Annotated in this window: 88 protein-coding genes, 9 tRNA genes and 2 pseudogenes; 50 read left to right on the top strand and 49 right to left on the bottom strand. The window is 70.1% G+C overall.

The window, feature by feature from the left end; all coding sequences use genetic code 11:
• Nucleotide 1 precedes the first annotated feature (1 nt).
• From Psi02_RS34665 to Psi02_RS34655, 3 genes are all read right to left on the bottom strand, one after another.
• Nucleotides 2-1,594 (bottom strand): WS/DGAT/MGAT family O-acyltransferase, encoded by a 1,593-nt coding sequence (locus Psi02_RS34665; protein ID WP_203980081.1) that lies wholly within the window; start codon nucleotides 1,592-1,594, stop codon nucleotides 2-4.
• A gap of 236 nt (nucleotides 1,595-1,830) precedes the next feature.
• Nucleotides 1,831-3,519: a DNA polymerase/3'-5' exonuclease PolX gene (gene polX, locus Psi02_RS34660; protein WP_203980080.1), complete on the bottom strand. Its 1,689-nt coding sequence runs from the start codon at nucleotides 3,517-3,519 to the stop codon at nucleotides 1,831-1,833.
• Nucleotides 3,520-3,599: 80 nt separating this feature from the next.
• On the bottom strand, nucleotides 3,600-4,574 hold the full coding sequence (locus Psi02_RS34655; protein ID WP_203980090.1) for an aldo/keto reductase: 975 nt from the start codon (nucleotides 4,572-4,574) through the stop codon (nucleotides 3,600-3,602).
• Between the two features lie 177 nt (nucleotides 4,575-4,751).
• Here Psi02_RS34655 and Psi02_RS40455 point away from each other — a divergent pair, with 177 nt between their 5' ends.
• The 3 genes from Psi02_RS40455 to Psi02_RS34645 all read left to right on the top strand — a co-directional run bounded on the left by Psi02_RS40455 (nucleotide 4,752) and on the right by Psi02_RS34645 (nucleotide 6,382).
• Nucleotides 4,752-4,910 (top strand): hypothetical protein, encoded by a 159-nt coding sequence (locus tag Psi02_RS40455; RefSeq protein ID WP_239095412.1) that lies wholly within the window; start codon nucleotides 4,752-4,754, stop codon nucleotides 4,908-4,910.
• Nucleotides 4,911-4,961: 51 nt separating this feature from the next.
• The gene (locus Psi02_RS34650; protein ID WP_239095411.1) at nucleotides 4,962-5,681 is read left to right on the top strand and encodes a GNAT family N-acetyltransferase; all 720 of its coding nucleotides are present in this window, start codon (nucleotides 4,962-4,964) and stop codon (nucleotides 5,679-5,681) included.
• Nucleotides 5,682-5,992: 311 nt separating this feature from the next.
• Complete coding sequence (locus Psi02_RS34645) at nucleotides 5,993-6,382, top strand: DUF2203 domain-containing protein (RefSeq protein WP_239095410.1); 390 nt, start codon at nucleotides 5,993-5,995, stop codon at nucleotides 6,380-6,382.
• 12 nt (nucleotides 6,383-6,394) lie between these two features.
• Here the strand turns inward: Psi02_RS34645 and Psi02_RS34640 are convergent, their stop codons facing one another.
• Nucleotides 6,395-7,165: a sirohydrochlorin chelatase gene (locus Psi02_RS34640; protein ID WP_239095409.1), complete on the bottom strand. Its 771-nt coding sequence runs from the start codon at nucleotides 7,163-7,165 to the stop codon at nucleotides 6,395-6,397.
• Nucleotides 7,166-7,497: 332 nt separating this feature from the next.
• Between Psi02_RS34640 and Psi02_RS34635 the strand changes: the two genes are divergently transcribed.
• The 3 genes from Psi02_RS34635 (at nucleotide 7,498) to Psi02_RS34625 (ending at nucleotide 10,653) form a co-directional block, all read left to right on the top strand.
• On the top strand, nucleotides 7,498-8,376 hold the full coding sequence (locus Psi02_RS34635) for a ribokinase (RefSeq protein WP_203980077.1): 879 nt from the start codon (nucleotides 7,498-7,500) through the stop codon (nucleotides 8,374-8,376).
• A 69-nt stretch (nucleotides 8,377-8,445) separates the two neighbouring features.
• Nucleotides 8,446-9,444: a phosphotransferase enzyme family protein gene (locus Psi02_RS34630; RefSeq protein ID WP_203980076.1), complete on the top strand. Its 999-nt coding sequence runs from the start codon at nucleotides 8,446-8,448 to the stop codon at nucleotides 9,442-9,444.
• Between the two features lie 30 nt (nucleotides 9,445-9,474).
• The gene (locus Psi02_RS34625) at nucleotides 9,475-10,653 is read left to right on the top strand and encodes a DNA polymerase domain-containing protein (protein ID WP_203980075.1); all 1,179 of its coding nucleotides are present in this window, start codon (nucleotides 9,475-9,477) and stop codon (nucleotides 10,651-10,653) included.
• Here Psi02_RS34625 and Psi02_RS34620 read toward each other — a convergent pair.
• The 3 genes from Psi02_RS34620 to Psi02_RS40900 all read right to left on the bottom strand — a co-directional run bounded on the left by Psi02_RS34620 (nucleotide 10,629) and on the right by Psi02_RS40900 (nucleotide 17,167).
• The gene (locus tag Psi02_RS34620; RefSeq protein WP_203980074.1) at nucleotides 10,629-12,965 is read right to left on the bottom strand and encodes an FAD-dependent oxidoreductase; all 2,337 of its coding nucleotides are present in this window, start codon (nucleotides 12,963-12,965) and stop codon (nucleotides 10,629-10,631) included. The two genes, Psi02_RS34625 and Psi02_RS34620, sit on opposite strands and share 25 nt — an antisense overlap.
• Nucleotides 12,966-13,061: 96 nt before the next feature.
• On the bottom strand, nucleotides 13,062-14,177 hold the full coding sequence (locus Psi02_RS34615) for an alpha/beta fold hydrolase (RefSeq protein ID WP_203980073.1): 1,116 nt from the start codon (nucleotides 14,175-14,177) through the stop codon (nucleotides 13,062-13,064).
• A gap of 86 nt (nucleotides 14,178-14,263) precedes the next feature.
• Nucleotides 14,264-17,167, bottom strand: coding sequence for a helix-turn-helix transcriptional regulator (locus Psi02_RS40900; RefSeq protein WP_203980072.1), 2,904 nt, complete (start codon nucleotides 17,165-17,167; stop codon nucleotides 14,264-14,266).
• Between the two features lie 280 nt (nucleotides 17,168-17,447).
• Here Psi02_RS40900 and Psi02_RS34605 point away from each other — a divergent pair, with 280 nt between their 5' ends.
• The 4 genes from Psi02_RS34605 to Psi02_RS34590 all read left to right on the top strand — a co-directional run bounded on the left by Psi02_RS34605 (nucleotide 17,448) and on the right by Psi02_RS34590 (nucleotide 21,999).
• A complete protein-coding gene (locus Psi02_RS34605) occupies nucleotides 17,448-19,652 on the top strand; it encodes a molybdopterin-dependent oxidoreductase (RefSeq protein WP_239095408.1) in 2,205 nt (734 codons plus the stop codon).
• Nucleotides 19,653-19,655: 3 nt separating this feature from the next.
• The gene (locus Psi02_RS34600; RefSeq protein WP_203980071.1) at nucleotides 19,656-20,120 is read left to right on the top strand and encodes a hypothetical protein; all 465 of its coding nucleotides are present in this window, start codon (nucleotides 19,656-19,658) and stop codon (nucleotides 20,118-20,120) included.
• A gap of 115 nt (nucleotides 20,121-20,235) precedes the next feature.
• A complete protein-coding gene (locus tag Psi02_RS34595) occupies nucleotides 20,236-21,495 on the top strand; it encodes an MFS transporter (protein ID WP_203980070.1) in 1,260 nt (419 codons plus the stop codon).
• A 66-nt stretch (nucleotides 21,496-21,561) separates the two neighbouring features.
• Nucleotides 21,562-21,999 (top strand): hypothetical protein, encoded by a 438-nt coding sequence (locus Psi02_RS34590; protein ID WP_203980069.1) that lies wholly within the window; start codon nucleotides 21,562-21,564, stop codon nucleotides 21,997-21,999.
• A 96-nt stretch (nucleotides 22,000-22,095) separates the two neighbouring features.
• On the opposite strand, the gene Psi02_RS34585 is transcribed toward Psi02_RS34590, so the two are convergent.
• A tRNA-Val gene (locus Psi02_RS34585) sits at nucleotides 22,096-22,170 on the bottom strand.
• Between the two features lie 12 nt (nucleotides 22,171-22,182).
• A tRNA-Gly gene (locus Psi02_RS34580) sits at nucleotides 22,183-22,254 on the bottom strand.
• A 241-nt stretch (nucleotides 22,255-22,495) separates the two neighbouring features.
• Here Psi02_RS34580 and Psi02_RS34575 point away from each other — a divergent pair.
• From Psi02_RS34575 to Psi02_RS34545, 7 genes are all read left to right on the top strand, one after another.
• Nucleotides 22,496-25,918, top strand: a complete 3,423-nt coding sequence (locus Psi02_RS34575) for a phosphodiester glycosidase family protein (protein ID WP_203980068.1) — start codon at nucleotides 22,496-22,498, stop codon at nucleotides 25,916-25,918.
• Between the two features lie 86 nt (nucleotides 25,919-26,004).
• Nucleotides 26,005-26,550 (top strand): XdhC family protein, encoded by a 546-nt coding sequence (locus Psi02_RS34570; RefSeq protein WP_203980067.1) that lies wholly within the window; start codon nucleotides 26,005-26,007, stop codon nucleotides 26,548-26,550.
• Between the two features lie 75 nt (nucleotides 26,551-26,625).
• Nucleotides 26,626-27,189 carry a DJ-1/PfpI family protein gene (locus Psi02_RS34565; RefSeq protein ID WP_203980066.1) on the top strand — a complete coding sequence of 188 codons (564 nt, stop codon included), beginning with the start codon at nucleotides 26,626-26,628 and terminating at the stop codon, nucleotides 27,187-27,189.
• A 172-nt stretch (nucleotides 27,190-27,361) separates the two neighbouring features.
• Complete coding sequence (locus Psi02_RS34560; RefSeq protein WP_239095407.1) at nucleotides 27,362-27,637, top strand: hypothetical protein; 276 nt, start codon at nucleotides 27,362-27,364, stop codon at nucleotides 27,635-27,637.
• Nucleotides 27,638-27,646: 9 nt separating this feature from the next.
• The gene (gene glmS, locus Psi02_RS34555; RefSeq protein WP_203980065.1) at nucleotides 27,647-29,464 is read left to right on the top strand and encodes a glutamine--fructose-6-phosphate transaminase (isomerizing); all 1,818 of its coding nucleotides are present in this window, start codon (nucleotides 27,647-27,649) and stop codon (nucleotides 29,462-29,464) included.
• Between the two features lie 140 nt (nucleotides 29,465-29,604).
• Nucleotides 29,605-30,564 carry a Bug family tripartite tricarboxylate transporter substrate binding protein gene (locus tag Psi02_RS34550; RefSeq protein ID WP_203980064.1) on the top strand — a complete coding sequence of 320 codons (960 nt, stop codon included), beginning with the start codon at nucleotides 29,605-29,607 and terminating at the stop codon, nucleotides 30,562-30,564.
• 98 nt (nucleotides 30,565-30,662) lie between these two features.
• Nucleotides 30,663-31,724, top strand: a complete 1,062-nt coding sequence (locus Psi02_RS34545; RefSeq protein WP_203980063.1) for a mechanosensitive ion channel family protein — start codon at nucleotides 30,663-30,665, stop codon at nucleotides 31,722-31,724.
• Here the strand turns inward: Psi02_RS34545 and Psi02_RS34540 are convergent.
• Both Psi02_RS34540 and Psi02_RS34535 read right to left on the bottom strand, forming a co-directional pair.
• Nucleotides 31,719-33,284, bottom strand: a complete 1,566-nt coding sequence (locus tag Psi02_RS34540; RefSeq protein WP_203980062.1) for a hypothetical protein — start codon at nucleotides 33,282-33,284, stop codon at nucleotides 31,719-31,721. The two genes, Psi02_RS34545 and Psi02_RS34540, sit on opposite strands and share 6 nt — an antisense overlap.
• A 56-nt stretch (nucleotides 33,285-33,340) precedes the next feature.
• Nucleotides 33,341-34,393, bottom strand: coding sequence for a DUF5685 family protein (locus Psi02_RS34535; protein WP_203980061.1), 1,053 nt, complete (start codon nucleotides 34,391-34,393; stop codon nucleotides 33,341-33,343).
• 439 nt (nucleotides 34,394-34,832) lie between these two features.
• On the opposite strand from Psi02_RS34535, the gene Psi02_RS34530 reads away from it, so the two are divergent.
• On the top strand, nucleotides 34,833-35,423 hold the full coding sequence (locus tag Psi02_RS34530; protein ID WP_203980060.1) for an Rv1733c family protein: 591 nt from the start codon (nucleotides 34,833-34,835) through the stop codon (nucleotides 35,421-35,423).
• A gap of 60 nt (nucleotides 35,424-35,483) precedes the next feature.
• Here Psi02_RS34530 and glgC read toward each other — a convergent pair whose 3' ends face one another.
• On the bottom strand, nucleotides 35,484-36,710 hold the full coding sequence (gene glgC, locus Psi02_RS34525) for a glucose-1-phosphate adenylyltransferase (RefSeq protein WP_203980059.1): 1,227 nt from the start codon (nucleotides 36,708-36,710) through the stop codon (nucleotides 35,484-35,486).
• A gap of 97 nt (nucleotides 36,711-36,807) precedes the next feature.
• Between glgC and glgA the strand changes: the two genes are divergently transcribed.
• Nucleotides 36,808-38,004 carry a glycogen synthase gene (gene glgA, locus Psi02_RS34520; RefSeq protein ID WP_203980058.1) on the top strand — a complete coding sequence of 399 codons (1,197 nt, stop codon included), beginning with the start codon at nucleotides 36,808-36,810 and terminating at the stop codon, nucleotides 38,002-38,004.
• Here the strand turns inward: glgA and Psi02_RS34515 are convergent.
• A complete protein-coding gene (locus Psi02_RS34515; RefSeq protein ID WP_203980057.1) occupies nucleotides 37,976-39,028 on the bottom strand; it encodes a zinc-dependent alcohol dehydrogenase family protein in 1,053 nt (350 codons plus the stop codon). The two genes, glgA and Psi02_RS34515, sit on opposite strands and share 29 nt — an antisense overlap.
• 151 nt (nucleotides 39,029-39,179) lie before the next feature.
• Here Psi02_RS34515 and pgeF point away from each other — a divergent pair, with 151 nt between their 5' ends.
• Nucleotides 39,180-39,866: a peptidoglycan editing factor PgeF gene (gene pgeF, locus Psi02_RS34510; protein ID WP_203980088.1), complete on the top strand. Its 687-nt coding sequence runs from the start codon at nucleotides 39,180-39,182 to the stop codon at nucleotides 39,864-39,866.
• Nucleotides 39,867-39,909: 43 nt separating this feature from the next.
• On the opposite strand, the gene Psi02_RS34505 is transcribed toward pgeF, so the two are convergent.
• The 6 genes from Psi02_RS34505 to Psi02_RS34480 form a co-directional block, all read right to left on the bottom strand.
• Nucleotides 39,910-40,602 carry a hypothetical protein gene (locus Psi02_RS34505; protein WP_203980056.1) on the bottom strand — a complete coding sequence of 231 codons (693 nt, stop codon included), beginning with the start codon at nucleotides 40,600-40,602 and terminating at the stop codon, nucleotides 39,910-39,912.
• Between the two features lie 122 nt (nucleotides 40,603-40,724).
• Nucleotides 40,725-40,931 carry a DUF5302 domain-containing protein gene (locus tag Psi02_RS34500; RefSeq protein ID WP_203956161.1) on the bottom strand — a complete coding sequence of 69 codons (207 nt, stop codon included), beginning with the start codon at nucleotides 40,929-40,931 and terminating at the stop codon, nucleotides 40,725-40,727.
• A 152-nt stretch (nucleotides 40,932-41,083) separates the two neighbouring features.
• A tRNA-Val gene (locus Psi02_RS34495) sits at nucleotides 41,084-41,158 on the bottom strand.
• A 27-nt stretch (nucleotides 41,159-41,185) separates the two neighbouring features.
• A tRNA-Cys gene (locus Psi02_RS34490) sits at nucleotides 41,186-41,256 on the bottom strand.
• Between the two features lie 32 nt (nucleotides 41,257-41,288).
• A tRNA-Gly gene (locus tag Psi02_RS34485) sits at nucleotides 41,289-41,360 on the bottom strand.
• A gap of 55 nt (nucleotides 41,361-41,415) precedes the next feature.
• A complete protein-coding gene (locus Psi02_RS34480) occupies nucleotides 41,416-42,078 on the bottom strand; it encodes an ACT domain-containing protein (RefSeq protein WP_203956162.1) in 663 nt (220 codons plus the stop codon).
• Nucleotides 42,079-42,181: 103 nt separating this feature from the next.
• Here Psi02_RS34480 and dusB point away from each other — a divergent pair, with 103 nt between their 5' ends.
• Nucleotides 42,182-43,294, top strand: a complete 1,113-nt coding sequence (gene dusB, locus Psi02_RS34475) for a tRNA dihydrouridine synthase DusB (protein ID WP_239095406.1) — start codon at nucleotides 42,182-42,184, stop codon at nucleotides 43,292-43,294.
• Nucleotides 43,295-43,381: 87 nt separating this feature from the next.
• Here the strand turns inward: dusB and Psi02_RS34470 are convergent, their stop codons facing one another.
• Nucleotides 43,382-45,871, bottom strand: coding sequence for a DEAD/DEAH box helicase (locus Psi02_RS34470; RefSeq protein ID WP_203980086.1), 2,490 nt, complete (start codon nucleotides 45,869-45,871; stop codon nucleotides 43,382-43,384).
• A 136-nt stretch (nucleotides 45,872-46,007) separates the two neighbouring features.
• On the opposite strand from Psi02_RS34470, the gene Psi02_RS34465 reads away from it, so the two are divergent.
• Nucleotides 46,008-47,168, top strand: a complete 1,161-nt coding sequence (locus Psi02_RS34465; RefSeq protein ID WP_203980055.1) for a sensor histidine kinase — start codon at nucleotides 46,008-46,010, stop codon at nucleotides 47,166-47,168.
• A 127-nt stretch (nucleotides 47,169-47,295) separates the two neighbouring features.
• Here the strand turns inward: Psi02_RS34465 and Psi02_RS34460 are convergent, their stop codons facing one another.
• The gene (locus tag Psi02_RS34460) at nucleotides 47,296-47,697 is read right to left on the bottom strand and encodes a nitroreductase family deazaflavin-dependent oxidoreductase (protein ID WP_203980085.1); all 402 of its coding nucleotides are present in this window, start codon (nucleotides 47,695-47,697) and stop codon (nucleotides 47,296-47,298) included.
• A gap of 26 nt (nucleotides 47,698-47,723) precedes the next feature.
• On the bottom strand, nucleotides 47,724-48,284 hold the full coding sequence (locus tag Psi02_RS34455) for a TetR/AcrR family transcriptional regulator (protein WP_203980054.1): 561 nt from the start codon (nucleotides 48,282-48,284) through the stop codon (nucleotides 47,724-47,726).
• A 101-nt stretch (nucleotides 48,285-48,385) separates the two neighbouring features.
• Between Psi02_RS34455 and Psi02_RS34450 the strand changes: the two genes are divergently transcribed.
• Nucleotides 48,386-49,972, top strand: coding sequence for an MDR family MFS transporter (locus Psi02_RS34450; RefSeq protein ID WP_203980053.1), 1,587 nt, complete (start codon nucleotides 48,386-48,388; stop codon nucleotides 49,970-49,972).
• Nucleotides 49,973-50,092: 120 nt separating this feature from the next.
• Here the strand turns inward: Psi02_RS34450 and gnd are convergent, their stop codons facing one another.
• Complete coding sequence (gene gnd, locus Psi02_RS34445; RefSeq protein ID WP_203980052.1) at nucleotides 50,093-51,514, bottom strand: NADP-dependent phosphogluconate dehydrogenase; 1,422 nt, start codon at nucleotides 51,512-51,514, stop codon at nucleotides 50,093-50,095.
• 224 nt (nucleotides 51,515-51,738) lie between these two features.
• Between gnd and Psi02_RS34440 the strand changes: the two genes are divergently transcribed.
• Nucleotides 51,739-52,614 carry a hypothetical protein gene (locus tag Psi02_RS34440; RefSeq protein ID WP_203980051.1) on the top strand — a complete coding sequence of 292 codons (876 nt, stop codon included), beginning with the start codon at nucleotides 51,739-51,741 and terminating at the stop codon, nucleotides 52,612-52,614.
• A gap of 12 nt (nucleotides 52,615-52,626) precedes the next feature.
• Here Psi02_RS34440 and Psi02_RS34435 read toward each other — a convergent pair whose 3' ends face one another.
• Nucleotides 52,627-53,601, bottom strand: coding sequence for a sulfotransferase family protein (locus tag Psi02_RS34435; protein ID WP_203980050.1), 975 nt, complete (start codon nucleotides 53,599-53,601; stop codon nucleotides 52,627-52,629).
• A gap of 152 nt (nucleotides 53,602-53,753) precedes the next feature.
• Between Psi02_RS34435 and Psi02_RS34430 the strand changes: the two genes are divergently transcribed.
• From Psi02_RS34430 to Psi02_RS40435, 4 genes are read left to right on the top strand one after another with little or no spacing between them, the layout of a single operon-like run.
• A complete protein-coding gene (locus Psi02_RS34430; RefSeq protein ID WP_203980049.1) occupies nucleotides 53,754-54,065 on the top strand; it encodes a hypothetical protein in 312 nt (103 codons plus the stop codon).
• Nucleotides 54,062-55,540: a C2 family cysteine protease gene (locus Psi02_RS34425; RefSeq protein WP_203980048.1), complete on the top strand. Its 1,479-nt coding sequence runs from the start codon at nucleotides 54,062-54,064 to the stop codon at nucleotides 55,538-55,540. Before Psi02_RS34430 ends, Psi02_RS34425 begins: the two co-directional genes overlap by 4 nt.
• 1 nt (nucleotide 55,541) lies before the next feature.
• Nucleotides 55,542-55,787, top strand: coding sequence for a DUF6406 domain-containing protein (locus Psi02_RS34420; protein ID WP_203980047.1), 246 nt, complete (start codon nucleotides 55,542-55,544; stop codon nucleotides 55,785-55,787).
• Complete coding sequence (locus Psi02_RS40435; RefSeq protein WP_239095415.1) at nucleotides 55,784-56,125, top strand: hypothetical protein; 342 nt, start codon at nucleotides 55,784-55,786, stop codon at nucleotides 56,123-56,125. Before Psi02_RS34420 ends, Psi02_RS40435 begins: the two co-directional genes overlap by 4 nt.
• A gap of 42 nt (nucleotides 56,126-56,167) precedes the next feature.
• Here Psi02_RS40435 and Psi02_RS40430 read toward each other — a convergent pair.
• A pseudogene (locus tag Psi02_RS40430) lies at nucleotides 56,168-56,539 on the bottom strand (ATP-binding protein); the annotation flags it as partial.
• A gap of 188 nt (nucleotides 56,540-56,727) precedes the next feature.
• Here Psi02_RS40430 and nhaA point away from each other — a divergent pair.
• Complete coding sequence (gene nhaA, locus Psi02_RS34410) at nucleotides 56,728-58,617, top strand: Na+/H+ antiporter NhaA (protein ID WP_203980045.1); 1,890 nt, start codon at nucleotides 56,728-56,730, stop codon at nucleotides 58,615-58,617.
• Nucleotides 58,618-58,648: 31 nt separating this feature from the next.
• Here the strand turns inward: nhaA and Psi02_RS34405 are convergent, their stop codons facing one another.
• The 4 genes from Psi02_RS34405 to Psi02_RS34390 form a co-directional block, all read right to left on the bottom strand.
• A complete protein-coding gene (locus Psi02_RS34405) occupies nucleotides 58,649-59,947 on the bottom strand; it encodes a hypothetical protein (protein WP_203980044.1) in 1,299 nt (432 codons plus the stop codon).
• Nucleotides 59,948-60,088: 141 nt separating this feature from the next.
• Entirely contained in the window at nucleotides 60,089-61,087 is a 999-nt protein-coding gene (add, locus tag Psi02_RS34400) for an adenosine deaminase (RefSeq protein ID WP_203980043.1), read from the bottom strand.
• Nucleotides 61,088-61,146: 59 nt separating this feature from the next.
• Complete coding sequence (locus Psi02_RS34395; protein WP_203980042.1) at nucleotides 61,147-62,652, bottom strand: LLM class flavin-dependent oxidoreductase; 1,506 nt, start codon at nucleotides 62,650-62,652, stop codon at nucleotides 61,147-61,149.
• Nucleotides 62,645-62,989, bottom strand: coding sequence for a winged helix-turn-helix transcriptional regulator (locus tag Psi02_RS34390; protein WP_203980041.1), 345 nt, complete (start codon nucleotides 62,987-62,989; stop codon nucleotides 62,645-62,647). Before Psi02_RS34390 ends, Psi02_RS34395 begins: the two co-directional genes overlap by 8 nt.
• Nucleotides 62,990-63,075: 86 nt before the next feature.
• Between Psi02_RS34390 and Psi02_RS34385 the strand changes: the two genes are divergently transcribed.
• The 5 genes from Psi02_RS34385 to Psi02_RS34365 all read left to right on the top strand — a co-directional run bounded on the left by Psi02_RS34385 (nucleotide 63,076) and on the right by Psi02_RS34365 (nucleotide 67,417).
• On the top strand, nucleotides 63,076-63,768 hold the full coding sequence (locus Psi02_RS34385) for a nucleotidyltransferase domain-containing protein (RefSeq protein ID WP_203980040.1): 693 nt from the start codon (nucleotides 63,076-63,078) through the stop codon (nucleotides 63,766-63,768).
• A 116-nt stretch (nucleotides 63,769-63,884) separates the two neighbouring features.
• A complete protein-coding gene (locus Psi02_RS34380) occupies nucleotides 63,885-64,688 on the top strand; it encodes an SAM-dependent methyltransferase (protein ID WP_203980039.1) in 804 nt (267 codons plus the stop codon).
• A 15-nt stretch (nucleotides 64,689-64,703) separates the two neighbouring features.
• On the top strand, nucleotides 64,704-65,606 hold the full coding sequence (locus Psi02_RS34375; RefSeq protein WP_203980038.1) for a TIGR03619 family F420-dependent LLM class oxidoreductase: 903 nt from the start codon (nucleotides 64,704-64,706) through the stop codon (nucleotides 65,604-65,606).
• Between the two features lie 112 nt (nucleotides 65,607-65,718).
• Complete coding sequence (locus tag Psi02_RS34370) at nucleotides 65,719-66,969, top strand: esterase/lipase family protein (RefSeq protein WP_203980037.1); 1,251 nt, start codon at nucleotides 65,719-65,721, stop codon at nucleotides 66,967-66,969.
• Between the two features lie 214 nt (nucleotides 66,970-67,183).
• Nucleotides 67,184-67,417, top strand: coding sequence for a hypothetical protein (locus Psi02_RS34365; RefSeq protein ID WP_203980036.1), 234 nt, complete (start codon nucleotides 67,184-67,186; stop codon nucleotides 67,415-67,417).
• A gap of 66 nt (nucleotides 67,418-67,483) precedes the next feature.
• Here the strand turns inward: Psi02_RS34365 and Psi02_RS34360 are convergent, their stop codons facing one another.
• The 6 genes from Psi02_RS34360 to Psi02_RS34335 all read right to left on the bottom strand — a co-directional run bounded on the left by Psi02_RS34360 (nucleotide 67,484) and on the right by Psi02_RS34335 (nucleotide 70,812).
• Nucleotides 67,484-67,771, bottom strand: a complete 288-nt coding sequence (locus Psi02_RS34360) for a DUF6295 family protein (RefSeq protein ID WP_203980035.1) — start codon at nucleotides 67,769-67,771, stop codon at nucleotides 67,484-67,486.
• An 11-nt stretch (nucleotides 67,772-67,782) separates the two neighbouring features.
• A complete protein-coding gene (locus tag Psi02_RS34355; protein ID WP_203980034.1) occupies nucleotides 67,783-68,526 on the bottom strand; it encodes a dienelactone hydrolase family protein in 744 nt (247 codons plus the stop codon).
• 66 nt (nucleotides 68,527-68,592) lie between these two features.
• Nucleotides 68,593-70,365: an MFS transporter gene (locus Psi02_RS34350; protein WP_239095405.1), complete on the bottom strand. Its 1,773-nt coding sequence runs from the start codon at nucleotides 70,363-70,365 to the stop codon at nucleotides 68,593-68,595.
• Nucleotides 70,366-70,569: 204 nt separating this feature from the next.
• Nucleotides 70,570-70,644 (bottom strand) — tRNA-Val (locus Psi02_RS34345).
• Nucleotides 70,645-70,656: 12 nt separating this feature from the next.
• Nucleotides 70,657-70,727 (bottom strand) — tRNA-Cys (locus Psi02_RS34340).
• 13 nt (nucleotides 70,728-70,740) lie between these two features.
• Nucleotides 70,741-70,812 (bottom strand) — tRNA-Gly (locus Psi02_RS34335).
• Between the two features lie 128 nt (nucleotides 70,813-70,940).
• Between Psi02_RS34335 and Psi02_RS34330 the strand changes: the two genes are divergently transcribed.
• Together Psi02_RS34330 and hutH are read left to right on the top strand one after the other, a co-directional pair.
• Nucleotides 70,941-71,765, top strand: coding sequence for an ArsR/SmtB family transcription factor (locus Psi02_RS34330; protein ID WP_203980033.1), 825 nt, complete (start codon nucleotides 70,941-70,943; stop codon nucleotides 71,763-71,765).
• Nucleotides 71,731-73,278, top strand: coding sequence for a histidine ammonia-lyase (gene hutH, locus Psi02_RS34325; RefSeq protein WP_203980032.1), 1,548 nt, complete (start codon nucleotides 71,731-71,733; stop codon nucleotides 73,276-73,278). Before Psi02_RS34330 ends, hutH begins: the two co-directional genes overlap by 35 nt.
• A 10-nt stretch (nucleotides 73,279-73,288) precedes the next feature.
• Here the strand turns inward: hutH and Psi02_RS34320 are convergent, their stop codons facing one another.
• Nucleotides 73,289-73,516: a hexameric tyrosine-coordinated heme protein gene (locus Psi02_RS34320; protein WP_203980031.1), complete on the bottom strand. Its 228-nt coding sequence runs from the start codon at nucleotides 73,514-73,516 to the stop codon at nucleotides 73,289-73,291.
• A 123-nt stretch (nucleotides 73,517-73,639) separates the two neighbouring features.
• Nucleotides 73,640-74,866, bottom strand: a complete 1,227-nt coding sequence (locus tag Psi02_RS34315) for an NAD(P)-binding domain-containing protein (protein WP_203980030.1) — start codon at nucleotides 74,864-74,866, stop codon at nucleotides 73,640-73,642.
• Nucleotides 74,867-74,949: 83 nt separating this feature from the next.
• On the opposite strand from Psi02_RS34315, the gene Psi02_RS34310 reads away from it, so the two are divergent.
• Genes Psi02_RS34310 through Psi02_RS34300 form a run of 3 tightly spaced genes read left to right on the top strand, consistent with a single transcriptional unit; the run spans nucleotide 74,950 to nucleotide 77,789 of the window.
• Entirely contained in the window at nucleotides 74,950-75,900 is a 951-nt protein-coding gene (locus Psi02_RS34310) for a LysR family transcriptional regulator (protein WP_203980029.1), read from the top strand.
• Nucleotides 75,901-75,927: 27 nt separating this feature from the next.
• Entirely contained in the window at nucleotides 75,928-76,944 is a 1,017-nt protein-coding gene (locus Psi02_RS34305) for a chorismate-binding protein (RefSeq protein WP_203980028.1), read from the top strand.
• Between the two features lie 14 nt (nucleotides 76,945-76,958).
• On the top strand, nucleotides 76,959-77,789 hold the full coding sequence (locus tag Psi02_RS34300; protein WP_203980027.1) for an aminotransferase class IV: 831 nt from the start codon (nucleotides 76,959-76,961) through the stop codon (nucleotides 77,787-77,789).
• Between the two features lie 15 nt (nucleotides 77,790-77,804).
• On the opposite strand, the gene Psi02_RS34295 is transcribed toward Psi02_RS34300, so the two are convergent.
• Nucleotides 77,805-79,247 carry an LVIVD repeat-containing protein gene (locus Psi02_RS34295; RefSeq protein WP_239095404.1) on the bottom strand — a complete coding sequence of 481 codons (1,443 nt, stop codon included), beginning with the start codon at nucleotides 79,245-79,247 and terminating at the stop codon, nucleotides 77,805-77,807.
• 40 nt (nucleotides 79,248-79,287) lie between these two features.
• Between Psi02_RS34295 and Psi02_RS34290 the strand changes: the two genes are divergently transcribed.
• Nucleotides 79,288-79,938: a DUF305 domain-containing protein gene (locus Psi02_RS34290; RefSeq protein WP_203980026.1), complete on the top strand. Its 651-nt coding sequence runs from the start codon at nucleotides 79,288-79,290 to the stop codon at nucleotides 79,936-79,938.
• A gap of 69 nt (nucleotides 79,939-80,007) precedes the next feature.
• On the opposite strand, the gene Psi02_RS34285 is transcribed toward Psi02_RS34290, so the two are convergent.
• Nucleotides 80,008-80,424 carry an SsgA family sporulation/cell division regulator gene (locus Psi02_RS34285; RefSeq protein ID WP_203884823.1) on the bottom strand — a complete coding sequence of 139 codons (417 nt, stop codon included), beginning with the start codon at nucleotides 80,422-80,424 and terminating at the stop codon, nucleotides 80,008-80,010.
• 445 nt (nucleotides 80,425-80,869) lie between these two features.
• Between Psi02_RS34285 and Psi02_RS34280 the strand changes: the two genes are divergently transcribed.
• Nucleotides 80,870-80,944: transfer RNA gene (locus Psi02_RS34280), tRNA-Val, on the top strand.
• 957 nt (nucleotides 80,945-81,901) lie between these two features.
• Here the strand turns inward: Psi02_RS34280 and Psi02_RS34275 are convergent.
• Nucleotides 81,902-82,339, bottom strand: a complete 438-nt coding sequence (locus tag Psi02_RS34275; protein WP_203980025.1) for a hypothetical protein — start codon at nucleotides 82,337-82,339, stop codon at nucleotides 81,902-81,904.
• A 32-nt stretch (nucleotides 82,340-82,371) separates the two neighbouring features.
• On the bottom strand, nucleotides 82,372-82,596 hold the full coding sequence (locus tag Psi02_RS34270; RefSeq protein ID WP_203980024.1) for a hypothetical protein: 225 nt from the start codon (nucleotides 82,594-82,596) through the stop codon (nucleotides 82,372-82,374).
• A gap of 330 nt (nucleotides 82,597-82,926) precedes the next feature.
• On the opposite strand from Psi02_RS34270, the gene Psi02_RS34265 reads away from it, so the two are divergent.
• Nucleotides 82,927-83,148 carry a zinc-binding dehydrogenase gene (locus tag Psi02_RS34265; protein WP_203980023.1) on the top strand — a complete coding sequence of 74 codons (222 nt, stop codon included), beginning with the start codon at nucleotides 82,927-82,929 and terminating at the stop codon, nucleotides 83,146-83,148.
• A gap of 27 nt (nucleotides 83,149-83,175) precedes the next feature.
• On the opposite strand, the gene Psi02_RS34260 is transcribed toward Psi02_RS34265, so the two are convergent.
• The gene (locus tag Psi02_RS34260) at nucleotides 83,176-83,685 is read right to left on the bottom strand and encodes a VOC family protein (protein WP_239095403.1); all 510 of its coding nucleotides are present in this window, start codon (nucleotides 83,683-83,685) and stop codon (nucleotides 83,176-83,178) included.
• Nucleotides 83,686-83,919: 234 nt separating this feature from the next.
• Between Psi02_RS34260 and Psi02_RS34255 the strand changes: the two genes are divergently transcribed.
• The gene (locus Psi02_RS34255) at nucleotides 83,920-84,783 is read left to right on the top strand and encodes a DUF427 domain-containing protein (protein WP_203980022.1); all 864 of its coding nucleotides are present in this window, start codon (nucleotides 83,920-83,922) and stop codon (nucleotides 84,781-84,783) included.
• A 117-nt stretch (nucleotides 84,784-84,900) separates the two neighbouring features.
• On the opposite strand, the gene Psi02_RS34250 is transcribed toward Psi02_RS34255, so the two are convergent.
• Complete coding sequence (locus Psi02_RS34250) at nucleotides 84,901-85,170, bottom strand: hypothetical protein (protein ID WP_203980021.1); 270 nt, start codon at nucleotides 85,168-85,170, stop codon at nucleotides 84,901-84,903.
• Between Psi02_RS34250 and Psi02_RS34245 the strand changes: the two genes are divergently transcribed.
• From Psi02_RS34245 to Psi02_RS34230, 4 genes and pseudogenes are all read left to right on the top strand, one after another.
• Nucleotides 85,146-85,502: an SDR family oxidoreductase gene (locus Psi02_RS34245; protein WP_275415322.1), complete on the top strand. Its 357-nt coding sequence runs from the start codon at nucleotides 85,146-85,148 to the stop codon at nucleotides 85,500-85,502. The two genes, Psi02_RS34250 and Psi02_RS34245, sit on opposite strands and share 25 nt — an antisense overlap.
• Entirely contained in the window at nucleotides 85,499-85,945 is a 447-nt protein-coding gene (locus Psi02_RS34240; protein WP_203980019.1) for a hypothetical protein, read from the top strand. Before Psi02_RS34245 ends, Psi02_RS34240 begins: the two co-directional genes overlap by 4 nt.
• A gap of 50 nt (nucleotides 85,946-85,995) precedes the next feature.
• On the top strand, nucleotides 85,996-86,901 hold the full coding sequence (locus Psi02_RS34235; protein ID WP_203980018.1) for an NADP-dependent oxidoreductase: 906 nt from the start codon (nucleotides 85,996-85,998) through the stop codon (nucleotides 86,899-86,901).
• 299 nt (nucleotides 86,902-87,200) lie between these two features.
• Nucleotides 87,201-87,696 (top strand): annotated as a pseudogene (locus Psi02_RS34230) (transposase); the annotation flags it as partial.
• A gap of 59 nt (nucleotides 87,697-87,755) precedes the next feature.
• Here Psi02_RS34230 and Psi02_RS34225 read toward each other — a convergent pair.
• From Psi02_RS34225 to Psi02_RS34205, 5 genes are all read right to left on the bottom strand, one after another.
• On the bottom strand, nucleotides 87,756-88,403 hold the full coding sequence (locus Psi02_RS34225; RefSeq protein ID WP_203980017.1) for a TetR/AcrR family transcriptional regulator: 648 nt from the start codon (nucleotides 88,401-88,403) through the stop codon (nucleotides 87,756-87,758).
• Between the two features lie 42 nt (nucleotides 88,404-88,445).
• On the bottom strand, nucleotides 88,446-89,234 hold the full coding sequence (locus Psi02_RS34220; protein WP_203980016.1) for an MBL fold metallo-hydrolase: 789 nt from the start codon (nucleotides 89,232-89,234) through the stop codon (nucleotides 88,446-88,448).
• A gap of 14 nt (nucleotides 89,235-89,248) precedes the next feature.
• Nucleotides 89,249-89,593 carry a hypothetical protein gene (locus tag Psi02_RS34215; RefSeq protein WP_203980015.1) on the bottom strand — a complete coding sequence of 115 codons (345 nt, stop codon included), beginning with the start codon at nucleotides 89,591-89,593 and terminating at the stop codon, nucleotides 89,249-89,251.
• 277 nt (nucleotides 89,594-89,870) lie between these two features.
• Entirely contained in the window at nucleotides 89,871-91,244 is a 1,374-nt protein-coding gene (locus Psi02_RS34210; protein ID WP_239095413.1) for an MFS transporter, read from the bottom strand.
• Nucleotides 91,245-91,669: 425 nt separating this feature from the next.
• Entirely contained in the window at nucleotides 91,670-92,296 is a 627-nt protein-coding gene (locus tag Psi02_RS34205; RefSeq protein ID WP_203980013.1) for a cysteine hydrolase family protein, read from the bottom strand.
• 165 nt (nucleotides 92,297-92,461) lie between these two features.
• Between Psi02_RS34205 and Psi02_RS34200 the strand changes: the two genes are divergently transcribed.
• Nucleotides 92,462-92,899 (top strand): MarR family winged helix-turn-helix transcriptional regulator, encoded by a 438-nt coding sequence (locus tag Psi02_RS34200; RefSeq protein WP_203980012.1) that lies wholly within the window; start codon nucleotides 92,462-92,464, stop codon nucleotides 92,897-92,899.
• Between the two features lie 411 nt (nucleotides 92,900-93,310).
• On the top strand, nucleotides 93,311-95,071 hold the full coding sequence (locus Psi02_RS34195) for a sigma-54-dependent Fis family transcriptional regulator (RefSeq protein WP_203980011.1): 1,761 nt from the start codon (nucleotides 93,311-93,313) through the stop codon (nucleotides 95,069-95,071).
• A gap of 79 nt (nucleotides 95,072-95,150) precedes the next feature.
• Here the strand turns inward: Psi02_RS34195 and Psi02_RS34190 are convergent, their stop codons facing one another.
• A complete protein-coding gene (locus Psi02_RS34190) occupies nucleotides 95,151-95,288 on the bottom strand; it encodes a hypothetical protein (RefSeq protein ID WP_203980010.1) in 138 nt (45 codons plus the stop codon).
• A 407-nt stretch (nucleotides 95,289-95,695) separates the two neighbouring features.
• On the opposite strand from Psi02_RS34190, the gene Psi02_RS34185 reads away from it, so the two are divergent.
• Nucleotides 95,696-96,355 (top strand): sensor histidine kinase, encoded by a 660-nt coding sequence (locus Psi02_RS34185; protein WP_203980009.1) that lies wholly within the window; start codon nucleotides 95,696-95,698, stop codon nucleotides 96,353-96,355.
• The last annotated feature ends 282 nt before the right edge of the window (nucleotides 96,356-96,637 follow it).

Genomic DNA, 96,637 nt, shown 5'->3' with positions numbered 1-96,637 from the left:
GCTAGGCCGGGATCTTCTCCCTGACCGGAGGGGCCTGGCCGGGGACGGCGGCCTCCGGGCTCGTCTCCGCCGGCTTGGCCGTCTTGGGTGTTCCAGGCATCTCGGGCATCTCGGGCGTCTCCGCCGTTTCGGCTGTCCTGGGCTCTTCCTGCTCCCCGGCCAGCGCGAGCAGTTCGTCCATCGCCTCGCGGAGATGGCCCATGATGCTCCAGACGTCCGGGACCAGGGCCGGGCACGCGACGACGCCGAAGTCGAGGCGCCCGTCGTAGGACATGCAGGTGACGCTGATCCCGCCGGTCACGTCGGTGACCACGGACATCGGGTGATAGGAGAGCATCCGGGCGCCGCACATGTACAGCGGGGCCCGAGGGCCGGGGACGTTCGAGACGATGAGGTTGACGCCCGTGCCGGTCATGCCCGCGAGCCGGAACAGCGCCGGCGTCGCCAGAGCGGAGAACGCCGCGGGGAACATCGCGCACACGTCGGTCAGCCAGGTCCTGCGTGACATCGCGAAGCGCCGCTTGGCCGTCGCCATGGTCGAGCGGACGGTGGCCAGCCGCTCCTTCGGGCACGCCACGTGAGTGGCCAGCGGTGCGATCATCGCGGAGATCTGGTTGCCGATGGCCTCGCCGCCGCGAGCCGTGCGGACCGCGACGGGCACGGCCGCGATCAGCGGCCGGTCGGGCAGCGCGTCGTGGGCGGACAGCCAGCGCCGCAGCGCCGACGAGCACAGGGTCATCACGACGTCGTTGGCGCTCATCCCGAACGAGCGGGCCACGGTCTTGACCTCGCTCATGGGGATCGAGCCGTAGGAGAAGGAGCGCTCGGCGGAGATCGGGCCGTTGAACGGCGTGCGCGGGGCGGCGGGGGGCGGCAGTTCGGGCAGCGGCCGGTCGTCGCCCGCGATCCGCCGGGTCAGCTCCGCCATGAGCCGCGCGCCCGGCAGGGCGGCCACGACGGGGATGGTGTCGAGGTCGGCGGCGGCGCGCACGATGGAGCGCAGCGTCTCGACGGGCTGGGTGATCGACCGGGCGAACGCGCCCGCGAGCATCGGCAGGAGCCCGGGCTCCGCGACCGGCGTCACCTCGGGCGGGGCCTCGACGAGGCGCGGCTCGGGAGAGGGGTCGAGCAGCGAGACGAGGATCTCCGAGCCGGAGACGCCGTCGATGGCGCAGTGGTGGACCTTGGTGTAGACGGCCACCCGGCCGCCGGACAGGCCGTGGATCAGGTGCAGCTCCCACAGCGGGCGCCCGCGGTCGAGCCGCCGGGCGTGGATCTCCGCCACGTGCGCCGCGAGTTGCCGGTCGTCGCCCGGCGCGGGGAGGGCCGACTCGTGGACGTGGTCGTCGAGGTCGAAGTCGGGGTCGTCGATCCAGTAGGGCCGGTCGAGCCCGAACGGCAGACCGGCGAGCCGCATCCGCAGCGGAGGCGCCAGATGGATCCGCTCACGCAGCAGGCCGATAAGGCACTGCCTGGTCACGGTGCCCGACGGTGCCGACGACGGGTCCAAAATCGCCATGCCGGCCACGTGGGCGGCCGTCGTGCTGGACTCGACGCTCAGGAACTGCGCGTCGAGTGCCGTCAGCTGGCGCATGGTCATACCCCCTGCTCGCTTCCGGAGTGTGACCATAATGGCGGCAGAGAGTTACCGGGACATTACTCAGGCATCTCCGGGAGATTCCTTCAGCACGACGCGCTCGATCTCGCGTCGTCCGCGAACCGTCCGCCTAGCTGACTGCCGATGACATTCCCCGTTCCAGTCGATGGAATGACCCGTGGTGTCGTATTGGTGTCGTATGGCGTACGTATGACATGCGCAAAGGCCCGCGATCACGACCGGCCGAGGTAGGCCAGCAGGCGCTCCAGCGGCCAGGTGTTGACCACGGCTTCGGTCGTCAGCCAGGCGCGTTGTGCGATGCCGATCCCGAACCTCTGGTGGGCGAGGTGGGGGATGGCGTGGGAGTCGCTGTCGATGGAGAACTTCACGCCGTGGTGGCGCGCGAGCCGTACGAGGTCGGAGGGGAGGTCGGCCCGGTCGGGGTAGGAGTCGATCTCCATGATCGTGCCGGTGCGCGCGGCGGCGCGGAAGACCGCGTCCCAGTCGGCGTCGACCGGCGGGCGCTTGCCGATCTTCCCGGTGGTCGGGTGGCCGATGATGTGGACGTCCGGGTTCTCGCAGGCCGCGATGAAGCGGCGGGTCATCTCGTCGCGCGGCTGGGTGAAGTGCGAGTGGACGGACGCGACGCAGACGTCGAAGCCCGCCAGGACGTCGCCGGGCCAGTCGACCGAACCGTCGGGGCCGATGTTGAGTTCGGTGCCGTGCAGCAGCCGCATATCCGGATATTTGCGTTGAAGGTCGGCGAGCTGGCCGCGCTGTTCGAGGGCCTTGTCCAGGGTCATCCGCTGCATGGCCAGATCCGGCGCGTGGTCGGTGACCGCGTAGTACGCGTATCCGCGCGCCGCGCCCGCCGCCACCATGTCCTCCAGCGAGGCGATCCCGTCCGTGAGGTCGGTGTGCGTGTGCAGGTCACCCTTGATGTCGCCGAGCGTCACCAGGTCCGGCAGCTCGCCGCGCAGCGCCGCCTGGACCTCGCCGCCGTCCTCGCGGAGCGTCGGCGGCACCCATCGCATGCCCAGGGCCCGGTAGATGTCCTCCTCGGTCTCGGACGCGATGACCTGGTCGTCGGCGTCGAACAGGCCGTACTCGGACAGCTTCCAGCCCTTCTTGACGGCCATCTCCCTGATGCGGATGTTGTGCTGCTTGCTCCCCGTGAAGTACACGAGGGCGGCGCCCCACGACTCGGCGGGCACGACCCGCAGGTCGACCTGGATGCCGCGGTCGGTCCGCACCGACGTCTTGCGCTCGCCGTGCGCGATGACCTCCGTGACGTACGGCCGGCTCACGAAGAGCTCCATCAGGTCGGCCGGGCCGACGGCGAGGATGTCGATGTCGCCGATGGTCTCCCGCATCCTGCGCAGGGACCCGGCGAAGGCGATCCGCTCGGCGGGGAGCGAGGCCATCACACGCTCGGCGAGGTCGGTGGCCACGCCGAGGTGGACCCGCCCTCCCGACTGCTCCATCTGCTCGATGCCCTTGAGCAGGTTCTCCTCGGTCTTGGCGCCGAAGCCCTTGAGGCCGGCCAGCCGGCCGTCCCTGATCGCCTGCGCGAGCGCCTCGGGGGAGTCGATGCCGAGCTCCTGGAACAGGAACAGCGCCTTCTTGGGCCCGAGCGACGGGATGCGGGTGAGCCTGCGGACGCCGTCGGGCACCCGGCCGCGCAGGTCGTCGAGCTGGCGGAAGCTCCCTCTGGCGAGGAACTCCTCGACCTTCTTGGCGATCGCCTCGCCCACGCCGGGGACCTTGCGGACGTCGGTCCGCCTGAGGTCCTCGGGGAAGCCCGCGATCGACTTCGCCGCCTTCTGGTAGCTCCGCACGCGGAAGGCGTCGCCGCCCGTGAGCGCGAACAGGTCCGCGTACTCCTCGAGCGCCGCCGCGGCCTCGTCATTCGACCGTCCCATGGAGATCAGCGTACGGCCTGCGCCCCGCCGGCCCGGGGGGATCCCCGAGCCGGGCGGCCGCCCGGGTGGCGGGGGACGGGTCAGAACTGCTGGGGACGGGTCTGGTAGGGCTCGTCGAGGAAGCCGATCTCCTTTTCGGACAGCGTGAGACCCGCGGCCGCGACCGCGTCGTCCACGTGACGTTCCTTCGTCGCCCCGACGATCGGCGCGACGACGCCGGGACGGCTCAGCAGCCAGGCCAGCGCGACCGTCGCGGGGGAGGTCCCGCGTTCCGCCGCGGTCTGCGCGACCCGTTCCAGGATCTCGGCGTCGCCGTACCCGCCGTAGAGCTGCTCCTGGCGCGCCCCGTCACCGACCTGGCGCGAGGTGTCGGCGGGGGAGCCGGCGCGCGCGAGCAGGCCGCGGGCGAGGGGGCTCCACGGGATGAGCCCGACGCCCTGGTCGACGCAGAGCGGGATCATCTCCCGCTCCTCCTCCCGGTGCAGGAGGTTGTAGTGGTCCTGCATGCTCACGAACCTGGTCCAGCCGTTGCGCTCCGCGACGTGCTGCGCCTTGGCGAACTGCCAGGCCCACATGCTGGACGCCCCGATGTACCTGGCCTTGCCCGACCGGACGACGTCGTGGAGCGCCTCCATCGTCTCCTCGATGGGCGTCTCGGGGTCGAACCGGTGGATCTGGTAGAGATCGACGTGATCGGTGCCGAGCCGGGTGAGGGAGGCGTCGATCGCCGAGAGGATGTGCTTGCGGGACAGGCCGTAGTCGTTCCTGCCGCCGCCCATCGGGAAATAGACCTTGGTGGCGAGCACATAGTCGTCGCGGCGCTGGAAGATCTTGCGGAGCAGGTTGCCGGTGATCTGCTCGCTGACGCCCCCCGAGTACACGTCCGCGGTGTCGAAGAACGTGACGCCTCCGTCCGCCGCCTTGCGGACGATCGGTTCCGCGTGCTCCTCGTCGAGCACCCAGCCGCCCCATGTGTCCGGGTCGCCGTAACTCATCATTCCCAGGCAGATCCGGGAGACCTTCATTCCGGTGGAGCCGAGCCGTACGTAGTCCAATATCCACACCTCCTCCGGATATCTCACCACGATCGCGAAGGAGCCGGGCGAACTGTTCCAGACCGAGGACCGGCTCGTCGAGGTGGCGAGCCGGGCGCTGTCGCGACGGCCCCGCCGGCCGGCGCCCGAGGGAATATTCGAGGGCGCGAACCCTGCCGTACGGCGTAGAACTGGCGGATGGGCACATTCGACATCAGGCGGCCGCGCGGCACCGACGCCGCGGCGATCCACGACCTGGTCGCCGAGCATGACACCTCGGTCATCGGCAGGCCGGACATGACCCTGACCGACGTCGCCGACGTGCTGGAGGAGCTCGATCTCGAGAACGACAGCTGACTGATCCACGAGGGCGAGCGGGTCCTCGGCTGGGGCTATGCCCAGCGACAGGTGGACAGCGACAACGTCGAGCTCGACGTGCGGGCGAGGACTCCCCAGGCCGGGGCCCTGTTGTGGGACGCGGTGACGGAGCGGGCGCGGCGGCTCGCGTCCGAGGCGGGTCACGCGCAGGTCCGGATGGACATCGCCGTCCACGAGCGGGACGCCGCGATGCGGGCGGCCGCGAGCGAGCGCGGTTTCGCCCCGGCCACGAGCTTCCACCGCATGCGGATCGACTTCCCCGCGCCCGCACCGGTGTCCGTGCCCGGGACGACCGTGGAGACCGGATCCCCCCATGACGAGGAGCTCAAGCGCACGGCCCACGGGATCCAGCAGGAGGGGTTCGCTCAGCATTTCGGGTTCGTCCCCCGGACGTTCGAGGAGTGGGCCGAGGCGATGGAGAGATCCAGCGCCGGCGACTGGAACCAGCTCCTCGTCGCCAGGGCCGGCGGTGAGCCGGCGGCCATGCTGCTCGGCACGAATCACTTCGTGGAGGACGACGACTGCGGCTACGTCCGGTCGCTCGCCGTGCTTCCGCGTTTCCGGGGGCGCGGTCTCGGCAAACTGCTGCTCGGGCACGCCTTCGCGGCGGACGAGCGGCGGGGGCGGGTGGGGACGATCCTGCACGTGGACTCCAACAACACCACCCCCGCGCTCGGCCTCTATCTGTCCGCCGGCATGCGCCCCGTGCTCGCCATCGACGTATGGCGGAAGGTGGTCGGCGTCTCCTGAGCAGACAGGCGGGACGATTCGCCGGAAACGGCTGTCACGGTGGAGGGAGGTGTGACATATTGCGCCCGGATCGCGGTCGATTACAGGTATCGGCTCCAGGTGTCTATTGCAGGTAGCGGGCGCGGTCAAGTGAAACGGGGGGTCGGCGGGGCGGGGCGGGCGTTTGTTGCGTGGCCCGGCAATTCCTTGACACATGATCTCTGTCGGGAGTACAAACCACCCAGCGCGTCGCATGTAACCGCTTTCTCCGCGGTATGGCGCTTTCCGCCCGTCGAAGCGTTGCCGAGCCCTGCCGAACGTCGCCGAATGAGGTGGACAGGATCTTCACCGTAGAAGAGGCCAAGTCGCTGCTGCCGAAGGTGCTCGAACATGTCCGAGAGCTCGTCACGTTACGTGCCGACCTCGCGGAGCTCTCCTACGACCTGAAGCAGTCCGGGCTGTCCGCCATCGGCGGGATCCCCGAGTCCAAGGCGTTCGAGGCCAGGATGGACGAGATCCTCAGCTGGTTCGCCGCCGAGGGCATGGAGATCAAGGGGATCGCCCCCGTGCTCATCGACTTCCCCGCCGTGCTCGAGGACGGCGTCTCCGTCCGGCTGTGCTGGATGGAGGGGGAGGAGGAGCTGGCCTGGTATCACCGCAGCGAGCTGGGCTTCTCCGGCCGGAGACCCCTCCTGGACGACCACGCGCAGTCGCATGCCTGATCCGGCCGGAGGCTACTCCGCCAGGTCGTCGAAGTCCGGGAGCCCGCCGAGCGTGGCCCCGTAGCGTACGCACACCATCCTGGCCACGGCCTCGTGAGCGCCCAGCGGCGCGGAACAGCCCGCCTCGATCGACTCGGCGGCGGCCGCGATGCGGTCGCCGTCCGCCTCGGGGCCGATGACATAGGGGGCCACGGCCAGCCGGTTGGCGCCGATCTTCCGCAGCCGCTCCGCCGCGTCCCTGACCGTCGGCACGCCGTCGAGAGCGGCGGGCACCACCGGCAGGGTGAGCCGTGCGGCCAGCAGGACGGCGGTGGCGTCGGCGCCGCGCGCCGCCTCGTCGCCGCCCGCCGTCGCGACGATGATCCCGTCGACGGGCGAGGTGACGTTGAACAGCCGCATGCGGTCGGCGCGGGCCAGGCCGGCCTCCGACAGCCGGATGTGCAGCGCCTCGGCGAGCAGCGGGTGCGGGCCCAGGGGTTCGGTGATCTTGACTGCCGCCTCGCTCTGCGTCACGGCGTCCCGTACGGCGCGCAGGACACGCGGATGGGGCCCGGTGACGAGGGGGACGACCACGGCGGAGGGACCCCCGCCGGAGCGTTCGCCGGAGATGGAGGAGAACTCCGTGATGAGGTCGGCGCCGCCGTCGCCGAGCGAGACGATACGAAGGTCGATCTCGGGGTTGTCGAGCATGATGACGGCGGCCACCTCGGTCGCCACGTCACCGGCCTTGCCTGGAACCGCCAGCACCAGCGCGGGGGCGTCGGGCGGCAGGTTCGCCGGCAACGGCCGTCGGTGACGGCCGGTACCCATTCGGGAGGATCGCTCCCGGATAGGGAGCTTTGACGGCTCTTCGTGACCTTCGTTCACATCGGCGGATTCTAGGGCGAATCAGCGCCAATAGCAGAACCAACGCGCGGCTTGTTGCCGACGGGTGATCCTTTCGCGTCCGGCGGCCCCGGACGGGGCACCTCCGTGAGGCGCGGAAAAGGCCGCATCCCGGACAGGAGGGTTCCCGTCCGGGATGACCCGGCGCGGCCGTCATGGGCGGCTCTCAGCCCCGCGCAGGTGCCCACCGGGGCGTGAGAGCCTGGGCGGGCACGTGAGAGGACGGATTGATGATCTCGGTTTTCGGCAGCGCCAACATGGATCTGGTCGCCTACACCGCGAGGGCTCCCCGGCGCGGTGAGACGGTGACGGGCAGGACCTTCGCGACGATCCCCGGCGGCAAGGGCGCCAACCAGGCGACGGCCGCGGCCAGGGCCGGTGCGGACGTCGCCTTCTTCGGGGCCGTGGGGGACGACGCGTTCGGGCCCGTGATGCGGCGGGGGCTGGAGTCGGCGGGGGTGGACGTGAGCGGCCTCAGGACGGTCCCGGGTTCCTCCGGCATCGCCCAGATCGTCGTGGACGACGACGGAGCGAACTCGATCATCGTCATCCCGGGGGCGAACGGCGCCGTCTCCGGCGCCTCGGCGGAGGATCTCGAGGTGATCGGCGGGTCCGACGCGCTCCTGCTCCAGCTGGAACTCCCCATGGCGGCCGTGGTGGCGACCGCCCGTGCCTCGCGGGCGCCTGTCGTCCTCACTCCCTCGCCGGTCCAGGAACTGCCGCGCGACCTGCTGGACGCCGTCACCCTGATCGTCCCGAACGAGCACGAGGCACGGGCGATCACCGGTCTGTCCGATCCGGAGGCGGCGCTCGCCGCGCTGCTGGAGCGAGTGCCGGAGGTGGTCGTCACCCTGGGGTCCGAGGGCGCCCTGTACGGCTCACGCGACGGAGAGCGCCTGCGCGTGCCCGCCGTACCGGTGCGGGCCGTGGACACGACGGCCGCGGGCGACACCTTCGTGGGCGCGCTCTGCGTGGCCCGCGCCGAGGGCCGGCCCCAGGTGGAGGCCCTGCGCTTCGCCGCGACCGCGGCGGCCCTGTCCGTGCAGCGCGAAGGGGCGAGCACGTCCATGCCCGTCCGGGCCGAGATCGACGCCGCCATGGCGGGCTGAGCGGTTTGTTGCTTCGACGGGATTTTGAGAACCTTTGACGTTCAGGTCGCCGGCCGACGGGGGGAACGCATGCGGGTCCACGACCTGTCCGGGGGAGACGACGTCCTCGCCCACGTGGAGACGGTCGCCCGCCGTGCCCTGCGCCGCTACGACGTGGCGCCCGACGCCGCCGTCAGGCTCATCAACGTGTCGGAGAACGCCACCTTCACGGTCGACGGCGGCGGTGTCCGCACCATCCTGCGCGTCCACCGCCTCGGCTACCACTCTCCCGAGGCGATCGCGTCCGAGCTGGACTGGGCGGGGGCGCTGCGGGCCGAGGCGGGCGTGCGCACGCCACGGGTGATCCCCGCACGCGACGGGTCCAGGATCGTCACCGTGGAGACGCCGGGGGCCGACACCCGCCAGTGCGTGATGTTCGAGTTCCTCCCCGGCGGCGAGCCGCCGCACGACCGGCTGGTCGAGGACTTCGAGCCGCTCGGCGCGATCACGGCGCGGATGCACCTCCACGCCCGCGGGTGGGCCAGGCCGCCGGCCTTCACCCGCTTCCACTGGGACCTCGACGCGGCGTTCGGCGCCTCCCCGCGCTGGGGGAGCTGGCGGGACGGCCCCGGCATGGACGCCGAGGCCCGTGCCGTCCTCGCCCGGCTGGAGGCGAGGCTGCGCGACCGGCTGGGGCGGTTCGGCACGGGACCGGAGCGCTACGGCCTGATCCACGCCGACCTGCGCCTGGCCAACCTGCTCGTGGACGGCGAGGCGGGGACCAGCGTCATCGACTTCGACGACTGCGGCATGGGGTGGTACCTCTACGACTTCGGCGCGGCCGTCAGCTTCATCGAGCACGACCCGCGGATGCCCGAGATGATCGCCTCCTGGGTCCGCGGCTACCGGTCCGTGGCCGATCTTCCCCGCGTGGACGAGGACGAGATCTGGACGTTCGTCATGTTCCGCCGCCTGCTGCTGGTCGGCTGGATCGGCTCGCACTCCGCCGCCGACATCGCGCGCGAGCTCGGCGCGGGATACACCCGCGGCACCTGCGAACTCGCCGAGAGGCATCTCGCAACCCCGTGATCATGAGGCGGTGCGACGTATCGTGGCGGCATGACGCTGGAGGTCGACGGCAGGGAAGTGAAGATCACCAATCCTGACCGGGTGGTCTTCCCGCAGACCGGGCACACGAAGCGGGACCTCATCGCCTACTACCAGGTCGTCGCCGAGGGCGCGCTGCGCGGCGTCGCCGGCCGGCCGGTGATCCTCAAACGGTTCGTCCACGGCACCGACCAGGCGGCCTTCTTCCAGAAGCGGGCGCCGTCCAAACGGCCGGCCTGGATCGAGGTCGTCGAGCTGAGCTACCCCTCGGGCCGCACGGCCGACGAGGTGGTCATGCGCGACCTCGCCCACCTCCTGTGGACGGTCAACCTCGGATGCGTCGACCTCAACCCGCACCCGGTCCGCGCCGGGGACCTCGACCATCCCGACGAGCTCAGGATCGACCTCGACCCGGTGCCGGGGATCGAATGGGAGCAGATCCTCAGGATCGCCCTCGTCGCCAGGGACGTGCTGGAGGAGCACGGCCTGACCGCCTGGCCCAAGACGTCCGGCTCCCGCGGTTTCCACGTCTACGCCGCCATCGAGCCCCGCTGGGACTTCCGGGACGTACGGCGGGCCGCCGAGGCCGTCGCCCGCGAGGTGGAGCGCCGGGCGCCCGGCATCGCCACGAGCCGGTGGTGGAAGGAGGAGCGCCAGGGCGTCTTCGTCGACTTCAACCAGAACGCGCGGGACAGGACGGTGGCCTCGGCCTACTCCGTCCGCCCCACGGGCCTGGTCTCCACACCGCTCGGGTGGGACGAGGTCGAGGGGTGCCGCCCGGAGGAGTTCACGATGGCGACGGTGCCCGACAGGTACGGCGAGGCCGGAGATCCGTGGGCGGGCATGGAGCAGGCCGCCGGCTCGCTCGAACAGCTCCTGGAGCTCGCCGACGCCCAAGGGCCGCGGCCGACGGCGCCCAAGGGCACGGGACGCCGCACGCCCGTGATGCCGCTGATCGAGATCGCCCGGGCGGAGACCAGGGACGAGGCGATGGCCGGCTTCGAACGCTGGAAGGCCCGGCATCCCGAGGTCGCGGAACGGCTCGAACCCGCCGACGTCCTGGTCGACTCGATGCGCGGGAGCAGCACCAACTGGACGCGGATCCGGGTGAACCTCCAGCACGTCCCCGAGGACGAGCGGCCCGGCCAGGAACCCCTCGAAGTCGACTACGACCCGTGGCGCGGCCGGTAGATCTCCCACAGTTCGCCGAGGAAGAACCCGCAGAAGCGGGCGAGCGAGGAGGGCCCGTCGGGGCCCGCCGTACGGAACGTCGTCAGCATCTTGACCAGGTCGGTGGGCAGGATGTGCAGCGTGCCCGCGGCGATGGCCTTGGCGTCGTCGTCCGCGCCCTCCTCGACGTGGCCCTCCAGCAGCCGGGCGTACAGCGTGGAGGTGTCCAGCCACAACCGGGTGGGCGGGCCGTGGTGGACGTCCTTCCACCCCGCGAGAGTGCGCGGCCGGTTCTCCGCGTCCCAGAAATGCAGCCGGTAGCGCATCTCCCTGCGGTCGGGCGAGTCCCCGGGCACGAACAGGTTGAACCAGCCGCGGGTGACGGGACGGCGCCCTCCGCACATCTCGGCCTCGACCCATCCTTCGGCTCTGGCCTGGTGCTCCGGCTCGGTGAGGAAGCGCTGCACGTCGTCGGCCGTGATGGTGAGGCGGAACATGAACTGGCCCGCCTCGGACGTGCCCATCCGCGAGTGCGGATCGGATCTGCCCACGGCGAGGGACCCGCGCATCTCCTCGACGAACCAGAGCGACGTCGGGTCGCCGGGGGAGCCCGCGTCCCATGCGGGCACGGCCGCCTTCGCCCGCGGTACCTCCAGGGCGGCGGTCCGCCGGTTCTCGAGGATCCGCGTCGACATGCGGTCGGACAGGGCGGCGATCGTGAGCGCCGGGTTGGCGCCGACCGGGCCCGGCATGGCCGCGCCGTCCGCGATGTAGAGCCCGGGGTGGCCGAAGACCTCACCGTAGGCGTCGCAGACGCCCTCACCGGGATGGCGCCCCATGGGGGCGCCGCCGAGCGGGTGGACGGTCATGACGCGCTTGCGCCGCCACGACGGGCTGTCGGCGTATTCGGCGCCCAGCACGTCGCTGATCCGCCGCATCGTCGACCGCACCCGGTCGAAGTACTCCTCGCTCGTCTCGGCCGTCCAGACCACGTCGAGACGGCCGTCGCGCAGCCGGAGCTCCCCGTCGGGCACGTCCCGGCCCATCCCGAGAAGCGGCAGCGAGCTCCCGGACAGCTCGCCGGGGCCGATGAGCCCGGCGATCTCCGCGGACAGGTTGGTGTCGTGGGTCACGATCCCGCGCAGCCGCTCCAGCAGGAAGCGGGCGGCCCTGCTGAGCTCGCTTCCCACGCTGGCGCCCTCGACCAGGAAGTCGACGAACGACGGGTAGCCGCCGTCCTCGATGTAGGCCCCCCGGCCCTCGTCGCCGTCGGCCAGCCGGATGGCGCTCGTGATGACCGGGCCGCGGCTCGCGTTGATCGGCCTGGTCCTGGTCCGGTCCTTGGCGCGAAGAAGGAAGGACAACATGTCACCGTTGCCGGAGTACCGGGTGCCCAGCGCCTCGCTCAAGTGAGGGAACCTCGCCCGGTTCTTCAGCAGCAGCGAGGTCGTCCCGTACGTGCCGGCGGCCAGGACGAGACGGTCGCAGCTGATCGTGTGCGGGCCGGTCCACCGTTCCCGGCGCGGTCCGTCCTCGTTCTCCGGGCGCGGCATGTGCTCGACGTAGTCGACGTCGTAGCCGCCGCCGACGCTGGGCCTGATGGCCCGCACCTCGTGGAGGGTGCGCAGGTCCGCGCCGTTGCGGCGGGCGGCGGCCAGGTAGGTGTGGTCGAGGCTGTTCTTCGCCCCGTCGTTGCACCCGATGTCGCACTCCCCGCACAACCGGCACGTACGGCGCGGCACCCCGTGCGCGTTGCCGTACACGGGGTCGACGATCGGCAGCCCGAGCCCGGGCTCCGCACCCGGCGAGGGGGCGAAGCTGACCGCGAGGGGCGGCAGCCGCCAGTCGAGCCCCAGTTCCGCGGCGGCGTCCCGCATCGCCAGCGTCTTCAGCGTGTCGTCGTAACCCGGATGCCCCAGCGGGTACGGCGTCGCGCCGATCATGCGCTCGACCACGTCGTAGTGGGGGTCGAGGTCGGCCCGGGTCACCGGCCAGGACTCGTGGCCGCCGCCGGGGAGGGGCTCGTCCCGGACGAACCAGCTCTCCTCCTTGCGCAGCAGCACGTTCGCGTAGATGAGCGAGCCGCCGCCGAGCCCGCTGGACACCACCGAGTCGCAGTCGCGGAAACTCCACACGTCGAACAGGCCGTGCAGGCCCTCGCGCGGGTCCCAGAAGGCCTGCCCCAGCTCCGAGGGGCTGCGCGGGAACGAGCCCGGCGGGTACGGCCTGCCGCGCTCGAGCACCACAACGGACAGCCCCGCCTCGGCGAGCCGGTAGGCCGCCACCGCGCCGCCGAACCCCGAGCCGACCACAACCGCGTCGACGTGTTCCATCTCTTCGCTTTCCGTCTCGCCCCGTGAGTCTGTGTGACCGTGTGACCGTGTGGCCGTGTGGCCGTGTGGCCGTGTGGCCGTGTGGCCCGTGCCGGTCTAGTGCCGCTTGATGAAGTCGAGGATGTGCGGGAACACGTCCAGGTGCGCGTCCTTGCCGATCAGCGTGTCGATGTGCCCGTAACCGGGCACGACCCGCAGTTCGTGCCGTCCGGGCGCGGCTTCGGACAACCTCTCGTGGCACACGATGTTGGAGTCGGTGAAGACGTCGTTGTGGTCGCCGGTCATGAACAGGATCGGCGTCGTCACGTCGGCCGCCGCCGCCAGGTAGTCCTCCGGCAGGTCGTCGTGCCGGTGATCCCCGGGGTCGAACCTGACCGCCTGCCCGGCGGCCACCATCTTGTGAACGTGCCGGTAATAGTGGAGGTCGCACGCGCCGTTGAGGTCGGCGAGGCGCTCGTGCAGGTGGGTCTCCGGCCGCAGGTTGCCGTGGCGGTACATCGCGGGTTTGCCGCTGCCCCACATGAAGCTCTGCATGTGGCAGGCCGGCTCACGGCACTCGGGGTGGAGGAGCGAGACCGCCCGGGCCAGCAGCCACCTGCGGGTGAGCGGCGGCGCGTCCTTGAACCGCGGATCGAGGTAGGACAGGCCCGTGCCGTACTCCATCAGCACGGGCCCGAAGGACAGCTTCACCCTGGACCACCGGTGCACGCGTGGTGTCAGCGCCACGCTGTTGGCGACCAGGCTCGCGATCCCGTCGACCGCGCCGGCGAACAGGCTCATGCTGAACGACACCGACCCGAGGCAGTGTGCGACCACGTGTATCCGCCGCGCCCCCACGTGGCGGCGGAGTTCACGTAGTGCTGCCGGGTAATCGAAATGGGCGATGTCGTCCAGCGTGTGCCTTCGAGTCTCGACGTTGTACGGGAACCGGTTGCTCATCCGGAAGTCCAGTGCCCATACGTCGCCGAAACCGTTCTCATGCAGGAACCCGACCAGATTGGTGTGCTCCGGCATGATGAACATGTCACTCGACGAGGTCAGGCCATGGATGAGCAGGACCACGTCGTCCGGCGTCCCCTCCGGCGCCGGACCTCCGCCCCGGCGGAACCGGGTCAGCGTCAGCCCCAACTCATCCTCGGTGGCGAACGGATGGACCGAGACCTCGGCTTCCCGCACGCCGTCAAGCGTGAACCGGGGAATTCGGTGTTCCATCTGATCGTCCTCCTTGGCCCACGGCAACGATCCCAATCCGGCCATGTCCGGCGGCATCGTGGAAAACCCGTACTCGTGGTGAAACGTCAGTGACGCCGGTTCAGTGCCGTGGCCACGCCCACCCGGGACGACACGTCGAGCTTGGTGAAGATGCGGGACAGATGGGTCTCGATCGTCCGCACGCTGAGGAACAGCCGCTGAGCGATCTGCTGGTTCGTGAGCCCGTCCGCGACCAGGCGCGCGACCTCGAACTCCCTCGGCGACAGCCCGAGATCCCCGGCGTCCCGGCCGGCGCCGGACGCGCTCGCCGCGCCGCTCACGCGGACGCCGAGGCGGCGCAGCTCACGGTCGGTCTGCGCCTTGAGGCCCCGCGCCCCGCACGCGTCGAACGCGGATGCGGCCGACCTGAGGTTGTCGCGCGCCGAGCTCTTGTCGCCGGCCTCAATGTGAGCGAGCCCGGCCGTCAGCAGGGCCCGGCCGGCGTCGAGGTCGCGCTGTCCCTCCGACAGGAGGCGGGCCGCCTCCTGCGCGGCGGACGCCGCGGCCGCCGGATCCTTGTCCCGCAACGCGTGGGCCCGGGCCAGGGGGACGATCCCGGACGTCACGGCCAGCCCCCGATCCTCGAGCTGTGCCGCGCGCGCCGCCCACGCCATCGACTCGGCCTCGTCGCCGCGAGAGGCCGCGACCCGCGCCAGCACCTCGCACGACGACGTCAGCGTCACCCGGTCGAGCCGCGGGGACTCGAACCGGTCGCACGCGTCGAGGACGGCCTCGACGCCCTCCTCCAGGCGGCCGGCGTTGATCAGCGCCTGCCCTCGGGCGTAGCGGGCCTGGGCTCCCCACACCTCGCCGCCTCCGACACCGCGCTGGACGGCCTCGTTCCCGGCGAGCAGGGCGGCGTCGTCGTCACCCGCCCACGAGGCGGCCAGGCAGACCTGGGTGAGCGCGAAGACCAGCTGCTGCCCCGAGTCGAGCAGCCGGGCGCCCTCCACGGACTCCTCGGCGGTGGCCATGGCATCGGCCAGCCGCCCCATCATCACGAGTGTCTTGGCCCGTCCGGCGAGCAGGTTGGTGAGGATGTAGCTCTGGCCGGTCGCGCGGGCCACCTCCGCCGCCCGGTCGAAGTGGCGCAGCGCGTCGCCGTACCGGCCGAGGTTGATCTCGGCCCAGCACAGCCAGGCGATGGCGTCGAGCCACTCCGCGAGATGGTCGTCGGGGACGGACCCGAGGAGGCGGTCGGCCGCCTGGGCGTATGCGACCGCGTCGGCGGCGCGGCCCGCCGCGTAGGCCGGCATCGGCCGAAGCGCCGCCACCGCCACGGCGAGGCCGGGCTCCCAGTCCTCGGCCGCGTCCGGCATCAGGTCGAGCACGGCCTGGGCGGCGCGGAAGTCGACGCGCATGAGGCTCTCGGCGACCAGCCGCATGCGCAGCGGCACCGCGGCCGCCGACCGCGGGTTGGGCATGCGGCTCAGCTCGTCGAGGAGCAGGGCGCGGGCCTCCTGCGGGCGGTCGAGCTGGCGTTCCATGAGCGCGCACACCCGCGCGGCCCGGCCCCGGCGGGAGTAGTCGTCGCCGGGGAGGAGCCGCAGCAGCTCGCGCGCGGTGTCACGGCCCTCGGCGAGCCGTCCGCTGACGCCCTGCGCCCAGCTCAGCTCCATCAGCAGGGCCAGGCGGTCCTCGCGCGTCGTGTGGTCGTCCGGCATGAGCCGCAGCGCGGCCTGCAGCCAGTGGGCCGACGTGGCGGGCGCCTGCGCGATCACGGCGCGGGCGGCCGCGAGCAGGACGCCGACGGCCTTCTGGTCGCCGAAGGAACCCGAATGCTGGACGTGGTGGGCCTGGACGGTGGACGGAGCGCCCAGCTCCGCCAGGTGGGCGGCGATCCTCGCGTGCGCACCCACGCGCCAGCCGGCCGCGGCCGACTCGTAGGCGGCCCAGCGGACGAGGGGATGCCTGAACCGGAAACGCCCGTCGCGGGTCCTGACGATGTCCCGCTCCACGAGTTCGTCGATGGCGGCCAGCGCCGTGGCCTGGACCACCTCGGCCGCCACGGCGGCGATCGCCGGCTCGAACTCGTCCGCCGCCACCGCGGCCGCCTGCGCGACCCGCAGCGCGTCGGGGGACAGGACGCCGAGCTCGACCTGGAGCATGGCCAGAACGGTGGGCGGCAGCTCCCCGATCTCCGTCTGGTCCATCCGCGCCAGCGCCTCGAGGTAGAACGGGTTGCCCCCGCTGGCGTCGTACAGGGCTCTGCCCCGGCTGCGGGCGACCTCGGGGCCGAGGAACTGCTCGACCTCCGCCTGGCTGAGCGGGCCGACCGTGACCTCGTGGCCGCGCGGTCCCGCCGCCGCGACGAGGGTGGCCAGCCGCGGCGGGGCCTGCGCCGGGCGGTAGGCCGCCGCCACCAGGACGGGCCCGTTCGGCGGGTGCCGGACGACGTGGTCGAGGAACTCCATGGAGCTCTCGTCGGCCCAGTGGACGTCGTCGAGGATGAGGACGAGCCCCTTGGACCCGGCCAGCGCGTCGATCATCTGGCGCAGGGCGCGGTAGAGCCGGTAGCGGGCCAGCCCGCTTCGGTCGTCGCCGATCGTCTCCCCGGTGTCCTGCGCGGCCAGCGCCGGGAACACCCCGGCCAGCATGGCGGCCTGCGCGGCTCCCACGGTCTCGATCACGTCGGATCGCCGGGCGTCGATGTGGTCGTCGAGCGCGTCCACCAGTGCGCTGTACGGCATGACCTGCTCGTACTCGGCGGCCCTTCCCCACAGCGTGGTGAACCCCTGCTCGGCGGCCATGGTCATCAGTTCGGAGAGCAGCCGCGTCTTGCCCGCTCCCGGGTCGCCCACCAGCGTCAGGAACCGGAAGCCGTCGCCGATGCTCAGCGCGCCGCGCAACATGTCCAGCGCGTCCTGCCGTCCGACCAGAGGCCCTGCCGGACTGCCTGGCGCAGGCGTGGGAGAGCCGGTCACGGCCGGCGTGGTCGTACGACCGTCCATTCCCACCCCACAGCGATGCGGAGACGCCCGAGGTCCCGCTCGCTCGCGCCGACATTCCTCAGTAAACGCACCTTACAGATCATGCTCCCCCCACACCGGACACACAACGTCATTAACCCCCTATGGAAATTATTCGAAAAGAAACCGGTCAGTTCCTCCGTTTCCGGGGTCAGCGTTGCACTGCGGGGTACGAGCAGCCTCGTTCGCGCAGGTAGTCGGAGCCGTGTTGGACCCGTGCTGGAGCCATGTCGGAGCTGTCGCGTGACCGCGGAGGTGCCAGGTGCCGGAGCCGATCACCGATCACGGGGGAAGGCGCACGCCGTACGGACCTCCGGGTGGGGTGGAACGGCTCGCCGCGGCACTGCCGGGACGACTGCGCGACGCGCTTCCCGCTGAGATCGGCGTCGGCAGCCCCTGGCCGGTGCGGGTGGACACCTACCTGGACGAGGGCGTCACCGAGGCCGACGTCGACGTCTGGGTCCAGAACGTCTCCGCCGTCCAATCCAGTGGCGACGCGCTCGACATCGCGGTCCGGGACGGCAGGATCGTGGGCGTGCGCGGCCGCGGGACGGACCGCGTCAACCACGGCCGGATCGATCCGCGGGACCGGCACGGCCCGTCCACGGCGGACGGCGGCACCCGGCTGACCCGCCCGATGATCAGGGAGGGCGGCCGGCTGGTCGAGTGCGACTGGGACACGGCCATGGGCAGGATCGCCGGCCGGTCGAAGGAACTGCTCGACGCCCCCGGAGGCTGGGGCCGCCTCGGCTTCTACACCGGCGGCCGGCTGCTCCTCGAAGAGCACTACACGCTCGCGGTGATCGCCAAGGCCGGGATCGCCACACCGCACGCCGACGGCAGCACGCGTGTAGGCGACGCCACGGCGGCCGCCGCCCTCACGGCCAGCTTCGGCGCGGACGGCCAGCCCGGCTCCTACACCGACGTGGACCACTGCGACGCGATCGCGTTGTGGGGGCAGGACATGGCCGAGTCCCGGGTGGTGTGGGAGCGGATGCTCGACCGCCGCCTCGGCCCGCGCCCGCCCGCCATGATCGCGGTGGATCCGCGGGAGACCCAGGTGGCCAAGGAGGCCGACGTCCACCTGCCCGTCCGCTCCGGCACCAACGTGGCGCTGATGAACGCGCTGCTCCACGAGCTGATCGCCGGCAACCGCTACGACGCCGCGTACGTGGCCAGGCACACGCTCGGCTTCGCCGAACTCTGCCGGGTCGTCGAGGCGTACCCGCCCAAGCGGGCGGCCGAGATCTGCGCCGTCCCCGCGGCCCTGATCGAGCAGGCCGCCGAGATCCTCGGCTCGTGCGAGCGGCTGGTGTCGACCGTCCTGCCGGGCTTCTACCGGTCCAACCAGGCGACGGCGGCGGCCTGCCAGGTCAACAACCTCCACCTGCTGCGCGGGATGCTCGGACGCCCGGGCGCGGGCCTGTTCCAGATGACGGGCCGGCCGGCCGGCCAGCACGCACGGGAGACGGGCGCGAGCGGCGAACTCCCGGGGATGCGCAACTGGGAGAACCCGGACCACGTGCGGGAACTCGCCGAACTGTGGAACGTCGATCTCGCGGCCATCCCGCACTGGGGGCCGCCGACGCACGCCATGCAGATCTTCCGTTACGCCGAGCAGGGCTCGATCCGCCTGCTGTGGATCTCCGCCGCCGACCCGGTGGTCTCGCTGCCTCACGCCGACCGGGTCCGCAAGGTCCTCGGGAGCGAGGAGTTGTTCCTCGTCGTCCAGGACCTCTACCTGACCGAGACCGCCCGGCTGGCCGACGTGGTCCTGCCCGCCGCGGGCTGGGGCGAGAAGCCGGGCACCGTCACCGGCGCCGACCGGACGGTCCACCTCTGCGAGCAGGCCGTGGAACCGCCCGGGGAGGCCCGGGCGGACCTGGACATCTTCCTCGACTACGCCCGCCGGATGGAGTTCCGCGACAGGGACGGCGCGCCCCTCATCGGCTGGCACGACGCGGAGTCGGCGTTCGAGGCGTGGAAGGCCTGCTCGAAGGGGCGCCCCTGCGACTGCACCGGCATCACCTACGACCGGCTGCGCGGGGGCAGCGGCGTCCAGTGGCCGTGCACCCCCTCGACGGGACACGGCGCCGAGCGCCTGTACGCGGGCGGGCGGTTCGCCACCGACCCCGGCGTCTGCCAGAGCTTCGGGCACGACCTCGCGACAGGCGCCGAATGGGGCGCGGAGTGCTACTGCGCGAAGGAGCCCCACGGGCGCGCCTTCCTCCACGCCGCGCACTACGAGCCCTCGTCCGAGGCGATCGGAGACGGGCGCCCGCTGTACTGGGACCCGGTCTCCAAACAGCCGATATACATCGTGGCGGCATACAGCGTGGCGACGGTGCCGGTGACGCTCGACGCCGTCCCGGACACCGAGACGATCGAGGTCGGCGGAGCGGGAGGAGGTGCTGAGGCGGACGGCGTCGTGCCTGTTGAGGTCTCCCAACGGCTAGAGGAGGTATGAGCGATGCACCTCGCCCACTACCTGCGACTGCTCCACCGGTCCCAGACCGCGCTGGCGGAGGCGTTCCGCGAGATCAGGCGCGGCCACCCCCACGAACCCGACATGTACGGCGTCTGCGAGCGCCTGGCCGTACAGTGCCGTGACCAGGCCAGATGGCTGGAACCCTTCGTCCGGCGCTACGAACCGTGGACGTCGCCGTCCCCGGAGCCGGAACGGCTGCACCAGCCGCTGTTCGCGGGGACCCGGCCCGGGGGGCTCGGGCTGCTGCGCGACCTGCACGACCTCTACCTCCTGGCCACCGAGTGCGACATCGCCTGCGCGATGATCGCGCAGGGCGCGCAGGGAGCCCGTGACGACGAGTTGCTCGACGTGGTCCGCCGCTGCGGAGGCGAACTCGCCGTGCAGTTGTTGTGGTTGCGCACCCGGATGCGGCACGCCGCCCCGCAGGCCCTGGTCGTCGCCTCCTGACCCCGTTCCGGAGCCCGGCCCGCGTCCGGGCTCCGCGACGCGACCGTTGCGATTCAGGGCCGCCCCGCCTACCGTGGACGCCGCCGGAACAAGATCCTGCGGAGGGGAAGCCGGGTTGGCGGGGGACGAGGGGGCAGAGGTCCCGGCGCCGCTGCGGGCCAACCGCGGTTTCCTGATCTTCCTCGGGGTGCAGACCCTGTCGGTCGCCGGCGACTCCTTCTCCGCGGTCGCGCTGCCCCTGCTCGTCTTCCACGCGACGGGGTCGGTCACCCAGATGGGGCTCGTGACGGCCCTGGCGGGAGCGGCGGCCATCCTCGCGGGCCTGTTCGCCGGGATGCTGGCCGACCGGGTGGACCGCCGCCGCCTGCTGATCGCCTGCGACGCCGTCCGGGCCGTCCTCTACGCGGTCATCCCCATCGCCTGGCTGGTGTCGCCGCGCATATGGCTGGTCTTCCTCGTCGTGCCGCTCGGGGCGGCCATCGGCATGGTCTTCGACGTGACGTACGTCGCCGTGGTGCCCGCGCTGGTCGCCGAGGGCCAGGTCATGAAGGCCAACAGCCATCTCTACGGCACGTACGCCGCGGCGAGCGTCGTCGGCCCCGCGCTCGGCGGCACGGTCTCCGCGCTGCTCGGCCCCGCCGCCGCGATCGGGATCGACGCGGCGAGCTTCGCCGTCTCCGCCATCGGCCTCTGCCTCGTGCGCCCGCGTGTGCGGGCCGCACCGGCCGAGGCGCCCGCCGCCGAGCGCGGGGGAGCCCTGCGCGACTTCCTCGCGGGCGCGCGGTTCCTGTGGCGGCACCCGGTCCTGCGGGCGCTGACGGTGCTGCTCTCGGTCCTGACCTTCGTCACGTACGGCATGTCCGACGTGCTGATCTACCACCTCAAGCACGACCTGGAGCAGCCCGACTCCGCGGCCGGGTACGTGCTGGCGGCGGCGACCGCCGGGACACTGGCGGCCGCCCTCCTGGCGCCCGCCCTGCGCAGGACCATCGGGTTCGGCCCGCTGTGGATCGGCTGCTACGCGCTCTGCGGCGTCGCCGTCGCCGGGATCGGCTTCGCGGCGAGCGTCCCGGTGGTGGCGGTGCTGGCGACCGTCTTCCTCTTCTGCACCGCCGCGGCGGGGATCTCCTCCATGTCGCTGCGACAGGAGGTCACCCCCGACGCGCTGCTCGGCCGGGTGACATCGGCCTTCTGGACCGTCCACTCGGCCCTCGGGCCGCTCGGCGCCGCCGTCCTCACCTGGGCGGCCGCTCAGCACGGCGTGGCGGCGGCGTGCCTGGTCGCGGGGCTCGTGTGCGTGGTGATCGCCGTGGGAGCGACGCTGACGCCGGTGCGACGGCCCCGGCCGGAGGGCCTCGGCACCGAGACCGGGTGATCTCGTGGTGATCTACCCTGGGACGGTCGGCACCGAGGGTCGGCACCGAGGAAGGTTACGCACCGCATGAAGCGTGGAAGGCTGCTGGGGATCGTCATGGCCGGGGGCGTCGCCGCGACGGTCCTGGTGATCGCGACACCGACACACGCGGGACCCGGGTGCGGGACGCCGTTCAACGGATTCGACATCAGCGCGGAGGTCAGGGAGACGACCCGGACCCTGCCGACCTCACAGGGCACGCGAACGCTCAGTGTCCAGCTCGTCAACGGCCGCGTCTTCGACGAGTCCCGAGCGGTCATCGCCGACGGCTACCGGCCGGGAGACCTCGTCTGGATCGAGCGATCGTACGACGAGAAGCAGACCCGGACCCGGTGCGGGCCGTTCAGCGCGTCCTCGTCGAACGAGCAGGACAACATCGGCGCCTGGATGCGCGCGTGCGCCTCCACGAAGGAGGGCGGCGTCGCCGGAGGGGTCTGCACGCGCTGGTACTTCGACCACGACTGACAACTACTGACCACGACTGACAGGGACCTGCCGCGACCGGAAGTGCCCGCCCCGAGAACGGCGAAAGCCCCCGGTGATCCCGGAGGCTTTCGAATGTGGTGGGCGATACTGGGATTGAACCAGTGACCTCTTCCGTGTCAGGGAAGCGCTCTCCCGCTGAGCTAATCGCCCGTGTTCACTGCGAGCGGAAGACGGGATTCGAACCCGCGACCCTCACCTTGGCAAGGTGATGCTCTACCACTGAGCCACTTCCGCGTTGTCACGAGATGAATCATTCGCGACGCTCCGCTAACTCTAGCGGACTCGGCGGCGTCCCGGCGCCATCGCGTCCGGGGAGCGCGCCTCGCCCGCCCGCGCCAACCACTGCGCAACGCCCGGGATTTCCGCCGGATCCGCTGAATGATGTTCCTCGTGATGTCATCGGGAGGTCATGGGAGATCCTCTGGACCGGTGCCGCACCTGTCTACCTTCAGGCCGTCGTCCTTGGAGGTAGAAGATGCGGAGATTCGCGCGCGCACTCGCCGTCGCCCTGGTCGTCGGTGTGCCTGTGCTCGCCGGCGGCACCGGAGTCGCCGCCGGGAAGACACAGGTCCAGCTCGCGTCCGGCGGGCAGACGGCCGGTCACGGTCAGGGGAGCGGCCCTGGTTACGAGACGGCCGTCCCCGGCGAGTCCGTCGAGGCGGACCGGACCGACAAGACGATCGCGCCCGGCATCAAGCTGACGTCGTTCGACACGTTCGGGCGGGACGGCTGGATGCGCGCTCACGTGCTCAACGCCGACCTGTCGGATTCGCGGGTCGACGTCGGTCTGGTGGGCGGCAAGCTGACCGAGACGCGGCCGTTGTCCAAGTCCGCCGACGCTCAGGGCGCCGTGGGCGCGGTCAACGGCGACTACTACGACATCAACCAGACCAACGCCGTCATCGGTCCCCAGGTCAGGGCCGGCGAGCTGAGCAAGGCGACCACTCAGGCGGGCACGGTGGCCGCCATCGGTGAGGACAAGGTCGCGCGGCTGGCGAACGCCCTGCTGGAGGGCACCGTCACGGTCGCCGGAGCCGCCCACCCCGTCGCCTCTCTGAACTCGGCCTCCCTCCCCGCGAACGCGGTCTCGGTGTTCACCGACCAGTGGGGGCCCGGTCTGCGCACGCTGATCCCGCACTCCGGCGCCCTCGTCGAGCTCGTGGTGACCGGCGGCGTCGTCAGCGCGGTGAACCAGACGGTCACCACGACACCGGTGCCGGACGGAGGGCTCGTGGTCGTCGGCCAGGGCAGCGCGGCCACCCCGTTGGCCGCCGCCGAGGTGGGCGACCCCGTGACTCTCGACGTCGGCCTGCGGACCGACTCCCCGGCCAAGCTCCGCACCGCTCTGGGCAGCGGCGAGGTGCTCGTCAGGAACGGCGCCCCGATCGACTTCCCGCCGTCCACCGGCAACGACGCGCCCAAGCCGCGCACCGCCATCGGCTGGACCGATGGAGGTCGCCGCCTCCTCCTCGTGGCGGTGGACGGCTCCGCCAACTTCTCCGCCGGCCTCAGCTTCGACGAGACGGCCAAGCTGCTCGTACGGCTCGGCGCGCGGGAAGCGTTCATGCTCGACGGCGGCGGCTCGTCCGACATCGTCGCGAGGACCCCCGGCGACGGCGGCGTCAGCGTGGTCAACACGCCTTCTGACGGTGGCGAGCGGCCGATCCCGAGCGGCGTCGGCCTCTTCACGAAGAAGGGTTCAGGGACGCTGAAGGGCATCGACGTCCGTACGGCCGCCGGCCGCGTCTTCCCCGGCCTCACCCTCGACGTCTCCGCCGCCGGGTACGACGAGTCATATGCTCCGGTCGCCTTCGGGCGGAACAAGGTCCACTGGGACGCCGGGCGGCTCGGCACGGTGCGCGACGGCGTCCTGCACGCCGGGCGTCCGGGTGAGGGAGACGTGGAGGCCGAGGCCGGCCGGGCGCACGGCAGGGCCGATGTCCGCGTGCTGGGCGACCTCGCCTCCGTGAAGTTCAGCGCCCCGAGCCTGACCCTCGACGCGGGAGGTTCCGGCACCGTCCGGATCACCGGGTTCGACGCCGACGGCTTCGACGCACCCGTGACCGCCCGCGACGCGGACCTGTCGTACGACTCGGACGTGGTCAAGGTGGAGCCCCAGGATGACGGCTCGCTGAAGGTCACCGGGCTTGCGGCCGCCGACGGCACGGGAACCGCGATCACGGTGACCGTCCAGGACAGGGTCGCGAAGCTGCCGGTCGCGGTCGGACTCAAGCACGTCACGCTGGCCGAGTTCGGGTCCGACGAGGGCTGGGGCGTCTCGACGGCCAAGGCCAAGGCGTCGGTGGCGGCCGTGAGCGCCGCGGACCGGCCGGACGCGCCCGCGGGCAATCAGGCGGTGGCGCTCACCTACGACTTCAGCGGCACCACGGGCACCTCCGCCGCGTACGCGGTCGCCAAGCCCGCGCCGCTCACGTTGCCGGCCGGCGCCAAGCGGCTGGGCCTGTGGGTGTACGGGGACGGCAAGAAGCACTGGCTGCGGGCCACGTTGCGCTCGCAGGGGACGACGAACGTGCCCTTCACCTTCGCCTCCGTCGTGGACTGGACGGGCTGGAAGTGGGTGGAGGGCGCGCTGCCCGCGGGCTTCTCCGAGCCGATCACGCTGACCAACGTCTACATCGTCGAGACGTCCGACCTGGTCAAGGACGCCGGACAGCTCAAGTTCGACGCGCTCACCGCGCTGGTCGGGCAGGACCTGTCGGCCGATGTCCCCGCCGTTCCCGACCCCTTCGTCCTGGAGCAGGACGACGTCGGCAAGCAGCGGTGGCGCTTCGCGATCATGTCGGATCTGCACGTGGGAAGCGCCGGGGGGCCGGCCTCGTTCGCCGCGCAGCAGGCCGCCGCCGCGCTGAAGCAGGCCGTCGCGGCCAAGCCCGACTTCATCGTGATAAATGGCGATTTTGTGGACAACAATGCGCCGGCCGACTTCGCGCTGGCGCAGCAGATCCTCACGGCGAACGTGCCGGCGAGCCTCCCGGTCTACTGGACCCCGGGCAACCACGAGTCGGGAGCCACCGCCACGGGGACGCTCGACAACTTCCTGGCCACCGGACGGCCGGCCCAGCAGGTGTTCGACCACAAGGGCACCCGCTTCATCCTGCTCAACACCACCCTGGGGGGCCTGCGGGCATCGGACTGGTCGCAGGTGCCGCGACTCCAGCAGGAGCTGGCGAAGGCGGCCGAGGACCGCTCGGTGAAGTCCGTGGCGGTCGTCTTCCACCATCCGCTGCACGACCCCAGCGGCGCCGGGGCCTCGCAGTTCTCCGACCAGCGGGAGGCCGGCCTGGTGGAGGAATGGCTGGCCGGCTTCCGTGAGAGCGCGGGCAAGCCGGTCGCGCTGTTCACCGGCCACGCCCACACGGCCGCCGCCGGAAGGGCGGACGGCGTGCTCGAGGTCACCACCCCGGCGGTGGGCAAGACCCCGTACAGCTCCGCGGACAAGGGCGGGTTCTTCGGCTGGGACCTGGTCGGCGTGGATCCCACGCCCGGCAGGATCCAGAGCGGCCTCCCGAGCCCGGACTCCCGCGACTGGCTGACCGCGCGGGTGAACCCGCTGATCGACAAGGTGTCGCTCGCCGTCCCCGGCATGCTCGCCGCGGGCGCCTCCGCAGAGGTCTCGGCCACGGGGACCAACACCGCCTTCGGCCTGACGTTCCCCCTGCGGTATCCGGCCAGCGTGACGTGGAGCGGCGACCGGGCTCTGGCCGTGGTCGAGTCGGCCGGGCAGGTCAAGGCCGCGGCGCGGCGTCACGGAGTCGTCGCCGTCCTCGACCTGTCGTCCGGCGGGCTCACGGCCGTACGGCCGGGGCAGGCCATGATCACCGTCTCCTCCGGCGACCAGTCGGCGTCGGCGACCCTCACCGTCACCGCCTCCCACTGACAGGCTCCCACTGACATGCGGAGGGCCCGGGATGTCCGCCGTCCCGGGCCCGGTCGTCTCGGCCGTTCGGGTGGAAGACTGGGGCCATGGCTCTTCCGGACACCCATGTGCACGAAGCGGACGCGGCCTGCGCCGTGGCGCACGGGGAGGCGGCGCCCCCGAACGGTGACCGCACCCTCGTGGCCGTGTTCGCGTCCCCTGTCGCCGGCTACCTGTTGCGTTTCGGCGCCGACCTCGGGTTCCGGGGGATCCTCCTGGAGCCCGACCCCGGCCTCGCCGGGAAGGTGAGGGCGGAGGAGCCGGCCTTCGAGGTGACGAGCGGTCTGCCCGCCGATCTGGACGGCGCAGCGGACGTGGTGGTCACCGATCACCACCGCCCCGAACTCGGCACCGTGCTGCGCGACCTGCTCGCCGCCAGGAGCCGGTGGATCGGAGTGATGGGCAAGCCGTACCATCCGGCGCAGCACGAGGTCGCGCTGGCCGGACTCGGGGTGCCCGCCGAGGAGATCGCCCGCGTTCACCGGCCGATCGGGCTCAACATCGGCTCCCGCACCCCGCCGGAGATCGCCGTCTCCACGCTGGCCGGTCTGATCGCCGATCGCAACGGACGGCCGGGCGGATTCACGTTCTAGCGATCGCCGGGCGTTGACCCGACCGGCCGCCCGTGCGCAGGATCGGGGGGATAGCCCACGAGAAAGGCTGATCCCATGGCAAAGGTGCTGATCATCACGGGTGACGCGGCCGAGGACCTGGAGGTGATGTACCCGTACCAGCGGCTGCTGGAGGAGGGGTACGAGGTCCACATCGCCGCGCCGACGGCCAAGAAGCTCCAGTTCGTGGTGCACGACTTCGTCGACGGCTTCGACACCTACACGGAGAAGCCCGGCCACGCGTGGCCGGCCGACGTCTCGTTCGCCGACGTGCAGCCCGGAGACTACGACGCGCTCGTCCTGCCGGGCGGGCGCGCGCCCGAGTACATCAGGAACGACCAGGCATGCCAGGAGATCGTCCGGCACTTCGCGGAGCGGGGCAAGCCGATCGCCGCCCTCTGCCACGGGCCGCTCGTGCTCGCGGCGGCGGGAGTGCTCAAGGGCAGGGAGAGCAGCGCGTACCCGGCCTGCGCGCCCGACGTCGAGCAGGCGGGCGGCACGTGGGTCGACAGCGAGGCGCACGTCGACGACAACCTCGTGACGGGACGGGCCTGGCCCGACCATCCGGCGTGGATGCGGGAGTTCCTCAAGGTCCTGCGCGCCGCCGGATCGGCGACCTGATCCCAGGACCCCTGCGATCAGAACGTACCTCGCATATCGGTACGATCTACGAGAGCCCGCCCTTGGTGGCGGGCTCTTTCGCGTCTCGTGGCACCACTTAGCGACTGATTCTGCCCGAATGCGGGCAGGAATCTTGATAGTCGGCATCCTCGCTACGTTAGGGTCCTGCTCTGTGTCCACGGCACGACATCCCTTCGAGGACCTGATCGGTCACCTCACCAGGACGACCATGCTCGGCCCCGGTGAGGCGGCCCGGGTGGTCGCCGACGTCCTGGCGTACTTCGGCGAACCCGCCGAGGAGTTCGTACGGCGACGTCACGGCGAGCTCCAGTCGAAGGGGTTCACCAACGACGAGATCTTCCCGAGGATCTCCGCCGAACTGTCGGGAAGGCGTGTCGCGGCGCCGGAGCTGTCCCTCCGCCAGCTCCGTCGAATTGTTTACGGATAGGGAGCGGATATGTGCGGAATCGTCGCTTATGTCGGATCGCAGGACGCGGCGCCCATCCTGCTCGAAGGGCTCCAGCGCCTGGAGTACCGCGGATACGACTCTGCCGGCCTCGCCGTCGTCAACGCCAAGAGCCTGCGAACCCGTAAGGTCAAGGGCCGGGTGGCCGACCTGGCGGCGGTCGTGCCCGCCCGGTTCAAGGGCGGGTCGGGCATCGGCCACACCCGCTGGGCCACCCACGGAGTCCCGAGCGACGTCAACGCGCACCCGCACCTCGACCAGGAGCAGCGCATCGCGGTCGTCCACAACGGCATCATCGAGAACGCCGACGAACTGCGCCGCCGCCTGGAGGCCGACGGGATCGTCTTCGAGAGCGAGACCGACAGCGAGGTGCTCTCACACCTGATCGGCAGCACCGTCAAGGAGACCGACACCCTCGAGGAGGCGGTCCGCCGGGCGCTCAAGAGCGTCGTCGGCACGTACGGCATCGCCGTCGTGGACTCCCACCGCCCGGGCGAGATCGTGGTCGCCCGCAACGGCAGCCCGATCGTCCTCGGCATCGGCGAGAAGGAGATGTTCGCGGCCTCCGACGTCGCCGCACTGATCCGCTACACCCGCCAGGTCGTCCACCTGGAGGACGGTGAACTGGCCGTCCTGAAGGCCGACGGCTTCAACACGTTCACGAGCGACGCGCGGGAGACCGCCAAGGAGCCCTTCACGGTCGACTGGGAGGCCGGCCACTACGACAACGGCGGCTACGAGCACTACCTGCTCAAGGAGATCTCCGAGCAGCCCGACACCGTGGCCCGGACGCTGCGCGGCCGGCTCGACGACCGTTTCCACATCGCCCACCTCGGCGGCCTCAACATGGACCCGCGGGAGAGCCGGTCGTTCCGCCGCGTGAAGATCATCGGCTGCGGTTCCGCGTACTACTCCGGTCAGATCGGCGCGCAGCTCATCGAGGAACTGGCCCGGATCCCCGCCGACGCCGAGCCGGCGTCGGAGTTCCGCTACCGCAGCCCGGTCGTCGAGGCGGACACCCTCTACATCGCGATCAGCCAGTCGGGGGAGACCTACGACACCCTCGCCGCCGTCCAGGAGCTGAAGCGCAAGGGCGGCCGGGTGCTCGGCATCGTCAACACCGTGGGCAGCGCGATCGCCCGCGAGTGCGACGGCGGTGTCTACCTGCACGCGGGGCCGGAGGTCTCCGTCGCCTCGACCAAGGCGTTCACCTCGACGGCGGTGGCGTTCGCGCTGATCGCCCTCCATCTGGGCCGGGTCAGGGACCTGTCCCCGGCCGACGGCAGGCGGATCTGCGACGGGCTCAGGAAGCTCCCCGAGCAGATCAAGGAGATCCTCACCCAGGAGGAGCACATCCGGACGCTGGCGATGAAGTACGCCGACGCGCCGGGGATGATGTTCGTCGGGCGGGTCCGCGGCTACCCGGTCGCCCGCGAGGGCGCGCAGAAGCTCAAGGAGATCTCCTACGTCCACGCCGAGGCCTATCCCGCGAGCGAGCTCAAGCACGGCCCGCTGGCGCTCATCAGCCCCGAGCTGCCGACCGTGGCGATCGTCCCCGACGACGAACTGCTCGACAAGAACCTCACCACGCTCGGCGAGATCCGCGCCCGGGAGGGGCGCATCCTCATGGTCGGCCACCGGACGGCCGAAGCCGCCGACGACTGCATCGTGGTCCCCAAGAACGAGACCGAGCTCGACCCGATCCTGCTGACGATCCCGCTCCAGATCTTCGCCTACCACGCGGCGGTGGCCCTCGGCCGCGACGTCGACAGGCCGCGCAACCTCGCCAAGAGCGTGACCGTGGAGTGAGGCGGGGAAAGAGGCAGGGCGTGGGCCGTGGAGCGTGTCACGGCAGGGACGCGAGAGCACCTCTGCCCGAAATGTAGTCACATGGCGTGATAAGTCGTACGCTGTCGGTATGCAGGCTCCTGCGGGGGGAGGATGCCGACGTGCGACGCCGTACGGTCTTCGCGCTGGGGGCGGGGGTGGTGGCCCTCGCGGCGGGATGCGGAACGGCTGATCCGCCTATCCAGCGCGAGATCGCCTTCGTCGTTCCCGGCCCCTCAGGAGGGCAGAACGCGGCGTTCGCCCGCGTGATGAAGGCGCTCATCGAGCATCGCCGGTGGGCGCGCAAGGTCGGCATCAGCAGCCAGCCGGGCGGTGGCGGGACGCTCGCCATCGCCCGGTTCGTCGCCGCGGGCCGCCAGGGCGACCTGATGGTCGCGGATCCGGCGCTGGTCGCCGTCGCGGCGATGGACCGGACGACGCCCTTCGTGGGCGGCACCTGGCCCCTGGCCAGGCTCGCGGGGCAGTGGGAGGTCCTGGTCACCTCGCCCGGCTCGCGGTTCAGGACCTTCGACGACTTCGCCGCCGCCCTCCTGCGCGACCCCGCGGGACCCAAGGTGGCCGGCGGGGCGACCGGCGGCCCCGACCACCTGCTGTACGGCCTGACGGCCCAGGGACTGGGGGCCGACACCCGGCTGCTCGACTACGCCCCCTTCCCCGACTGCGCCCAGGCGGTCGAGGCGGTCGTCGACGGCCGGGTGGCGATCGGGTTCGGCGGGCACCGGGACGTGGCCGCCCACATCAGAGCGGGACGGCTGCGCCCGCTCGCCGTCTCCGCCTCCCAGCGTCTCGCGGGCGTGGACGCGCCGACGTTGATCGAGTCGGGTGTGCGCCTGGTCTACGCGAACTGGTGGGGTCTGCTCGCCTCCCGGACGCTGGGCGAGACCCAGCGGGACGCGCTGCTCGCCCTCTGCCAGGCGATCGGGGAGTCGAGCGCGTGGGAGCAGGCGTGCGCGCGCAACAGGTGGACGCCGATGCTCCTGGCGGGCGACGACTTCCGCCAGTGGCTCGAGGCCGAGGCCGGCCGTACCAAGCAACTCCTCGGCGATCTCGGTCTGCTCTGACCGGCGGGAATCCGGCTCTGACCATGTCAGAGCCATCTGGCAGTATTCGTCGTCTGGTGCGTGTTTTCGTCTCACCGTGGAAGGGCAAAGGGCAGGCCATGACGACGAGAGGGGGCGCCGTCCTGTCGGCCGCGTGGAACTGGGGGACGCTGGCCGCCGCCGTCATCGTCGCGATCGTCGCGGTCGAGCTCGTCCGGCGCGTCCTGAGATCACGGCTCGTGGGAGATCGCTGGTCGCTCGCCGGTCCGGTCGTCAGACGCTGCACCTGGCCCGGGTTCGCCACGGCCGTCGTCGCGACCGCCAACGCCGTGTACACGCCGGACATGATCGGCCCACGGGCGAACGTCCTGCTGCAGCACGCGTTCACGCTCCTGCTGATCACGTGCGTGACCTGGCTGGTGATCCAGGCGGCGTACGCGGTGACGGACGTGGTCCTCGACCGCCTCCTGCACGTCCAGGGCGACCGCAACCGGCGGGCGAGGCGGATCCGCACGCAGATCACCCTGGTCCGGCGGATCTCCGCGGCGGTCATCGTGATCGTCGCGCTCGGCGCGATGTTGTTCACCTTCCCCGAGGTGCGGGCGCTCGGGGCCGGGCTGCTGGCCTCGGCGGGCATCGCGGGCGTGGTGGCCGGCATCGCGGCCCAGTCCACCCTCGGCAACATGCTGGCCGGTCTGCAGCTCGCCTTCAGCGACGCCATCCGCCTCGACGACGTCGTGGTGGTCGAGAACGAGTGGGGGCGGATCGAGGAGCTGACGCTCACCTACGTGTCCCTGCGCCTGTGGGACGAGCGGCGGCTGATCCTCCCGGTGTCCTACTTCACCAGCAACCCGTTCGAGAACTGGACACGGCACGAGAGTCGCATCCTCGGCAGCGTGTATCTCCGCGTGGACTGGTCCGTGCCCATCGAGGAGATGCGGACCGAGCTCTACCGGGTGCTGCGCGACAACCCGCTCTGGGACCAGAAGGACTGGACCCTCCAGGTCACCGACGTCACGCCGGGCGGCCTGGTCGAGCTGCGCGCGCTGATGAGCGCGGCCGACTCGGCCAGTGCCTGGGACCTGCGCTGCGACGTGCGTGAGCACCTGGTGACGTTCGTCCGCGAGAAGTATCCGGAGTCGATCCCGCGGCTGCGCGTCGAGACGCTGGACCCGTCATGAGGTGTTCGAGGGACGCAGCACCCGGGTGCCGCCCGCGATGAGCGCCGTGGCGAGGACCCACCCCGCCACGATCAGGCAGTTCGCCAGCCACTGCGTCCAGCCCACCGGCTCCCACGCGCCGCGCTGCTCGAAGACGCTGACGGGCGCGAGCAGGTCGATCGTGTAGGTGAACGCGTTGAAACTGCGGGACTCGTCGAGCCCGATCTGGTGGGGTCTCCAATGGGAGAAGACCGACGTTCCGGCGGCGAGCAGCAGGGTGACCCAGAGCCCGGCCAGCCAGGGGCGGTAGCCGTACCCCACGACGATGTCCAGCAGCCGCCCCCACAGGCGGCCGGGGAACTTGAGCGTCCGCCGCCGCGCCCGCTGCTTGGCGAGCAGGACCCGCCGCGCCTCGGACTCGTGCCCGATCCTGCGGTAGTAGGCCGCGAGCTGCTCGTAGGGCTGGGGCCGGTAGCCGTCGGGGTCGCGGCGCACCCACGACAGCCGGTCGGTGAGGACGGCGGGCCCGCGCAGCGACTCGTACGTCGTCCCGTTGAGGTGCACGTGCCCGGGATAGCTGTCCGGGCGGTCGAACAGGACGCCGATGTGCGAGTAGGCCAGGTTGATGTCCCCCTCGATCGAGGAGGGGAGGAGGAGCAGTTCGTCGACCTGCATGTGGCTCAGGTGCAGGACCCGGCCGGGCGCCTTGAGCACGGCCCGGTCGAAGGACAGGACCCCCGAGATCCGGGCGCCGCGAAGCCGCACCGTCCCTGACGCGGTGAACCCCGAGCCGAGTTCGGCCGAGGTGGCCTGCATGTGGTCGGCGTACACGGCATGGCCGTCGGTGCCCCCGAGGATCGCGCCCTCCAGGTAGAGGCCGCTGTTGAAGTGCGCCCCGATGAACCGCAGCCCCCCGGTGGTCCGCAGGCCGCGCAGGAACGCGCCGCCCTCCACGGTGAGGCCGCCCGCCCAGACCGCCACCGCCACCTGCGTGACCGGCTCCGGAGCCCTGCCCTGGTTGTACGGCTGGCTCCAGCCGGGGAGGTCGTCGTTCCCGCCGCCCCTCGACGGGCCGGAAGGAGCCCCGACCACGGCGTCGGACAGGCGGAACTGGCCGGTGATGTGGGCGTTGTCGAGGCGGATGCCGTTCTCGATCGTGGATCCGTCGAGGTCGAGCAGGCCGTCGATCGTGGCGCGCCCGGCCCGCAACCGGCCGATGTGGCATCTGCGCAGGCGCAGGCCCCGGGTCCGTGCGTCGTTGATCGAGATGATGCCCGGGATGGAGCAGCCCAGCAGGTGCAGCCGGGAGGTGATGGCGGCGTCGGAGAGGTTGAGGTCGCCGACGACGTGCGCGCCCGCGAGGCGGATGCCGGGCACCTGTCCGGGTTCTTCCTCGCCCATGCCGAGCAGCAGGGCGGCGAGTACTTCCGCCCGCACCTCACGCCCGCGGCCCCAGGTGTGCCCCTCGGCGGGATCGTCGTTCTTCCCGTCCCGGAGGTCGACGGGGGTCCCGGTGGGATAGGCCTCCCAGATCCTCCGCTCGGCCGCGGTGAGGTGCCGGAAAGGCCGTGGTCTCGCCACGTCCGGACCTGACCGGCCCACCTGCCGGATGAGTCCCGAGATCCATGCCGGGCCGTTCACGGGCTGCCGTCACAGCAGCAGCCGCAGTCGCAGCCGTCGCAGCCGTAGCAGCAATCCCCGGAGCCGAAGTTGCTGAGGTAGCAGCGGCCCTTCTCCGGGCCCAGCCGGTACCTGCTCCATGGCGGCCGGTAGAGCCCGCAGGTCAGGAAGGTGAAGATCCCCGCGACCATCTTCCGCCCCGGCCCCGCCGGATAGACGTGATCGGTGAACGTGCGCCGGACGGCCCGCCGGGTCTCCTCCACGAGCAGGGTCTCGACGAGATGCCGCTCGCGCAGTTCCAGATCCTGTACGGCCAGGCCGAGCCCGGTCAGCGCGTCGTCGCACAGCCGCCCGGCCTCGGTGACCGACGTGCCGGTCGCCACGAGGGGGTTGTAGCTCCCGCGGGCCAGGTCCTCGTCGAGGTCCTCGACGGCGTCGACGATGTGCGCGATCCGGCCGAACAGGCGTCCGGCCTCGCGGAGGCTCTCGGCGTTGCGGGGCTCGCCCGCCAGCACCGCGGTGTGGGCGAACGCGGCGGCCACGGCCGTCTCCGTGGGTTCCGTGACCTGGAGCAGGGACGAGCCGGCCGCGGCCTCCAGAGCCACCTGCCGGTCGACGGCCTCGGTCAGCACGGCCGTGTCGAACCCGAGCGACGCGGCGTCCCGCTCGGCCGCGACGGACCAGGAGGCGGCGACATGGCGCAACGGGGCCCCGGAGACGCGTCGTCCCGCCATCCCGTCTCCGTCGGCCGCGTGGTCGCGGATCTTCCCGGCGGCCAGCGCGAGCGACACGACGGCGGCCAGCTGGGCGCCCTGTTCCCGTGAGGAGACCACGTCGGCGGTCCGGAAGCCGCGCAGGGGACAGGGGCCGGCCGTGCGGTGCGCCGTCGGCCGGGAGTCCTGCGCCTCGGCCAGGACGGACAGGATGAGCCCGTCGTAGTTGGTCGCCATCCGGGCGAACTGACCATGCCGGTCACGCAGTGTGAGGCACAGCCCGCACAGGTGGGCCTGCCAGGCCTTGAGGACGGAGTCGCAGGAATGATCTACGCAAGGTCGTATGATCCCGAACATTTCCCGGCGCTCCCCGTACTGATCATCCCCGTTTCGTTGGCATTGTGACACTCGGCGATGGCTTTCGGTAGGGACTGTTGCCGGGATGATCGGCCAATCGGAAGGCGCACGTTACCGATGGGCCCGGGCCCGTCGCCGGCTGTTCGATCCCGGTGCCGGGGGCTTTTCGTGTGCGGCCTTCTCATTTCGTATCGCTGCTCATATTCCGTAAATTCCGTCACTTAGGGATAAAAGTGATAACACTGAGCGCATCGCACCCGCCGGCCGGGCTCGTCCCGCGCGCCCGAATCGAGATCGCCCGGCGCTGGAGGGCCCGCTGCGGCGGCGCAAAGGCCGATGGCCGCGACGTATTCGGGGAGGGGAGTTCCCCTCGATTCTCTTGGGCTGCAAAATAGGCATAAACGGGACTCGCAGTGGTAATGACCCTGTGAGGTGTGTGATGTCACAGAATCCATTCGCCAGGTTCGCCAGATGGCTCGGACTGGACAGGAATCCGCTCCGGCGCCGGTGTGACCGGGTCGAGGCGGTGGTCCGGCTTGCCGCCGTGCTGGGCGCCATGATCGCCATTGTGGCGGGCGTGGTCCTCGGCGTCCGGGAGTACGGCGTCGGCCTGAGGGCCGAGGCCGAGCAGTCGCGCGTCCGGCACCTGGTGAGCGCCACTCTCACCGAGAACGTGCTCGCGCCGCGGCTGTCCGCTGCGGGAGCGGCCGTCGGCCATGCCCAGGCCACCTGGAAGGCGCCCGACGGCACCTCGCGGACGGGCGTGATCGACGTCAGCCCCACCAAATCCGCGGGCGACGTCGTGCAGATCTGGACGGACGACAACGGCGCCATCGCACAACGGCCTCAGGACAGGGAGACCACGATCGTCGCCGCCCTGACGGTGGGGACCGGCGTCCCGCTGACCACCGCGGCGTTCCTGGCGATGGTCGTCGTCGTGACCCGCTCGGTGAACCAGCGCCGTGCCCGCCGTGCGTGGGAGGCGCAGTGGACGGTCGTCGAGCCGACGTGGCGGATCAACGGCCGCTGACCGGCCCCGTGGCTGACCGGCCCGCGACCGGCACAGTGCCCGCCGGTCGCCGCCCGCCGGTCAACGCTCGATGATCTCGTTCTTCCCGATCACCACGACGCCGCTCCGGGTGACGGCGAAGCGCTTGCGGTCGTAGTCGAGGTCGAAGCCGATCCTGGCGCCGTCCGGGATGACCACGTTCTTGTCGATGATCGCCCGCCGGATCACCGCGCCCCTGCCGACCTTCACACACCCCATCAGCACCGAGTCCTCGACGTGCGAGTGCGAGTGCAGGACCACACCCGGTGACAGGATCGAGCGCAGGGCCGTACCGCCGGAGACGATCACACCCGGCGACACGAGGGACTCCAGCGCGTGACCGATCCGGTCGCCCTCGTTGTGGACGAACTTGGCGGGCGGCAACGGCTCGTGGCCCGTGTAGATGGGCCACCTGTCGTTGTAGAGGTTGAACACCGGGTGCACCGAGATGAGGTCCATGTTGGCCTCGTAGTAGGCGTCCAGGGTCCCCACGTCGCGCCAGTAGCCCCGGTCCCTGTCGGTGGAGCCCGGGACGACGTTGTGGGCGAAGTCGTACACCTCGGCCCCGCCGCTCTTGACGAACATCGGGATGATGTTGCCGCCCAGGTCGTGCCGGCTGCTCGGGTCGAGCGCGTCCTCGCGCAGCGCCTCGATCAGCGCCTGGGTCTTGAAGACGTAGTTGCCCATGGAGGCGAAGATCTGGTCGGGCGCGTCGGCCAGGCCTACCGCGTCCTTCGGCTTCTCCCTGAAGGCCACGATGCGGCGTCCCGTGGGGTCGGTCTCGATGACGCCGAACTGGTCGGCCAGGTCGAGAGGCTGCCGGATCGCCGCGACCGTGACGTCGGCCCCCGAGTCGATGTGCTGGTCGACCATCTGCCGCGGGTCCATCCGATAGATGTGGTCGGCGCCGAACACGATCACGTGATCGGGGAGTTCGTCGTAGATGAGGTTCAGGTTCTGGAACAGCGCGTCGGCCGACCCGGAGAACCAGTGCGGGCCGAGCCGCTGCTGGGCGGGGACGGGCGTGACGTAGTTGCCCAGCATCGACGACAGCCGCCAGGTGCGGGAGATGTGCCGGTCCAGGCTGTGGTTCTTGTACTGCGTGAGCACCACGATCTGCAGATAGTGGGCGTTGGCCAGGTTCGACAGCACGAAGTCGATCAGCCGGTAGATCCCGCCGAACGGCACGGCGGGCTTGGCCCGGTCCGCGGTCAGGGGCATCAGCCGCTTTCCTTCACCACCTGCGAGCACGATCGCCAGGACCTTCATAGGGAGGACCTTAACCCCCCAAAGCTCTGACAAACACCCGGGTCATACGACAGGACGCGGGCAAGCGTGATCCACCGGACACACCTAAGCTCCTGCTATGCGTGTCGATCTGCTCAGCCGCGAGTATCCCCCCGACGTGTACGGCGGGGCCGGGGTCCATGTCGAATATCTGGCGCGGGAGTTGCGGGGGCTGGCCGACGTGCGCGTGCGGTGCTTCGGGGCGCCGCGCGAGGAGCCCGGCGTCAGCGCCTACCGCGTGCCCGGCGGCCTGGAGACCGCGAACGCCGCCCTTCAGGTGCTCGGCGTCGACCTGGAGATGGCCGCCGGCTGCGAGGGCGCCGCCCTCGTGCACAGCCATACCTGGTACGCCAACTTTGCGGGGCACATCGCCAAGATGTTGTACGGCACGCCGCACGTGGTCACCACCCACAGCCTGGAGCCCCTGCGGCCGTGGAAGGCCGAGCAGCTCGGGGGCGGCTACACGCTGTCGTCGTGGGCGGAGCGCACCGCCCTCGCGAGCGCGGACGCGATCATCGCGGTGTCCGAGGGCATGCGGCGCGACGTCCTGACGGCCTATCCCGAGATCGCGCCCGGCCGGGTGACCGTGATCCACAACGGCATCGACACGGACCAGTACGCCCCCGCCCCCGGTGCGGAGGCGCTCGCGCGGCACGGCATCGACCCGGGCAGGCCCTACGTCGTCTTCGTCGGGCGCATCACCCGCCAGAAGGGCCTGGTGCACCTCCTGCATGCGGCCCGGGCGTTCGATCCCGCCGCGCAACTGGTCCTCTGCGCGGGGGCGCCGGACACCCCGGAGATCGCCGAAGAGGTGAGCGGCCTGGTCCAGGGGCTCTCCGCGGCTCGCGACGGCGTCATCTGGATCCGCGAGATGTTGCCCAGGCCGGAGGTGATCCAGATCCTCACCCACGCGACGGTCTTCGTGTGCCCATCGGTCTACGAGCCGATGGGCATCGTCAACCTGGAGGCCATGGCGTGCGAGACCGCCGTCGTGGCGACGGCCACCGGCGGCATCCCCGAGGTGGTCGCCGACGGCTCGACCGGTCTGCTCGTGCCGATCGACCAGGGCGCCGACGGCGAGCCGCACGATCCGGGCGCCTTCGCCGCGGCGATCGCCGAGCGGGTAAACGAGCTTCTCGGCGATCCCGGACTCGCCGCGGCGATGGGCGAGGCCGGTCGGCGGCGGGCCATCGACCACTTCTCGTGGCGGCGGATAGCCGAGCGCACGCTCGATCTCTACACGAGCGTCACGGCAGCCGGGGATCGATCATCGTGATCCCGGCGACGCCCCCGGCGCCGGACAGCGCCTTCAGCGCCGAGGGCACCTCGCCGAGCCCGATCGTCCGGGTCACCAGAAGGTCCGGGCGCAGCGTCCCCGCTGTGATCATCTCCAGCATCGGGGGGTAGGCGTGGGCGGCCATGCCGTGGCTGCCCAGGATCTCCAGCTCGTGCGCGATCACCCGGCCCATCGGCAGCGCCGCCCCACCAGGAAGCAGGCCCACCTGGACGTGGCGGCCGCGGCGGCGCAGGCTCTCGATCGACGCCGCGGCGGTCACCGGACTGCCCAGCGCGTCGAGGGAGACGTGCGCGCCGCCACCTGTGAGCTCGCGCACGCGGGCGGCGCCCACCGCCGGATCCGCCTGCGGCTCGGCCTGTACGCATTCGGCGGCGCCGAACCTCGCGGCGAGGTCGAGCGCGCCGGGGGAGACGTCGACGGCCACCACCCGGGCTCCCATCGCCGCCGCGATCATCACCGCGGACAGCCCCACGCCGCCGCAACCGTGGACGGCCACCCACTCCCCGGGCCGCGTCCTGCCCTGGGCCGCCACCGCGCGGAACGCCGTGGCGAACCTGCAGCCGAGGCTCGCCGCCGTGGCGAACGCCATGCCGTCAGGCAGCCGGACGAGATTGACGTCGGCATGGCCGATCGCGACCCGCTCGGCGAACGAACCCCAATGGGTGAACCCCGGCTGGGTCTGCCGTTCGCACACCTGCTGGTCGCCCGCGGCGCACTGCGGGCATCGGCCGCACGCGCAGATGAACGGCACCAGCACCCGGTCGCCCGGCCGCCAGCCCGTCACGGCCGCACCGACCGACTCGACCACTCCGGACAGCTCGTGGCCCGGCACATGGGGGAACGCCGTGATGTCGGCGTCGTGGCCCATCCAGCCGTGCCAGTCGCTGCGGCACAACCCCGTCGCCTCGACCCTGATGACCGCGCCCTCCGCGGACGCGACGGGCTCGGCCACCTCCCGCACCTCGGGATCCGCGCCGAACCTCTCGTACACCACCGCGCGCACCGGTCCTCCTCGCCGCTCCACCACGCCCTGCTCGCCAGGTCACGCCCGACAAATCATGCCCTGCCGTACGGACCGGGTCGTCACGGCGGGGGCGGCCGGGGCGTCCGGCGCTGAGTACGCTGGTCCGGTGATTGCGATCGAGCGGGTCCGCATGGCCTTCACCGACCGGCACGGCGGCGTGAGCGCGGAGCCGTACGGCTCCCGCAACCTCGGCGGGGCCGTGGGCGACGACCCGGCGGCCGTGGCGGAGAACCGGGCCAAGACGGCGGCCGAGTTCGGCGTCGACCAGGTCGTGTTCATGCGCCAGGTGCACAGCGCCGACGTGGCCTACGTGACCGGACCCTTCGGCGCGGAGCCGCCCGCGCTCGACGCCGTCCTGACCGACCGCCCGGGGCTGGGGCTGGCCGTCCTCGTGGCCGACTGCGCGCCGGTGCTCGTGGCCGATCCCGTCGCGGGCCTGGTCGGCGCCGCGCACTCGGGACGGCCGGGAACCGAGGCCGGGGTCGTCACCGCCCTGGTCGAGGCCATGGCCGCGCGGGGCGGCGACCCCGCCCGGATGGCGGCCGCCATCGGGCCCTGCGCCTGCGGCAGGTGCTACGAGGTGCCGGAGGATCTGAGAGAGCGGGTCGCGGGCCGGGTCCCCGAGACGTGGTCGACGACCAGTTGGGACACGCCCGCCCTGGACATCAGGGCCGGGATCGCCGCGCAGCTCGAACAGGCCGGAGTGGCCGACATCCGTCATGACGGCCGTTGCACGATCGAGACGCCCGACCTCTACTCCTACAGGCGGGAACAGCGGACGGGCCGGTTCGCCGGATACGTGTGGATCGGCGACTGAGCGCGCCCCGTCCGCGTGCCGCCGGTGTGCCGGCTGACGGCGCTCAGCGGGTGGTGAGGCGGCAGGCCTCTTCCCAGCGGCCCGGCTCGAAGGCCGCCTCGGCCTGAGCGGGAACGCCGGTCAGGGCCGTGCAATCCTCGATCGCCTTGGCCAGCAGGTGCCGCAGCAGCGGGTTCGGGTCCAGGACGCAGGCCTGGGCGATCCCCCTCACGGCCAGCTGAACGGTGTTCGGCGCGGCGTAGCGGCGGAAGCCCTTGGCCGAGATGCGGACCCCGCGCCTGAAGGCGAGGGCCCACCGCATGGCGTCGGGAACCTGCTCCAGCGCCTCGCGGCTGCTGTCGCGGATGCTGCCGGCGGGCCGGCCGTCCAGCTCGGCGAGCACGTGCTCGGCCGACAGGATCGAGACCGCCATGGCCAGTTGCCGTTCGTGCGCGACGACCGGCAGCGCGGTGGTCGCGGACCGGAGGGCGATCTGCGCGTCGATCCGCAGGTCGTCGCCGGTCAGCCCGATCACCGCCGGGATGAGCTCGGCGAGGCGTGGCCGGGCCGCGTCCGAGGTGTGGTCGTTGACCAGTCGCGCGAGCCCCGCCAGCAGCGGGTGGGTGCACGACGGATGGTCACTCCACCGCTCGCCCGCGAGGTACGACGCGAACTCCATGAAGCACGCGCCCTTGCTGGGGTTGCGGTGCTTGCCGCGAGACAGCAACGGCATTGCTTGGGGCATCTGACCGTGCATGAGCTACTCCCACCAGAATCGCCCATCATGTCCCTTCCAGTGTGCGCTCAGGCGGGGCCGTTGAGAAGGACCCCGCCAGAGCTGGCATCGGAGAAGGGGCGGGCGAGCGTGGGGGAGGGAGATCAGCCGCCGCTCTTGCGGCGGAAGGACCGCCGGCTCGCGGCAGGGCCCTGTGCCCCGTGGATCTTCGCGGAGCCCTTGCCCTGGCCGCCCGCGTTGGCCTCGTCCTGCGAACGCCGCTTACGCTCCAGGGCCTCCCGGAACTTCCGCTTCATATCGTCCTCAGAAGCTTCGGGCTCGGCTCCGGATTCCGGTTCGGTGGCAGCCATGAGGACCTCCTGCTGGGATGGGACCACCGCGCGGCACACTCGAGCCCGGCGGTATGAGGATCACTCTATCGCCACTTGTCCGTCATCGGCCGTCAGGCGGCGGCGCTCCTGTCAAAGCCTGTCAGAAGCGCCGAGGATAATGATGATGTTGCTGGTGGGCGATACTGGGATTGAACCAGTGACCTCTTCCGTGTCAGGGAAGCGCTCTCCCGCTGAGCTAATCGCCCTTCGTACATCAGACTTTCGTACATCAGAGGTGGAGACGGGATTTGAACCCGTGTACGCGGCTTTGCAGGCCGCTGCCTCGCCTCTCGGCCACTCCACCGAGCGAGGCCCCCGATATTTAAGACCTCTCGGAGCGGAAGACGGGATTCGAACCCGCGACCCTCACCTTGGCAAGGTGATGCTCTACCACTGAGCCACTTCCGCGTGACGCCTCACGGCGACGAGGTAACTGTATCGGGTTTTCGCCGCCGGTGCGTACTCATAGTCGCTCGGCCGACGTTCTCCGCAACGCCCGTTCGGCCCCGCGCTCGATCGCGGGCAGCATCAGGAAGATCTCCAGGATCCGGGCGAGCCGGTGCACCTCGGTGCGGTGGAACGCCGGCCCCTCGGCCCTCGCCAGAACGAGGGACAGCGCCAGTGGGGGCAGCGGGGCCGTGATGACGTGGATCCCCTCCGGAAGGGTTCCCGCGGCCGGGCGCGCCGGGATCTCGCCGGGAAAGGCGATGTCCGACGGCGCCCGCCAGCTCGAATAGACGATCGAGCGCGGGCTCCGCTCGGTGGCGGCCGCGGCCCAGTCGGCGCTGAAGAGCACCGGCATCGAGTCGATCAGGGTGGCGAGCGCGCGGTCCCCCGCCGTCGTGAGGAACTTGAGGATCTCCAGCTCCGGATAGGTTCCGGGGGCCTCCCTCGTCGTCCAGACGCCGTCGATCCGCACGCCCTCGACGCTCTCCAGCGCCCGGACGAGATGTTCCCGCGGCACCGCGTCGGGCCAGTAGACGGTGAAGTCGTCCAGCGCGCGGCCGTCGCCCCTGTCGAGCACGACGACCTGGGTGATGTCGGCGCCGACCGTCCCCAGCGCCCGGGTGACCTGGCCGAGCGATCCCGGGCGGTCCGGCAGGCCGATTCTCAGCCGTAGCAGCATGGGCGACCTCCCCCGACCGTGGTAAGGCCAGCGTAACCGGGGTGTAAGTCCCACGTCCACGATCTTGTACGCCTCACGCCTCCGCTCGGGCGAAAATGAAGAGGTGAAAATCGGAACGTTCGAGGTGTGGCCACCGGTGGTGCTCGCTCCCATGGCGGGCATCACCAACAGAGGTTTCCGGACCCTTTGCCGGGAGCAGGGCGGCGGCGTCTTCGTCTCCGAGATGATCACCTCGCGCGCGCTGGTCGAGCGGAATCCGCCGACCTTCCAGATGATCGCCTTCGGGGACGGCGAGACGCCCCGCAGCATCCAGCTCTACGGGGTCGACCCGGCCGTCATCGGCAGGGCCGCGCGGATGATCGCGGAGGAGGACCTGGCCGACCACATCGACCTGAACTTCGGGTGCCCGGTGCCCAAGGTCACCCGGCGCGGCGGCGGCGCCGCCCTGCCGTACAAGCGGAACCTGCTGCGGGCGATCCTCGCGGAGGCGGTGGGGAACGCCGGGTCCCTGCCGGTCACGATGAAGATGCGCAAGGGCATCGACGACGACCACCTGACCTACCTGGAGGCGGGCCGGATCGCCGTCGAGGAGGGCGTGGCCGCCGTGGCCCTGCACGCCCGTACGGCGAAGCAGCACTACGGGGGGACGGCCGACTGGAACGCGATCAGGCGGCTCAAGCAGGCCGTGCCGGAGATCCCCGTCCTCGGCAACGGCGACATCTGGAGCGCCGACGACGCGCTGCGCATGGTCGCGGAGACCGGCTGCGACGGCGTCGTCGTCGGCCGCGGCTGCCTGGGCCGTCCCTGGCTGTTCCGGGACCTCGACCGGGCCTTCGAGGGCTCCGCGGAGCGCACGCGGCCCGTCCTGGGGGAGGTGGGCGCCATGATGCTCCGCCACGCCGAGCTGTTGTGCGAGGTGATCGGGAGCGAGTCGCACGGCCTCGCCGACTTCCGCAAGCACGTGGGGTGGTATCTGAAGGGCTTCCCGGCCGGCGCCGAGAGCCGCCGCGCCCTCACGTCCGTCGCCACCCTGGCCGAGTTCGCGGCCCGCATCGCGGAGCTGGACCCGCATCAGCCCTGGCCGGACGGGGTCGACGGCCCGCGCGGCAAGAGCGGGGAGAGGGCGAAGGTCCTGCTGCCCCACGGCTGGCTGGACGATCCCGAGGAGATGGCCGTCCCGGGCGCCGGCGCGGAGGACCCCACGTCCGGGGGCTGAACGGTCACGGGCGCCGGGAAGCGCGTCGGCGGGGGTCCGCCGAAGCCGTGCGCCCGCCCGTGCGCACGGGCGAGCGTACGGGCGGGCTCACATGCGGGTGAAGCCCGTGATGTGCAGGACAGCCGTGCCCTCCTCGTCGGAGGCGGCGAGGTCGACCTCCGCCCCGATGCCCCAGTCGTGGTGACCCGCCGGGTCGTCGATGACCTGGCGGACCCGCCAGAGCTCCTTCTCCTCCTCGATCTGGAGCAGCGCCGGGCCGCGGGCGGCCGGGCCCGTGCCGATCTCCTGGTGCTCGTCGTAGTAGGCGTCGAGGGCCGCCGCCCAGTCCGTGTCCGGGTAGAGCTCGACCAGTTCCTCCTCGCGGTCCAGGGCGGCCAGCTCGACCATGCGGAACATCGCGTTGCGGACCAGCACCCGGAAGGCCCGCGTGTTCGCGGTGACCGGCCGGGTCCTGGTCTCCAGCTCGTCGCGGGCCTCCAGGGCCTCCGACGGGTTGGCGAGCTTCTCCCACTCGTCGATGAGGCTCGAGTCGACCTGTCGTACGAGCTCGCCGAGCCACTCGATGAGGTCGATCAGGTCGTCGCTCTTGAGGTGCTCGGGAACGGTGCGCGACAACGTCCGGTAGGCGTCGGCGAGATAGCGCAGGACCGTGCCCTCCGACCTGGCCAGCTCGTAGAACTGGATGTAGTCGGTGAACGTCATGGCCCGCTCGTACATGTCCCGCACGATCGTCTTGGGGCTCACCGTGTGGTCGCCCACCCACGGGTGCCCGCGGCGGTAGGTCTCGTAGGCGCCGAAGAGCAGGTCGGCGAGCGGCATCGGATAGGTGACCTCGGCGAGCAGCTCCATCCGCTCCTCGTACTCGATCCCGTCGGCCTTCATCTGGGCGACGGCCTCGCCGCGCGCCTTGTTGAGCTGGGCGTGCAGGATCTGACGCGGGTCGTCGAGCGTCGACTCGATGATCGAGACGATGTCGAGCGCGTAGGTGGGGGACTCCGGGTTGAGCAGCTCGAACGTCGCGAGCGCGAACGTGGACAGCGCCTGGTTGAGCGCGAAGTCCTCCTGGAGGTCGACCGTCAGCCGTGCCCTGCGGCCGTGCTCGTCGGGCTCCTTGAGCGTCTCGACGATCCCTCCGGCGAGCAGCGACCGGTAGATCGCGATGGCGTGGCTGATGTGCCGCCGCTGCGCCTTGCGCTCCTCGTGGTTGTCGGTGAGGAGCCGCTTCATCGCCTGGAAGCAGTCGCCCGGACGGTTGATCACCGACAGCAGCATCGCGTTGCTGACCTTGAACCGGGACGTCAGCGGCTCGGGCTCGGCCGTCTGCAGCTTCTCGAACGTCTCCTCGTTCCAGGCGACGAAGCCCTCCGGCGGCTTCTTCCTGGCGTAGCCGCGCCGCCGCTTCGGGTCATCGCCGATCTTGGCGAGGGCGCGCTCGTTCTCGATGACGTGGTCGGGCGCCTGGCAGACGACGTACCCCACCGTGTCGAACCCGGCCCGGCCGGCGCGCCCGGCGATCTGGTGGAACTCCCGCGCCCGCAGCCGCCGCACCCGGTTGCCGTCGAACTTCGACAGCGCCGTGAACAGGACCGTCCTGATGGGCACGTTGACGCCCACGCCGAGCGTGTCGGTGCCGCAGATGACCTTCAGCAGGCCCGCCTGGGCGAGCCGCTCCACGAGCCGGCGGTACTTCGGCAACATCCCGGCGTGGTGGACGCCGATGCCGTGCCGTACGAGCCGGGACAGGGCCCGGCCGAAGCGGGTGGTGAACCGGAAGTTGCCGATGAGAGCGGCGATCGCCTCCTTCTCGGCCTTGGTCGCCATGTTGATGCTCATCAGCGCCTGCGCGCGCTCCATGGCGGCGGCCTGGGTGAAGTGGACGACGTAGACCGGGGCCTGCTGGGTGGACAGCAGTTCCTCGAGCGTCTCGTGCAGCGGCGTCAGCCGGTAGGAGTAGATGAGCGGGACGGGCCGTTCGGCGTTCTTCACGACCGCCGTCTCGCGGCCGGTCCTGCGGGTGAGGTCCTTCTGGAAACGGTCGACGTCGCCGAGCGTCGCCGACATCAGCAGGAACCGGGCCTGCGGCAGCTCGATCAGCGGCACCTGCCAGGCCCAGCCCCGGTCCGCCTCGGCGTAGAAGTGGAACTCGTCCATGATCACGGTGCCGACGTCGGCGTCCGCGCCGTCCCGCAGGGCGATCTGGGCGAGGATCTCGGCGGTGCAGCAGATGATCGGCGCGTCCGCGTTGACCGACGCGTCGCCGGTCATCATGCCGACGTTCTCGGTGCCGAAGACGGCGCACAGGTCGAAGAACTTCTCCGACACCAGGGCCTTGATGGGCGCGGTGTAGAAACTGACCTCGTCCCTGGCGAGCGCGGCGAAGTGCGCGCCGGCCGCGACGAGGCTCTTCCCCGAGCCGGTGGGCGTGGAGAGGATCACGTTGTTTCCGGAGAAGACCTCGATCAGCGCCTCCTCCTGCGCCGGGTAGAGCGTGAGCCCTCGCTCGGCGTTCCACGCGACGAAGGCGTCGAACAGCGAGTCCGGTTCGGAGTCATCCGGGAGGTGCCGAAGGAGGGTCATGTTCTCGCTCACCTCTCTATCCTGCCGAAGCGATCCCGCTGGTTCGACCAGCACGCAGTCGACAACACCCGGCCAAGGTGCGTCAAAGGGCGTGGCGCTGTGAGAACGCCGCAGGTCAAACCCACAAACTAGGCCTATGGGGGAGAAGCGGGCCGGGTTCGTCTCGTGGCGCAGGGACGAGATCGTCGACGCGCTGCTCGCGACCGCCGTCCTCGGCTACACCATCCCACAGACGCTGCTGCGACCGTCCGCGTGGTTCCCCGTGCCCCCCTGGTTGTCGATCCTGTCCGCCGTGGTGGCCGCGCTGAGCCTGCTCGTACGGCGGCGCACCGCGTGGCCGTCGGTCGTGGCCTCGGTCGTGTGCGCGGCCCTCACCGGCCAGGGCGCGGCGCTCGCCGCCGCGGCGTACTCCATGGCGGCGGAGAGCACGGTCCGCGGGTGGCGGGTGGTCGCCGGCGGCCTCGCGATCGTCTACCTGCTGGCCGACTACATCGCCCCGCAGTCCGGCCGGATGGCCTTCATGAGCGCCTTCCGCGCCGTGGCGTTCGTCTACCTGCCCGCGATGATCGGGAACTGGGAGCGGTCGTACCGCACGATGGTCAAGGACCTGCGCGAGACGATGTGGCTGCGGGAGGAGCACGCCGCCTCACGGGAGCGCCGGCGCATCGCGGGGGAACTGCACGACACGGTGACCCACGCCGTCACCGTCATGGTCCTCAACGCGGGCATCATCCAGGACAACGAGGACCCCGGCGAGATCCGCAAGCTGGCCAGGAACATCGAGGACAAGGGCATGCGCGCCCTGACCGAGCTGCGTGAGCTGCTCACCGTGCTGCGCCGCGCGGACGTGCCGGCCTCGGCCGCGGGGCTGGAGGCGATCGCGCCGCTCGTGGCGGAGGGCAACGCGACCGGCCTCCAGGTCACCCTGCACCTCGACGTCCCCGGAGGGCTGCTGGGCAGGCAGGCCGAGCACGCCTGCTTCCGCGTGGTGCAGGAGGGCCTGAACAACGTCCGCAAGCACGCGCCGGGCGCCCCGGTCCGGGTCGACTGCGAGGCGTACGGAGACGTCGTGAGCGTCTCGGTGGTGAACGGCCCGGGCGACCCGCACGAGTCCTTCCCCGCGGACCACCTGGTCAGATCGGGGTTCGGGCTGATCGGCCTGAAGGAGCGGGTCAACCTCGTGGGCGGCTGGATCATGTCGGGGCCCACGCCCGACGGCGGCTTCGCGCTCACCGCCCGCATTCCCTGCCTCCCGCCGGCCGCATCGCCCCGGCCGCCGGCCGTCAGCGGCCGCTGACGCCGGGTACCGGTCCGCCGGGCAGGGCGCCGCGATAGCCGTACGGCTGGCTCTGGTCGACGAGAGCGGCCCCACGGGGGCGTTCCTCGACGACGGCGGCGCACTGCCCTGGTGGCGGAGCCTGCCGTCAGGCGCGCTCGATCACGACGACGGGGATCTCGCGAGAGGTCTTCGTCGTGTAGACGTCGTAGTCGGGCCAGGTGGCGGTCATCGTCCGCCACATGTCCGGCCGCTCCTTCGGGGTCGCGGTGCGGGCATGGGCCTTGAACCGGTCGCCCCTGATCTGAAGCTCGACCTCGGGGTCGGCGGAAAGGTTCTTGTACCAGAGCGGATGGTCGGGCGCGCCGCCCTGGGAGGCGACGAGCAGATAGGCGTCGCCGTAGGGTTGGTAGATCAACGGTGTGCTGCGCTTCTCACCGGACTTGCGGCCGGTCGTGGTCAGGATCGCCACCGTCGTGCCCTGCCAGTCGTGGCCTTCTGCGCCGTCGGTCTCGACGTAACGCTGGACGTGTTCTTTACCGAAGAGCATTTCACTCACCTCGCCTCTCCTCCGCGTCAACCCGCGGGGGCGTCGACCAATTCCAGGGCGACGTCCAGGGCGGCCTCGATGCGCTGTTCGTCGGTCACATTCTGGTCGATCAGGACGAACCAGACAGCGTGCATCGCGAAGACGGCCATCGACCGCCTAAGCCGTACGGCGGGGCTGTCGCCGGGCTCGCAGAGCACGTCGATGAGGCCGGTCATGCGCTCGCGCATCTCCTCGACCTTGCCGTGCCCGCGCAGCGCGGTCTGGTTGCGCTCCATGAACCGCATGACCTCGTGATGGCGGCCGCGGGTCATGTCCTCGGAGTACCGCCTGACGATCTCCCGCCGGGTCTCCGGCGTGCGGGGTTGCTCCTTCGCCCACGTGACCAGCGCCTGGATGGACTCGGCCCGGTCCTCGGTGAGGCTGGCGACGATGTCTTCCTTGGTCTTGAAGTGGTAGTACAGCGCGGCCTTGGTCACTCCAAGGGCCTCGGCGATCTCCCGCAAGGAGGTGGCCTCGTAGCCCTGTTCGGTGAAGAGCTTGATGGCGACTTCCTGGATGCGGGTCCGTGTGTTGGTGTGTGCACCCATGTCCGATCTTCCCTTATTAACTTGACGGCCGGCAAGTAAGGAGAATACCGTAGATCCATAACTTGCCGGACGGCAAGTAAGCCACAAGGGGGGCTCCACTGATGACGGAAACCGCGGCCGCGCCGGCGCGGTCCAGAGAAGTAATGATCGTGCTCCCGGGTCTGGTGCTGGCGATCATGCTGGCGATGCTCGACAACATGATCGTCGGTACGGCGATGCCGAGGATCGTGGCCGAGCTGAACGGCCTGGAATATTTCACCTGGGTGACCACGGCTTATGTGCTGGGCACCACGGTATCGACCCCGATCTGGGGCAAGCTCGGCGACCTCTACGGACGTAAGAACATCTTCCTCGGCTCCATCGTCCTGTTCCTCATCGGCTCAGCCCTTTGTGGAATGGCCGGGTCGGCGATGTTCGGCGGCACCGCCGACGGCATGACCGAGCTCATCGCGTTCCGGGCCCTGCAGGGCCTCGGCGCCGGCGGCCTCATGGTCAACGTGATGGCGATCATCGGTGACCTGGTGCCTCCGCGCGAGCGGGGTCAGTACCAGGGCATCATGGCCGCGATGATGTCGCTGGCCATGATCGCGGGCCCGCTCGTCGGCGGTTTCATCACCGACCACCTGAACTGGCGCTGGGCGTTCTACGTCAACCTGCCGCTGGGCGGAGTCGCCCTGCTGTGGTTGATCGCGAAACTGCATCTGCCCAAGCGCAGGACCGAGCACCGGATCGACTGGCTGGGCGCGGGCGTCCTCACCGTCGGCATCACCGCGCTCGTGCTGATCACCTCCTGGGGCGGTCAGGCACACGGCTACGCCTGGGGCTCCTGGCAGATCATCCTGCTGGCGGTCCTCGCCGTCGTCTCGCTCGCGATCTTCCTCCCGATCGAGAAGCGCGCGGCCGAGCCGATCATGCCGCTGCACGTGTTCCGCAACCGCAACTTCTCGCTGACCTCGCTGATCGGCTTCCTGCTCGGGTTCGCCATGTTCGGCGCGATCAGCTTCATGCCGCTGTTCCAGCAGACCGTCCAGGGCGCCTCGGCGACCAACTCCGGCCTGCTCCTGCTGCCGATGATGGGCGCGATGATGGTCGTGTCCCTCTTCGTCGGCCGGGCGATCACCAAGACCGGCAAGTACAAGATCTACCCGGTGATCGGCGGCGCCATCATGGCGGTCGGCATGTGGCTGCTGTCACTGCAGGACGTCAACACCACCACGTTCCAGACCGGCGTGTTCATCGCGGTCCTGGGCCTCGGCATGGGCTTCCTGATGCAGACCAGCATGCTGATCGCGCAGAACAGCGTCGAGCAGCGTGACCTGGGCGTGGCGAGCAGCGCCTCGACGTTCTTCCGCTCCATCGGCGGTTCGTTCGGAATCTCGCTGTTCGGTGCGATCTTCAACAACCACCTGACGGCGAGCCTGACCGAGAAGATCGGCCCGCAGGCCGCCGCGGCGGTCACCGCGAGTGGCGGGCAGATGAGCACGGCCGCGCTCGACCAGTTGCCTCCGCAGATCAAGGGGGGGTTCCTGGAGTCGCTCGCCGGCTCGATCAGCTCGGTCTTCGGCTGGGCGGTCCTGTTCGCGGTGCTGGTTCCCGTCCTCGCCCTGTTCATCAAGGAGATCCCGCTCCGGGGTGGTCCCACCGCCTCGAGCGAGGAGCGCGAGCCGATGGCCGTCGCCTTCGAGTGATCCGGCTCGGGTGACTTCGCGGCGAAGACTCCCTTGAGAAAGACGTACGGCCTGCGCCCCCTTGGGCGCAGGCCGTACGTTCTGTTTCTGCTTCTCCGCCTGCTCAGCCGTCCGGCGTGATCAGGCGGGGCTCTCCGAGCGGTCGGCGGACCAGTCGGTGTGGAAGGAGCCGTCGCGGTCGACGCGGCGGTAGGTGTGGGCGCCGAAGAAGTCCCGCAGGCCCTGGACGAGCGACGCGGGCAGGCGGTCCCGGCGCAGGGCGTCGTAGTAGGCGAGCGCCGAGGAGAAGCCCGGCGTCGGGACGCCGATCGTCGCCGCCGTCGCCACCACGCGGCGCCAGGAGTCCTGGGCGGCGGTGAGCGCCTCGGCGAAGGTCGGGTCGACCAGCAGGGTGGGCAGCCGGCGGTCGGCGTCGTAGGCCTCGCGGATCCGGTCGAGGAAGCGCGCCCGGATGATGCAGCCTCCGCGCCAGATCGTGGCCATGGCCCCGAGGTCGATGTCCCAGCCGTACTCCTCGCTCGCCGCCACCATCTGGTCGAAGCCCTGGGCGTAGGCGACGATCTTGGAGGCGTAGAGCGCCCGGCGCACGTCCTCGACGAGGTTCGCGTGCGCGGCCGTCCCGTTCGGGCCCGCCAGCGCGCGTGCGGCCGCGCGCTGCTCGGGGTGGCCCGACAGGGCGCGGGAGAACACCGCCTCCGCGATGCCGGTCACCGGGACGCCGAGGTCGAGGGCGCTCTGCACGGTCCAGCGGCCGGTGCCCTTCTGCTCGGCCTGGTCGACCACGACGTCGACGAACGGCTTGCCGGTCTCGGCGTCGACGTGGCCCAGCACCTCGGCGGTGATCTCGATGAGGTACGACTCGAGCTCGCCCTGGTTCCACTCGCGGAAGACGTCGGCGATCTCCGCGGGGGCCAGGCCCTGCGCCTGGCGCAGCAGGTCGTAGGACTCGGCGATCAGCTGCATGTCGGCGTACTCGATGCCGTTGTGCACCATCTTCACGAAGTGCCCGGCGCCGTCGGGGCCCACGTGCACGCAGCACGGCGTCCCGTCGACCTTCGCCGAGATGTCCTCGAGCAGCGGTCCGAGCGTCTTGTACGCCTCGGCGTCCCCGCCGGGCATGATGCTCGGCCCGTTGAGGGCGCCCTCCTCGCCGCCGGAGATCCCGGAGCCGACGAAAAGGAGGCCGCGCTCCTTCAACGCCGCCTCCCTGCGACGGGTGTCCGCGAAGTTCGCGTTGCCGCCGTCGATGATCATGTCGCCCGGTTCCATGTGGGCGGCCAGCTCTTCGATCACCGCGTCGGTGGGGCCTCCCGCCTTCACCATGATGATCGCCTTGCGGGGGCGGTTCAGCGACGCGACGAAGTCCTGGACCGAGCCCGAGGGGAGGAAAGAGCCCTCGTCCCGGTAGTCGTCCATGAACTGGTTCGTGCGCTCCTCGGTGCGATTGTGCACCGCGACCACATATCCGTGATGGGCGAAGTTCCTGGCCAGGTTGCGGCCCATGACGGCCAGCCCGGTCACTCCGATGTCTGCCTTGTCCATGACACCAGTCATATACCGTTCGAGTGGCTCGGGCGCGACAGGGGGAGGCGGGCTATCGCCGGTCTCGCCTATCATGACAAAACCCGCCTAATCCGACGGGTTTTGTATAGAGATGGCAGCCGGAAGCGAGAAATGCTTGGCAGTCGCCTTGATCCTCTGTTAAGAGGAGGGATGCCCGAGGCCGGGCTGACCATCGCCATCATGTGATCAACGGAGAGTCCGACGTGTTCATACCGAAGCCGGAACGGTCAGTCGTCGCGGTGCCCCCGCCCGGAGACGGGGCCGGATTCTGGGCGGGCGCGCCCAGCGCCGTCAGCAGGGACGGGTGGATCTACCTCGCCTACCGGCTGCGCCGGCCCATCGGCGCCGGCCGCGGATACGCGATCGAGGTGGCGAGGTCGGCGGACGGCGAGAACTTCGAGACGCTGCTCACCATCTCGAAGGAGCAGATGAACACCGAGTCCCTGGAGCGTCCCACTCTCGTGGTGACCCCCGAGGGCAGGTGGCGCCTCTACCTCAGCTGCGCCACGTACGGCACCAAGCACTGGCGGGTGGAGGTCCTCGAAGCCGACGACCCCGCGGCCTTCGACCCCGCCGCCGCCCGGGTCGTGCTCCCCGGCGACCTGAAGACCGGGGTCAAGGACCCCGTGATCGTGCACCACGGCGACATGTGGCACCTGTGGGCGTCCTGCCACCCACTGGAGGACCCGCAGGAGGCCGACCAGATGGTCACCGACTACGCGACCAGCGTCAACGGGCTCGACTGGGCCTGGCAGGGGACCGCCCTCGACCGGCGGCCAGGTGCCTGGGACTCCCGCGGCGTGCGTGTCAGCGCGGTCACCTTCACGGGGGAGACCGTCATCGCCTACTACGACGGCAGGGCGTCGGCGGAGCAGAACTACGAGGAGCGCACCGGCGTCGCGATCGGCCCCGACCCGTCGACGCTGACGGCGACGGGGACCGGGCCCGCCGCGCAGTCGGGCCACGCCGGCGGAGGGCTGCGTTACCTGGACATCGTGCCCGTCGACGGAGGCCACCGGCTCTACTACGAGCTGACCCGCGCGGACGGCGCCCACGAGTTGCGCACCGAACTGCGCTGACCCCGCGCGGGGCTACGCCGTCCCGCGCCTCGGCCGTCCGTTGCGCGCCTGCCGCTGTCCCGAGGGCCGGCTGCCCACGAGGCCGCCCGACCTCTCGCGGGGGCGGAGCCAGTCGCTGAAGTCCTCCTCCGTGACCTCTTGGAGGAGGGCGATGTCCGCGGCGAAGTAGGACAGCAGTTCCTGACGTTGTGCCCAGGTCAGGGGCCGCCGGGCCCGGCCGCCCCGCTGGAGGACCCTTTCCATGGGCGCCGTCAGCCGTTGCCCCAGGTACCGGTCGCCCAGCCGTACGAGCTGGGAGAGCATCTCGTGGCGCCGGGTCTCCGGCGGATGGGCGGTGACGTTCTCCCGGGGGATCTCGGTGATCAGCCCCCGCTCGACCCCGAGGAAGGCGCAGATGCGGTCCAGGGTGTCGGCCGGCCGGTCGACCACGTCCCGATAGCGGAAGAGCAGCACCTGCTCGCGCGGGAACAGCGCGAACAGGTGCCTGAGCTGCTCGCCGTACCTGCCGATCGCGACGTAGTGCCAGAACGGCGCCCAGCCCGCCGCGATCCTGCTCCGTTCCCGTGCGCACGCGTCGATCACGTCGCCGATCGGTTCCAGCCCGGCGGACCAGAGGTGGGTCCAGTTGGAGTGCGCGCGCTCGACGGGGTCGCGCAGCGAGACGATCAGCTTGGTTCCCGGCGCCGCGTCCCGGATCCGCCGCTGGGCGGCCAGGTCGTAGAGGTAGAACGGGGTCGCCTCGCCGCGGAGCGCTCCGGGGGGAGCCCCGTCGAAGAGCGCCTCGTAGTCGGCCCGCCGCCACACGTGCTCGCGGTAGGTCTCGGCGTCTCCCGGGCCCACGCCCGGCGGGGGCGGGCCGTCGGTGAGGAAGAACTTCGGCTCCTTGACGGCCGACATGAACAGCCCCGGATGCCGGGCCAGGGCGGTGTGCAGGGCGGTCGTCCCGGCCTTCGGGACTCCGATCACCAGGAAGTCAGGCAAAGCCATGCGTATCCTCCCTATTTTCCTACAAATTTAGTTGGAAATATCACCTCCTGTGAAGCGCCCTTTGTGGGTTGGTGTACCACCCTGGCGGCCGTCCTATCGCGGATCCTCAGAGTCGCCCCCGGGGCAGGGTGATCGTCGTTAGCATGACCTCCATGATCCCCACGGATCCGGAGGAAAGCCCCGAATCCCTGCGCAGGCGGGCCCATGAGCTCCGGGAGTGCGCGCGGCGGGCGAGGACCATGGCCGAGACGCTCGGCCCCTTCCTCGACCAGGCCGTGGCGGCCGCGACCGAGAAGGACGCCTGGCAGGGCTGGTACGCCCGGGAGACGACCAGCCGCCTCCAGGATCACAAGCGGCATCTGAACGGGATGGCCGACCGGCTCGTTCTGGACGCCGGCGCCTGGATCAGGGAGGCCGAGAGCCTTGAACGGCAGGCCGACGCGGCGAAGAAGGCGGCCAAATGACCTACGCCGGTTTCGACGTCGACAAGATCCGCCTGCTGGCCAGGGAGCTCAGGAAGGCGGGCGGCGGGGCCGGCGGGCTCCAGCGCGACCTCGCCAAGCTGCTCGGCGACGCGGAGTCCGCGCTGAACGGCGTGCGCCCGACGTCCTACCAGCCGTTGCTGGACACGATGCGCGGCGGGGAGCCCAAGGGCGTGCCCGGTCTGCTGGCGACCGCCCTGCCGGATACGGCGGGGGAGATCGACCGCCGCTGCGACCGGATCTCGCCCGCCAGTGGCGCCTTCCCTCCCGGCACGGTCGTCGATCCGATGATCGTCTTCGACCGGGACGAGCCGGACCAGGGCAAGGTCAACCAGGTGCTCGACGCGATGAAGGGGCTCGGCGGCAAGGACTTCGGGATGAACGGCGACCGCGACGACCTGCGCGCGCTCGCCAAGCGCCTGGAGGACCTCACGCCCGCCGAACTCGACCTGTTCCTGTCGAAGGTGAGCGACGAGGACCTCAAGAGGTACGGCCGGCTCATCTCCGACACGGGGGACGGCTGGCTCAACCCGTTCGACCACAACGGCCTGCCCGACGGTGAGCGGCGCGAGCATCTCAGCCACCTCCTCGAGCGTTCGGGGCCGGGGCTGTGGGCCAAGCTCGCCGCGGACCTGCCCGGCGTGCAGCCCGGGTTCGACTCCACCGACGTCTTCCTCGACGGCGCGAACAGCCAGAGCGGCGTGAGCACCGCGGGGCTCCATTACGGCACGCCGAACGTCCCGATGTTCGTCGACGGCGTCCAGGCGGACGAGGTGGCCCAGGGAACGCTGGGCGACTGCTGGTACATCGCCTCGCTGAAGGCCACCGCCGCCGCCGACCCGAAGTTCATCCAGGACGGCATCCGGCAGAACGCCAACGGGACCGTCTCCGTGCGGGTGTGGGACAAGGACGGAAAACTGCACTGGGTGACGATGACGCCCGACCTGCCGTTGGACGCCGGCGGCGACATCGCGTTCGCCCGGAGCGTCAGCGGCAACACGACCACGGAAAGCTGGCCCGGGTACTACGAGAAGGCGTTCGCCCTGCTGTACGCCGAGGACAAGGGCGGCGCCCCGGACGGCAAGGACGGCGACGACCGGTACGACCGCGAGGAACACGGCAGCTACGGTGCCATCGAGTGGGACTACAACGAGCAGGCCCCGCCGTACGTCACGGGCGACGACGCGGACGGCATCGACCTCGACTACGACGATGTGAAGAAGTCCTTCGACTCGGGACATCCCGTGATCGTCTCGAGCCGTTCCTCGAACGACGGGCTGCCCGACCACCTGAAGGCCTCCTACGTGACCCGGCACGTCTTCTACGTGAAGGGGTTCCAGGACGGGAAGATCGTTCTGGGGAACCCCTGGGGTCCGGGCTCGCCCGACGCCGTGGTCACGCCGGACGAGTTCAAGAAATGGTTCGACGATCCGCAGAAGCTGACCGTGGGGGACTGACATGGAAGAGTGGCGCCTGCGCCGCGGCATCCCGTATCGCCTGGAGCACGACGGTGCGTCCCTGCTCGTGGGGATCAACGACCTGACCGCCGGGCAGGTCGTCGTCACCGTGAACGTGGACGGCGTGCCGAGCGGCACCTACGAACTGGGCGTCGGCGACACCGTCGACATCGCCGACCGGTCGTACACCGTGACCGCGATCGAGGCGGCGGGGCGGGGATACGCCGACCTGGAGGCCGGGTCATGAGGCGGGTGCCGGTCCTTCTCGCCGCGCTCGGCGTGCTCGCCGCGGTCTCGGCCTGCCAGTCCTCCGGCGAGCAGGCCGAGGCGGCGTGTGCCGGGGCCGACCGTGCCGGCTCCGTTCACATCCTCCAGGGCGGCACCAACCCCCTGGTGGGAGGAGCCCGCGCCGGGATCAACTCGGTCGGGGACGACTACGAGGCGACGCTTTCGCTGATGGGAGGCGCGGCGGGTGAGCCGGGCACGGTGAGCGTCAAGGTGGGCGATCAGTTCACCGTCGCCGGTCACCGGTTCGAGGTGGTGGAGGTCTGCCAGAGCCGCGTCTCCGTCGTCGACGACTCCTGAGGCCTCTCGCGCCGTCTCGTTCCTGACCTCGAACCACACGTCGTTCCTGCTGTTCTCGCGAATGATCCCCCAGCGGTCGGACAGCGCGTCCAGCAGGGGCAGCCCTCGTCCGCTCGAGCCGTTCGGCACCGCGTGTCCCGCGCACGGGGCGCCCGCCGATCCGTCGTCCTCCACGCGGATCCGCACCCGGTCGTGGAGCCGGGAGACCGTGATGACGAACGTGCCGCCCTGGCCCGATCGTGAGTGGACGACCGCGTTGGTGACGATCTCACTGGTCAGCAGCACGCAGTCGTCATGTCGTGGGTGGTCGCGCCCCAGGACGGCCGACACCAGCCGGCGTGCCTGCCTGACCTGCTCGCGCGCACCGGCGAGCCGCGCCACCCGGTTTCCCGCACCGTCCCCCGAGATCTCCATCGAGCCTCCTCTGTGGTCCCACAGATTGGACGCCCTTAGGTCAGGTGGAGATGTCACAAGAAGGTAGGAGTGTAGTTGCCTGAGGCCTATGTCCCAGTGGACCGAACATCCGTTGTCGTTTCGACGACTTTTGCGAAATCACTCGCCGGTCCGGGAATGTGTCGCCGCCGATATATGTCACAGGAGACGTGACGGAACCGCGCGAAGCCTCCACCACTTTCTCGGGACGGACCACCTGGGTCAGGCAACTCGAGACGCCGTTGCGCGAATTCCTGCGCACGGAGACCGGCAGTGCCGCCATCCTGCTGGCCGCCACCGTGGCGGCCCTCGTCTGGGCCAACGTCGATCTCCGGTCCTACGAGGCCCTGTGGGGCACGAACCTGTCCGTACGGCTCGGCGACGCGGCCGTCGCCCAGGACCTGAGGCACTGGGTCAACGCCGGCCTGATGACCTTCTTCTTCTTCGTGGTCGGCCTGGAGGCGCGCCGCGAGTTCGACATGGGAGAGTTGCGCGACCGGCGCAGGCTCGCGCTGCCGGTCATCGCCGGCATCGGCGGGATGGTCGCGCCCATCGTGATCTACCTGCTGTTCAACCGCGGCCTGCCGTCCGCGGACGGCTGGGGCGCCGCGATGTCGACGGACACGGCCTTCGCCCTGGGGATGCTGGTCCTGGTCGCCTCCCGCTTCCCCTCCCGCGCGCACACCTACATGCTGACCGTCACCGTCGTGGACGACCTGATCGCCCTCTGCGTCATCGCGATCTTCTACAGCGAGCACGTGTCGGCGTTCCCGCTCCTGATCGCGATCGCGATCTTCGCGGTCACCGTGGCGCTCAAGTCCCGGTCGGTGCGGGGGGGATTCCTCTACGCCGCACTCGGGATCGCGACATGGGTCGCGCTGTTCGAGTCGGGCGTCGAACCCGTCGTCGTCGGCCTGGCGATGGGGCTGCTGACGAACGCGTCGCCCGCGGCCCGCACCGATCTGGAGCGGGCGAGCGACCTGTTCCGGCTGTTCCGTGAGCAGCCGACGGCCGAACTCGCCCGGTCGGCGAGCGCGGGCGTGGTGAACGCCGTCTCGCGCAACCACCGGCTCCAGCAGCTCTACCACCCGTGGACGAGCTATGTGATCGTGCCGCTGTTCGCGCTGTCGAACGCGGGCATCCCGCTCAGCGGGGAATTCCTGGTGCGAGCGATCACCTCTCCGATCACACTGGGCATCCTGATCGCCTACGTGGTGGGCAAGCCCGTCGGCATCATCGGCTCGACCTGGCTGGTCAGCCGGCTCAGCGGCGGGCGGGTGCGTCCCCCGGTCGGGTGGGCGGCGGTCGCCGGCGTCGGCACCATCGCCGGGATCGGGTTCACCGTCTCGCTGCTCATCGCCACGCTCGCCTTCAGCGGCGCGCAGCTGGAAGAGGCCAAGTTCGGCATCCTCGCCGCCGCTCTGTGCGCCTCGGTCATCACGTGGATCGTGTCGCGCGCGACCGCCATGTTGCCGAAGAAGACCCGGGCCAGGGCGCTGCTCGGCACCGCCGAGAGTATCGTCGACCTCGTCGACCCGGTCGACCCGGACCGCGACCATCTGCGCGGCCCGGAGGACGCGCAGGTGACCCTGGTGGAGTACGGCGACTTCGAGTGCCCCTACTGCGGCCTGGCCGAGCCGGTGGTTCGCGAGATCCTCGCCGACTTCGGGGACGTCCGGTACGTCTGGCGGCACCTCCCGCTGCGCGACGTCCACCCGTCCGCCCAGCTCGCCGCGGAGGCGGCCGAGGCGGCGGCCGAACAGGGGGCCTTCTGGGAGATGCACGACCTGCTGCTCGCCCACCAGGGCGACCTGCTGCTGCCCGACCTCGTCACCTACGCCGAGCAGATCGGTCTCGACACCGAGCGGTTCAGGGACGACCTCGACGGTCGTACCGGGGCCGACAGGATCGAGGAGGACATGGACTCCGCCGACCTGAGCGGCGTGTCCGGCACTCCCACGTTCTTCATCAACGGGCGGCGCCACCACGGCGCCTACGACATCGTGACCCTCTCCGCCGCCGTCAAGGCCGCGCGGGTGCGCGAGGCTCTGAGGTCGTAGGCGCCAGGCTCAGGCGAGCCAGGGCGGCTCGTCAACGGCCGGGCGACGCCCCGTTCATCGACGCCCCGTTCACCGGTGAACCGTTGACCGGCGATCCGCCGGCCGAGGTGGCCGACAGGACCGGCTCGTCGACCTCGATGGCCGGGAACGTCCCGGTGTCGAGGATGCCGTGCTCGTTGTAGGCCGCCTCGATCAGGGCGTGCGCCTTCGCCTCGAGCTTCCACAACGAGCGGTACTCGCGGGCGGTGTCGAGCGGGATGCCGATCTCCAGCGCGATGTCGGCCGCCCGCGGCACGAACTTGCGCTCGATCTGATGGTCCCAGTACTCCCTGGCGGCCCGGATCCTGGCGGCGCGCTGCGCGGTGTCGATGATCGGGGGGCCGCTCTCGGCCCGGCGGATCTCGTCCTCGTCGTCGACCCCGGTGACCCCGGCGACCAGGGCCGGGCGGGCGGGAGGCTCCTCCGGCTCGGGCGCCCACGGGACGGGCGGGTTCAGGTCGATGAGGGCGGCCGTGTTGTAGAGCGCTCCAATCTGGGACAACAGCGCCTCCTGGCGCTCCGCGTCGATCGCCAGGCCGGTGTACTCCACGGCCCGGTCCATCTCCCGGTCGAGCCGGGTGAGGGCGGCGCGCATCTTGCGGCCGGAGGCGCCCGCCTCACGCAGGGCCCGGGCGCGCTTGGCGGCCAGGGCGACGCGGGTGAGCCTGCGGTGGGCGTCCACCTCGCTCGCGGTCCTGTCGCTCGCCTCGGCCAGCCCGATCCTGACCAGAACGCGTTCGGGGGTGAGCCGCCAGTTGATGCGGGCGCGGCCCGTGATGCGGTGCCGCTCGATCGCCATGCCGCGCTCCCACAACCACGCGGCGACCAGCGGCGCGGCGAGCCGGAACAGCGCCTCGGCGAGGCTCCTGGCGTCCAGGCTGGACAACACCGCGGACAGGCCGGTGAGCGCCCATACGGCGATTCCGTCGATGCCGGCGGAGTAGTTCTCCCGCATGTTGCGGCGGGCCCGGACGGCGCTGGTGATCACGGCGACTTCGATGAACGCGAACAGCAGCAGCCGCAGCGGCCCGTCGAACCCGAGGACGTCGCCGGAGAAGCGCCACATGCCCTGGGCGGAGACGCCGGTGGCGATGCTGGCGGCGACGATGGTGAGGATGTCCTCCGCCGGGCGGCCGGCGGCGTGGCGGCGCAGGAGCCTCGTCACGGCACGGAAGGCGGCGCGCAGGATGAAGAAGACCAGGGTCAGCACGGCCAGGGATAACACACAGATCACGACGGTGCCGACCGGATGGGCCGACGTGAAGGCGGTTATTTCATCTATAAGTGGCATCGGTCACTGTCTTTCGATCTCCGACACGATATCCAGGAGATCATTCCAGAATGTGGCCATGTCGCGTGAGTAAACCGTTGGTGACGGTCGGGAACGAAGTGATTACGGAGGACCGATACGCCACACGAGCCGACGCGGCGCTCAGGCGTCCGGGGCGGCCAGCCAGGCGTCCGCCTGACCGATCAGCCGCTCCTTCGTCCCGGCGGGCGCGAACGAGGCCTCGATCGAGGCCCGCGCGAACTCGGCCATGACCTCGTCGCCGTACCCGAAGGCGTCCCGGACGCGGGCGTACTCCTGCGACAACGTCGTTCCGGCGATCGACGGGATGTCGGTGTTCAACGTGACGACGAGACCGGCGTCGCGCAGCCGGGGCAGGGGATGGGCGGCGAGGGAGCCCGCGATCCCCAGGGCGACGTTCGACGAGGGGCACACCTCGAGCGGGATCGCCCGGTCCCGCACCTCGGCCACGAGTTCCGGGTCGTCCAGCACCCGGATCCCGTGACCCAGCCGCTCGGTGCCGCCGGGGCCGATCGCCTCACGGACGCTCGCCGCGCCGCAGGTCTCCCCGGCGTGGTGGACCACATGGAGGCCCGCGTCCCTGGCGGCCGCGAAGACCTCGGAGAACGGGGCCAGCGGATAGGACTCCTCCCCGGCCACGCCCACGCCGACGACGGCCGCGTGACGGGCGGCCAGTTTCACCGTGCGCCAGGCCCGGTCCACCGACCGGCGCCGCGAATGGTCGAGCACCACCCGGCACTCCAGGCCGTACGCCGCCTGGCCCTCCGCGAGCCCGTGCAGAACGGCCTCCAGCGGCATCTCCAGGTCGTTCAGCCGTTCGCCGTGGGAGGCCGCGGTGAACGTCACCTCCGCGTAGCCGGTGCCCTGGGCCGCCTCGTCCTCGCAGAACTCCACCGCGATCCGATGGAAGTCCTCCGGCCGGCGCAGGCAACTCCGTACGAGGGAGTTGTGGTCGGCGAACTGCCGGAAGCCGTCGAAGGCGAGCGGCCCCCCGTCATCGCCGCCGTGCGAGGGGACGTCGACCCCGTTCGCCGCGCCGATCTCCCGGAGCGTCGCCCATCGGATCGTGCTCTCCAGGTGGACGTGCAGATGAGCCTTCGGCAGCAGCCTGATGTCCCGCATGGTCCGGAGGATAGGAAGGCGGGGCCCCCCGACGCATCCGAATTTCGTGCCCGCGGGTCTCAGATGTCGAGGTCGAGCCGCGCGAGCGGCTCCACCAGTTCCTCCTCCTCGTAGCCGAGGTGCGACAGCAGGGCGTCGGCGAGCAGGTCGACCTGCAGGCGCACGCCGTCGAGTTTCTCCGGGTCCTCGATCATCGCCACGAGGGCGACGTCGAGCCCGGTCAGCACGCCGGCGATGACCTCGTGCTCCTGCTCCAGCCGCTGGACCACCGGAGCCAGGGACGGCTCCGCCCCGGTCAGCATCGGGAACATGTGCTCGTCCTCGATGGTGTGGTGGGTGGTGAGCAGGCGGCAGTAGGACGCGCAGAACGTCCCGAGCGTCCAGTAGTTCTGCCGCATGGTCAGCTGGTTGATCATCGACCGGAGCGAGGCGGCGTCGCCCTGCCCGTCCGCGACCTGCTCCAGCGCGTCCCTGATCTGCGTGAGCTCCTGCCGGAGGTGGTCGTGGATGAGCACCAGGCGCTGCCCGTTCGCCCGCTTGGCAGGGGGGAGGGCGTTGATGTCGCGCTTGACGGATCGCGGCCGGGTCGCCTCGTCGAGGACGCCCACCGACCCGCGCCCCGCTGTCGCCATGACGGCGGGGGGAGCGGCCGGGACCGGCTCCGCGGCGGGGGTGGGGGAGGGGCGCTCGCGCGTCACCGCGTCGCGGACCGCGGGCACGACCTCCTCGGCGAACGTCGCGAGGCTCCGCTCGTCGTTGGAGGCGAGCACGAACACGCTCATGCCGTAGAGGAGCGTGAGCTCGGTGAGCTGCTCGGCCCAGACCGGCGGCGGGCCGTCGAGGAAGCCGCCGCCCGCGAGGCCGGAGAACCGCCCGGAGATGTTGTAGACGCGCCGGACGTCGGCGGGCTCGCGCCCCGCCCGCTCGGCGGCGGCGTCGATGATCGCCGACATGCCCGCCAGCTCGGACGGCGCCGCGTAGCCGGACGAGGGGACCCATCCGTCGCCGAGGCGCCCGGTCAGCTCCAGCATCCTGCGCTTGTAGGAGCCGATCCACAGGCCGATGGGGTGCGCGGGGAACGGCCCGGGCTGGGCGCCGTCGAGCCGGTAGTGCCGGCCGTCCAGGCGCACGCCGTCACCGGGGGTCCACAACGCCCGCATGACCTCGATGGCCTCCTCCAGCGCCTCGACCGACTCCGCCGGGGTGCGGCGCGGCCCGCCCATGGCCGTGACGCCGCCGGGGAACGCCCCCGAGCCCAGGCCCAGCTCGATCCGGCCGCCGCTCAGCAGGTCGAGTGAGGCGGCGCTGCGTGCGAGCACGGCGGGCGGGCGCAGCGGCAGGTTGATCACATCGGGGAACAGCCGGATCCGTGACGTGCGCGCGGCGAGCACGGACAGCAGCGTCCAGGTGTCGAGGAACGACGGCTGGTAGGGGTGATCCTGTATGCCGAGGATGTCCAGCCCGAGGTCCTCGGCCAGCACGGCCTGCCGTTCCAGCCGGTGGCGTCCGGCCGCGTCCGGCGTGAGGAACGCGCCGAACCACAGCTCGTGCCCGAAATCAGCCATCGTCTTCCGTACCTCTCCCGAGCCAGCGTTCCCCCCACGCGACCAGCGGCTGCACGGCGAGGGCCAGCTCCTTGCCTCTATCAGTGAGTGAGTAGGTGATCTGGACGGGCGTCGTCGGCTGCACCTCGCGGACCAGCACCTCGGCGGCGTCCAGCTCCCTGAGCCGCTGGGCGAGCACCCGGTCGGAGATGCCGGGCACCGCGGCTAGGTACTCGCTGTAGCGCCGCGCCCCGTCCTGGGCGGCCATGAGGATCGCGCCGTTCCAGCGCCGTCCGACCAGCTCGATCGCGGCCTGGAACGACGGACAACGAGCCTCGAAATCATCTTTTGTCGTCATAAGTCAAATCACCTCCCAGCAGATTAGCTTACTTTTGAGAAGAAACTTCCACAAAGGAAGTCGGATGATCGTGGCATGATCCCCACATGGTGCTCCAGCTACCCGGGCAGACCGTGTTGTCGGTGGTGACCGGCTCACGCGCGTACGGGCTGGAGACGGAGGGGTCGGACACCGACAGGCGGGGGGTCTTCGTGACCCCTGCCCCGCTCTTCTGGCGCCTGGACAAGCCGCCGACCCACGTCGAGGGCCCGATGCCCGAGCAGTTCTCCTGGGAGGTCGAGCGCTTCTGCGTGCTCGCGCTGAGCGCCAACCCGACCGTCCTCGAATGCCTGTGGTCCCCGATCGTCGAGCACTCGACCCGGATCGGCGACGACCTGCTGGCGATCAGGACGGCCTTCCTGTCCCGCCGGGCCGTGGAGACGTTCGCCTCCGCCGCGGACGACCAGTTCCGCCGCCTCGATCCGGACGGGTCGCGAAGGCCGGGGTCTCCGATGGGCGAGGCCAGACGGGCGAAGATGGCCATGCACGTGATCCGGCTGCTGCTCGGCGCGCTCAATCTCGCGGTCAACGGCGAGCCCCTCGTCCGGGTGGGGGCCCATCGAGACCGGCTCCTGGCCGTACGGCACGGCCGGGCGGACTGGCCGGAGGTGCGGAGCTGGCGCGACGAGCTGGTGGCCGAGATCGCCGCGCGTACGGCAGCGGGGACCGCGCTCCCCGACCGGCCGGACCGTGAGCTGGTCGAGGAGTTCGTGGTCGCCGTGCGGCGGTCGTCCCTCTGAGAGCGCGCCCCGGATTGTCCGCCCCCGATGCCGACATTCCCGACAAGCTGGATATGCTGATCACCGTCGAGATCATGAACATGCCGAGATCATGAACACGCACGGGGGAGTGCTCCTTGGGGCAAGATCGCCGATCCTGGGGATTCGATCCGACCACGCCCAACATCGCGCGGTTGTACGACTACTACCTGGGTGGCAAGGACAACTTCGCCGCAGACCGTGAGGCCGCCGAGCGGATCCTCGCCGTCGCGCCGGAGTTGCGGCTCGCCGCTCGCGAGAACAGGGCGTTCCTCGGCCGGGCCGTACGGTTCCTGGCCGAATCCGGTATCACCCAGTTCCTGGACATCGGTACCGGTCTGCCCACCCAGGGCAACGTCCACGAGGTGGCCGCCGAGGTCATCGAGGACGCCCGGGTCGTCTACGTGGACAAGGACCCCGTCGTGCTCGGCCACGCCCGGGCCCTGCTGGCGGGCGCGGGCGGGACGACCACCGTCGTCGAGGGCGACCTGCGGCGACCCGAGGAGATCCTGAACCACGAAGACGTGGTCAAGGCCATCGACTTCGGCAAGCCCGTCGGCCTGCTCCTCGTCGCGATCATGCACTTCATCCCGGACGGCGACGATCCCGCGCGCATCCTCACCACTTTGCGGGACGCGCTGCCGCCGGGCAGCTTCCTCGTCCTGTCGCACGGCACGCGCGATGCCCGCCCCGCGGCCGTGACGGCCGGCACCCAGGTCTACGAGGGCGCCACCTCGCCGCTGGTGCTGCGCACCCGCGACGAGATCGGGACCCTGTTCGACGGGTTCGACCTGGTGGAGCCCGGCCTGGTCTGGTTGCCGGAATGGCGGCCGGACATCTCGGTCCAGTTCGACCCGCCGGAGACGTCACTCATCCTCTGTGGTGTGGGGCGCAAGATCTGACAGCGAGGTTCCAGCGTGGAGATCGGTCTTGCGCTCGCCCAGTACGGGCGGTTCGCGTCGCTGGAGAGCGTCCGCCTGGTCGCGCGTGAGGCCGAGTCGCTCGGCTTCTCGAGCCTGTGGGTCGGTGACCGGCTGATGACTCCGCTCAAGCCCAGGGACCCCTATCCCGGCGGGGACGGGACCATTCCGGAGGCCCACCGGGTCTTCCTCGACCCCGTCGCGGTGTTGTCGGTCGCCGCGGCGAGCACCACGCGGGTACGGCTCGGCACCAGCGTGCTCAACGCCTGCTGGTACCCGCCCGTGCTGCTGGCCCGTTCACTCGCCACCCTCGACCAGTTGAGCAGTGGGCGCCTCCGCGTGGGCCTGGGGCTGGGCTGGTCCTCCGACGAGTACGCCGCGGTGGGGGTGCCCTGGAAGTCCCGAGGGTCGCGGTTCGACGCCGTCCTCGACCTGCTGGACGCCGTCTGGACCACCGATCCGGTGTCCTACGAGGACGAACGCTGGGCGGTCACCCCGAGCCACATCTTCCCCAAGCCGGTCGCCAGGCCGCCGCTCTACCTGTCCGGGTTCGCCCCGGCGGCCCTGGAGCGCGTCGGGCGCAGGGCGGACGGCTGGCTGCCCGCCGCGCTCCCGATCCCCGCTCTCACCTCCATGTGGAAGGCCGTCCGCAGGAGCGCGGAGGAGGCCGGCCGGGACCCCGACGCGCTGCGCATGGCCCTGCGCAGCAACCCGATCATCACCGACGAGCCCGTCCCTCAATCGCGTGTCCCGAGAGCCGGCACGGTGACGCAGATCGCCGGCTACCTCTCCGCCGCCGCGGACGTGGGCGCCCACGAGATCTTCATGGATCTCCAGCTCACCGCCCGCGACGACCACCACCTCCTGGAGCTCGCCGAGGCCGTGCGCGCCGCGCTCTGAACGGTTCCCCCACCGCCGGCGCCCGTGGCATGTGGGCCGCCCACATTGATCCGGCCGCCTCCATCGGGCGAACTGGTGTCTGTCACGGGGGTGGAGCGTCAAGGGAGATGTGATGAGACGACGTCCTTGGGGCCGGTTGCCGGCCGCCCTGGGCCTGGTGGCCGCCATCGTGCTCGCGGCCCCGGCCGCGCCCGCCTCCGCCACCGGTTCCGTGACTCTGGAGGCGACGTACACGTCCGGGCTGCAGAACGGCTGGGCACAGGTCGAGCGGTACAAGGACAACTCCACGGCCTTCGTGGCCGAGACGTACCCGTCGGACGGGCGGGGCGACCAGACGGGCCAGACGAAGCACCTGTTCGGTGACGTGGCCCGCCCGCACTCCTCACGCTTCCTGCTCTACTCCGCGCCGGGATGGCAGACCGGGGCCAAGCCCGTCCCCGTGCTGCTCGTCCACGGCGCCAACCAGACGGCCGACCAGGCCTGGGCGAACCCCAACGCCGCCGGCGCGTACGGCTGCGGCCAGGCGAGTTGTCCCACGACCGGTCTCATGCAGAGCCTGAGCGGCAAGGGCTACAAGGTCTTCGCGATCGGGTTCCCGCACACCACCGGCGACGGGTACTACTGGTCGGAGCAGATCGCCGACGCCGTCTCCCTGATCAGGGCCAAGACGGGCGCGTCCCAGGTCGACGTGGTCGGCTGGTCCAAGGGCGCGTTCAACGCCCGCATGTACGTGTCGTCGCTGCGCAAGTCGTGGGGCACCGCGTACAGGGGCGACGTCAGGAAACTGGTCCTGCTCGGCGGTCCCAACAAGGGCTTCGACTGGGGCTACCGGCACGGCTGGACCCACGATTTCGCGATATTTCCGGAATGTGGGGGCACGCTCAACGCGCCCGCACCGCACACGAAGATGGTCTGCTACGGCCTCTGGCGCACCCACACCGACCTGAGCTACGAGGGCGACGCCTACCCGGGCTCCGACGACATGCTCTACCGCTGGGACGACGTTTACCCCCTGCCCGCGACCGAGCAGGACTGGTACACCACGTACTACGGCGGCACGGGCTTCTACACGGCGGGCCGCGGCATCCAGTACGCCATCGACCGGGGCTCGCTGGTCGTGCCCCTGATCAACGCGGGCACCCCGGCGAGCGTGCCGGTCTACCAGCTCTGCGGCAACACGCCGGACATGGCGCTCCTGCACAACGAGCACACGGGCCCGTCCGACGGGGCGGTCTTCGTCGCCAGTTGCTCCGCGCCCGACGGGATCGCCAACCGGGCGGCCACCGCCGTCCTCGGCCTGAACCACCTCAAGCTCGGCTGGGCCTCCAGCTCCATGGGCCAGGTCGCCACCTGGCTCGGCTGACCAGGGCACGAGATTCGGCCTGACCACGTCTGACCTGGTTCGACCGCGCTTCGGCCCCTCATGACCACCGGCCCCGGATCCCGTATGGAGGATCCGGGGCCGGTTCCATGACGTGACAGGTCAGGCGATACAGGTGGCGATACGGGTGGGCGATGGTCGCATGCGGGCAGGCATGACTAATAATGGCTCCAATCACGAACTCCAGGAGACCTCGGTGACCAGCCCACTCAGCAGGGACAACCTCGATCTCGCCACGAGCGCCCAGGAAATGGCGGACAACGCGCCCGCCGGGTCGCTTCGTCACGCGGCCGCAGCCTCGGTCGCCATCACGTGCGCCACCACGCGTGACAACGACCACGCCCGCAGCACCCTGGACGGCATCGCCCCCGATGAGGTGCGCCTGGCCGCTCTCGCGTTGTTCGACCAGCTAGCCGGCCGGGCCGGATGACCCACGCCGCTCAGCGCCGCTGAGACGGGCGCGGGCCTCCGGCCGCCGCGGGGGAGAGGGAAGTCCTCAGGAGGCGGCGCGTGCGTGCGCGCCCGACGCGAGCCCGGGCGGTGCCGCGGCCAGCGCCTTCTGGATGGCCTCGACCAGCGCCAGCGCGGCCTCCTCCGTGAGCTCGACCGCGACCCGCGCCGACGGGCCCTCGCCGGGGTTGGTGAAGTCGATGTTCAGCGTGTGTTCGTGCGTGGCGTGGTACGGGTGGTCGACGTAGACGGCGCCGTCGCTGAGCGTGAACCAGCCGGTCGCCCCCTTGGCGGCGCCGTCAAGCTCGATCTTCTGGGTGAGATAGGTGCACATCGTGGATCCTGTCAGGCGCTGAGGTGGCGGCCGTAGAAGTCGAAGATCTTCTTCCAGCCGTCCACGGCGGCGGCGGGACGGTAGGAGGGCCTGTCGACGGCGAAGAACGCGTGCCCGGCGTCGGGGTAGGTGTGGAACTCGTGGTCCTTGCCCAGCTTCTCGAGCTCCGCGGCCAGGACCGCGACCTCCTCGGGCCCGGGGAAGGAGTCGTCGGCGCCGAACAGGCCGAGCAGCGGGCTGGACAGGCCGGGCGCCTTGGACAGCAGCGAAGTGACCTTCATGCCGGATTCCGCGGGCGGCTCGTTGACCACGAAGGCTCCGTAGCAGTCCACGGCCGCGTCGATCTGGAGCGAGCAGGCCGCCAGGAACGTCTGACGGCCCCCTGAGCAGAAGCCGATCACGCCGATCTTGCCGTTGGCGTGGTCGAGCCCGTTCAGATGAGCGGCCGCCCCGGCCACGTCGCCGACGAGCTGCTCGTCGGGGACGCCGCCCTTCGCCCGCGCGGCCGCGGCCTGGTCGTCCGGGCTGACGCCCGCGCCCTCCCGCGAGTACAGGTTCGGGCAGACGGCGGCGTAGCCGTGGGCCGCGAACTTGCGGACGATCTCCTTGGAGGCCTCGTCGTAGCCGGGCATGTGGTGGATCACCACCACACCGCCGCGGGGCTCCTCACCGAGCGGCCGGGCCAGGTAGGCCTCGAGCTCGGCGTTCTCATGTCCGGCGACGGAGATCGTGCCGGCCCAGATGGCGTCGTTCATCGCTGATCCTCTTACTCGTATGTTCTGCGGGGACCCCGTCCGGGGCCGCAGGTGGTGGAAGGTCGGTCAGATGGTGGTGGGGGTGGTCGTCGTCCGTCGCCGGCCGTCCAGCAGCGAGGCGATCGCCCCGATGACCATCATGGCGGCGGCCGCGGAGAAGACCACAACGAGGCCCTGGTGGACGGGCGCGGAGATCAGATTAGGGAAGAACTCGTTCCCCGTCAGCCGGGCCTGGGTGTCAGGCGGCAGTGAGCGCAGCACGTCCGGCGGCAGGATCGTCCGGATGGGGTTGTAGCCCAGGAAGGCGGCGAACAGGCTGCCGACGGGCGGCAGGTGGCCGACAGACTGCGCGACGGCCGCAGGGACCCCGGATCTCTCCAGACCCGAGGTGAGGGCGTTCGGCAGCCCGGAAGCCAGGCCGATGATGAGCAACGAGAAGAAGACGCCGATGGACAGGGCCTGCCCGGAGTTCTGGAAGGTGCCGCGCATTCCGGCGGCGGCCCCCCGCTGGTGGGCGGGCACGCTGCTCATCACCCGGGAGGTGTTGGGCGAGGAGAAGACGCCCGAGCCGATCCCGCTGACCGCCAGCAGCGCCGCGAACACCCAGTAGGGGAAGTCGACCGGCAGCGCCATCAGCCCGAGGAAGGCGGCGGCCACGATGATCAGTCCGCCGGAGGCGAACAGCCGCTGCCCGTACCTGTCCGACAGGTAGCCCGACACCGGGCCCGCGGCCAGGAAGCCCACCGTCAGCGGCAACATGTAGATGCCGGCCCACAGCGGGGTCTCCTCGAAGGCGAAGCCGTGCAACGGCAGCCAGATGCCCTGCAGCCAGATGATCAGCATGAACTGCAGGCCGCCCCGCCCGATCGCCGACAGCAGCACGGCCAGGCTGCCCGCGGAGAACTGCGGGATCCGGAACAGGCTCAGCTGGAACATGGGTTCGGCGACCCTGCTCTCGATCACGCAGAACGCGATCAGCAGCAGGACGCCGCCGCCGATCCCGCCGAGGACCCACGGGTTGGCCCAGCCCGTGCTGTGCCCGCCGTACGGCTGGATGCCGTAGGTGATGGCGGCCAGCACCACCCCGAGCCCCGCCGCGAAGGTGATGTTGCCGGGCAGGTCGAGCCGGCCGGGACGGCGGTCGCCCAGTTCGCGCAGGGAGGCGTAGGACCAGATGGTGCCGACCAGGCCGATCGGGACGCTGACCAGGAACACGACCCGCCAGTCCCACTCCGCGAGGAGGCCGCCGATGATCAGGCCGAGGAACGAGCCGGCGATGGCGGCGACCTGGTTGACGCCCAGTGCCGTGCCGCGCTGCTCTACGGGGAACGCGTCGGTGAGGATCGCCGTGGAGTTGGCGAAGAGCATGGCGCCGCCGACGCCCTGCACGACCCGCCAGCCGATCAGCCAGAGCGCGCCCGATCCGCCGTGCAGCGGGTCGAGTGACAGCGCGATCGAGGCGACGGTGAACACCGCGAACCCGCTGTTGTAGATCCGCACCCGGCCGAACATGTCTCCCAGCCGGCCGGCCGGGACGACCAGCACGGCGGACACGAGCAGGAACCCCATGATCATCCACAGCAGGAAGCTCACGTTGCCGGGCTCCAGCGGGTTGAGCCCGATGCCCCTGAAGATCGCCGGAAGCGAGATGATGACGATCGACGAGTTCACGGTTGCGAGCAACATGCCAACCGTCGTGTTCGACAGCGCCACCCACTTGTAGCGGGGATGGTCCCGATCGAGCCGCCCGGCCCGCCGGGCCGCGTCCGGTGGCCCGCCCGCCGTCCCCGTGCCGGCCGGAGCCTTCGGGGCGTTCATGGAGTTTCCCGCATCACGCATGCGCACGTCCTCCTCCTTCGTCCCGATAGTAGTTGCTTTGCCTAACTAACTACTCTCGGGGTGGCGGGCTCGGTGGGAAGGGGTGAAGGCGCTGGTGGCAGGGGATGCGCCGGACCCGAGAGGGGGCGTCATGGATCCCGGGGAATGCGAAAAGCCGCCGGAGATCCGGCGGCTTTCGAACAGGCCGTCAAGGCCGGGAAAAGATGGTGGGCGATACTGGGATTGAACCAGTGACCTCTTCCGTGTCAGGGAAGCGCTCTCCCGCTGAGCTAATCGCCCGTGTCGGACCAGAGGTGGAGACGGGATTTGAACCCGTGTAGACGGCTTTGCAGGCCGTTGCCTCGCCTCTCGGCCACTCCACCAGGTGCAACTCCGAGCGGAAGACGGGATTCGAACCCGCGACCCTCACCTTGGCAAGGTGATGCTCTACCACTGAGCCACTTCCGCATGCCGTCCGCCGGGGCGGACTCACGCGTTGCACTTTATCGAATCACCGCCCACACCCCAAATCAGCGCGAGCCGCAGGAGGGGATGCTTCGGCGACCGCCGAACAATGGGTGGGTTAGCGTCGAAACATGCCCGCCGAATACATCGCACAGGACGCGGAGATCGCCCCGGTCGCGGCGCTGATCGCCGACGCCACGCGCGCCGCCATGCTCACCGCCCTCCTGGACGGCCGGGCGCTCGCCGCGGGTGAGCTCGCCCGGATGGCCGGGGTGACCCCGCAGACCGCCAGCGCCCACCTGGCCCGGCTGCGGGACGGCGGCCTGATCACCATGATCAGCCAGGGGCGGCACCGCTACTACCGGCTCTCCGGGCCCGACGTGGCCCAGGTCCTGGAGGTGCTCGCGACGATCAGCGAGCGGCCCGCCGTGCGTTCGCTGAGGCAGTCGCGGCAGGCCCGGCTGCTCCAGGAGGCGCGGACCTGCTACGACCACCTCGCGGGCAGGGTCGGCGTCGAGGTCTACGACGCCCTGCTGCGGGAGGGCCACCTCGTGGAGTCCGGCGAGGGTTCCTGCGAGGTCACCTCCAGCGGCCGGGACGCCGTCACCGCGTTCGGGGTCGACCTCGACGCCGTACGGCTCAGCCGCCGCAAGTTCGCCCCCGCGTGTCTCGACTGGCTGGAACGCCGCCCCCACCTCGGCGGCGCGCTCGGCGCGGCGATGTTCGAGCGGATGGTGGCCCTGGAATGGCTGGCGCGGGGGACCACCCGGCGGGCGATCGAGGTGACCGCGGCCGGGCGGGCCGGTCTGGAGTCGACGTTCGGATGTAAGGAGCTAACATGCAATACGCTGGTTACCTCCGCGGTCGCCGGCGGGCCTGCAAGCGCACGAAGAGCCACCGAGGCTCCGGGAGAGTGGGACGATGCACGACAGCGAGGCAACGGCGGTCGGGCCTGAGCCGCTGACCTTCCACGACGTCATCCAGGTCGCCAGACACGGCGGGGCCGTGCGGCTGACGGACGACGCCCTGGCGGAGATGGCCGCCTCCCGTGGACGGATCGAGGACCTCGCCGAGGCCGACACCCCCGCCTACGGCGTCTCCACGGGCTTCGGCGCCCTGGCCACGCGGCAGATCGACCCCGCGCTGCGGGCGCAACTCCAGCGCAGCCTCATCCGCTCGCACGCCGCCGGATCCGGTCCCGAGGTGGAGACCGAGGTGACGCGGGCGATGATGCTGCTGCGCCTGCACACGCTCGCCACCGGCCACACCGGGGTGCGCCCGAAGACCGCCCGTGTCCTGGAGTCCCTGCTCAACGCGGGGATCACGCCCGTGGTCCACGAGTACGGCAGCCTCGGCTGCTCGGGTGACCTCGCCCCGCTCTCCCACGTCGCGCTGACGCTCATGGGCGAAGGAGTCGTCCGTACGGCGGACGGCCAGGTGAAGCCGGCCGAGGAGGCGCTGAAGCAGAGCGGCATCGAGCCGGTCGAGCTCGCCGCCAAGGAGGGGCTCGCCCTCGTCAACGGCACGGACGGCATGCTCGGCATGCTGGTCCTGGCCATCGACGACCTGATCAGGCTGCTCAAGACCGCCGACATCAGCGCCGCGATGAGCGTCGAGGCGCTGCTCGGCACCGACGCCGTCTTCGCCGCCGACCTGCAGGCGCTGCGCCCGCACCCCGGCCAGGCGGCGGCCGCGGCCAACATGCGCGGCCTCCTCGACGGCTCGGGGATCATGGAGTCGCACCGTGACGGATCCTGCACCCGGGTCCAGGACGCCTACTCCCTGCGCTGCGCGCCGCAGGTCGCCGGAGCGGCCAGGGACACGGTCGCCCACGCCGCCACCGTCGCCGCGCGTGAGCTGGCCAGCGCGATCGACAACCCGGTGGTCCTCGCCGACGGCCGGGTCGAGTCCAACGGCAACTTCCACGGCGCGCCCGTGGCGTACGTCCTGGACTTCCTGGCGATCGCGGTCGCCGACCTCGCGTCGATCGCCGAACGGCGGACCGACCGGATGCTCGACGTGGCGCGCAGCCACGGGCTTCCCGCGTTCCTGGCGGGCGACCCCGGCGTGGACTCCGGCCACATGATCGCCCAGTACACGCAGGCCGCCATCGTCTCCGAGCTCAAGCGGCTGGCCGTGCCGGCGAGCGTCGACTCGATCCCGAGCTCCGCGATGCAGGAGGACCACGTCTCCATGGGCTGGTCGGCCGGCCGCAAGCTGCGGCGGGCGATCGACGGGCTCACCCGCGTGCTGGCCATCGAGGTGTTGACGGCCGCCAGGGCGCTCGACCTGCGCGCGCCGCACCTGCCCGCCGCCGGGACGGGCGCGGTGGTCGCGCTGCTGCGCGAGTCGGTCGCCGGGCCGGGGCCCGACCGGTTCCTCGCCCCCGAGATCGAGGCCGTCGTCGATCTCGTCGCGAGCGGCGCGGTGGTCTCCGCCGCGGAGTCCGTCACCGGCCCGCTGTCCTGAGACCCTCCGGTCAGCGCCAGTAGTTGTTGGCCGCGGCGATGGTGGCGAACTCGATCGAGATCACGTGCGCGGCGGAGGTACGCGTGTCGGGGTCCGCGGCGTGCTCGCCGCGGCCCCGCCGGAGGATCTCGGCCTCCGGCTGGATCGCGTGAATCGTGTTCCTGGCGATCAGGACGGCCAGGGCCCGTCCGTCCTCAGGGCTCGCGGTGATCAGGGAGTTGCCTGGTACGAGTTCCATCACGCCCCCGATATATCGCACATTGTCACCATATGAAGACGTATGGTAACTGAACTGGGCGGAGGCACGGCCGGTGGGATGCCGGCCGTGCCTCTCTTCTCGTGCCGCCGTGTGTGGAAGGCGTCAGCCGGCCGCGGCGACCACCTCGACCTCGATGAGCAGACCCGGCTGGAACAGGCGGGACACCTCCACGGTGGTGCTGGCCGGGGGTTCGCCGGTGAAATACCGGCTGCGGACGTCGCCGTACTCGCGCAGCAGCGACATGTCGGTCAGGAACGTCCGCACGTGCAGCACCCGGTCGAACGACGATCCCTGGTCCTCGAGGATGCGCCCGAGGTTGCCGAGGATGAACTCGCTCTGGCGCGCCATGTCGCCCTCGCCCACGACCTCGCCCTTCTCGTCCAGGGCGACCTGGCCGGACACGAACAGGAGGTCACCCGTCCGGGTGGCGTGCGAGTAGTACCCGTTGGTGGCGGGGACGGTCGGCGGGTTGATCTTCAGTACGGCCGCGCCGGTCCCTTCGGGGGCGGTGGGCCCGTCCAGCGCCGCGGTGAAGATCGCGGTGATGTCCCGCCCGCCGAGCCCGGCCCCGGCGGCCTGGGCCAGCCGGTCCCGGGCCGCCGACGTCACGGTCTGCACGGCGCCGGGTCCTTCGGTGGCCAGCCGCAGGTCCTTGGCCGCCAACCCGAGTGAGTAGCCGGTCGCCGGCGGTCCCGACTCGATCGCGGGACGGAGGCGATCGACGAGCGCCGCGAGAGCGGTGCCCGACAGCGTGTCGAGGAAGACCGAACGGTCCAGTTCCAGGGCCTCGGCGTAGGCCAGGTTCTCCGCCAGCATGACCTGGGCCGACACGAAAGCGCTCATCACGGCGAGCTTCAGCGCAGCCCCCGCGCCGAGGGGACCGGCCTCCCTGATCGTCCCGAAGGTCGTCAGCACGTCACGGACGCGGGCGAGATCCTCAGGCGCGCCTCCCGCGAGGACCGCCAGCGTGCCCGCGGCCGCCGGTTGCAGGCTGCCGACCACGGGAGCGTCGACGAGCCGTACGGACTCGGGGAGCAGGCCGCGCAGCCGCGCCACCGCCTCCGGCCCGATGGTGGACATCTCCACGAACACCGACCCGGGCCGCAGCCCCGGCAGCGCGGCCCTGGCCACCTCGTCCACGGCCGTGGGATCGCTGAGCATCGTCACGACCAGGTCGGCGTCCGACACGGCCTCGGCGGGGGAGGAGGCCGTCTGCGCACCGGGCAGCTCTTTGCGCGTCCGGTTCCACACGGTCACCTTGTGCCCGGCGTCCACGAGCCGCCCGGCCATGAGGGCGCCCATGCGCCCCAATCCAAGGAAGGCAATCATGCGAAGACGCTATGCGTGAACCCTCCCATTCCACCAACGAGTAGATTGCATGCGGTCTATGCCTCCCACTCATGGATGGACCGATGCTCGAAACGGACATGCTCCGGCTGCTCGACGTCGTGGCCCGCACGGGCTCCTTCACGGCGGCGGCGCTGGAGCTCAGCTACACCCAGTCGGCCGTATCCAGGCGCGTGGCGACGCTGGAGGCCGAGGCGGGCGGCCCGCTCTTCGATCGGCTCCCTCGTGGCGTACGGCTCACGCCCGCCGGCCACGCTCTGCACCGGCACGCCTGTGACGTGCTCAAACGTCTCGCGATGGCGGAGGAGGAGCTGGCCGCGATCCAGCGGGGCACGGGCGGCCGCCTGAGGGTGGGCGCGTTCGCGACGGCCAACGCCGCACTCGTGCCCGGCGCGCTCCGCGACTTCCGGGCGGCCTTCCCCGGCGTCGACGTCAGCCTGGTCGAGGGACTGAGCGGTGAGCTCATGGAGGGCGTCGGGGACGGCATGATCGACATCGCGGTGGTCAGCGACTACTTCTCGGGCGTGCCGCTCGGGGAGGAGGCCGAGGTAACGCCGCTGCTGGAGGACGAACTGCTGATCGCGCTGCCCGCCGACCACCCGCTGGCCGGGGCCGACGTGGTCGACCTGCGTGATCTGCGGGACGAGAGCTGGATCGCCGGCGCCCAGCCCGACGGCGCCACGACGCTCGGCGAGGCGTGCGCCCGGGCGGGATTCACCCCCCGCGTCGAGGTCCGGATCGGCGAGTGGACGGGCAAGCTCGGGTACGTGGCCGCCGGGCTCGGGATCACGATGGTGCCGGCCATGGCGGCGCCGGCCGTACGGGCCGATCTGGCGCTGCGGCCGCTCGGCGACTTCGCGCCGCGCCGGACCGTGTACGCGGCGCTGCCGCGCCCCGCGCCGGCGTCGGCCCGGGCGCTTCTCGGCTTCCTCCGGCGTGGCCTTCCACACCCGGCCGGCTCGCCTCTGCCGGAGCCGGCGGACTCGCCTGACGTGGCCGCCGGGCGTTTCGCCTGATCGTCCGCTGGTTGGGAGAATGAATCCGTGTACGACGCCTTCGCTCATATCGGCGGATACCTGGCCACGGGACTCCGCGACGTGACCACCGACCTGGCCGCGCTGGACGGCTCCGGCTGGTGGGCCGTCGTGGTGTCCTACGAGGGCAAGGTCACCTGCGCGCGGTTCGACGACGTGCGGCGAGCTCCGCTGCCGGCCTCGCCGCACCCCTGGCGCGGGCCGTCCAGGGACGCCTGGCGGAGCTCACTCGATCAGGCCGGTTACGAGCAGGGGGTCCGGCGGATCAGGGACTACATCGAGCAGGGCGAGGTCTACCAGGCGAACCTCTGCCGGATCCTGTCCGCGCCGCTCCCACGTGCCGGTGGTCCCGCCGATCCGCTCGCCCTGGCCGTACGGCTGGCGGAGGGCAACCCCGCACCATACGCCGCGGTGATCGACGTCCCCGGCCTCGCGGTGGTGTCCGCCTCGCCGGAGCTGTTCCTTTCGCGCAGGGACGACGTGGTCGAGTCGCGGCCGATCAAGGGCACCGGGGCGACGGCGGGCGACCTCCTGGAAAAGGACTATCCCGAGAACCTGATGATCGTGGATCTCGTGCGGAACGACCTCGGCCGGGTGGCCGAGGTAGGCTCTGTGTCGGTGCCCTCACTCTTCGAGATCGAGGAGCACCCCGGGCTGGTGCACCTGGTGTCGACGGTGCGGGCGAGACCGGCGGACGGGATCGGCTGGCCTGAGCTGTTCGCCGCGACCTTCCCTCCCGGCTCGGTGACGGGGGCGCCGAAATCTTCGGCGCTGCGCATCATCAACGAGCTCGAACCCGAGCCCCGAGGTCCATACTGTGGGGCGGTGGGCTGGGTCGACGCCGACCGCCGCGAGGCGGCGCTGGCCGTCGGAATCCGGACCTTCTGGATCGAGCACGACACGATCCGGTTCGGCACGGGGGCGGGGATCACGTGGGGATCCGATCCCCGGCTGGAGTGGAACGAGACCGAGCTCAAGGCCGCCCGGCTCATCGGACTCGCCTCACGGAACGATCCGGAACCATAGAGATGGAGTTGGAGATGGCTGTACCCATCTGGGTGAACGGGGACCTCGTGGACCCCGAGAAGGCTGTGGTCTCGGTGTTCGACCACGGGCTCATGGTCGGCGACGGAGTGTTCGAGACGATCAAGAGTGTCGAGGGCGAGGCCTTCGCGCTCACCCGCCACCTCGACCGGCTGGCGCTGTCGGCCAAGCGGATGGACCTCCCCGAGCCCGACGTGGCCTCGATCGCCGACGGCGTGCGCCGCTGCCTCGCCGCCGCCCCCAAGTGGCCGCTGGCCAGGATCAGGATCACCTACACCAGCGGGCCGGGCCCGCTGGGGTCGGACCGGGGCTCGGACGGGCCCAGCGTGATCATCATCGTCGGCGAGCAGAAGCCGTTCCCGGCGACCGGGGACGTCACCGTCGTGCCGTGGCCCCGCAACGAGCGCGGCGCGCTCGCGGGCGTCAAGAGCACGTCCTACGGCGACAACGCCAAGGCGCTCGCGTACGCCAAGGAGCGCGGCGGCGGCGAGGCGATCTTCGAGAACCTGGCCGGCGACCTGTGCGAGGGCACCGGAAGCAACATCTTCATCGTGACCGGCGGACGGCTGATCACCCCGACGCTGGCCTCCGGCTGCCTGGCCGGGGTCACGCGCGCGCTCACGCTGGAGTGGTACGGCGGCGAGGAGGCCGACGTGCCGATCTCGGCGCTGTACGAGGCCGAGGAGGCGTTCCTGACCTCCACCACGCGGGACGTCCAGCCGATTCACCTCGTGAACGGCACCGCGCTGCCGCAGGCGCCCGGCCCGATCACGCTGGCGGCCATGAAGGCGTTCGCCGAGCGGTCCGCCGCCGACATCGACCCCTGAGGCCGATCTCCTCGATCAGGCCCCGCCGTACGAGTGCTGGGTCTGCGCGTTGAGCTCCGTCATCCGGACCGACTTCGCGGGGTCGGTGACAGGGTCGTCGACGCGCAGGACGTCGAGGCCCTTGGTGATGTCGCTCGAGTAGACGTAGCCGTTGTAGTAGTACGCCGACCAGGAGCCGCCGAGGTGGAGGCCGGGCTTCAGCGGCCCCCGCTCGAAGTAGGCGATCTCCTCCGGACGGTCGGAGTCGGTGAAGTCGAAGACCGAGACGCCGCCCATGTACCAGGCCTGGACCATGATGTCCCGGCCTGGGACCGGGATGAGCGACCCGTTGTGGGCGACGCAGTTCTCCTCCGCCGTCTGGATGCGGGGGATCTTGAAGTAGCCGCGCCGTACGAGCTCGTGGCCGGGGGTGATCTCGTAGACCGCGTCGGCGCCCTTGGTGGGCTCGCCTGACGCGCCGCACGTGGCGGCGATCCCGCCGCCCAGCTCGTCACCGAAGACGATCTTGGTTCCGGCGTCGTTGAACGTCGCGGAGTGCCAGACGGAGAAGTTCTCCTTGTCGCTCACCAGTTGGAGCAGACGAGGCTTCACCGGGTCGGAGATGTCCATCAGGATGCCGTCGCCGAAGCACGCGCCGGCCGCCAGGCCTTTCTCCGGGTAGACCGTGATGTCGTGGCATCCGGCCGACGGGAAGTCAGAGTCCTCGTCGATCACCCGGTCCTTGAGGATCTCGGGCTTGGCCACGACCCGCGCGCTCGCGGGTTCGTCGACCGGGACCTCGACGATGGAGATGTTCTCGTGCGGGGGAGGACAGCCCTTGGAGCCGGGTATCGGCCCGGGAGAGGACACGTAGAGGTACAGCGTGCCGGCGTCCTTCCCGGGGACGATCGCGTGGGTGTGCGAGCCGCATTCGGTCTGGACGGCGGAGACGTACTTGGGATGGGTCTTGTCCGAGATGTCGAAGATCCGGATGCCCTCCCATTCGGCGTCGTCCAAGGGTTCGGCCGGCGTGCTCGCGCAGGTGTCGTCGGACCGCGGCTCGTCGACCGAGAGGAACAGCAGGTCTCCGGATACGGAGATGTCGTTCTGCCCGCCCGGGCACTCGACCTGGGCCACCGCCGTGGGACGAGTGGGGTCGCCGATGTCGTGGACGGTGAACCCCTCGTAGTTGCCGACGAAGGCGTAGTCTCCCTGGAACGCCAGGTCGGTTCCCCACGCCTCAGGCCCGTCGAAGGGCGCCTGCAGGGGCACGTTGGCGATCACCTTCATGTTGGGACTGTGGCCGATCTCGTCCTCGCCGAGGTCGGACACCGTCGTGGCCGTGGGAGTGCCCGTGTACATGGCCGACGGCATCGCGGACAGCGCGGACCGCGTCGGCGACGGTGATCCGGGTGTCGTGCACGCGGCGGCCGGGATGAGGACGGCGGCCAGAACGGCCGCGGCGATCGGTCGTTTCACGGTGCCCCCATGCATATGAATTTGGTTCAGTATGGAACCTATGCTGAGGAGGCGGGCGGCGTGCGGTGGTTTCGTAACGCTTGCGCTGATATCGGGCGCCGTGCTCGCCGGCTGTTCGCCGGCCGAGCAGCCGACCCCGCTGGTCGCCGGCTCACAGGTGCCGGTGGTCGTTCCCGGCGGCCCGGGAGAGCCCGGCCGTACGGCAGAGCCGGGGGAGCGCATCGGGGAGTCGGAGGCCAGGGCGGGCGCGGGCGATGTGCGGTTCGCCGAGCTGATGATCCCGCACCACCGGCAGGCGCTGGAGATGGCGGCGCTGGCCGCGGACAGGGCCGCGGAGCCTCTCGTCCGGGCCATCGCCGAGCGGATCACCACAGGTCAGGGACCGGAGATCGCCGTCATGACGTCGTGGCTCGAGTCGCTCGGCCGCGCGGCTCCCGAACGTCATGATCATGGCGAGGCCGGTTACGGCATGGCCACGCTGGAGGAGCTGAACCGCCTGAGGTCGGCCAGGGGCGCGGCCTTCGACGGCTTGTTCCTCCGGTTGATGATCAGGCACCATGAGGGCGCGATCACGATGGCCGCGGAGGAACTGGGTAAGGGCAGCGACCGGGCGATGCGGAAGATGGCGCAGGACGTGATGTCCGGCCAGCAGATCGAGATCGCCCGGATGCGGGAGATGCAGGCTCACTAGGCCCGATCATCGGGCTCGGTCGCCCGGCGCCAGGACCGTGTTGGGCGCGCTCAGGACCGCGTTGCCCGGTCAGGAGCTCCAGAGCATGTTGATGAGCTCTTCGTCGAGATCCATGAAGTCGGTCTCGCGACCGGCTGGAACGAGCTCGTAGGTGCGATGGAGGAATTCGGTGAGTGGGGCCAGCGGCACCTCGAAGAGGGCCTGGCCGAAGGGCGACGTGAGACTGATGTTGAGTGTTCGCTCGCCATCGGCGCGGGCCGGCCAGACCTGGACGTCGCCGTCGCCCACACGCCGGACGATGCCGACGGTCAGCAGCTCACGGGCGAAGATCCACTCCACGGGCTCGTCGTTGCCCACGTGGAACGCCATTCTGATGGCGTACGGATCCTCGGCGGTGTAGCTGAGTCCCGCAAGGAGAGGGACGGTAGCTCGGTCGGGGACCACAAGCCGAAGGCCCAGCTCGGCAGAGACGGTGGTGCTGTGCATCGTCAGCCAAACCTTTTCGTCGTCGGGTCCCCATATAGGGGCTATCACTGCTTTGTCGGGTTTCGTTCGCCGCTCTTGCTAACGAGGCGAACGAGGAGACCCGTAAGAAAGATTCCGCCTCCAGGCCCTTCTGTAACGCAGATCACAGCTTGACATTCGGTCACCTACCTGCGCAAACATCACCATCGGGCGCATCTTTTCTCGGGCTTTACCTGTCCTTGAACTCTTCCTGGCGGAGCTATTGTGGGCAAAGGATCTTACGTCGTGCGTATCGGTCGAGCACGATGCTATGACACCACACCGTCACGCCGTGGACTCTCCAGGGAACCTTTCGGCGCCTTTGGTGAACATCGGACGATCGGGTCAGCCCGGCCTGCTTTTCGCCAGCACCCCGTAGGTTGCGGTATGGTTTTCCCCGTCGGCACCGTGAGGGGCTGGCCATCCCGGGCGATTAGCTCAGCGGGAGAGCGCTTCGTTCACACCGAAGAGGTCACTGGTTCGATCCCAGTATCGCCCACCATGTTTCCGCAGTTCAGAGGCCGGATCCCACCTATGGGAGTCCGGCTTTTTGATCGTCTGACCCCGATCTGACCCCCGGATCGACCGTCACTCGCCGTCTCGGACCGTCAGTGAGCCGCCTTCCCCGACACGTGGTTGCGCGGGATCGGCCCTTCGCGATGTTCGATCGGAACCGTGAACGCGCCGAAGACGATTCGGCTATCAGGTTGGCCGGACCGCTGTCCAGACGGGCGGCGGCGCAGAGGAACGGCACATGTGGCCCATCATGCTGGTTGTGCACATCCGTGGAGAGGGTGGGCATAGTGATTGATCTTTCGCGCTGTGTGATCAAGCTGTGACTAGCCGCTGAAGTCCTGACATGTGGGTGCTCATACAGATAGGCACCCAACGGACCAGTCATTGCTGCTTCGTCTGGTCGCGGGCCAGCATGACAACCGGCCGTCTTTGAGCCTTCTCGCCGTGCGAGGTTGGGGACCCGTCGCTGTCGTGAACCGCCGCGTTCACGAGGGTGCGGCATGGCTGAACCGCGGCGCTCGCGCCGGTAGCGAGCATTCGAACCAAGTGCCCCACTCTGGGGGTCAAGGGGTCGCAGGTTCAAATCCTGTCGTCCCGACTCTGTTTCGGCAGGTCGGAAGCCTGATCATCTTCTAGATGATCAGGCTTTTCGCTTGTCTGACCGTCATCTGACCGTGAGCCGGAGCCTGCCGGACCGTTCTGACCGGTGCCCATCGATGCCAGGCATGACCAGCTGATACGTGGCCCAGCCGGTGCCGGGCGCCCTCCTGTTCAAACGAACTTCCGCGTTTGAAGCGTCCGATCTCGTGGTGTGACCTGGGCGTCTTTTCTCCCAACGCCTCGACATGGCCAAACTCGAGGCACCTAGGCAGGCATCCAGTTCCGGTTGCCCCGGATGGTGTTGATCTCACCGGTATAGGCGATCGGAAACGGCGCCCGGTACTCAAGGCCCCGGCTGGCGGTTGTAGTTCATCGGGTCGTCGTGTGCTGCACAGTTAGTCCTCCACGCCCTCGAGGAACCAGCCCCCGTGCCGCTTGACCAGCTCCAGCACATAGGAACGCTGCCCGCCACCGGATCGCACAAGAAGTGGCAGGCGGTCAGGTCTTCGAGGGGCTTGCTGGCGTTCTGCGGCTCCCACCAAGGTAGGAGGCTCTCCCAGTACGGCTCGACTATCTCCTGGACGACCAGCGTCTTCCCCCACGCGGTGACCCGAACCGGGACCAGGTCAATGCCCTCATCCTCGGGAACAACCTCAGCAGGCTCGTGGTCGTCACGCATCCGGGAATTCTCGAACACCCGACCGATGATCGCTGAGAACTGATCAAGGCGCGGATCTATGGAGCGATGGGTTTCTGTCACTAGGAACGCTATGTTTGTCACCGCAGAGATCGGTGAGCTCGTCCACTGGGGCGTCAGCGACGGCCAGCGTGTGGAAGCGCGCAGGCCAGGTCGCTGTCAGCGCTGTGCGCTGCCTTCGGCGCCCCGCCGGGTGCGCTCTTGCCGCGTAACACGGGCACCAGCACGGTGGTCGTGACCGTGACCGTCAGCGTCGCGGCGGTCACCAGGCCGGTACCGGCGGACCAGCGGTCGACGATCGCGCCGTCCCCCGACCCGCTGTTCCGCAACCTGGAGATCACCCGAGCGCAGACTCTCCTCGTCCGGGGGGCGACCTCCTCCTTCGGCCGGGCCGCGATCGACCTCGCTGTGGACGCCGGCGTCCGCGTGATCGCCACTACCCGCAGCGCCGACCGCTTCCCGTTGCTGCAGGAGCTCGGCGCGGAGAAGTGGAGGCGCCTGATCTTTCCCGGCAGATTCCCGAGGCCAAACGGCTGGACGCCGTACTCGACTTGGTGGGCAACAGCACTATCCCGGACTCTCTGGCGATGCTCCGCCGAGGCGGGTGAGCCTGCCCGGCCGGATGGCTGGGCGGCCTCGACCCGATCCCCGGCTTCAACCCGCTTGTGCAGATGGCCAGCGGCTTCTACCTTGCCTTCTTCGCCAGCTTTGTCTTCGACACCCCCGGCTTCCCGCTGTCCGACGTGCCGCTCCAGGCCATCACCGACAAAGTGGCGACCGGCCGCCTGCGGGCGAAACCGTCGCGCGTCTTCGGCTTCGACGAAATAAGAGAGGCACATCGCGTGATGGAAGCCGGGGAGGCCGGCGGCAAGATGGTGGTCGTCCACGCCTGATCTGCAGGTTCGGGGCGGCCCCGGGATTCACGAAGGGCGAAAACTCCGCTCCTGCAACACCCAGGTGTTTCCGTCGGGATCAGCGAAATCCACGAAGCTCGCGTAATCGCTCCGCTGCGGATCGACGCCGTCCTCCCACCGGCCCTGCCAATCATTTTTCGCAGCCTTGTGCCGCACCGCGCCGACCTCGACACCGCGCTGGGACAGCTCACGCCGGGCCGCCTCGACATCGGTGACCACCAGGTACAACCCGCGCACCGACCCGGGCGGCGCATCGGTGAGACCCACGCCGATCTGCACCGAGCACGCCGAACCCGGAGGAGTCAGCTGCACGACCCGGAAATCGTCGTTCGGCCGGTAATCGACGTCGAGCGTGAATCCGACCTGCTCCGTGTAGAACGCCAGAGATCGATCGACATCGCTCACGGGCAAAACGATCACTTCAAGTTTATAGTCCACCCGCTCATCTTCTTGCCGCATCGCGTTTGTCCGCCACCCGGAGGGGTGGGCATTCGCATTCTTATTTTCGATGGTCACACCAGAAAAATCCGATCGCTGCAGAGTGCTGTGACCGAGGTCACCGGGACGTTCTCGACCCTGGATAGCGCGGAAATCCTCAGGCGATCACGAGACATTCGGCTTTTTTGTTCTCACGGCAGAAAACTCGCATATCTCGTTGGCCCGCCTGACCGAAATCCGCTTTTAGGCTTCGGTCATGAAGAAATCGCTTATGCGGGCCGGTGGTCTGCAGGGGCGGGAAGGAGCGCAGTGATGGGGTTGTCGTGGCAGCAGGGGCCGCTCGCCACCAGGTCGATCGGGCGGTTCCTCGTCGGACAGCCGCTTCCGGAGCGGCTGTTGTTCGCGGAGCCGCTGCGCCGGCGCATGCGCGTGCAGTTCGCCGGTGAATGGATCGCGGACAGCGAGGACGTCGTCCTGCTGCACGAGCCCGGCCGCTACCCCGTGGCCTACTTCCCGGTCGGGGACGTGCGGACCGGCGTGTTGCGAAGGACGGAGCACGTGACCCGGCATCGCGACCTCGGCGCCACCGCCTGGTTCGCCGTCACGGTCCCGGAACGGAGCACCGAGCGGGCCGCGTGGCAACATGTCGAGCTTCCCGGCCACGCCGCCGAACTGCGGGACCGGGTGGCGTTCGCGTGGCGCGGGATGGACGCCTTCTACGAGGAGGACGAGCGCGTCGTCGGCCACGCCGCCGACCTCTACCACCGCAACGACATCCGGTCGACGTCGCGGCATCTCGTGGTCCGCGACGGTGAGCGGGTGGTCGCCGACACGCACCGGCCGGTGGTGCTCTACGAGTCCGGGTTCGCGCCTCGCTGGTACGTGCCGCGCGAGGACGTCGACGAGACCGCGCTGACACCGGTCGACGGACAGACCTTCTGCCCGTACAAGGGGGTCGCCGACTACTACGACGTCGGCGACCGTTCCCGTGCCGCCTGGTCCTACCTTGAGGCCTGGCCCGAGGTGCGCCGGGTGCGCGGGCTGGTCTCCTTCGAACCGGACAGGGTCGAGGTGTACCTCGACGGCCGGCGGCTCGAGCTCGAGCCCGGCCAGACGGTCGTCCCGCACGGCGTCGACCGCGGCCTCGATCCTTCGGAGATCCTCAGGCGATCCTGAAATATCCGGCCGTTGCATCCTCGCGGCGGAGAAAACACCTCTCTCGCTGACCGGCCTGACCCCGAATTCGCTTTCAGGATTCGCTTTCGAAGAGACGCCAAGGTGAACGTCATGTCCTCATCCCCGCAGGTGCGCAGAGTCCTCGTCGTGGGTCGCGGGAGCGGAATCGCCCGTGCCATCACCCTCGCCGTCCGCGCCGCGGGCGCGACCGTGGTCGTGGCTGGCCGGGACGCCGGCAGGCTGGCCGGATCGTACGAGGATCCCGGCATCGAGGCCGAGACCGTCGACCTGACCGACGAGGCGAGCGTCGAGGCGCTCGCCGCCCGGCTGGGCCAGGTCGACCACGTCGTGCCCACCACGTCGTGCCCACCACGTCGTGCCCACCACGTCGTGTCCACCACGTCGTGTCCACCGCGTCTGCACGGGCCCGGGGGCAGGTGGCGGACCTCGAGCACGACGCGGTGTCGCTGTCATTCGCCACCAAGGTGCTCGGTCCGATCCTGCTCGCGAAGCACCTGGCGCCGCGCATGCCGCGCGACGGGTCGTTCGTGCTCTTCTCCGGGTCGTCGGCGCGCAAGCCCGCGATCGGCATGCTCGCCGTCGCCGCCACCAACGGCGCGGTCGACGTCGTCACCCGCTCACTTGCGGTGGAACTCGCGCCGATCTGGGTCAACGCCATCTCTCCCGCGGATCCGCCCTCCTCGGGAGGCCTCCGATGAAGACCTTTAAGAAGATCCTCGCCGTGGTGCTCATTGGCTTTGTGATCGTCTACGTGGTCGTCTTCGCCCGCGATCTACTTGCGTGGGAGAAGTGCGCAGATGACGTTGAGGAGGCGGTAGCCGAGACCATCATGCTGGGAGCGCCGTCGAGCGCGGAGTGCGACGCCGTCCGACTTCAAGGATCGTGGACTGTGATCCCCATGACATCGGTCGCCGGTTCCCTCGTCGCGGGGTCGGCGAGCGGATTTCCGCGGGTTCCAAGGCTTGGACTCCTGCTGACCGCGTGGGTCACGCCGGCAGGCGGCCTGCGGCCGTCCGTGGTCGTAGGCCCGAACGCCTGGGAAACGTCACCACGGCCAACCCCTGCTCGCCATCTCGACGAACAGGGGATCAAGCACCGATCTTGCCGTCGCGTCGCAGCCCGCATGACAGTACGAAACTAGTGTCCACGTTCGGGGAGAATCCCCGTGCCTCTTCAACAGGAAGGTAAGAGATGTTGGCGTTGAGCTACGCGAAGTACGGTGATCCCTCAGTGCTGGAACTGAGCCATGTGACGGAACCGCATGCAGGCCCGGGCCAGGTACGGATCGCGGTTCGCGCGGCCGGAGTGAATCCGACGGACTGGAAGTTCAGGTCCGGTCTGCTCAAGGATGCCTTCCCCATGCAACTGCCCACGATCGTCGGCTTCGAGGCGTCCGGCGTGGTTGACGAAGTCGGAGCGGGCGTTGACGGCGTCCAGGTCGGGGACGAGGTGTTCGGGATGGGCTCCGCCACGACCGCCGAGTTCGCGGTCCTCGACCACTTCACTCACAAGCCAGCCGTGCTGAGCTGGGAGCAGGCGGCCGGGGTCGCGTTGGCCGCCGAGACCGCGCTGCGTGGTCTGGAGCTTCTCGGCGTCGCCAGCGGGCAGGTCCTCTTGGTTGAGGGCGCCGCGGGCGGGGTCGGCAGCGCCGCGGCGCAGTTCGCGATCGCCCGAGGGCTGACCGTCATCGGTACGGCAAGCGAACCGAACCATGAGTACCTGCGTTCGCTCGGGGTGGTGCCGACGACCTATGGACCTGGGCTGAAGGATCGGGTGGCGGCGCTGGCGCCCGGCGGGATCGACGCGGCGTTCGACGTGGCCGGTAAGGGGTCGTTGAGGGACCTTGTCGACATCGTGGGCGGCCCGGAGAAGGTGGTCACCGTCGCGGACTTCTCCGCGGCTGAACACAACGTCCGGCTCACGGTGGCTCCCGAGGCCTTTCACGCCCTGTCTGAAGCCGCCCGCCTCGTCGAAGGGGGGCGGTACACCGTCGCTGTTGACTCGCACTTCGGTCTCGGCGACGCGGCGAAAGCCCACCAGCGCAGTGAGGCCGGCCACCTGCGCGGAAAGATCATTCTGAAGGTCGTCGACAACTGAGTACGGTGCGTCGGTCGCACCGCGAGTGCGGGCCGATTGTGGCCGTGGCGTCCTGCGGCTGGGCCAACCACGAGGTATCGGGGCCGAATGAGGAACACTGTTCACCAGCATGCCCGGGTTAGGGCATCTAGCTAGGAGGCACGATCCATACACTTCCCAAGCTGACGCAGCGGTCGCAGCGGTGACGTCCCCTCGGGTGGTGTAACTCCAAGCTGCTGACGCAAGCCCCGGACATGGGGCGAGCCATCGTGTGACGGTCAGCGAGTTCCCGCCAAGGTTCTCGCGAAGGACACCACACGATGGCTCTGGATCAGTCTGCCCTGCTCGACCTGTTGGAGTCTTTGAAAGCCGCCGACGCCGACGACGTCATCCGCCACGCGCTGCAAGCGGTGCTGCAGGCACTCATCGAGGCGGAGGCAACCGCGGTGATCGGCGCCGCCCCGCACCAGCGCTCCGATCAGCGCACCACCCACCGCAACGGCTACCGGGACCGGCTGCTGACCACGGCCGCCGGGGACCTTGCGCGGGGTGTCCACCCGCAGCGTCGATGACCTGGTCAAAGCCCTCGGCGCTGAGTCCGGGATCTCCACAAGCGAAGTGTCGCGGATCTGCGCCGACCTCGATAGTGAGGTGGCCGCGTTCCGGGACCGGCCGCTGTCCCACACCACCTTCCCCTACGTCTTCCTCGACGCCACGTACTGCAAGGCCCGAGTCAACCATCGGGTCGTCTCCCAAGCCGTCGTCATCGCCACCGGCGTCTCGGCCGACGGCCGCCGGGAGATCCTCGGTTTCAGTTGGATGGAGCTTGAGCTCTCAACCAACTCGTCGTCGCCCGGTTTCTGCGGGCAACCCGGTCAGTCGGGCTCGCGGAGTCGGGCTATCGAGGTGATGAGGTCTACCTCGGTCTGGGTGAGGTCGGGCCAAGGGAACTGGTAGCCGTTGCCGCGCAGGATGACGAAGCCATGCATGGCCGCCCATAGCTGCGTCGCGGTAGACAGGACGTCTTTCGCGCTGGACGACCCGTCAGCGATACATTGCCGGACACCGTCCATGAGGGCGGCGAACGGTCCGGCGTCGGCGGTGCGGGTGTCCGGCTCGTCGCCGGCCGGGCTGGGCTCCTCCCCGCGAAGCAGCCGGTTGCGGTTGAAGAGTAGCCCGTAGAGGTGGGGATGAGCGATACCGAACGCCATATAGGCGCGGCAGCCGGCAATGAGCCGGTCCGCGGGAACGTCGATTCCTTCCGTCGCCTGCGCGATGAAGCGTCCCAGTTGGGCGAAGGTCTCCACGGTGACGGCCCGCACGATCTCGTCCGGCCCGGCGAAGTGCAGATAAATCGACTGAGGAGCGATGCCGATACGCCGCGCCAGCCCGCGCAGGGTGACCGCGCTTTCGTACCCGTCCTCGATGAGGATCTCCCGGGCGGCCGAGATGATGTCGCCACGCAGTGCCTGCCCCGCACCTCGGGCATTGCGCCGCCTGCTCCCGCTCTGCCCTGTGCTCACGGCCGTGAGCTTACATCGGCGGCCGGGTTGTCGGGCCCGACGTCAGCCGAGCGGGTCGGGCACTTCATCGGCGGTAGCTGCTGCGCGCAGCTGGGCGGTGTCGTCGCCGCGCAATGGTTCGCCGTGGCCGAAGCAGACGACGTCGACGTCTATGTCGGCGAAGCGGCGGAATGAATCGCGGGCTTTGGGTCGGTCGTGGTTGAACGGTCCGAGCATGACCTGGCCCTGCTGTCGGGTGGCCACGTCACCGGTGAAGAGCACGGCTTCGTTCGGGAAGTGCAGGGCGATGCTGCCGTCGGTGTGGCCCGGAGTTGACAGGACGTGCGCGCCGATCTCGTCGAGGGCCTCGTTGTCGTCGAGTTCGCGGTCGACACGTGAGGGCGGGGCGTCGGGGATGGAGCCGGCGATGTGGGCGTAGAACTCTTCTTCGGTGTGGGTGAGGGTGGGGAACGAGCCGTAGCTGTCCCCGCGGATGATCAGGGCGTCGCTGCGGTGGGCCCAGATCTGAGTGTTCGGCCATTTGGCCAGTTCGGCGGCGGATCCGGCGTGGTCGGGGTGCCAGTGAGTGAGAACGACGTGAGTCAGCGACACGCGGTCCAGCCCCCAGTCGCGCAACACCGCGGCGATGGTGTCGCCCTGGCCGGCAATGCCGGTGTCGACCAACACCACCTTTGACCCGCGGCGCAGCAGGTACGCCTGTCCGGGCCCGCTGTCGAGCACCATGCGCAGGTCAGAACGTACATCGACGACGTTCATATCAGTCTCCCCTCGATCGAACGGGTTGGACTCGCGTGCCGTGAAACACCGCATTCTCACCTCACGGCCTTCCACTCACGCATTTAAGGTTACGGGTGTGATGTTACGGCAAATGTCGAGAATCTGGCAACAGGTCCGGCCTGGTGGATCAGGGGTGGCCGTGGACCACGCGGGGCCCGGTGGACCGGCGCCTCGTCGGCCGGGGTGTCGGTGGACTTCCAGCCCCAATAGTCGCCGCCGACCGCGGCCGAGCCAAAGACCATCACCCCCAAGATCGCCTCCGGGGTATGCCGGACCTTGACCGCGCAGCGGATGTCCTCGATCAACTGGAATCTGGCCAAAAGTCCGGGCCGCGCTGTGGTTCCCGATCGCATGTCCTGAGCCATCTCGCCCTCGCTGGGCACGCTGATCAGCGATGTTGGGACAACGCGCACGGTTTCCTCCGAGGATCGCACGGCGTAAGACACCGCTGATCTTCAGGGACCATGCCCTTCCTCATGCGCGAACTGGGCCAGCCATTACCCAGCCCCTACCGCCGTACCCGCCTTGCACCTCACGCCTGGCCGTGTCAAAGAAAACAAACCCGGACGAATCCTCGGCGCCACTGGAGAGCGAAGGCGAGGGCCCGCATGTGGCGGTGCGCTTCCTCCGCCCTCTACCGATCATCGATCGTCTGGCTGCAGGGTGGTGCGTTTTATGGTGGAGCCAAATTCAGTGACGCCGGTCAGGGCCGGCGTCTTGGCGTTCGGCATCGTCTTGGGGTGCCGGGGTTTTGGGAGCTTTGAGGGTGCGGTCGAGCATTGTCATGGTCAGGACGACGATGCTGACGCCGGCCAGGATGTCGCCGACGAGGTGTAGGCCTGTGTCGGTGACGTCTTGGCGGAAGACGATGCCGGTGATGGTGGATGAGGCGATGGAGCCGATATAGCTGAAGGTTCGGAACAGCCCGGCGGCGGTGCCGATTTGATCGGCGGGCGCCTGGACGTAGAGAGCGGTCTGGTTGCTCACGGTGGTCGCGCCCAGTGTGATCGCGAACAGCAGCGTGACGCCGATGATCGCCGCGACGGGAGTCTCCGAGGTGAACAGCGAGACGGCGGCCGAGGCCAGAACCAGGGTCGCGGCGCCGATGATCAGCGGGCCGCGGACGAGGTTGCGGGCTGAGATCGGCCGCGACACGATCGCGGCGAGGATGCCCATGGGTAGCAGAACGAGCCCGGCCTCCTGGGGCGACAGGCCGTGGGCGGCCTCCAACCATTGGGTGACACCGTAGAGCACGGTGTAGAAGGCCAGTAGCGTGAGTGCGCCGCGCAAGTAGGTGCGGGTCAGCGCCAGGTTCGACGTGAGCAACCGTATGTCGATGAATGGTGTCGCTGCCCGAAGCTCCCAGAGCACGAGGATGACACACAGCGTGACGGTGATTACCAGGGAGATCCAGTCAGGTTCGGGCAGCGACAACAGGAACACCAGCAGGGCGCTCATCATGCCGCCGAACAGCAGGATGCCGCTGACATCGATGCGGCGGGCGATCTCTCGCAGCGGACGGCGCTCCAGCGGTTCGTCCTTGGGCACCCACGCCATCGTCAGCAGCAGGGCGATGGCAGTGATGGGGATGTTGATGAGGAAGGCCGAGCGCCAGCCGAACGCGGCTACCAGCACCCCGCCGATGGGCGGGCCGACCGCGACCGTGACCGTGCCGGCGATGGACAGGCCGCCCAGTACCTTGCCGGGCGGCTCACTCATCCCCACCCCGATGGCGCGGCGCCGGATGATCACCATTGCCGCCGGATACCCGGCCGATGTGCCGATCCCGATCAGGACGCGCGCAACGGTCAGTGTTCCCATGTGCTGCCCGACCCCGCCGACGATCCCGCCCAGGAGCACCAACACGATGCCGGAAAGGAAGACCCGGCGCGGACCGAGTTGCTCTGCGAGCCTGCCGCCGGTGGGCTGGGCGATCGAGCTGGCCAGGTAGAGCGCCGATACCAGGACCGCAGTCGCCCCGACCGACACGCTCATCGCGTGCGCGATGGGCACCAGCGCGGTCGCGATGAGTGAGCTGTTGATCGGGTTGAGCGCCGAACTCATGTACAAGGGGGTGACGAACCGCCACGAGAACGCCCCATGCTGCCGGCTGACTCCGGAATCGCTCCCGATGCCGGCGTCGCCGTCCGCATCGGGTTCTGCTGCCTCTAACGATGTCATTGATCTTCTCCGTCCAATTCCATGGCGACCGATGTCAGTCGTGGCCTGACGTGCGATGGGCGCACCGCGACAGGGGTCGGCAGGTATCGCGCAGTACTCACTCGCCGAGCCGGATGGGGATTCATCGAGTCGCGGTGCCAACGGCCGGCCTTGGGACCAGCAGTCGGGCCCTCTCGCCGGCACGCGGCAGCGTCGGCGCTGGATCGCATTCGGACGACACGACTCCACAGCGAGGCGGGTGATGGCGACGATCGCGGCTCCGGACGCCGGCCGGCGTGAGGCGTTCGATCAGGTCGATCGACCGGCGGTCAGCCGTCCACAACGGCAGAAGCTGGTCGGACGTTGCGGACCAGGGCATTCAGGTCTGCGGTCGTGATCACGTCCGCCTGGCGCGGCAGAACCTTCGCGATGAGAACCCGATGGACTTCCGGATCGGGATCGTCGGTGGCGTCAGCGAGCACGAAGATCCGGTAGTCCTGGTCGGAGGCCTCGCGGACCGTCGACAACACCACTCCTGCCGTCGAGATGCCACCGACCACCAGTGTGTCGATCGACTCATCGCCGAAGAGAGCATGCAGATCGGTGGTGCTGAAGGCGCCATAACGGGTCTTGCGCACGACGATGTCACCGTCGCGCACCGCCAGGGCGGGATCGACCTCCAAGGCCGGATCCCCGTCAGCGAACAGACGCCCCTGCTTCGCAGGCCCGAACGCCTTGTGGTGGTGGGGGATCGCGTCGTAATCCTCGGGCGCGAAGGCCACCCGCACGAACACCACCTTGACGCCATGCTCACGCGCCCAACCCAGTGCAACCCGAACGCTCTCCATCAAGGCGTCCCGGTGAGGGATGCGGCTCAATATCGCGGGCTGGAAATCCATCAGCATCAGCGCTGTCTGCCGCGAAACGATGGTCTGGTCGCTGGTCGACGTAGTCACGGATGTGCCTCTCCTTCGCATCACAGGCATGGGGGAACCTGGACCGTTGCGCATGATCGCCAGCTGGTTTCAGACGACAAATCAACAGGCAAACTGAACAGGCTTCCTGTCGAACTATACAGGCTGCCTGGCAATGTTCACCCATCGGGCATAGAGTGCCCGTCCATGACGGCACCGTTTCCGCGCGACGTTGCTCGCCGACTTCCCCAGGCGATGGTTCGGCTGCGAGCGCGCCTGCGGACCGAGTCCGCGCCCACGGACAGGCGCTGGACGTGGTCGCAGATGAGCACGCTCAGTCGCATCTCCGAGGAGGGGCCTACAACGGTCAGCGCTCTCGCCGCCGCGGAGCACGTTCGTCCTCAGTCGATGGCCGCGACCGTCGCCGCCCTGCTCCAAGAAGGCTTCGTCACCGGCGGGCCGGATCCCACGGATGGGCGTAAGACGCTCATCTCGATCACGGCCGCGGGCCGCGCGCTCCTTACGAGCATCCCTGCCATGCGCGAAGCCTGGCTCGAAGCGGCCATCGAGCGGCACCTCTCACCCGCTGACCGCCAGACGCTTGTGAAGGCGGCGCAAATCATGGAGCGTCTCGCGGACTGTTGAACTTCGAAGGACGCCATCTGGCCCGAAAGGGGAGGGCCGATCCGCCACAGACCCCCGCTGCGCTCGCCGTCTGCCGGCGACGCCTCGCCTAATCCCTGCTCCGGGGCCGGCCGCAGGGGCTTCGGCCAGGGCCGCGGGGGAACTTTCAAGAGCATTCTGAGTGTGGGAAACGGTGACCTGGGCGTATGCGGGTTGGTGTCCGTGAGTCCGCGTGAATTTCTCCGGGTCGCCGACCGTACGGGCACACAAGGGGGACGTCCATCCACCAGGTCCAATGCGCCGAGGAGATCATACGGGCCGCCCACTCGGGGCGTATGCTGTGAAATAGAACTGATGTACTGGTTTCGGCGCATACCTGAGCCGCATAGCCGGCAGTATCGCCCCTCGTGGTTGTCGCATGGGAGGCCGCAGGTGGCCTACAGCGAAGACTCGGCCGAGAGCGTCACGCGGGCACGCGAGCATTTCCTGGAAACCGGCGTCGTGCCCTCCATACCGTTGCGCCCTGGCATCGCGGATTCGTGGCGCCGTTGTTCTTTGGCCGGAATGGGCTGCGACGACCTCGACCCGCCGTACTTCGACGACCTCGACACCGAAGGGCGGCTCATGCACGCCGCGCAGCCGGTACTAGACGGGCTCGAGGAGACGCTATCGGATGCCACGATGAGCGTAATCCTCACTGATACCCAGGGTCGTCTGCTGGATCGGCGGGTGAGCGACGGGGCCTTGAGACGGCACCTCGACCGCATTCGGTTCGCTCCCGGATTCAGCTACGCCGAGGAGCACGTAGGCACCAACGGCATCGGAACCGCACTCGAGACGCAGCAGTTGGCAGTCGTGGCCGGAGGCGAGCACTTCACCTCGCCGTTGCACGCACTGGCGTGCGCCGGCGCGCCGATCAACGATCGGCTGACCGGGCGGCTGGCCGGGCTCCTGGATATCACGTCCTGGTCCACGAGGGTCAGCCCGTTGATGCCTGCTCTGGCGCGCAGCGCCGCGGGGGCCATCGAGCGGCGACTGCTGGAACTCGCCTCCGAGCGTGAGAGGACGCTCCTGGAGGCGTTCATGGCCGCCGAGCGCCACGGTGGGCAGGCGATCATCACCGTCGCCGACGACCTGACCATGGTGAACCGGCGGGCCGCCGATCTGTTGGGGCGTTCCGACCATGCCATCGTGCGGGACATGGTGGCGGAGATATTGCGTGCGGGCGGGGAGCACACCGCCAGTGTCGTGCTGTCTCGTGGTGAGCCGGCCACGATCCACTGCAGGCCCATAGAGGCGAACAGGGGCGCTGTGGTGGAGATTTCCGTCACGGGCAGGCGTGGGTCGCCGGCCAGGCCGCGGGTGGGGCCTGCCGATCTGAAGCTGGCCGGCACCTCGGCGCTCTTCGCCAATGTGTGCGCCGACTTGGCGATGCTCCGCCAGGCCGGTACGTGGCTGTTGCTGGAGGGCGAGCCGGGAGTGGGCAAGCTGGCGCTCGCCAGGGCCGTTCATTACCGGTCTGCGCCGGACAGACTGTTCGCGGTGATCGAGTCCACGGAGGATGTGGCCGGCCGGTGCAGTGCGACTCCTGGCGCCCCAGGAGGCACTGTGGTCCTGCGTCACGTCGAGCGGTTCACCGACAATGCGCGCGCCGCGGTGGTGGACTGGCTGGACAATGTCGCCGAGGGCGCGAACCGGGTCTGGGTGGTCGCCACCACTGAGATCGGATCCGAACTCCCCGACAACCTGCTGAGCAGGCTGCCCGCGACGCTCACAGTGCCGCCGCTTCGCCACCGCATCGAGGACGTACGGGAGTTGGTGCCCGCGCTGCTGGGCACCTCTAGCCTTGGCCGGTCGGTCTCGTGCGGCCCGGCCGCCATGCGGGCACTGCTGCGCTCGACCTGGCCCGGCAACGTCGCCGAGCTCGCCCACGCACTCCGGCACGCTCTAGCGCGGCGGCGGGTAGGCCAGATCCAGCCCGAGGACCTGCCCGAGTCGTGCCACGTCACCGGAGGCCGCGTGCTCAGCCGGTGGGAGGCCATCGAGCGCGACGCGATCATACGCGCGCTGCTGGAGACCGACGACGACAAGGCCGCAGCAGCCGATCTGCTCGGCATCTCCCGGGCGACCATCTACCGCAAGATCAACGTCTACGGTATCAATATCGAAACTGGCCCCCCTGTCTCAAAGTGATACATACCGCGGCGGGGGTCGTGGGCTTGCCTGGATTCATGGACCACAGGACAATCCCGCCCTGGGGCGCCAGTCGTAGTCACTCCTTGCGCCCGGCCCCCGGTGCGGGACGGCGACGCACCAGCACCTTCCGCACGCCAAGGGTGACGGTCACCGGCCTCACCTCGACCGGCACCGAGGCTCTCTGGGTCGCCCGCGTGGAGCCGCCGGACGTCATGCTCGTCGACCTCTTCCCGGGGCGTCGACCTCACACGTCGGCTGGTAGTCACGCCACCTGTCGAACGGCCGACAGCGATCCCTGATCCGGCCATCGCGAAGACGAGCTCCAGGAAATGATCGCGCCAGCCCGGCCCTGCATTCCTGCCGAATACGGACATATAGGGGACCGTCATTCGCGAGATCTGCCACCGGCGCGTATGAGGCTCACCGAAAGTTGCTCAGCTATGCCCGTCCACCCCATCCGCCGGTCTTGCGGACACGAGTGGGGGTGGCCGGGCCAGGGGCCCGTTCACATGTTCAGACGCTTACACGGCGCTACTAATTCGAAATACAGGATGGGCAATGGACAACAACCAACAATTACGAGATTTTCGCAGAAGTTGCAAAGACCTCGCCGAGACAGTGGTGAGGGAGCAGCGCCGGTTCGTGTGCGACGTCTCACACCAGCTGCGCACCCCGATCGCGGTCCTGCGGGCGACGCTGCAGGAGTCGCTCGCGGCGCCTGACGCCATCGGCTCGCGCGAGGCCCTCCAGAGGGCCCTATCCTGCGCCGACAGGTTCGAGGCGATCCTCAACGACCTGCTCGTGCTCGGGCGGTTCAAGGTCTGCGAGCTGGATCCACCCGCGCCGGTGGATCTGGGTGCTCTGTCCGCGCGCGTGGCCTCCGAGTATCCGGCCCGGCTCCCCGTGCGCATTCAAACCTGCACCGGCGCATGGGTGCGTGGATCGCGTATCCAACTGGTCCGGGTGCTGGAGAACCTGCTGAACAACGCCCAACGGCACGCGCAGACCAGCGTCGGCCTCACCCTCGAGGCGCTGGATCACCAGGCGGTGCTGAGCGTGACCGACGACGGGAACGGCATTCCGTCACAGGATCGCGAGCGCATATTCGCGCGTTTCACCCGCCTGGAGGAGGCCTGCCGCCGGGACCCCAGCGGCAGCGGTCTTGGCCTGGCGATCTCCAGGGAGGTTGCAGAAGCCCACAAGGGCACGTTGCGGGTCGAGAACTCTCTACGCGGCGCCCGGTTCGTCCTCCGGTTGCCGCTCGACGGGCCGCCTGTCTGACAGCTAAGCGCCGCGTCTGGCACGCGATCAATTCAGTGATCGGCTCGGTTTCCTGCGGATGCGCACATGCGCCGCACCGAACCAGCTACGGCCAGAGCATTGGAACCGGATCACCTCGGAACCTGAGGCCCCGCCGGAGGCAGAGAAAGACGCCCGGTGGTCAGGCCTCGGCGGTTCGTCGGTGGCGGATGAGGAGCATGCCAATGAAGGCCAGGGCCTATCTCCGGCCGACCCCCGGGCTGCCGCGTCTTCCGGCTCGTATGGTCGACTGGGTAGAGGGAC

Origin of the sequence: Planotetraspora silvatica (assembly GCF_016863315.1) — a bacterium.
Classification (GTDB): Bacteria; Actinomycetota; Actinomycetes; order Streptosporangiales; family Streptosporangiaceae; genus Planotetraspora; species Planotetraspora silvatica.
This window is presented reverse-complemented; position numbering and strand designations above follow the sequence as displayed.

Excerpts from the sequence above, each read along its gene's own strand:
- Psi02_RS34460 (WP_203980085.1), bottom strand. The coding sequence starts at position 47,697 with ATGCTCTTCGGTAAAGAACACGTCCAGCGTTACGTCGAGACCGACGGC.
- Psi02_RS34470 (WP_203980086.1), bottom strand. The coding sequence starts at position 45,871 with ATGACCCTCCTTCGGCACCTCCCGGATGACTCCGAACCGGACTCGCTG.
- Psi02_RS34385 (WP_203980040.1), top strand. The coding sequence starts at position 63,076 with ATGGTGCTCCAGCTACCCGGGCAGACCGTGTTGTCGGTGGTGACCGGC.
- add (WP_203980043.1), bottom strand. The coding sequence starts at position 61,087 with ATGCGGGACATCAGGCTGCTGCCGAAGGCTCATCTGCACGTCCACCTG.
- Psi02_RS34465 (WP_203980055.1), top strand. The coding sequence starts at position 46,008 with ATGGGGGAGAAGCGGGCCGGGTTCGTCTCGTGGCGCAGGGACGAGATC.
- Psi02_RS34395 (WP_203980042.1), bottom strand. The coding sequence starts at position 62,652 with ATGGCTGATTTCGGGCACGAGCTGTGGTTCGGCGCGTTCCTCACGCCG.
- Psi02_RS34405 (WP_203980044.1), bottom strand. The coding sequence starts at position 59,947 with ATGCCACTTATAGATGAAATAACCGCCTTCACGTCGGCCCATCCGGTC.
- Psi02_RS34390 (WP_203980041.1), bottom strand. The coding sequence starts at position 62,989 with ATGACGACAAAAGATGATTTCGAGGCTCGTTGTCCGTCGTTCCAGGCC.
- Psi02_RS34630 (WP_203980076.1), top strand. The coding sequence starts at position 8,446 with ATGCGGGTCCACGACCTGTCCGGGGGAGACGACGTCCTCGCCCACGTG.
- Psi02_RS40455 (WP_239095412.1), top strand. The coding sequence starts at position 4,752 with ATGGGCACATTCGACATCAGGCGGCCGCGCGGCACCGACGCCGCGGCG.
- gnd (WP_203980052.1), bottom strand. The coding sequence starts at position 51,514 with ATGGACAAGGCAGACATCGGAGTGACCGGGCTGGCCGTCATGGGCCGC.
- Psi02_RS40900 (WP_203980072.1), bottom strand. The coding sequence starts at position 17,167 with ATGGACGGTCGTACGACCACGCCGGCCGTGACCGGCTCTCCCACGCCT.
- Psi02_RS34480 (WP_203956162.1), bottom strand. The coding sequence starts at position 42,078 with ATGCTGCTACGGCTGAGAATCGGCCTGCCGGACCGCCCGGGATCGCTC.
- Psi02_RS34575 (WP_203980068.1), top strand. The coding sequence starts at position 22,496 with ATGCGGAGATTCGCGCGCGCACTCGCCGTCGCCCTGGTCGTCGGTGTG.
- Psi02_RS34450 (WP_203980053.1), top strand. The coding sequence starts at position 48,386 with ATGACGGAAACCGCGGCCGCGCCGGCGCGGTCCAGAGAAGTAATGATC.
- Psi02_RS34430 (WP_203980049.1), top strand. The coding sequence starts at position 53,754 with ATGATCCCCACGGATCCGGAGGAAAGCCCCGAATCCCTGCGCAGGCGG.
- Psi02_RS34565 (WP_203980066.1), top strand. The coding sequence starts at position 26,626 with ATGGCAAAGGTGCTGATCATCACGGGTGACGCGGCCGAGGACCTGGAG.
- Psi02_RS34265 (WP_203980023.1), top strand. The coding sequence starts at position 82,927 with ATGGCCAGCGGCTTCTACCTTGCCTTCTTCGCCAGCTTTGTCTTCGAC.
- Psi02_RS34620 (WP_203980074.1), bottom strand. The coding sequence starts at position 12,965 with ATGGAACACGTCGACGCGGTTGTGGTCGGCTCGGGGTTCGGCGGCGCG.
- Psi02_RS34635 (WP_203980077.1), top strand. The coding sequence starts at position 7,498 with ATGATCTCGGTTTTCGGCAGCGCCAACATGGATCTGGTCGCCTACACC.
- Psi02_RS34420 (WP_203980047.1), top strand. The coding sequence starts at position 55,542 with ATGGAAGAGTGGCGCCTGCGCCGCGGCATCCCGTATCGCCTGGAGCAC.
- Psi02_RS34425 (WP_203980048.1), top strand. The coding sequence starts at position 54,062 with ATGACCTACGCCGGTTTCGACGTCGACAAGATCCGCCTGCTGGCCAGG.
- pgeF (WP_203980088.1), top strand. The coding sequence starts at position 39,180 with ATGGCCTTCACCGACCGGCACGGCGGCGTGAGCGCGGAGCCGTACGGC.
- Psi02_RS34330 (WP_203980033.1), top strand. The coding sequence starts at position 70,941 with ATGCCCGCCGAATACATCGCACAGGACGCGGAGATCGCCCCGGTCGCG.
- glgC (WP_203980059.1), bottom strand. The coding sequence starts at position 36,710 with ATGAAGGTCCTGGCGATCGTGCTCGCAGGTGGTGAAGGAAAGCGGCTG.
- Psi02_RS34600 (WP_203980071.1), top strand. The coding sequence starts at position 19,656 with ATGCACCTCGCCCACTACCTGCGACTGCTCCACCGGTCCCAGACCGCG.
- Psi02_RS34315 (WP_203980030.1), bottom strand. The coding sequence starts at position 74,866 with ATGATTGCCTTCCTTGGATTGGGGCGCATGGGCGCCCTCATGGCCGGG.
- Psi02_RS34190 (WP_203980010.1), bottom strand. The coding sequence starts at position 95,288 with ATGACGTCCGGCGGCTCCACGCGGGCGACCCAGAGAGCCTCGGTGCCG.
- Psi02_RS34370 (WP_203980037.1), top strand. The coding sequence starts at position 65,719 with ATGAGACGACGTCCTTGGGGCCGGTTGCCGGCCGCCCTGGGCCTGGTG.
- Psi02_RS34300 (WP_203980027.1), top strand. The coding sequence starts at position 76,959 with ATGGCTGTACCCATCTGGGTGAACGGGGACCTCGTGGACCCCGAGAAG.
- polX (WP_203980080.1), bottom strand. The coding sequence starts at position 3,519 with ATGGGACGGTCGAATGACGAGGCCGCGGCGGCGCTCGAGGAGTACGCG.
- Psi02_RS34200 (WP_203980012.1), top strand. The coding sequence starts at position 92,462 with ATGACGGCACCGTTTCCGCGCGACGTTGCTCGCCGACTTCCCCAGGCG.
- Psi02_RS34360 (WP_203980035.1), bottom strand. The coding sequence starts at position 67,771 with ATGTGCACCTATCTCACCCAGAAGATCGAGCTTGACGGCGCCGCCAAG.
- Psi02_RS34240 (WP_203980019.1), top strand. The coding sequence starts at position 85,499 with ATGAAGACCTTTAAGAAGATCCTCGCCGTGGTGCTCATTGGCTTTGTG.
- Psi02_RS34435 (WP_203980050.1), bottom strand. The coding sequence starts at position 53,601 with ATGGCTTTGCCTGACTTCCTGGTGATCGGAGTCCCGAAGGCCGGGACG.
- Psi02_RS34545 (WP_203980063.1), top strand. The coding sequence starts at position 30,663 with ATGACGACGAGAGGGGGCGCCGTCCTGTCGGCCGCGTGGAACTGGGGG.
- Psi02_RS34570 (WP_203980067.1), top strand. The coding sequence starts at position 26,005 with ATGGCTCTTCCGGACACCCATGTGCACGAAGCGGACGCGGCCTGCGCC.
- Psi02_RS34530 (WP_203980060.1), top strand. The coding sequence starts at position 34,833 with ATGTCACAGAATCCATTCGCCAGGTTCGCCAGATGGCTCGGACTGGAC.
- Psi02_RS34235 (WP_203980018.1), top strand. The coding sequence starts at position 85,996 with ATGTTGGCGTTGAGCTACGCGAAGTACGGTGATCCCTCAGTGCTGGAA.
- Psi02_RS34255 (WP_203980022.1), top strand. The coding sequence starts at position 83,920 with ATGGGGTTGTCGTGGCAGCAGGGGCCGCTCGCCACCAGGTCGATCGGG.
- glgA (WP_203980058.1), top strand. The coding sequence starts at position 36,808 with ATGCGTGTCGATCTGCTCAGCCGCGAGTATCCCCCCGACGTGTACGGC.
- Psi02_RS34210 (WP_239095413.1), bottom strand. The coding sequence starts at position 91,244 with ATGAGTTCGGCGCTCAACCCGATCAACAGCTCACTCATCGCGACCGCG.
- Psi02_RS34500 (WP_203956161.1), bottom strand. The coding sequence starts at position 40,931 with ATGGCTGCCACCGAACCGGAATCCGGAGCCGAGCCCGAAGCTTCTGAG.
- Psi02_RS34355 (WP_203980034.1), bottom strand. The coding sequence starts at position 68,526 with ATGAACGACGCCATCTGGGCCGGCACGATCTCCGTCGCCGGACATGAG.
- Psi02_RS34535 (WP_203980061.1), bottom strand. The coding sequence starts at position 34,393 with ATGTTCGGGATCATACGACCTTGCGTAGATCATTCCTGCGACTCCGTC.
- Psi02_RS34625 (WP_203980075.1), top strand. The coding sequence starts at position 9,475 with ATGACGCTGGAGGTCGACGGCAGGGAAGTGAAGATCACCAATCCTGAC.
- Psi02_RS34320 (WP_203980031.1), bottom strand. The coding sequence starts at position 73,516 with ATGGAACTCGTACCAGGCAACTCCCTGATCACCGCGAGCCCTGAGGAC.
- Psi02_RS34505 (WP_203980056.1), bottom strand. The coding sequence starts at position 40,602 with ATGCACGGTCAGATGCCCCAAGCAATGCCGTTGCTGTCTCGCGGCAAG.
- Psi02_RS40435 (WP_239095415.1), top strand. The coding sequence starts at position 55,784 with ATGAGGCGGGTGCCGGTCCTTCTCGCCGCGCTCGGCGTGCTCGCCGCG.
- glmS (WP_203980065.1), top strand. The coding sequence starts at position 27,647 with ATGTGCGGAATCGTCGCTTATGTCGGATCGCAGGACGCGGCGCCCATC.
- Psi02_RS34455 (WP_203980054.1), bottom strand. The coding sequence starts at position 48,284 with ATGGGTGCACACACCAACACACGGACCCGCATCCAGGAAGTCGCCATC.
- Psi02_RS34290 (WP_203980026.1), top strand. The coding sequence starts at position 79,288 with ATGCTGAGGAGGCGGGCGGCGTGCGGTGGTTTCGTAACGCTTGCGCTG.
- Psi02_RS34350 (WP_239095405.1), bottom strand. The coding sequence starts at position 70,365 with ATGCGTGATGCGGGAAACTCCATGAACGCCCCGAAGGCTCCGGCCGGC.
- Psi02_RS34285 (WP_203884823.1), bottom strand. The coding sequence starts at position 80,424 with ATGCACAGCACCACCGTCTCTGCCGAGCTGGGCCTTCGGCTTGTGGTC.
- Psi02_RS34310 (WP_203980029.1), top strand. The coding sequence starts at position 74,950 with ATGCTCGAAACGGACATGCTCCGGCTGCTCGACGTCGTGGCCCGCACG.
- Psi02_RS34590 (WP_203980069.1), top strand. The coding sequence starts at position 21,562 with ATGAAGCGTGGAAGGCTGCTGGGGATCGTCATGGCCGGGGGCGTCGCC.
- hutH (WP_203980032.1), top strand. The coding sequence starts at position 71,731 with ATGCACGACAGCGAGGCAACGGCGGTCGGGCCTGAGCCGCTGACCTTC.
- Psi02_RS34665 (WP_203980081.1), bottom strand. The coding sequence starts at position 1,594 with ATGCGCCAGCTGACGGCACTCGACGCGCAGTTCCTGAGCGTCGAGTCC.
- Psi02_RS34615 (WP_203980073.1), bottom strand. The coding sequence starts at position 14,177 with ATGGAACACCGAATTCCCCGGTTCACGCTTGACGGCGTGCGGGAAGCC.